Source organism: Akkermansiaceae bacterium, assembly GCA_017798145.1.
Lineage (GTDB): Bacteria > Verrucomicrobiota > Verrucomicrobiia > Verrucomicrobiales > Akkermansiaceae > Luteolibacter.
Window position 1 is genome coordinate 461,373 of record CP059069.1, and the last position, 115,343, is coordinate 576,715.

At 58.3% G+C, this 115,343-nt stretch carries 92 protein-coding genes (2 of these 92 cut by a window edge); 72 read left to right on the forward strand and 20 right to left on the reverse strand.

What is annotated here, in order from left to right; genetic code table 11:
• On the forward strand, window positions 1-451 hold the 3' portion of the coding sequence (locus HZ994_01945; protein ID QTN31136.1) for a rhamnulokinase. Its footprint begins 1,040 nt before the window's first position; only the last 451 of its 1,491 coding nucleotides appear in the window; its start codon lies off the left edge, out of view; its stop codon occupies window positions 449-451.
• Window positions 452-709: 258 nt separating this feature from the next.
• On the opposite strand, the gene HZ994_01950 is transcribed toward HZ994_01945, so the two are convergent.
• Both HZ994_01950 and HZ994_01955 read right to left on the reverse strand, forming a co-directional pair.
• Complete coding sequence (locus tag HZ994_01950; GenBank protein QTN31137.1) at window positions 710-868, reverse strand: hypothetical protein; 159 nt, start codon at window positions 866-868, stop codon at window positions 710-712.
• 338 nt (window positions 869-1,206) lie between these two features.
• A complete protein-coding gene (locus HZ994_01955; protein QTN31138.1) occupies window positions 1,207-2,523 on the reverse strand; it encodes a DEAD/DEAH box helicase in 1,317 nt (438 codons plus the stop codon).
• Between the two features lie 422 nt (window positions 2,524-2,945).
• Between HZ994_01955 and HZ994_01960 the strand changes: the two genes are divergently transcribed.
• The 7 genes from HZ994_01960 (at window position 2,946) to HZ994_01990 (ending at window position 10,204) form a co-directional block, all read left to right on the forward strand.
• On the forward strand, window positions 2,946-4,106 hold the full coding sequence (locus tag HZ994_01960) for a hypothetical protein (GenBank protein ID QTN31139.1): 1,161 nt from the start codon (window positions 2,946-2,948) through the stop codon (window positions 4,104-4,106).
• An 18-nt stretch (window positions 4,107-4,124) separates the two neighbouring features.
• A complete protein-coding gene (gene mnmE / locus HZ994_01965; protein QTN31140.1) occupies window positions 4,125-5,474 on the forward strand; it encodes a tRNA uridine-5-carboxymethylaminomethyl(34) synthesis GTPase MnmE in 1,350 nt (449 codons plus the stop codon).
• Window positions 5,475-5,522: 48 nt separating this feature from the next.
• Window positions 5,523-5,753 carry a DUF433 domain-containing protein gene (locus HZ994_01970; GenBank protein QTN31141.1) on the forward strand — a complete coding sequence of 77 codons (231 nt, stop codon included), beginning with the start codon at window positions 5,523-5,525 and terminating at the stop codon, window positions 5,751-5,753.
• Window positions 5,750-6,118 (forward strand): DUF5615 family PIN-like protein, encoded by a 369-nt coding sequence (locus tag HZ994_01975; protein QTN31142.1) that lies wholly within the window; start codon window positions 5,750-5,752, stop codon window positions 6,116-6,118. Before HZ994_01970 ends, HZ994_01975 begins: the two co-directional genes overlap by 4 nt.
• Window positions 6,119-6,186: 68 nt before the next feature.
• Window positions 6,187-9,636, forward strand: coding sequence for a pyruvate carboxylase (locus HZ994_01980; protein QTN34297.1), 3,450 nt, complete (start codon window positions 6,187-6,189; stop codon window positions 9,634-9,636).
• A gap of 152 nt (window positions 9,637-9,788) precedes the next feature.
• Window positions 9,789-9,983 carry a hypothetical protein gene (locus tag HZ994_01985; protein ID QTN31143.1) on the forward strand — a complete coding sequence of 65 codons (195 nt, stop codon included), beginning with the start codon at window positions 9,789-9,791 and terminating at the stop codon, window positions 9,981-9,983.
• A complete protein-coding gene (locus HZ994_01990; GenBank protein ID QTN31144.1) occupies window positions 9,980-10,204 on the forward strand; it encodes a hypothetical protein in 225 nt (74 codons plus the stop codon). The genes HZ994_01985 and HZ994_01990 overlap by 4 nt, the downstream gene beginning before the upstream one ends.
• Before the next feature lie 66 nt (window positions 10,205-10,270).
• Here the strand turns inward: HZ994_01990 and HZ994_01995 are convergent, their stop codons facing one another.
• The 5 genes from HZ994_01995 to HZ994_02015 all read right to left on the reverse strand — a co-directional run bounded on the left by HZ994_01995 (window position 10,271) and on the right by HZ994_02015 (window position 15,777).
• Window positions 10,271-11,215, reverse strand: a complete 945-nt coding sequence (locus HZ994_01995; protein ID QTN31145.1) for a hypothetical protein — start codon at window positions 11,213-11,215, stop codon at window positions 10,271-10,273.
• A 25-nt stretch (window positions 11,216-11,240) separates the two neighbouring features.
• Window positions 11,241-13,052: a hypothetical protein gene (locus HZ994_02000; GenBank protein QTN31146.1), complete on the reverse strand. Its 1,812-nt coding sequence runs from the start codon at window positions 13,050-13,052 to the stop codon at window positions 11,241-11,243.
• Window positions 13,045-14,127 carry a hypothetical protein gene (locus HZ994_02005; protein QTN31147.1) on the reverse strand — a complete coding sequence of 361 codons (1,083 nt, stop codon included), beginning with the start codon at window positions 14,125-14,127 and terminating at the stop codon, window positions 13,045-13,047. The genes HZ994_02000 and HZ994_02005 overlap by 8 nt, the downstream gene beginning before the upstream one ends.
• A gap of 5 nt (window positions 14,128-14,132) precedes the next feature.
• Entirely contained in the window at window positions 14,133-15,194 is a 1,062-nt protein-coding gene (locus HZ994_02010) for a DNA cytosine methyltransferase (GenBank protein QTN31148.1), read from the reverse strand.
• A 361-nt stretch (window positions 15,195-15,555) separates the two neighbouring features.
• A complete protein-coding gene (locus HZ994_02015; GenBank protein QTN31149.1) occupies window positions 15,556-15,777 on the reverse strand; it encodes a hypothetical protein in 222 nt (73 codons plus the stop codon).
• Between the two features lie 209 nt (window positions 15,778-15,986).
• Between HZ994_02015 and HZ994_02020 the strand changes: the two genes are divergently transcribed.
• Complete coding sequence (locus HZ994_02020; GenBank protein QTN31150.1) at window positions 15,987-16,220, forward strand: hypothetical protein; 234 nt, start codon at window positions 15,987-15,989, stop codon at window positions 16,218-16,220.
• A 458-nt stretch (window positions 16,221-16,678) separates the two neighbouring features.
• Here HZ994_02020 and HZ994_02025 read toward each other — a convergent pair whose 3' ends face one another.
• The 9 genes from HZ994_02025 to HZ994_02065 form a co-directional block, all read right to left on the reverse strand.
• Window positions 16,679-17,296, reverse strand: a complete 618-nt coding sequence (locus HZ994_02025) for a hypothetical protein (GenBank protein ID QTN31151.1) — start codon at window positions 17,294-17,296, stop codon at window positions 16,679-16,681.
• 586 nt (window positions 17,297-17,882) lie between these two features.
• Window positions 17,883-18,590 (reverse strand): hypothetical protein, encoded by a 708-nt coding sequence (locus HZ994_02030; GenBank protein ID QTN31152.1) that lies wholly within the window; start codon window positions 18,588-18,590, stop codon window positions 17,883-17,885.
• A 39-nt stretch (window positions 18,591-18,629) separates the two neighbouring features.
• Window positions 18,630-22,097: a hypothetical protein gene (locus tag HZ994_02035; GenBank protein ID QTN31153.1), complete on the reverse strand. Its 3,468-nt coding sequence runs from the start codon at window positions 22,095-22,097 to the stop codon at window positions 18,630-18,632.
• 139 nt (window positions 22,098-22,236) lie between these two features.
• Window positions 22,237-22,956, reverse strand: coding sequence for a PEP-CTERM sorting domain-containing protein (locus HZ994_02040; protein QTN31154.1), 720 nt, complete (start codon window positions 22,954-22,956; stop codon window positions 22,237-22,239).
• Between the two features lie 72 nt (window positions 22,957-23,028).
• Window positions 23,029-23,856, reverse strand: coding sequence for a PEP-CTERM sorting domain-containing protein (locus tag HZ994_02045; GenBank protein QTN31155.1), 828 nt, complete (start codon window positions 23,854-23,856; stop codon window positions 23,029-23,031).
• 146 nt (window positions 23,857-24,002) lie between these two features.
• Window positions 24,003-25,859: a FecR domain-containing protein gene (locus HZ994_02050; protein ID QTN31156.1), complete on the reverse strand. Its 1,857-nt coding sequence runs from the start codon at window positions 25,857-25,859 to the stop codon at window positions 24,003-24,005.
• Window positions 25,856-26,419, reverse strand: a complete 564-nt coding sequence (locus HZ994_02055; protein QTN31157.1) for a sigma-70 family RNA polymerase sigma factor — start codon at window positions 26,417-26,419, stop codon at window positions 25,856-25,858. Before HZ994_02055 ends, HZ994_02050 begins: the two co-directional genes overlap by 4 nt.
• Before the next feature lie 146 nt (window positions 26,420-26,565).
• Complete coding sequence (locus HZ994_02060; protein ID QTN31158.1) at window positions 26,566-27,072, reverse strand: hypothetical protein; 507 nt, start codon at window positions 27,070-27,072, stop codon at window positions 26,566-26,568.
• A gap of 452 nt (window positions 27,073-27,524) precedes the next feature.
• Window positions 27,525-28,496, reverse strand: coding sequence for a dienelactone hydrolase (locus HZ994_02065; protein ID QTN31159.1), 972 nt, complete (start codon window positions 28,494-28,496; stop codon window positions 27,525-27,527).
• Window positions 28,497-28,576: 80 nt separating this feature from the next.
• On the opposite strand from HZ994_02065, the gene HZ994_02070 reads away from it, so the two are divergent.
• Together HZ994_02070 and HZ994_02075 are read left to right on the forward strand one after the other, a co-directional pair.
• Window positions 28,577-29,587, forward strand: coding sequence for an NAD(P)-dependent alcohol dehydrogenase (locus HZ994_02070; protein ID QTN31160.1), 1,011 nt, complete (start codon window positions 28,577-28,579; stop codon window positions 29,585-29,587).
• A 24-nt stretch (window positions 29,588-29,611) separates the two neighbouring features.
• Window positions 29,612-30,373: a copper homeostasis protein CutC gene (locus HZ994_02075; protein ID QTN31161.1), complete on the forward strand. Its 762-nt coding sequence runs from the start codon at window positions 29,612-29,614 to the stop codon at window positions 30,371-30,373.
• On the opposite strand, the gene HZ994_02080 is transcribed toward HZ994_02075, so the two are convergent.
• A complete protein-coding gene (locus HZ994_02080) occupies window positions 30,336-31,502 on the reverse strand; it encodes a TMEM43 family protein (GenBank protein ID QTN31162.1) in 1,167 nt (388 codons plus the stop codon). The two genes, HZ994_02075 and HZ994_02080, sit on opposite strands and share 38 nt — an antisense overlap.
• Window positions 31,503-31,859: 357 nt before the next feature.
• On the opposite strand from HZ994_02080, the gene HZ994_02085 reads away from it, so the two are divergent.
• From HZ994_02085 to HZ994_02255, 35 genes are all read left to right on the forward strand, one after another.
• Window positions 31,860-34,469: a glycoside hydrolase family 2 protein gene (locus HZ994_02085; protein ID QTN31163.1), complete on the forward strand. Its 2,610-nt coding sequence runs from the start codon at window positions 31,860-31,862 to the stop codon at window positions 34,467-34,469.
• 303 nt (window positions 34,470-34,772) lie between these two features.
• Window positions 34,773-35,903: a site-specific integrase gene (locus HZ994_02090; GenBank protein QTN31164.1), complete on the forward strand. Its 1,131-nt coding sequence runs from the start codon at window positions 34,773-34,775 to the stop codon at window positions 35,901-35,903.
• A gap of 55 nt (window positions 35,904-35,958) precedes the next feature.
• Window positions 35,959-36,501: a hypothetical protein gene (locus tag HZ994_02095; GenBank protein QTN31165.1), complete on the forward strand. Its 543-nt coding sequence runs from the start codon at window positions 35,959-35,961 to the stop codon at window positions 36,499-36,501.
• A gap of 386 nt (window positions 36,502-36,887) precedes the next feature.
• Window positions 36,888-37,691 carry a hypothetical protein gene (locus HZ994_02100; GenBank protein ID QTN31166.1) on the forward strand — a complete coding sequence of 268 codons (804 nt, stop codon included), beginning with the start codon at window positions 36,888-36,890 and terminating at the stop codon, window positions 37,689-37,691.
• Between the two features lie 65 nt (window positions 37,692-37,756).
• Entirely contained in the window at window positions 37,757-39,511 is a 1,755-nt protein-coding gene (locus HZ994_02105; protein ID QTN31167.1) for a DNA polymerase I, read from the forward strand.
• On the forward strand, window positions 39,511-39,852 hold the full coding sequence (locus HZ994_02110) for a hypothetical protein (protein ID QTN31168.1): 342 nt from the start codon (window positions 39,511-39,513) through the stop codon (window positions 39,850-39,852). The genes HZ994_02105 and HZ994_02110 overlap by 1 nt, the downstream gene beginning before the upstream one ends.
• A gap of 469 nt (window positions 39,853-40,321) precedes the next feature.
• A complete protein-coding gene (locus tag HZ994_02115; protein QTN31169.1) occupies window positions 40,322-40,564 on the forward strand; it encodes a hypothetical protein in 243 nt (80 codons plus the stop codon).
• 639 nt (window positions 40,565-41,203) lie between these two features.
• Window positions 41,204-42,697, forward strand: coding sequence for a sigma 54-interacting transcriptional regulator (locus HZ994_02120; GenBank protein ID QTN31170.1), 1,494 nt, complete (start codon window positions 41,204-41,206; stop codon window positions 42,695-42,697).
• Between the two features lie 230 nt (window positions 42,698-42,927).
• Window positions 42,928-46,317 (forward strand): DEAD/DEAH box helicase family protein, encoded by a 3,390-nt coding sequence (locus HZ994_02125; GenBank protein QTN31171.1) that lies wholly within the window; start codon window positions 42,928-42,930, stop codon window positions 46,315-46,317.
• 3 nt (window positions 46,318-46,320) lie between these two features.
• Window positions 46,321-47,052, forward strand: coding sequence for a hypothetical protein (locus tag HZ994_02130; GenBank protein QTN31172.1), 732 nt, complete (start codon window positions 46,321-46,323; stop codon window positions 47,050-47,052).
• A 119-nt stretch (window positions 47,053-47,171) separates the two neighbouring features.
• The gene (locus HZ994_02135) at window positions 47,172-48,683 is read left to right on the forward strand and encodes an N-6 DNA methylase (protein ID QTN31173.1); all 1,512 of its coding nucleotides are present in this window, start codon (window positions 47,172-47,174) and stop codon (window positions 48,681-48,683) included.
• Window positions 48,680-49,891 (forward strand): restriction endonuclease subunit S, encoded by a 1,212-nt coding sequence (locus HZ994_02140; GenBank protein QTN31174.1) that lies wholly within the window; start codon window positions 48,680-48,682, stop codon window positions 49,889-49,891. The genes HZ994_02135 and HZ994_02140 overlap by 4 nt, the downstream gene beginning before the upstream one ends.
• 12 nt (window positions 49,892-49,903) lie before the next feature.
• On the forward strand, window positions 49,904-50,938 hold the full coding sequence (locus HZ994_02145) for a hypothetical protein (GenBank protein QTN31175.1): 1,035 nt from the start codon (window positions 49,904-49,906) through the stop codon (window positions 50,936-50,938).
• Between the two features lie 4 nt (window positions 50,939-50,942).
• Window positions 50,943-51,650 carry a hypothetical protein gene (locus HZ994_02150; protein ID QTN31176.1) on the forward strand — a complete coding sequence of 236 codons (708 nt, stop codon included), beginning with the start codon at window positions 50,943-50,945 and terminating at the stop codon, window positions 51,648-51,650.
• 93 nt (window positions 51,651-51,743) lie between these two features.
• Window positions 51,744-53,507, forward strand: a complete 1,764-nt coding sequence (locus HZ994_02155) for an ATP-binding protein (protein ID QTN31177.1) — start codon at window positions 51,744-51,746, stop codon at window positions 53,505-53,507.
• A gap of 359 nt (window positions 53,508-53,866) precedes the next feature.
• Window positions 53,867-55,246, forward strand: coding sequence for a hypothetical protein (locus HZ994_02160; GenBank protein ID QTN31178.1), 1,380 nt, complete (start codon window positions 53,867-53,869; stop codon window positions 55,244-55,246).
• An 8-nt stretch (window positions 55,247-55,254) separates the two neighbouring features.
• Window positions 55,255-55,854, forward strand: a complete 600-nt coding sequence (locus HZ994_02165) for a hypothetical protein (protein QTN31179.1) — start codon at window positions 55,255-55,257, stop codon at window positions 55,852-55,854.
• Window positions 55,855-55,875: 21 nt separating this feature from the next.
• On the forward strand, window positions 55,876-56,820 hold the full coding sequence (locus HZ994_02170; protein QTN31180.1) for a GIY-YIG nuclease family protein: 945 nt from the start codon (window positions 55,876-55,878) through the stop codon (window positions 56,818-56,820).
• The gene (locus tag HZ994_02175) at window positions 56,817-58,604 is read left to right on the forward strand and encodes an AAA family ATPase (GenBank protein ID QTN31181.1); all 1,788 of its coding nucleotides are present in this window, start codon (window positions 56,817-56,819) and stop codon (window positions 58,602-58,604) included. Before HZ994_02170 ends, HZ994_02175 begins: the two co-directional genes overlap by 4 nt.
• Before the next feature lie 9 nt (window positions 58,605-58,613).
• Window positions 58,614-59,540: a hypothetical protein gene (locus HZ994_02180; GenBank protein ID QTN31182.1), complete on the forward strand. Its 927-nt coding sequence runs from the start codon at window positions 58,614-58,616 to the stop codon at window positions 59,538-59,540.
• A gap of 23 nt (window positions 59,541-59,563) precedes the next feature.
• Complete coding sequence (locus tag HZ994_02185) at window positions 59,564-61,222, forward strand: hypothetical protein (GenBank protein ID QTN31183.1); 1,659 nt, start codon at window positions 59,564-59,566, stop codon at window positions 61,220-61,222.
• Window positions 61,219-63,411, forward strand: a complete 2,193-nt coding sequence (locus HZ994_02190; protein ID QTN31184.1) for a hypothetical protein — start codon at window positions 61,219-61,221, stop codon at window positions 63,409-63,411. The genes HZ994_02185 and HZ994_02190 overlap by 4 nt, the downstream gene beginning before the upstream one ends.
• 155 nt (window positions 63,412-63,566) lie before the next feature.
• Window positions 63,567-63,836 carry a hypothetical protein gene (locus HZ994_02195; GenBank protein QTN31185.1) on the forward strand — a complete coding sequence of 90 codons (270 nt, stop codon included), beginning with the start codon at window positions 63,567-63,569 and terminating at the stop codon, window positions 63,834-63,836.
• Between the two features lie 3 nt (window positions 63,837-63,839).
• Window positions 63,840-63,983, forward strand: a complete 144-nt coding sequence (locus HZ994_02200) for a hypothetical protein (GenBank protein QTN31186.1) — start codon at window positions 63,840-63,842, stop codon at window positions 63,981-63,983.
• A gap of 28 nt (window positions 63,984-64,011) precedes the next feature.
• Window positions 64,012-64,152, forward strand: a complete 141-nt coding sequence (locus tag HZ994_02205; GenBank protein ID QTN31187.1) for a hypothetical protein — start codon at window positions 64,012-64,014, stop codon at window positions 64,150-64,152.
• 127 nt (window positions 64,153-64,279) lie between these two features.
• A complete protein-coding gene (locus HZ994_02210; protein QTN31188.1) occupies window positions 64,280-64,819 on the forward strand; it encodes a hypothetical protein in 540 nt (179 codons plus the stop codon).
• Entirely contained in the window at window positions 64,816-65,676 is an 861-nt protein-coding gene (locus HZ994_02215; GenBank protein ID QTN31189.1) for a PD-(D/E)XK nuclease family protein, read from the forward strand. Before HZ994_02210 ends, HZ994_02215 begins: the two co-directional genes overlap by 4 nt.
• Before the next feature lie 126 nt (window positions 65,677-65,802).
• Entirely contained in the window at window positions 65,803-69,027 is a 3,225-nt protein-coding gene (locus tag HZ994_02220; GenBank protein ID QTN31190.1) for a hypothetical protein, read from the forward strand.
• 318 nt (window positions 69,028-69,345) lie between these two features.
• Window positions 69,346-70,368, forward strand: coding sequence for a hypothetical protein (locus tag HZ994_02225; GenBank protein QTN31191.1), 1,023 nt, complete (start codon window positions 69,346-69,348; stop codon window positions 70,366-70,368).
• 93 nt (window positions 70,369-70,461) lie between these two features.
• Entirely contained in the window at window positions 70,462-71,031 is a 570-nt protein-coding gene (locus tag HZ994_02230) for a hypothetical protein (GenBank protein QTN31192.1), read from the forward strand.
• A gap of 42 nt (window positions 71,032-71,073) precedes the next feature.
• Window positions 71,074-71,778, forward strand: coding sequence for an endonuclease/exonuclease/phosphatase family protein (locus tag HZ994_02235; GenBank protein QTN31193.1), 705 nt, complete (start codon window positions 71,074-71,076; stop codon window positions 71,776-71,778).
• Window positions 71,779-72,113: 335 nt separating this feature from the next.
• Window positions 72,114-72,503, forward strand: coding sequence for a DUF1257 domain-containing protein (locus tag HZ994_02240; protein ID QTN31194.1), 390 nt, complete (start codon window positions 72,114-72,116; stop codon window positions 72,501-72,503).
• Window positions 72,500-72,700: a DUF2997 domain-containing protein gene (locus HZ994_02245; GenBank protein QTN31195.1), complete on the forward strand. Its 201-nt coding sequence runs from the start codon at window positions 72,500-72,502 to the stop codon at window positions 72,698-72,700. Before HZ994_02240 ends, HZ994_02245 begins: the two co-directional genes overlap by 4 nt.
• Window positions 72,697-72,993, forward strand: a complete 297-nt coding sequence (locus HZ994_02250; protein ID QTN31196.1) for a hypothetical protein — start codon at window positions 72,697-72,699, stop codon at window positions 72,991-72,993. The genes HZ994_02245 and HZ994_02250 overlap by 4 nt, the downstream gene beginning before the upstream one ends.
• 23 nt (window positions 72,994-73,016) lie before the next feature.
• The gene (locus HZ994_02255; GenBank protein ID QTN31197.1) at window positions 73,017-74,543 is read left to right on the forward strand and encodes an AAA family ATPase; all 1,527 of its coding nucleotides are present in this window, start codon (window positions 73,017-73,019) and stop codon (window positions 74,541-74,543) included.
• Between the two features lie 314 nt (window positions 74,544-74,857).
• On the opposite strand, the gene HZ994_02260 is transcribed toward HZ994_02255, so the two are convergent.
• Entirely contained in the window at window positions 74,858-75,880 is a 1,023-nt protein-coding gene (locus HZ994_02260) for an SUMF1/EgtB/PvdO family nonheme iron enzyme (GenBank protein QTN31198.1), read from the reverse strand.
• Between the two features lie 284 nt (window positions 75,881-76,164).
• Here HZ994_02260 and HZ994_02265 point away from each other — a divergent pair, with 284 nt between their 5' ends.
• The 13 genes from HZ994_02265 (at window position 76,165) to HZ994_02325 (ending at window position 89,483) form a co-directional block, all read left to right on the forward strand.
• Window positions 76,165-77,256 (forward strand): WGR domain-containing protein, encoded by a 1,092-nt coding sequence (locus HZ994_02265; GenBank protein ID QTN31199.1) that lies wholly within the window; start codon window positions 76,165-76,167, stop codon window positions 77,254-77,256.
• 306 nt (window positions 77,257-77,562) lie between these two features.
• On the forward strand, window positions 77,563-78,306 hold the full coding sequence (locus HZ994_02270; protein QTN31200.1) for a sigma-70 family RNA polymerase sigma factor: 744 nt from the start codon (window positions 77,563-77,565) through the stop codon (window positions 78,304-78,306).
• A 55-nt stretch (window positions 78,307-78,361) separates the two neighbouring features.
• Window positions 78,362-79,777 carry a serine/threonine protein kinase gene (locus HZ994_02275; GenBank protein ID QTN31201.1) on the forward strand — a complete coding sequence of 472 codons (1,416 nt, stop codon included), beginning with the start codon at window positions 78,362-78,364 and terminating at the stop codon, window positions 79,775-79,777.
• Window positions 79,778-79,952: 175 nt separating this feature from the next.
• Window positions 79,953-80,399, forward strand: a complete 447-nt coding sequence (locus tag HZ994_02280) for a hypothetical protein (protein ID QTN31202.1) — start codon at window positions 79,953-79,955, stop codon at window positions 80,397-80,399.
• Window positions 80,400-80,420: 21 nt separating this feature from the next.
• Window positions 80,421-81,239, forward strand: a complete 819-nt coding sequence (locus tag HZ994_02285) for a hypothetical protein (GenBank protein ID QTN31203.1) — start codon at window positions 80,421-80,423, stop codon at window positions 81,237-81,239.
• Window positions 81,236-82,687, forward strand: a complete 1,452-nt coding sequence (locus tag HZ994_02290; GenBank protein ID QTN31204.1) for a hypothetical protein — start codon at window positions 81,236-81,238, stop codon at window positions 82,685-82,687. Before HZ994_02285 ends, HZ994_02290 begins: the two co-directional genes overlap by 4 nt.
• Window positions 82,684-83,988, forward strand: a complete 1,305-nt coding sequence (locus HZ994_02295) for a pyridoxal phosphate-dependent aminotransferase family protein (GenBank protein ID QTN31205.1) — start codon at window positions 82,684-82,686, stop codon at window positions 83,986-83,988. The genes HZ994_02290 and HZ994_02295 overlap by 4 nt, the downstream gene beginning before the upstream one ends.
• 22 nt (window positions 83,989-84,010) lie before the next feature.
• Entirely contained in the window at window positions 84,011-84,586 is a 576-nt protein-coding gene (locus HZ994_02300) for a hypothetical protein (GenBank protein QTN31206.1), read from the forward strand.
• Window positions 84,583-85,293, forward strand: a complete 711-nt coding sequence (locus tag HZ994_02305) for a class I SAM-dependent methyltransferase (GenBank protein QTN31207.1) — start codon at window positions 84,583-84,585, stop codon at window positions 85,291-85,293. Before HZ994_02300 ends, HZ994_02305 begins: the two co-directional genes overlap by 4 nt.
• Before the next feature lie 8 nt (window positions 85,294-85,301).
• A complete protein-coding gene (locus HZ994_02310) occupies window positions 85,302-86,426 on the forward strand; it encodes an ABC transporter permease (protein QTN31208.1) in 1,125 nt (374 codons plus the stop codon).
• Window positions 86,426-87,091: an ABC transporter ATP-binding protein gene (locus HZ994_02315; protein ID QTN31209.1), complete on the forward strand. Its 666-nt coding sequence runs from the start codon at window positions 86,426-86,428 to the stop codon at window positions 87,089-87,091. Before HZ994_02310 ends, HZ994_02315 begins: the two co-directional genes overlap by 1 nt.
• Complete coding sequence (locus tag HZ994_02320; GenBank protein QTN31210.1) at window positions 87,088-88,104, forward strand: efflux RND transporter periplasmic adaptor subunit; 1,017 nt, start codon at window positions 87,088-87,090, stop codon at window positions 88,102-88,104. Before HZ994_02315 ends, HZ994_02320 begins: the two co-directional genes overlap by 4 nt.
• A gap of 185 nt (window positions 88,105-88,289) precedes the next feature.
• Window positions 88,290-89,483, forward strand: coding sequence for a TolC family protein (locus HZ994_02325; GenBank protein QTN31211.1), 1,194 nt, complete (start codon window positions 88,290-88,292; stop codon window positions 89,481-89,483).
• A gap of 434 nt (window positions 89,484-89,917) precedes the next feature.
• On the opposite strand, the gene HZ994_02330 is transcribed toward HZ994_02325, so the two are convergent.
• Together HZ994_02330 and HZ994_02335 are read right to left on the reverse strand one after the other, a co-directional pair.
• The gene (locus HZ994_02330; GenBank protein QTN31212.1) at window positions 89,918-91,195 is read right to left on the reverse strand and encodes a PcfJ domain-containing protein; all 1,278 of its coding nucleotides are present in this window, start codon (window positions 91,193-91,195) and stop codon (window positions 89,918-89,920) included.
• Between the two features lie 177 nt (window positions 91,196-91,372).
• Window positions 91,373-91,648, reverse strand: coding sequence for a helix-turn-helix transcriptional regulator (locus tag HZ994_02335; GenBank protein QTN31213.1), 276 nt, complete (start codon window positions 91,646-91,648; stop codon window positions 91,373-91,375).
• Window positions 91,649-91,777: 129 nt separating this feature from the next.
• Here HZ994_02335 and HZ994_02340 point away from each other — a divergent pair, with 129 nt between their 5' ends.
• The 13 genes from HZ994_02340 to HZ994_02400 all read left to right on the forward strand — a co-directional run.
• Window positions 91,778-92,116 (forward strand): hypothetical protein, encoded by a 339-nt coding sequence (locus tag HZ994_02340; GenBank protein ID QTN31214.1) that lies wholly within the window; start codon window positions 91,778-91,780, stop codon window positions 92,114-92,116.
• Window positions 92,117-92,317: 201 nt separating this feature from the next.
• Window positions 92,318-93,691: a hypothetical protein gene (locus HZ994_02345; protein ID QTN31215.1), complete on the forward strand. Its 1,374-nt coding sequence runs from the start codon at window positions 92,318-92,320 to the stop codon at window positions 93,689-93,691.
• A gap of 592 nt (window positions 93,692-94,283) precedes the next feature.
• A complete protein-coding gene (locus HZ994_02350; GenBank protein ID QTN31216.1) occupies window positions 94,284-95,624 on the forward strand; it encodes a site-specific integrase in 1,341 nt (446 codons plus the stop codon).
• A gap of 239 nt (window positions 95,625-95,863) precedes the next feature.
• Window positions 95,864-96,064, forward strand: a complete 201-nt coding sequence (locus tag HZ994_02355; protein QTN31217.1) for a hypothetical protein — start codon at window positions 95,864-95,866, stop codon at window positions 96,062-96,064.
• Window positions 96,065-96,097: 33 nt separating this feature from the next.
• On the forward strand, window positions 96,098-96,859 hold the full coding sequence (locus tag HZ994_02360; protein QTN31218.1) for a hypothetical protein: 762 nt from the start codon (window positions 96,098-96,100) through the stop codon (window positions 96,857-96,859).
• Between the two features lie 67 nt (window positions 96,860-96,926).
• Window positions 96,927-98,117 carry a hypothetical protein gene (locus HZ994_02365; GenBank protein QTN31219.1) on the forward strand — a complete coding sequence of 397 codons (1,191 nt, stop codon included), beginning with the start codon at window positions 96,927-96,929 and terminating at the stop codon, window positions 98,115-98,117.
• A gap of 105 nt (window positions 98,118-98,222) precedes the next feature.
• A complete protein-coding gene (locus HZ994_02370) occupies window positions 98,223-99,701 on the forward strand; it encodes a hypothetical protein (protein QTN31220.1) in 1,479 nt (492 codons plus the stop codon).
• Window positions 99,702-99,880: 179 nt separating this feature from the next.
• Window positions 99,881-101,002: a hypothetical protein gene (locus tag HZ994_02375; GenBank protein ID QTN31221.1), complete on the forward strand. Its 1,122-nt coding sequence runs from the start codon at window positions 99,881-99,883 to the stop codon at window positions 101,000-101,002.
• A gap of 565 nt (window positions 101,003-101,567) precedes the next feature.
• Window positions 101,568-106,721, forward strand: a complete 5,154-nt coding sequence (locus HZ994_02380; protein ID QTN31222.1) for a DEAD/DEAH box helicase — start codon at window positions 101,568-101,570, stop codon at window positions 106,719-106,721.
• Window positions 106,722-106,726: 5 nt separating this feature from the next.
• The gene (locus HZ994_02385) at window positions 106,727-109,591 is read left to right on the forward strand and encodes a DEAD/DEAH box helicase (protein ID QTN31223.1); all 2,865 of its coding nucleotides are present in this window, start codon (window positions 106,727-106,729) and stop codon (window positions 109,589-109,591) included.
• A gap of 2 nt (window positions 109,592-109,593) precedes the next feature.
• Complete coding sequence (locus HZ994_02390) at window positions 109,594-110,958, forward strand: putative DNA binding domain-containing protein (GenBank protein QTN31224.1); 1,365 nt, start codon at window positions 109,594-109,596, stop codon at window positions 110,956-110,958.
• A gap of 20 nt (window positions 110,959-110,978) precedes the next feature.
• The gene (locus HZ994_02395) at window positions 110,979-111,737 is read left to right on the forward strand and encodes a hypothetical protein (protein QTN31225.1); all 759 of its coding nucleotides are present in this window, start codon (window positions 110,979-110,981) and stop codon (window positions 111,735-111,737) included.
• 56 nt (window positions 111,738-111,793) lie between these two features.
• Window positions 111,794-115,343, forward strand: the 5' portion of a protein-coding gene (locus tag HZ994_02400; GenBank protein ID QTN31226.1) for a restriction endonuclease. It continues 788 nt past the right edge of the window; the window shows 3,550 of its 4,338 coding nt (coding positions 1-3,550); it begins with the start codon at window positions 111,794-111,796; its stop codon lies off the right edge, out of view.

The window sequence follows — 115,343 nt, forward strand, 5'->3', positions numbered from 1 at the left end:
CGATGCCCCGGTCTTCGCAAGCCCAGGGAACATGCCGGGGAAGATCCGCGAGTTCTGCGCAAAGACCGGCCAGACCGCCCCGGAATCCATCGGCCAGATCCTCCGCGTCGCTACCGAATCGCTCGCCCTGAAATACCGCTACGTGTATGAGAACATCACCCGCCTCACCGGCATCGATTTCACCCGGCTCCACGCCGGCGGCGGCGGCATCCAGAACGAGATGCTCTGCCAGGCCACCGCAAACGCGCTCGGCATCGAGGTCATCGCCGGCCCCGTCGAGGCAACCTCCTGCGGCAACATCATCACCCAGATGATCGCCACCGGGGAGACAACGGATTTCGCATCTGGCCGCGCCCTGATCCGGGATTCATTCGGCTTCGTCACCTACTCGCCGGAGGATGGCGAGACATGGGAAAAAGCCTACCGTGACTTCCTCCGCATGATGTCTTGAACTCCCGCAGCGGAGTTTCTTCGGTGCATCCCAACAAGTCCGGTCTCTGACACATGATGCCCGATTCCGCTTCCCAACCAGGGACGTTGGCTGAACCAAACTGATGAAATGAGAGGCGGAAAGAATCCATTTGGGCAAATCCATTCCACCCGATGGCTGCCGGGAATGCCATGACGGCAACTCACACCCCCAAAAAAAACAGGAGCCGGTCTTCGTGGGAAGCCGGATCCTGTTTTGGAAAATGGGTGTGGTAGGCCTCTACTTCGAGTAATCAACCTGCACCGGAGCGGTGGGGATTTCCTTGAACTGTGGCATTGGCGGAAGCTGTGGGGCTGCGACATCACTGGTGCAGCAACCGCAGGAAGTGGCGAGGACAGCGGTGACGCTGGCAGCAATGGCAAGGAGCAAACGGATCATGGTGGGATTTGTTGTATCTGGGGATGGTTGTTGGGAAAGCATTTTCGATCCTCGGATCGAAAAAACCCCGCCCGACTCCGGATCGAAGCGAGCGGGGCTTGAAGCCTGGATTACTTGGCAGGTGCTTGGTAAGCTGGTGCTGCTGGTGCGCTTGGGCAGCAGGAAGCCGCGAAAAACGCTGCTACGGTGGCGACGATGGCGATTTTGATCATGTTCATAGTGTTGTGTTGGTTGGTTGTTGTGGGAAAACACCCTGAATGGGCGATTTCTTCGCAGAGACTAACCGGATGGCATTGGGCTGCAAGGCAAAAGGAAGGGATGCATTGCATCTCCACCGCTCAGGCCGAACGCCGCCGTCCCGATGTGCCACGCCTGCCGCCCCCGCCCGATCCTCCCTGGGATGCGCCGGAGCGCCCGCCGCCCTGCCTGCCGCGCCCTCCTCCGCCTCCGCCCTGCTTAACGGCCGGCGGGCGGAATCCGCTGCTGTGCTTCTCGCGCAGCGTCTCGCTGTGCCAGGCATGATCGGTGTTGCGGGGAATCGCGGTCTTGATGGTCTTCTCGATGTCGCGCAGGAAGTCGATCTCATCCTCCGCGCAGAATGAGACGGCGAGCCCGTCGGCTCCGGCCCGCCCCGTTCTCCCGATGCGGTGGACGTAGGCTTCCGGCTCGTTGGGGAGATCGTAGTTCACCACCAGGCCAACATCCTTCACATCCACCCCCCGCGCGGCCACATCGGTGGCGACAAGGACGGGGACGAGGCCTTGCTTGAATTTCGCAAGCGCCTTCTCGCGCTGTGCCTGGGACTTGTTCCCATGGATCGCCTCGGCCGCGATGCCCGCGGAAGCGAGCGCCTTGGCAATCTTGTTCGCGCCGTGCTTGGTGCGGTTGAAAACGATGCTGAGCCTGGCCGAAGCAGCTCCCGCCTGTTTTTCCAAAAGCTCCTGAAGCAGATACATCTTGTTCCCGCGATCCACGAAGCAGAGCTGTTGCTCGATGCGCTCGGCGGTCGTCACCTCCGGGGTGATGGTCACGCGGGCGGGATCATTGAGGATGCCTTGCGCGAGGGCGACGATGTTCGGGGCCAGGGTGGCGGAGAAAAACAGCGACTGCTTTTTCCGGGGCACCAGGGCGAGGATCTTTTTCACATCCCGCAAAAAGCCCATGTCCAACATGCGGTCCACCTCATCGAGAACCAAGAACTCGACCCCGGAGAGATCGACATGGCGCTGTTCGATGAGATCTAGCAGGCGCCCCGGGCAGGCGACGAGGACATCCACACCGCCCCGCATCGCAGAAACCTGCGGATTCTGCCCCACGCCACCATAGATGAGCGTCTGGCGGAACCGAATTTTCTGGCCGTATGTGGAAAAGGACTTCCCGACCTGGATGGCCAGCTCGCGGGTGGGTGCGAGCACAAGGCAGCGGCACTGCCTCGGGGCGATCCGCTTCGGATCCGTGTGCAGGGCATGTAGGATGGGCAGCGCGAAGGATGCCGTTTTCCCCGTGCCTGTCTGTGCGCATCCGAGGAGGTCCCGCCCTTCCAAAAGCAGCGGGATGGCCTGGGCCTGGACGGGAGACGGTGTGGTGTATTCGAGTTCGTTGAGAACCTGTTTCAAGGGCGCGGCGAGAGCCATCGCTTCAAATGTTGCGGTCATGTTTGTTTCGTAAATGCCAGCCCGGCCGGGAAACGGCTGCTGGCGGGGTCGATGAGATGAAGGGTGAACCTCTTACAATCTCTCATCGAACGAAGACCGGAAAAAGCGTGCCGCATACGCGGCGGCCGACGAAAACACATCCGTCTGAGAGCTTCCATAGGCGGAAACACCCGGATGACAATGTTTTTCTCGCAAGGCCATGGGCAAAGGCATCCCCCGGCCTTTGCCGTACATCGCCAACCCGCTGCATTGACATCGTCATTTCAGGTAACTAAACTATGTCCGTAACGGTATTTTCGCCTATGTCAGATTTCTCCCAAACCCCACAGGAACGCGATTTCCACTGCCAGCATTGCAGGGGGCGTATCGTCATCCCATATTCGCTGCCTCCGACGACAGGTCCGTGCCCGCATTGCCAGGGTGTGATCACATCCCCCGCACCTCCCGGGCAGGGTACTGCACCGCAGGCGTATGTCGCCCAGCAGCCTGCCTCCGCCGTCCCCGCCGGGACGGAAACGCAGGTGCGGCAGGCGGTCATCCCACCCCGGCGTGATGGCGCAGGGGAAATCGCCGCCCAACCCCAGAAAGCAGTCCCCCAGGGACGCCGGAAAACCTCCAACGGCATCATCCCGGCCATGCTCGGACTTTTTGCGCTCATCCTGGCAGGCGGCGGCGCCGTATATTATATTTCCAACCAGATGGGAAACAACATCGAGCCCCCGGCCGTCGCCGGCACCCCCGAGGACAATGAGATCCGCGAGGCCAACTACATCCGGATCGGCTGGCAGTCCGATGCCTACGATGTCCTGGGGAAATTCATCGCCGGAAAAAGCGTGGCGGACAAGCTGCCATACATCCGCAACGCCGATGAACTCAAAGAGAGCATCGAACTATTCTATGGTGGTGTCGTCATCCATGACGAGGACACGCCTGCGGAATCCTTTTCTATTCAGGACCTTTCCGAGGCCGACAGAAAGCGCGGGATTTTCATGATGACCTATGACCAGCCCCCGCAGTTCGCACTTCGGGAGTTTTTCCGCCCCCTCGCGCCGCTTGAGGTCCAGTATGGCCTTGAGGAAGCGGACATCCTTCTCAGCACCTTTGCACGCGTTGGGAATTTCTCTATGGAGCCGGTGCGCGTACACGCCTTCTTCAAGCGGACAAGCGCGGGGCTCAAGCTAGATTGGGAGGTCTTCGCGCAGACGAAGTACCGCACTTTCCAGAACTTCACAGAGCTTCCCGATATCGGACGCCCGGAGGTCTTCAGGGTGCTCATCGTTGAGGATGTCCCGGAAAAAGGCCAGGGAGTGGCCGGATCCCGGAGCTACCGCGTCGTCGACCCTGCCAACCTGGAGGACTCCGTCCGCGTGAACGTCCCCCTGGATTCCGCAATCGGCAAGGAACTGGCCGTCATCAACTGGCGCGGCACGAAACAGGGCACGCCGGTCACACGCACCGCAACCGTCGAACTGGAGTGGACAGGCTCCCAGGATAACCCAGTTCTCGGGATCAAGCGCTTCATCTGCTGGGAATTCCTTGGGCTTGGCGGGGAGGAAATACCGGCAACCGCCTCTAACAGATAGTCGCCCGACCGCATCCGCATGGCTACGGCCCAAAGCTCAAGCATCGCCGCCATTGCCACCGCCCCCGGCGTGGGCGCCATCTCGCTGGTGAGGCTTTCCGGCCCGAGGGCGGTTGAGATCGCGGACATGGCCTGCGGAGGGATCGCATCCTCCTCCATGCCCCGCCTAGCCCGGCGCTGCAAGATCCGCGACAAGAACGGTGCGGTCATCGACGACGGCCTGCTTACGGTTTTCCTTGCCCCCAAATCCTTCACCGGCGAGGACACAGTTGAGTTCGCCGGGCACGGGGGCATACTAGTGACCCGTGAAATCCTCTCCCGCTTCCTTGAATGCGGAGCCGTACATGCTTCGCCCGGCGAATTTTCACAACGCGCATTCATGAACGGGAAACTCGACCTGACCCAGGCCGAGGGAATCATGGATCTCATCTCCGCCCAGACCCGTCTCGCCATCCGCGCCGCCCACTCACAGCTTGAGGGGACGCTGGGAAAACGAACCACCGCCGCCCGCGACGAGCTATTGGAAATCCTCGCCCACCTGGAGGCTTGGATCGATTTTCCCGACGAGGACATCGATCCACAGACCGCAATCCAGCTAGGGATCCGCATAGACGGCATCCTCGGAACCATCGACTCGCTCCTCGCCACCGCCGACCAGGGACGCATCCTCCGCGAAGGTGTCCGGACGGTGATTTTCGGCGAGCCGAACGTCGGGAAATCCTCCCTGCTCAACCGCCTGCTCGGCTTCGAGCGCGCCATCGTCTCCGACATCCCCGGTACCACCCGCGACACGATCGAGGAAGTCATCAACCTCGGCGGCATCCCCCTTCGCCTCGTCGATACCGCAGGGGTGCGCGAGTCGGACGATCTCATCGAAACGCAAGGCATCCAGCGTACCGTCCGCCAGATCGAGAGCGCAGACCTGCTGTTGGAAATCGCCGACGCCTCGCAGCCCCGCCCCGAGCGCGCCGTCTATCCCTCGAACCACGCCACCCATCTCCTCGTCCTCAACAAATCCGACCTCGGCGAGCACCCCTCGTGGAACGCCGCGGACGCCACACGGATCTCCTGCGCGAGCGGCGCGGGATTCGATGCCCTGTCGGAGAAAATCCGGGTGGCGCTCCATTTCACGGAAGCGGACTTCGGCGAGCACGCCATCGCCATCAACGCCCGCCACCAAGCCTCGCTTGCGCTGGCCCGCACGAACCTCCTGGCCGCGCTCGAACTCCTCACCGAGGAAAACTCCGACCCCGAACTCGCCGCCATCGACCTCCGCGAAGCCCTCGACGCCCTCGGAGAAATCCCCGGCAAAGTCGATACGGAAGACCTGCTAGGTGTCATCTTCTCCCAGTTCTGCATCGGGAAATAATCCCGTTTTCACCATTGAACCCCCTTATCTTTACAACTAGGCTAGGAAATGGAAATGATCAGTTCCGACCCGAAAATCATGATGGGGAAGCCCGTCATCACCGGCACCCGGATTACGGTGGAGTATATCCTTGAGGCTCTCGGCGCAGGAGAATCCTTCGAACAGATCCTTTCCGGGCACCCTACCCTCACCCGTGAGGCCGTGCTCGCTGCCATCGACTTTGGGGCCAAAGCTCTCAAAGCCGATGTAATTTATCCGGTTCCCGGACATGCGGCATGAAACTCCTCGCGGATGAAAATCTGAACTGCATCATCACCCGGGATCTGCGGAATGCCGGACATGAAGTGATTTCAATTTCCGAGGACTCTCCGGGCATTCCGGATGAACAAGTTCTCGAGCTAGCGAACCGTCACGGAGCCCTGCTTCTCACCGGTGACAAGGATTTCGGCGAAATGGCCTACCGTCAGAAACTAGTCCATCACGGCGTCACTTTAATAAGGCTAGCCGGCCTGAGAACTGACGAAAAAAGCAGGATACTGCAAAAAGTCCTCGAAATGCATGGCGATGAACTGAAAAAATCATTCACCGTCATCGCACCCAATCAAATCAGAATCAGAAAACCACAGCCTTCCACTGATCACTGATCACTCGGCACTTTCCACTTCAAATAAAACCCATCATGCCCACAAACCCAAAGAAACCCGGCAAAATCATGGCCGCGAACCGCGGCGAAATCGCGATCCGCATTTTCCGCGCCGCCACCGAACTCGGTCTCCGCACCGTCTCCATCTTCGCCGAAGAAGACCGCTTCTCCATCCACCGCTTCAAGGCCGACGAAGCCTACCAGCTCGATTCCTCGAAAGGGCCGGTCGGTGCGTATCTCGATTACGAAGGCATCGTGAAACTGGCGAAGGCAAAGGGCGTGACGATGATCCACCCGGGCTACGGCTTCCTCTCGGAAAACCCGAATTTCGCCCGCGCCTGCGCCCGGGAAGGAATCATCTTCATCGGCCCATCACCGGATCTTTTGGAAAACATGGGCGACAAAACGGCGGCCCGCGCGCTTGCCCACAGGTTCGACGTCCCCACGCTGCCCGGCACCGAGGAGCCGATCACCGATCCCGACGAGGCGCTCGAAATCGCCCACAAGATCGGTTTCCCGCTCATCATCAAGGCAGCCTTCGGCGGAGGCGGGCGCGGCATGCGCGTCGTGGATAAGCCATCGCAACTCCCCGGCCTTCTGGCGGAAGCCCGCGCCGAGGCGGAGAACGCGTTCGGCAATGCAGCCGTTTTCCTCGAGCGCTACATCAAGCGCGCCAAGCACATCGAGGTGCAGATCCTCGGTGACCAGCACGGCAACGTCGTCCACCTCTACGAGCGCGATTGCTCGGTCCAGCGCCGCTACCAGAAAGTCGTCGAGGTCGCACCCGCCATGCACCTCGATCCGAAGATCCGGAAGGAACTCTGCGATGCGGCCGTGAAACTCGCTGCCGGCATCGGTTACAACAACGCCGGCACCGTCGAGTTTCTTTACGACATGGATCAGAACGATTGGTTCTTCATCGAGATGAACCCGCGCATCCAGGTCGAGCACACGGTCACGGAATGCGTCACCGGCATCGACCTCGTCCGCTCGCAGATCCTCGTCGCGCAGGGCAACGCACTTTTCGACGAAGAGATCGCCCTTCCATCCCAGGAAAACATCCCCTGCAACGGCTTTGCCATCCAATGCCGCATCACCACCGAGGATCCGGAGAAAAACTTCGCCCCGGACTACGGCCGAATTCTCAACTACCGCTCCGCCGCAGGCTTCGGCGTCCGCCTCGATGCCGCCTCGGGCGATGCCGGATCCGTCATCACGCCGTTCTACGATTCCATGCTCGTGAAGCTCACCACCATGGGCCGCGATTTCCCCATGGCCTGCCAGCGCATGGATCGCGCACTGCGCGAGTTCCGCATCCGGGGAGTGAAAACCAACATCCCTTTCCTCGAAAACATCATCGCGGATGAGACCTTCCGTTCCGGCCAGGCACACACCAAGCTGATCGATACGAAGACAGAGCTCTTCAAGTTCAGCAAACGCCGCGACCGCGCCACCCGCACCCTCGCCTACCTCTCGGAAATCACCGTCAACGGCAACCCCCACGCAAAAGGCTACAAGCCGTCGGCGATCATGATGCCAGCTGACGTGGGGGCGATCTTCGGTCGCCCATCCGCCTTCGAAGAATCCACCAAACCCCTCCTCCAGGAACTCGGCCCCGAGAAATTCTCCCAGTGGATCCTCGACCAAAAACGTCTCCTCATCACCGACACCACCATGCGCGACGCCCACCAGTCGCTCATCGCCACCCGCATGCGCACCTACGACATGCTCAAGGTCGCCGGAGCCTACTCCGCCCGCACCCCGGAGATGTTCTCTTTGGAAATGTGGGGCGGCGCGACTTTTGACACCGCGATGCGTTTCCTCAACGAGGATCCATGGGAGCGCCTCCGCCGCCTCCGCGAAAAAGTGCCGAACATCCTTTTCCAGATGCTCTTCCGTGGCTCGAACGCGGTCGGTTATTCGAACTACCCGGACAACGTCGTCGCCGGTTTCATCCACCACGCCGCCGACAGCGGGATGGATATCTTCCGCATCTTCGACTCGCTCAACTACCTGCCGAACATGCAGGTCGCGATGGAGACGGTCCGCGAGCACGGGAAATCCATTTGCGAAGCGGCGATCTGCTACTCCGGCGATATCCTCAATCCCGCCCGTTCGAAATACGACCTCAACTACTACATCGCGAAGGCGAAGGAAGTTGAGAAAATGGGCGCCCACATCCTCTGCATCAAGGACATGGCCGGCCTCTGCAAACCGCAGGCCGCCTACAACCTCGTCCACGCGCTGAAACAGGAAATCGGCATCCCCATCCATTTCCACACCCACGACACCTCCGGGCTGAACGCCGCATCCGTCATCGCCGCCTCGCGCGCGGGCGTGGACATCGCGGATCTCGCCATCGCCTCCATGTCCGGCTCGACCTCGCAGCCGAACCTCAATTCCGTCTGCGCCGCCCTCGCCTCCTCCGAGCAGGATCCCGGCTTGGACTTCGATGCGCTCAACGACATCTCCGACTACTGGGAGCACGTCATGGGCTTCTACAAACCCTTCGACTCCGCCCCGCGCGCAGGCACCGCCGAGGTTTACGAGCACGAGATGCCCGGCGGCCAATACACCAACCTCCGCGAGCAAGCCAACGCCATGGGACTCGGCCACCGCTGGCGCGAGATCGCCCGCACCTATGCCGAGGTCAACCAGCTCTTCGGCGACATCATCAAGGTCACGCCTTCGTCGAAAGTCGTCGGCGACATGTGCATGTTCCTCGTCACCCGCGGCATCAAGGCCAGCGACGTGACCAAGATCAAACCCGGCTCCATCGACTTCCCGGAATCCGTCATCGACATGCTCTCCGGCGGCCTTGGCCAACCGGACGGAGGCTGGCCTGCGGACGTGCAGAAGGTCGTCCTCGGCCCCAACCGCAAGATCACCACAAAGCGTCCCGGCGAACTCGCCGAGCCGGTGGATCTGCACGAAACGGCCAAGCAGTTTTTCCGTGATGGCGAGAGCTTCGATACGATCCGGGTGCAGGATGCCCTCTATTCGCACCTCATGTATCCGGCGGTTTACAAGGAATTCCGCGATACCCGCAACCAATACGACGATCTCAGCAAGCTCCCCTCCCCCGCCTTCTTCTACGGCCTCCAGATCGGCGAGGAAATCGAGGTCGAGATCGACCCCGGGAAAATCCTCATCATCAAGCTCATCTCCATCGGCGAGCCGGACGACGAAGGCCGCCGCACCCTCTTCTACGAGCTCAACGGCATGCCCCGCGAATCCATCGTCGTGGACAAATCCCTCTCCACCACCGCCACCGCCGCCCGCAGGAAAGGCGACCCGGACAACCCGTCCCACGTCTCCGCCCCCCTCCCCGGCATGGTCACGGAGATCGCCGTCTCCCCCGGCACCGAGGTCAAGGCCGGCGACAAGCTCGTCATCATCGAAGCCATGAAAATGCTCACCACCGTCTCCGCCCCCGTGGACGGCACCATCAAGGACATCCTCGTCAAAAAGGGCGTCCAGGTGGACTCCGATGATCTGCTGGTGGCGATGGAGTCTTAGCCAGCGGCGTCCCGGGGCGTGGGGGCGATCTTCGGTCGCCCTCCCCCCGAGACTCCACAAACGACAACGGCGACCAAAGATCGCCGCCACTCCTTGCCCCTGGTTTTTCGGCTGGATTCGGGTTCACCGTTTGGCTATCTTGCAACCGTTGAATGAAAGACCGCCCCTACCTCAGCCGGATCGCGATCGCCCGCTCCACGAAGTCATCGAGGAGTTCGGAGAGCGCTTACGCCCAGGTGGACCGTATGGCGAAATCGACGAATGGTCCGTTTACGACGAAAGTTTCCGAAGGCTCCGGGCCTGGGCGGAAGAAAACGGATGCTACCAACCGCATCTCAGTCCTTTGAGGGAAGGCGGCAGGGAACACAATCTCGCCCTCCCCGGCATCCTCACGGAAATCGCCGTCTCCCCCGGCACCGAAGTCAAGGACGGCGACAAGCTCGTCGTCATCGAGGCCATGAAAATGCTCACCACCGTCTCCGCCCCCGTGGACGGGATCGTGAAGGAAATCGTCGTCAAAAAAGGCATCCAAATCGACTCCGATGACCTGCTCGTGACCCTGGAGTAGGCGCGGAGACGCACCTACTCCTTATTCAAAAGGCCTAGGAAACCGCCGTTTCCCCAAGCACCGAGATCAATGCCCAACGATTTCGGTAATCACAAGGTTTTCAGAAGGAGTAGAATAATCTTCTATATTGTATCTTACAGGCTTTGCATAGCCCATCTGAATCTTTCTGTTGGATAAGCAAGCTAATGATGTTCCAATTACTGATGGTTTTGAGTTCATTGGTATCACGATCGTATTACAATCAACTCTACTTTTCGCAACTTCTAGAACTGCCAATTTTGTTGATTGAATTTCACGTGCTGAAAATTTAAAAGTCTCGACGATACCGTGGGAATAATAGCTTATGACTTTTTCAACGAATTCTCTCTGCTTCGTGTAAAAATCTTGGGTGAAACTTTCTTCTTCCGGCACTATCCCGAGCGACAAGCAGTTAGGCTCGTAATTAGCAATTATCTCTGCGGATCTTTCGAACTCGTATCCTGGCAATAAAATAAGATGATTGCTTCTGGATGGGATAATATATCCGGAATATCCAATAACTGATCGAACTTTGCTCACCCCCCTGGAAAGCCAGTGTTTTTCATCTCTCCCATATCCACTAGCTGGATTATATAAGTATGTTATTGGCGTATTTTCACCCAAATAAGCGAATATAACCCTTAGTAAAATAGAAAGAGACTCTCGCGTAAATGCGGTAATATCGATGGCAACAGAGCGTTGAGCATGAGACTCCAGATTACGGAATTCCTGTACGAAAGCATCAGTAGTCTTTATCGGGTCGTTACTGTCTGTGGCGATAGGGAGGCAAGAAGATCCGCTTTCTTCATAGCGAGCGAGCACACTATTGAGATTTTCTAAATTGTAATCATTATTAACATTACAAGCTAATAATCCCAATTTAATTTTTTTTAGGTCGAGGTTATTTATTACGCTTAACGATCTTCCCTCAAAACTTGCGGAAGAAATAAATATATCAAGACCACCAGGGAAATATTGGCCGATCTCAACCAAGGGGCACGTGATAGATTTTCGCATATTAAAATAATTCCATTTGATCAGAATCGAAAGTACGTTCGAAACCGAGGCTTTCTAATGAACGCAAATAGAACTTTGGATTCAATAGGGCATTTCGCATGCTATTGTTGGTGACAAATAGGTACCCAGCAAAACTAGTTGGATCCAAATTAAAACACGGTGCGAGCCTTCGGTTCAATATGTAAAGTTTAGTTCTTCCATTACCCTCCTTGTTCCCAATGCTGGAAACATGGAAATATCCCTCTTCGATTCCCAATCGTAATACACCTAGGACTTCACGATCTGGCTTATCGGAGAAAGCGATAGAGAAAACACGGCGCTCTGAGCGATCCGAATTTAGGAGAAGTGAGAAAGTCCCTCCAAGTGATAGTAAAAGATTTTCTAGTTTCTCAAACTGTGTTAACTCTCCTACTTGGACAATAGTGTCTTCTTCCTCTACTTTTTTACGGTCTTCTAGATCACTGTGTAAAAACTTGTTCGCAAACTCTCTTATTTTTTCATTCTGTATTGCAGGCTCGATATACTTGATCTCTGCTTTCACCGCCTTAGATTTTGCTTCGCTGTACATTTGCGAAGCCGGTTCGAGAAAACATCTTACAATGCCAGATGAAATATTTACTAGCTGATCAAAGCCCGAATATGAGTATGTGTGAGTCGATTTTCGTGGCCCACCTAATTCCTTGATGAAATCGGGACGTGCGTATCTTGTAACGTCATCTCGTTTCCTATGACCGCGGCCTTCTCCAGAATCCCAAGTCTCAGCAATTCGCGCTTTGATCTTGTCGATAGCTTCCACTTGCTGAGGATCCTCCGGAAAAAATGATTGGGCGCTTTGATCTATTCCCGCTTTCCTAAGGCGTTTATCAATAATGGCAGCGATTCGATCAGAATAAGTCTTATTCTTCGTGGTATATACTGTGGATATTTCTATTTCTGAAAAATCATGTGGTGCATCAATGCTTTGTCCAGAATGCGTAAGATAGGTCTTGTAGCGGAGCTGTGTTGATACTTTTATGCTCACATCTGAGTGCGTCCGTGTACCGATCCAAGAATTCAATATTTTGGTCTGAGCAAAGTTCAGATTATCTGCATCGTCTAATAGTAAAAATACTGGACTATTCGGGAAACATTTTAAGTAGGATTTTGTTTTTTTGAAGAAAGGCAAAAGAAAATCATGGTATCCGCAAAGTGGTCCATCATAATCTTCAATTGGAAGGCGATCCAATGCCAGATCCTGCAAGAAATTATTGATTTGCTCGACTAACTTCAGAGAAATATCGTGCATCACTGAGAAAAAATCCTTCAGTGTTTTTGGTGTTTCTAGTCCGTCAGGTTTTTTCCATCTGCAAATCTCTAGTCGTTTTATAAAGCATTCATTAAATGCCAAAGAAATATCATTTTCTGTTATATTTTTGTCTTCCAGAGGAATTATCCCGGATGTTAACGTCTCCAGGACTTTCTCCAGTATGTAAATAGTTAAAACGTGTTCATTTATAATGTAATTTGCAGCATGTCCCTCAAGCCTCTTTAACTCTGTGAGATTAGCCTGCATATTCTTAATGGGCACCCACGCCGCAAAATACGGTAATTCACTTACGCCAATTTCCCTAGACAGGGATTGGCAATCAGGTTGCATATATCGGAACATCATGCTCTTCCCGCAGCCACGCGGCCCGTGAATGAAGGTGTGACCTGTACTGGTCAGTTTTTCAAAGTCAGTAAATACATCCACAAACAAATCGTGTGCATCTAGCGCAGAGATATCTTCCGGACTTTGAACTACGAAAGGATTAGCTTTAAGTAAATCAGACATGGGCTTGAAATTCCTCGCACTGCTTTTTCAAAGACGCCCCATCGAGATCGTCAAATTCCTCGCATAGTTCCTTGATTGTTTTTTCAATATGCATAGGATATCCCTTTTCTTTAATTACATAAGAGTGTATTCTAAATGCTTCTGTGGAATTACAAAAAGCGGATAATGTTACATCAATCTTTTGGATATTAACAGAGTAACCACGCATGAATTTCATACAGTAAATCATTTCGCAGAATGCTTTTTGTGTACGTTTATGGATTTCATCTAGCAAATATTTTTTGAGAATATTACCGCCTTCATCTTTTCGATAGCCGAATTCAGTAAGCATATCGTCTGGATACAAGCAAAATTCCATTTTGATACGTTGATTTTGGCGGTCGACTTTGACGGTTTCCAAACATTTTGCGAATCGATGGTAGATTTGACTTTCTTCTGGGATTTGACCATTTTGTAAGCCGAATTCATCCGCTCTACTATGCTCATCGGCTAGTTCGTCAGCCAATCTCAAGATAGCAGCAAGGAGTTGAGGGCGTACTTGCTTACCCATCAGATCTTGAGTTCCCTCACTGATTATTGTTCCTATTGTGTCCTTGTCTCCATCTACAGTTCCGCCATGTGAGCTTGCGATCTTCGCAATTTGTCGCTGCTCAGAGGCCTTAAGTTTATTGAAATCGGCTATTTTTCCAACTATGTCCAAGATACGGCTCTCGTGTCCTTCCCTGCCGTAAATATTTCCTACGTCATGACAGTGAATGCTTATTAGAAGTAGAAAACCTTCGTATGGAGTTAAGTTGGTCGAAAACCCCGAATTCGATGAGGTATTAATCAGTGCTGATGCTCTCCGCATCACCATTTCAATATGTTTTGGTCCATGATCGGTCAGAAAACCACCTTTATTCCTAATTGCTGCATAAGCAGCGACATTGTTGTGAACTTTAGTATTTAGTTCATGTTCAATGTTCAGGAAAATGGCATCATATTGTACTGACCCATGGTTAGGAAAATCTTCTGGATTTTTACGGAATGAGTTGATGACCCAAGAGGCAAAATGATTGGAATGGGGAGCTTTCATATGCCTCAGCGGTGATTGATTAATTGTTTGAAAACGACTTTAGCTAGTAGTGGAGGCACTGCATTACTCACTTGTTGTTGTTGTGTTCCAATCGAACCGTGGAAAACAAAGCGGTCGGGGAATGATTGGATGCGTGCAGCTTCCCGTACGGAAAGTCCCCTGTCCTGGTCGGGGTGTACTAGCATGTTCTTCCGATAGTTAGCGATCACTACAGAGGGAGAGTCCCAAACGAGTCGCCTGTAAATTCCGCTGTGCCGGCTACGGTTGTCTTTTAGATTCGTGTAATTTTTCATTAAACGCGACGGAATATCTGTCCAATTCCCTCCTGGTGGTATGTGAGCGTAGCGTTTTATCACTGTCGAATTGTTCGCGGTAACCAGATGTCCGGTTGTTTTTCTGAGTGATTCGCGCATTTCAATGGCGTAATCAGAAGGTCTTCTGCGTCCGTAAGGTAGTTCATTGATATTCGCGCCTACTGTGAGATTTGGCAGGTCGCTGATCGCTTCTCTGACCGTGACGTGTAATTTTACCGTCGGAATTGGAGGCGGAGGAACAGGTTTTTTTTTTCTACCTATAATAAATACACGTGAACGCATTTGCGGAACCCCGTAATCGGCTGCACAGAGAGTCCAAACAGTAGTGTTGTATTCGAGTTCTTCCAATCCATCGATAATCAACCTTTCAAACTGACCTTCTGCGGTTCCACGCAGCCCTTTTACATTTTCTAAAAGTACCCATTCAGGACTTGCCACACGCGCGCAACGAAGAACCTCTTGAAACAACCAGTTTCCGGGGTTTTGAAAATTGCGTGTACGCTGATTTGCTGTTGAAAAACCCTGGCATGGGGGACCACCGAAGAGAATAGTAGTTGTTCTGCGCTTCGGTTCAGGGGTGAAGCTGCGAACATCTCCCTCTAGAAGTTTGGTGACTGGGTGGTTACGACGAAATGTTTCGGCAGCTGAGGGATTGTTCTCGACGGCTTGCGACACTCTAATCCCCGCAGCTTCGGCTCCAAGCGAAAGCCCACCGGCACCCGCAAAGAGATCGATTCCTAGGATGTCTTTCATTTGTAAAGTTTTAAGAAGGGTGTATTTACTGCCGTCGCGACCTAGGTAGGCTGGATTTCTGCCTTTTTACTGTCAACGATTGATTCGAGTCCTCCAATATTTTCAAATTTTGCAGCAGTTATCGGGTTTTATAGTCGATTTCTGAATGGGCTACCCGCTATTTCACGTTTTTGGAGCGACGTGAAGCCCGTGGGAAGGTCTTCATCTGCTGGTGTGGACACTCCGATCAAGCCAAGGCGCGGAACGCGCTTACTCCACGTAGGAAGAAAATAGTCAAGGGGGATTCGGGAATGGATTTGGAGGAGGATGGGATGGAGGCGGGGAGAGCCGTCTTTTCAGGCGGCTGGATTTGGATACGGCTTCATCGTGCCGGGCGAATGGGCTGGGGTTCCGCTGCCGCCTGAAAGGACGGCTCTCCATGAGGCATGGGCGGGAAGCGGTTGTGGAAGAGGGAGGAGAGGCGGGTGAGGGAGTCGTTGGCCGGGTTGAGGAGGGTGCCGATGGCTTCGGAGCTTCCGGGGCCTTCGTGGTTGCCGCTGCCTTTCTCCGCGCGGGCGGAAACGGCGGTCTCTACGGCATTCATGGGCGGCATTCACGGGCGTGCTTTTACAACCGCAGTTCTACCCGCCTGCGGTAAATCGGGAAGGATAAAAGGCGGGGGTGTGGATCCAAACCGGTAGGGCTGATCCGGCCCGGTCGGCCCTGATCAATCACGGAGGAGCCGTGATCACGGAACGGGGGTGAGACCGCAGTGAGGCGGGCATTTTGTTTCGGGATCTCACTTCCGCCAGGGTGAGCGGGACGTTGGATTTCGGAAATGGGCCGACCGGGCCGGATCAGCCCTACCGGAAAGATGGGCGCGAGCTGGCCGATGGAAAAGTGTGTCAAAGTGGCGCGATTTGGAGCGAAGTAAAAATGAAAGGAAGTAAGAAATGCGGAGAATTGATTCGCAAGTCGTTGGAAATCAATGGAATCCATTTTGAGCGGGTGATGAAAACAGGCAGAAGTGCAAATGAGCGAAAATAAGAATCACCTGCCCCAGGAGGGAATGTAGCGGGTGTATTTGTTCCCTTGGGATTCGTCGGCGGGAACAATGAACCCCGCTTTTTTGGCTGCGGCAATGATGCGGCTCGGTCGGCCCTGATCCATCACGGAGGAGCTGTAATCACGGAACGGGAGTGAAATCGCAGTGAGGCGGGCTTTTTGTTTCGGGATCTCACTCCCGCCAGGGTGAGCGGGACGTTGGATTTTAGAAATGGGCCGACCGGGCCGGATCAGCCCTACCGGATACCCCTCGTCAGCTCCGCGGGCGCTTCAGCGAGGAAGAGGCCTTGCTCGGCGGCGATGGCTCGAAAGATCCCGAGTTCCTCGGCGTGATAGGTTGTGCCGCCATGAAGGCGCGAACTTGCCTCGCAGCTTTTTCCGAGCTGCGCAACAAGTGGCGGGAGCGGGACTCCCGGAGTTTCTGGACATCGATCACGCATTCAGGTTAGCCTCCGCACGGGAGATGGGAAAGGGAATTCTGGGTGGGCGGGGTGTGAGGGTGAGTATCGCGGTTCCGTGCGGGAAGAGGTGCGGTATGGCGGGCTATCCTCCCGGAGCACGGAAGAATCCGGGCCTTCCGTATCAGCGGGCACGGCAGACCGCAGGGCCACCGCCCGCTCCCGCATCGCATCAAGCATCGCGAGCTTCTCCATGATGCCGCGTGAAGCCAGCCCGCGCCGGTGGGCGCGCTTGCTCTCGATGATTCTGTGGAGGTCGAAGGTCATGGGGAATCGGAAAGGAAAAGCCGGGTGAAGGATTGCCATGCCCCGGCGCTCTGGTGCCGATCCAAGATGGCCTGGAAAACGTCCGCGTCCAGCACTCCCGCCTCGATGAACTGGAGCAACCTCGCCTTGTCCTTCCCCCTCCATCATGCAGCCAAGGGACGCAAGGTAGTCGAAGATAGCCTGCGGGCTGATCAACAACGATCCGCTTTCCTGCTTGAAGGAATCGAAAATGTCCACATCGAGCGTGGACACCGGCTCCAGATGGAACGTAGCCCCGACCGCGCCGCCGATGGCGTAGCCCTCGATCACACCGGCGGTCTCTACGGCATTCATGGGCGGCTTTCACGGGCGTGCATTTTTCAACCGCATTTCTACCCGCCTGCGGCAAAGCGGGAAGGATAAAAGGCGGGGGTGCGCAAGGAATCCCGCTTTGAAGATTCAACCGTGAATGGACGCGAATTTCCACGAATGATTCCAAGCGGATACCCAGCCAGCTTCATCGCTCTGTAACCATGGCCGCTCTTCCCTCCGTGCATTCCGTTACTTCCGTGGTTCAACCTCTTCATTCGCGCCCATTCGCTGATAGATGACCGCAGTGGGGAGGGTTGTGGCCGGTTTCCGTCCGGGGTTCATGGGGCGCACCTACTCCGGGAGGGAGCGGAGAATGCCAAGGGCAGATACATTTCTGCCGGAGGTTGGCGGATAATCCCTTTTCCCGTGCGGCGGTGACCACTCATGGTGACGCATACGGAGCGGACATGGGCAAGGGATTTCTGGGGCGTCAACCGGCGTACGTTGCAAGGGTGAACCCACCCCGCAACACTCCAAAGTCGATGGCACGAATCATCGCGGCGTACATATCAGCAGCGTGGTGAGTAGTCCCTCGTTAAGACGGACAACCCCTGCACTGTAAGTAGCCTCAATCCGCCGGGTCGTTTTTCTCTTCCTGACGGAAATCGGGGAAAACGAGGATGCGCGGCGCGCGGCCCTCCCGTTGATTGAAGATGAAGGCAAGGCTGCGACTCCGCGGGTCGTGGAGCCACCTCGTCTCGCAGATCGGATACATGCGCTCATCGCCCCGGATGCGATAGGCCAAACTCACGGGAAAATCGGTGGCTCCTTTCGCAGGCGGATTTAGGGTGGTTCGGGATTGCGGTTTGATGAGGAGTTTCTCCGAGCCCAACTGTCCGCCAACCAGATGATCGGTCAGGTTGATCCAGAGCATCTGGCCGCGCCGGAGGCTGCCCTTTCCGGCCTCGATGACCTGCATGCGCACCGGAGCCACATTATTGGACGGGTCGCTCGTAACCAGCAGGTAGAAATCGGCAACCCCTTCCGGGATCGCGGTGGTGGGAGCTCCGGGAGGGAGATCCTCCGGATTTGCAATGGGAACCGGAAGAAGGGATATCGACAGTTTTCCCGGTGGCAGCTCATACACCTGGGAGAGATTCAGCCCTGGCAGCTCGACCTCGCGCGAGCTGGTGCCGTCGAACAGGTGGAGCGTTTGCGGTGCCGAGGAGGGTCGCTCCAGAAAGAGGATGCGGCAGGTGTGCTTTTTCGCCTCCTGCCCGAGTGCGGTGCAGCAGAGAAGCGATAATGCCAGGAGTTGTAGCGAGTTTCGTCTCAAGGGCGCTTTGGAAAATGGATTTGTGGGTGCAATGCTGCTTCAGACTTCATCCGGGGACAACCATCGGAAGGCCTCGATCTCGAAACGGCGGCCAAAGGTTTCGTTGGCCGGGATTGTGGGTGCGGAGGTCAGGTCAGCCGCTTCGGCGGGATCGACAAAATCCCGGGTGCGCACGACGGTCGCCTCGCACCATGCCTTGGCAATCACTTTCCCGGCCTTGTCGCGGGCATCGCCGTAGGCGCGGATCGTGAAGGTGTCGTCGCGGGCGGAGAGGATGGGGGCGAGCGGTGTGAGGACATCCGCCTGCCGGATCCAGCCGGGCAGGCCGTATGCGCTTTTGCCCTTGGCCGCCTCCGGATGGAGGTAACCGGCTCCCACGAGCTTCGGATCGTTCGGATTCAGCGTATCTTCGGAAAGCCCCCTGAGCACCTTGTTGGGGTCGGTCGCCGCGTCCTCGGAAATCTTGTTGAGCGCCGTCTGCACCGCACCTGCAAGCGCCAAATCCCCGCTGCCGAGCTGGCGGTTCACGAATTCGGAAAGCGAAAGGAAGGGCCCGCGCAGCCTGACCTGCTCGACGATCTTTTCGGCGAGGGCATCGAGCGTTTTTTCATCGAACACCCGGTATCCCGTGAATTCCGAACTTTCCGGGAAAGCTCCGGACATTCCCGGTTCACCGGCTTTCACATCCCCCGCGACCGAAGACCGGGAGACGGGGTGATCGGTCTCCCCGGAAAGGGCGATGCCCGTTTCGGTATGATAAGGCACCTTCTGCTTCCGGGCGTGGCCGAGCAGGGCGCGCCATGCGGTGACGGAGGTGGAGTTCACGTTGAACATGCCCTCGACCTCAAGCCGGGAGGCGACGCGCTGCCAGCCGTCGAAATTTAACATGTCGTCCACCAGCTTGTCCTGCGCGGCGGCGTTGAGCGCGCTGTCCTCGGGGATCGCCCGGTAGCTGCGGTTCGCCAGCGGCAGGCGGCCGCCGAGAAACTCCTTGTAGCGCTGCTTGAGGTCGTAGCGCATGGCGTTTCCGAAACCCTGCGGCTCGGGCGCGATGGAGGAGAAGAACCAGTCGTCGAAGAGCACGTGGTTCGCGCAGTAGGGATCGTCGTATTGGAGGCCTTTCGGGTTGTAGCCCTGGGAGACGGCATTGGCGGGGATGAGGGGCGAGGCGTCGCTGTTGCCGATGATGTTGAGCTGGAAAGGAGGCAAGGGGTTGTGACCGCGCAGATCCCAGTTCTGGAGCTCCGCGAGGGAGGCAAGCGGGCGCAGCGGGAGCTCGTTCAGGATCACGCGGGAAAGGCCTTCGGCTGCATCGAAGCCGGAGATGATGTAGCCGCGGTCGTTCGTGTTGTTCGCGTTCGGCAGGCGGCTGTCGCCGCCGAGCGGGTGGGCGATGAAACTGTAGTCGAAGGCCGAATTCGCCGGGTGGTTCGCGCCGGGATTCGTCTGGTTGTGGCGCATGTTCGTGTGGCTCACCAGCGGGCTGGTCTGCGCGAGCCCCCGGCCGGGCATGCTGGTGTTGCTCGATACGCGGGAGCCGAACACGGTGGAAAAGAAGGGCCGCCAGGTTCCCTCGATCTCCATCGCCTGAGGTGAAGGGAGCTGTTCCGAGGTGATGTCCGGCCAATATTTCGCGGCGGTGCCGCCCGGAACCGTCATCAGGTAGCGCTGCCTTACGTTTCTCGTGTCCGTCGCGGTGAACAAATCGAGGAAGATGCCCGTGCCCGGCCCGACGATGTTGATGAGGTTGTCGAATTTCAGGTCGAGCTTGATCTTGTCCCCGCCTTTGAGAGCCGGCCCGAGGAAGTCGATGTTCCTGAAGTGGCCTCCGCTGGGGTTGTATCCTGCTGCCATGTTAATTTTCGTGGTGTTGATGACCTGACCCGGTGCGGGGCTGAAGACCCTTGTCTCGCCCGGTTTGAGCGTGAAGGCGCTGGCGATGTTGTATTCCATGCCTTGCAGGTTGAAGAGCACCTGGGGATAGTTCGCGATCAGGCTGTCCTGGCCGGCGGTGGCGGTGCCGGTCATGAGCTTCCGGTAATCCGGCAAAGGCGTGCCATCGCCCCTGTAGTAGCGCAGCACGCAGGGCGGTGATTTCGCCATCCGTATCATCATGCCTGAGGAGGGCGTGTTGATCGAGACGTTGTAGGGGTTCCACAAGGTCACGACGGGCGTGATGAGGAGCTGGAGACGGTAGGTTTTGGGGTTGGTCGCAGGTGTGATTTCCAGCGTCCTGTGGGAAAACAACCAGTGGACGCGCGCGATGAGCGGAGTGGTGCGGATCGTGTGGAGGAACTGGTAGTAGTCGATGTCCTTCATCGTCGTGTTGCCGATGCTGTCATCGATGCGCGGCCAGGAGAACGGGATGGAATTGCCGCCGGCCGTGGGGCTGATGCGCTGGTAGGCGGTCGCGTAATCCACAAGGTTACGCCACGAAGTCACCGCCCCATGCTTGGAATACGGGTAGCCGGTGGCGACCGTGCTCGGATACTCGCTCCATGGATAAAAGACCGACTGCGCAGCCATCGGGGACGGAACGGCGGGCCTTTCCACGGCGCTGGAGTCGCCCGTGGGGCTGATGCGGAAAAACGGCAGGCCGCTGGCGTTCAGCTTGTCCCAGTTTTCCGTGACCAGCGAGAGATCCTTGCGCCAGCCGCCGGTGGCGGTGTTGGTGAGGAGCCCGACCGAATGGATGGATAGGTCGTGGAAAAACTCGCGGGGTGTGGTGGCGGCGCCCGCTTTGGCGATGAAGTCGCTGGTGTTCCTTGAGACAACCTTTGGCAATGCGGATGAATCTGTTAGAAGCGCTTCCAGCTCAAAGGGTTTCGGATCCGCCACCGCATGGCTCTTGGCGATATCCGACCAGCCTGCCGCGGTATTGTTGGCGGGACCGTAGGCCTGGGGCAGGCGTGCTTTCTGATTTTCCCCGCTCACCCACCAAGCGTAGGATCCCGTGCCATTCTCCAGTGTCAGCGGGGGCAGGTGAACCTGTCCGGGCTGCGCGCCCAGCGTTCCTCCGGACAACATGGGGACGGAATCCCCGGTCTGTCCCGGGTACGCCAGACTTGCGGGATCTGTAGGCGCGTTCGCGGAATCGGCACCGGAGACTAGCCAGGAGAGGAAGCGGCCACCATCCGCTCCGGATCTCTTCTTTGAATCGTAATCCGGTGCGACCGGGCGTCCTGTTGTTTCATGATCCGTTCCCTCCCAACTGCGCCACACCCCGGTCAGCGGCGGGCTGCTCTCATCCACGATGCCTGAGGGAGCCGTGACCCGCGTGTCCGGCCCAGCGTGCTTCTGGAGTTCCCCGATGGCGATCATCAGCGCCAGCCTGGCGTTCGCGCGAGCCTGCCCCTGTGCCGAACCCTGCGAGGTGCTTCGCAGAGTGACTGCCGAAAGGCCCAGCAAACCCACGGCGAGGATCGCCAGCAACACCATCAGGGACAGCGTGACCACCAGCGCGAAACCGGGAGCTTTTCCACTTCGGATGTAGGGCTTTTTCAGCATGGACTCTGTGTTTTCTGCCGGAATCTGGATTGGTGTTTTCAGGTATCAGCCACCCAAGGAAAATGCTCCGCCTCGAATCCCGGGGCGGAGCATTGAGAGGAACCCGAACGCGTTCTCACGAATGCGCCGACATGCGTGATCAGTTCCGGCGGCGGCGAAGAAGTGCGAGGAGACCGAGGCCTCCGAGCAGGGCTGCGGATGGCTCGGGGATGGCGGTGCCGATCACTCTCAGGGAATCGATCTGGAGCCCGTCCGCATTGGTCCCACTTGTTGTCTCGAAGAACATGAAACGAAGGCCGCCGTTACCTGCGCTCACCCAGCTTTGCGATGTATCGTCCGCACTGAGACTCGCACCGCTGATGTCGATGCTGTAGGTGCCTGCGGCATTGATGGTCTGGGTGCCAAGAATCACTGTGGTGGTGTCCGGTTTGCGATAGCCGAATTCCCACCGGATATCTCTGGTGGTGGCAGTAGGAAGAGTGATCTCGACAGAAGTCAGAGTATAGGATGTCCCCGGGTTCGCTAGACCGAGTATGAAATCCATCCGTGTGGGCGCGCCGAATGACGTTGCGGTGTGCAGATCATTATTCAAAGCCGCGGTGCCGCTGCCATTGTAGAACCAGTGGGCCGTGCTTGCAGTGCCACCGATTACAGCCAACGAAGCGTTTGCGGTTGGGATCACGCTTGCCAGTTCCGTGAACTGAGGATCGGTGCCAGGGATCGTGCTGGTGGAGATCTGAGCGTTGGCTGTGCCGGAGAAATTGACCTCGGCAAGAGTGATGGCGGCCTGGGATGAGACCGGCATCAGCGAGAGGCCAAGGGATAGGCAAATGGCTAGGATGTGGTTGGTGTTTTTCATGGATTTGTTTAGAGGGCCTGGGATTTTGGAACTGAAAATTTCGAGTTCTCACGAAAGCGCCTGCCATCGTGATCAGTTCCGGCGCCTGCGGAGGAGAATCAGAGTCCCCAGGGCACCGAGCAGGGCTGCGGAGGGTTCGGGAACCGTCACAAGGGAAAAGTTGTCATACAAGCCCGCACCAGTGGCAGTGTTGATGATTTCAAAGTTGACCTCACCACTGTCTCCGCCGGTGCCAAACCCGTATGCGATGTTCGAGGCGACCTGGATGCCGTTGATGAATGCATCATAGGTGCCCGTCGTTGCCGTGGTGCGCGTCGCGACCAGGGAGTAGCTGTTCTGATTGTTGATGCTCCATCCGGACACAAGAGTGGCGAGAGTTGCATTCGATACTCCTGTGTTGACCTGGCCGCCGGTAACGGCACCGCCGTAAAACTGTAAGTTACCATTGCCAAATGCGACGAAACCGAACCGTGATTGCGCACGCTCGTCTCCCGTGTGGGTGCTGAGATAGGGGGATGTCCATTGATTCGTTGCCCCGGTGTATTGGAGATTGAATGACATGGTGAATCCCGAAACGGCGGACAAGTCGACGCTGGTGAGAGCCGGCTCGAAATCCGCATTGTTGCGCACGCCTCCACCACCAGGCACGTTCAATTGATTGCTGACAATGGTGCCGCCGCTAGCAAACTTAGTCCATGTTGATCCCGCCGGAGCCGCGCCTCCGGTGGATTTCAGCGTGCCATCTTGGCGGGACGCTAGATTCAGGTTCAAGTCGGTATTGTTGGCGGTGTTGAAATTGTCCGTCAACAAAAGAACGCTGGCGGCCTGGGATGAGACCTGCATCAGCAGGAGCGCGGAGAAGGTCGCCAGCGCGGTGCACTTGGATTTGGTTAATTTCATGGTTTTCGTTGGGATGTGGTTCATCGGGCAATGTGGATTCTGTATCGAAATCTGATGACCACGTTGGGTAAGCCCTCCAAGTTGGTGAACGTTACAGATTTTTTTCAATTGTTTCTAAGCGGCACCCCAGCCACCCGCGATACGGGTTATTTCCGTGGCAATGTGGATTCCGCCTGATCCGGAGCCTCGGCGACGAAGTTCAGGCGGATGTCATCGATGAAGGACGATCCCTGGCCCGTGGAAACGATGCGCAGCGTGGTGGAGCCGCCGGAAAGGGACAAGTTCCCGCTGGTGTAGGATTGGTAGGAGCCGACGGGCGGCCTCAGATTCATCGCGCCGTCGAAACCCAGGATCTTGCCGTCGAGAAGAACCTGGAAAGGCGCCGCTCCCCCTCTTCGTCCCGCGGCTTCGAAACTGAGGCTGTAAATGACCCCAGGTTCGAAGCCCTGTATGGTGGTTTCCAGCACTGCTCCCGCGTTTTGCAGAATGGCTGCCTGTGACCCTTCTGGGGCTGCGGGAGGTCTGAAGTCACTTTGATTTGCGGTGATCCCGGCGCCGGCCATAAACACCCATGTCGCCCCGCCAAGGTTCCCGCGACCGGCTCCATGGGCTTGCTTGAATCCATATTTCGGCTGTGCAGGGTTCTCGAAGCCGCCGTCGGAAATGGATGGCACGCTGCGGGAGACGCTCACCGAGTCGATGAGCAAGGTGGAGTCTCCGGAGGCGGCTTGGCCGCGGATTTCGATGTTGGCGGTGGGGCCGAAGACGCGGAGGGGGCTGCTGACGATGCGGCGGAAGGCGTCGGTCTTGGTGATGAGTCCGGGATGCTCATAAAAACTCTCGCCGAGATCGAGGGTAACGGAGGTATGGGTGGCGGGGCTTGCTCCAGCATTTGTGTAGCCGCGCTCGTTCACGAAATAGGTGACCGAGTAGGTTTTCGTGGGATCGAAGCCGCTGACGGATTGCGCGATGGCTCCCTTGCCCTGTATGAAGGCGACATTCGCTCCATCATGCGCGGGCCGGGTGAGGAACGGAATGTCGCGCCCTCCCGCCCCCACGGTGCCTCCACTGGTTCCCCACGCGCTGATCGGGCCGTATCCTGCCCGATTGCGCTGTCCGGCCAAGCTTTCCATGTTCTCGAAGCCCGGATTGCGAATGATCAGCGCGTCAGGTATGGATGTGGTGAAGCGCGAAGTATCCACCGGAATTTGGACGAGCATTCCGCTGGCATCCAGCCGCCGCGCCTGCCCGGCCTTTAGAATGATCTTATGTTTCTCGTGATCCTCTGTCACGCAGCTCGCCTCGACCATGCCCTTGGTGACATGAATTTCGTGGTTTTTGCCCCTCAGGGCCACGACACCGAAACGCGTGCCGAGATCCACGACACGGATCATTTGTGTCTCCACCGCGAATCCAGCGGCATTGGATGGCACTTCGAACCATGCGATGCCATCGGCGAGGGAGATGCGGTCGTCGGCCAAGACGGTCATGTCGCAGGGTGCCTCGACCACGAAGCGCGCACCGGATTCGAACATCCCTTCCAGGATACCCCTGGACAATCTCAGCCGCGATCCCTTGGCGAGAGCCTTGCCCGCCGGCGCCTTATCGCCCACGGCAGCGTGGGTCAGGGTGAAAGCGGAATCCGGTGCGACCTGGAATTTGGCATAGGTTTCGGGTCGCTCCGGAGCCATTTTCAGCCACAAGGCTATGAACGAGACCAGGAGCACGGCGGCGGCGGCCAGCAGGGAATTCCTGAGGAGAGTCCGGCGCTGGCGGGCGAGAAGGAGCTCGATCGGGATGATGGGCACACGCCTGATCTCCGCTTTTGATGCCGCCTGTTCCTCAATTACGCTGTGAAGGGTGGCAAGCTGGTGGAAGAGTTCGCGGCCTTCGCGGCTGCCAAGTAATTCAGCATCGAGCCGGGCAGCCTCCCCTTCCCCGAGCGTTCCGTCCAGCAGCCCGAGGATGCGGAATTGGAGATCTTCCTTTTGCTCCGGGCTCATGCGGGGTGCCCTCCCATGGTTTTTTCAATGCATTCCCTAAGGGCAATCCGAGTGCGCATGAGAGCCACGCGGAGTGCCGAGGCCTTCCTGCCGGTCTGCTCCGCGTAATCCTCGATCGAACGACCCCGTTGGTAGCGGTATTCGATCAGCTCTCGCTGGGTTTCGGTGAGCTTGGATTTGCATTTGTCCAGGGCGTCCAGGTATTCGTCGTGGCTGCCTTCGTCGGGCACTTCCGCAGCAAGCATGTCGAGCAGTTCCTCGGAAATCAGGATGCGACCGTAACGTTTCGTGCGGCTCCGCTGGTGCAGCACCTCCAGGCGCGCGATCGTGAACGCCCAGGCGAGGAAATTGGAGCCCGTGCGGTAGCGCGCGCGGCTCTTCCAAAGCACGAGATTGGTTTCCTGAACCACATCCGTCACATCCGGGCTGCCGGGCATAAGAGTCACGACAAAGGCCCGGATCCTCCCTTGGCTCGCTGTCAGCTGACTGACGAACTCCTGCAACTGCAGCCCATCCCCCGCGTTGTCCACGGTGTTTTGGGAAGGTGCAGGCTCACTCATCGTCCTAGCAAAGCCCAAGAATGCGGGAAACGTTACAAAAATATCGGGTTTAGTGCGGGGATGCCCGTAACATGGCGGATGAACAAGTCCGGCGACGCGGCGAAACGCAAGGAACTCGGCCTCAGCCCCGTGGCGGATCGGGGAGGCTATTCGGCGCTTTCCACAGGCGGCGCATCGAGCACCTCGATCTCGGTGTAGTGGGTCACGAAGGATTGCAACGGAGTGCAGGCATCGATATCGCCGCCCCACAGACCGACATCCTTAGCCCTTAGCTCGAACTCGATACCAAAGCTTTGCGCAGGCGCGAGCGACTGGGAAAACTCATGCGTCAGTATCCCGAAAACCTTGCTGGTCGATCTCGGTTTCGGAGTCACCGATACGATCTCAAACCCATCCAGCAACTCATCGTAAACATCAAGGTCGGCGAGTTTCATGGCCGATGACCCGTCGTTTTTCACCGAAACCTTGAGCTTGAAAACCTCGCCCACCAGCACGCTATCCGGATGATCCACCGTCAGCCCGAACTTCGGCGACTCGCTGCTCACCAGCCAGTATCCGACCGCACCGATGCCGAGCCAAACCATGGATGTGACCGCCATCGTGATGATCGCAGTGAGGAGGATGGTCCTGTTGCGGTGGCGTGCTGTGTCCATGACGGAATCTGCACCATTTCATGCCTTCATGGCAATGCCCGTTGCGCCTCGGTGAATCGAACCAACCGATCAGGTCCGGCAAGTCGATGTCCGGCCAATGCAGCCAGGAAAGGCCGATGTCGGGTCGCCCACCCCCAGAGCCGCGTGTATCGCGGTGAAATCCTGCTGCGATGGGAAAATGCAATATGCCCAGCAGACCAAGTCGATGTGATACCCCCCTGTCCTGCGAGTAGGATTCCCGTTTCCCGTGCCGCGCCAAGAGTTCCTCGCCAGCGGCGCAAACCATCGCCATCCCGTCTTGGGGTTTTGTGGAAAATCGGTAGGGATGCTCCGGAAAGCTACGCTTGCTTCCAACCACCCTGTTGACGCTCAGCAACCGAAATCCCGGCAAGCACCGCGAAGCCAACCACAGGTGATCGAGCCGCGGCGTGGGTCGTTTCACCAAAAGGAATTTACCGCCTGTTTGATTGCCAGATATCGCCTTCGGCCAGCGCGGATTTCACGCCCTCGCCCTTGAGCCATTCCATTGCCGCCTTGTCGCCTTTCAGGTGAGCGTCCCAGAACGCGGTCGTGAGGGCGAGGATGGCCTTGTGGTAACGGCTGTCCTTTTGGACACCCTTGCGCTGGCCGAAGTCCATGTGCGTCGCGCCATCGAAGACAAGCTGCCACGCCGGTGCCTTGGCGAGATTGGGGAAAACCTCCAACCTGTCCTCCGGCGTGCCCCCACCGATCGGGCTGTCGTCCCTGGTTCCGGTCAGTAGCAGGCACGGCAACGTGATCGAGCCGAAGGCTTTTCCCGGATCACCCAGCCTTGGCTTGCTCGGGCTCATCATCACCGCCGCACCGATGCGTTTCTCCAGATAGGAAATCCGACCGCCGGCGAAGGTCTGCCCGGCCATCGCCTGGGTTGTTACCGCGCCGAAGGAATGCCCGGACATGCCGATGCGCCCCAGATCCATGCGCCCCTTCAGTGCATGGCCCTTCTGATTTCCCAAGGACTCCAGCGCATCGATCACGGCGGGGATATCCGCCACCCGATCCGCAAAGGCCTCCGCGGAGGCAGCCGCCTTCATTGCCGCCATCCGGTTCATCGGCCGCTCGCCCTTCCACACGCTTTCATCGCTGCCGGGATGCTGGACGAAAACCACCACGTATCCCCGCTTCGCCCAATGGTTCCCCAGGTAGGGATTGTTATCGCGGGAGCCGCCGAGGCCGTGGGAGAAAATCACAAGCGGAGCCGCAGCACCGTTTTCCGGAAGATAGGCGCGGATCGGAATCACGCGGTCGCGGGACTTGTCAGTCACATCGAAGGCAAGGGATTTCACTTCCTCATCCCCGACGGAGAGCGGATCGTATGAGCTTGGCTTCGCATTCGCGGAGGCAACAAGGACTGCTGCGGCGAGCAGGGTGAGAGAACGGATCATCCGGGCGTAACACCGGAAATCCGCATGTGTTGCGGAAAAGCAGGTTGCGGACATTCCTTTCCTCCCCATGTTGCCATCCCATGAGCGAAACATTCCACGGATGGGCGGCGAAGGCCGCGGGGGCGGAACTTGAGGAATTTGATTTCGATCCCGGCGAGATGCGCCCGGAGCAGGTGCAGGTGAAGGTCGAGTCCTGCGGCATTTGCCACTCGGATCTCTCGATGATCGACAACGAGTGGGGCATGTCGGAATACCCGCTCGTCGCCGGCCATGAGGTCATCGGCACCATCGAGAAAATCGGAGATCAGGCCAAAGGACTGGCCGTGGGCGACAGGGTCGGGCTCGGATGGTTCGCCGGAAGCTGCCTGTCCTGCCAGCCCTGCCTTTCCGGCAGGCAACAGCTTTGTTCCGGAGCGCAGGGCATGATCGTCGGCCGCCATGGCGGCTTCGCCGACAAGGTGCGGGCAAACTGGGAATGGGCGGTGAAACTCCCCGGGGCGCTTGATCCGGAAAGTTCCGGCCCGCTGTTTTGCGGGGGCATCACGGTGTTCGCTCCCATCGCGGATCTCGGCATCAGACCTACGGATAAGGTCGGTGTCATCGGGATAGGCGGGCTGGGGCACCTCGCGCTGCAGTTTCTGAACGCATGGGGCTGCGAGGTCACTGCATTCACATCCAGCAAATCCAAGATGGCCGAGGCGAAAGCGCTAGGTGCCCACAAGACCGTCAGCAGCACCGATAGCGGGGAGCTCAAAGCCATCGCCGGAACCCTCGATTTCATCCTCGTCACCGCGAACGTTCCCCTCGACTGGGATTCGTTCATCGGTGCTCTCGCCCCGGATGGGAGGCTGCATTTTGTCGGTGCCGTCCTTGAGCCGGTGCCGGTCGCCGCGTTCTCGCTCATAGGCGGCAGGAAATCCATCTCCGGCTCCCCGCTCGGATCCCCTTCCACAGTCGCCACGATGCTGGAATTTTGCGCCCGCCACAAGATCGCACCTGTCACCGAGACCTTCGCGATGGACGACATCAACGCCGCCCTCGATCACCTCCGCGCGGGCAAGGCTCGTCACAGGATCGTATTGAAACGGTAGCCATCCCCGCATAGGGTTCCGGGCGTGCTGGAAATTTGCATAGACGGAATCGAGTCAGCCCACGCTGCGGAGCAGGGAGGTGCTGACCGGGTGGAACTCTGCGCAAATCTCCCCGAGGGAGGCACCACACCGAGCGCAGGGATGATACGGGCGGTGCGAAATGTTTTCCCCGGCGGCCTGATGGTCATCATCCGCCCGCGCGGCTATGATTTCCTCTACTCTGCGGATGAGATGAGAGCCATGCTCCATGACATCCACATCGCCCGCCTGGAAGGCGCGGATGGCATCGTTCTCGGCTGCCTGATGGCGGACGGACGGGTCGATGTGGAGCGCTGCCGGGAACTCATCGCCGCCGCCGGAGGCATGGACATCACATTTCACCGCGCATTCGACATGTCGCGGGATCTCGAGGAGGCGCTGGAGGATATCATCGGTCTGGGCATCCGGCGCATCCTCACCTCCGGTGGGATGGCGGATGTTCCCCAGGGTGTTCCGCGCATCGCCCAGCTCATGGCGAAAGCCGCAGGTCGCATCTCACTCATGCCCGGCGGCGGGGTGACGGAGGAAAACATTCCGGAAATCATAAAAGCGACGGGTGTCCGAGAAATCCACCTCAGTGCCCGCCATGGGGTGCGCAGCGGGATGACCCATTTCAACCATGGCTGTCACATGGGCTCTTTTTCCATGGCCAACGAATACGAATGGCGCGAGGCAAGCGCGGAAAAGATCCGGCTGGCGAAGCAAGGGCTCACGCAAGCGCTCGCGTACGCTTCCTCTGCGCCATGAGCTTCATCACCAGGAAAACAAAGCCCGCCACCGCCACCAGCGCCAGCGGGATCCCGAGAAGCGGGCGGTAGAAAATCCATGCCACCGAGATCACGGCAAAGGAAATCGCCACGGTCAGCAGCAGCGCAATCAGGCCGGTGCCCGCCCCGACGATATCCCCCGCGATAGGCAATACATCCGCCAGCACCGAGAGAGGGCGGAAGAGCATCGCGAAACCCATGAACATCAGAAACGCACCGACTCCGCGCAAGATCCAGGTAAGCACATTGTTGTTCTTCTGCGCTGTGGCGAACATCGAATCGGCCCCCTGTTTGCCGACCTCGAGGATCTCGATGGTGCCGCCCGCCTTTGCCGCGTAAGGCTCCAGCCCTTCACCGGCCTGCGCAGCGATCACGCTCACATCGCCGGGCAGCACTGCCTCGTGGCTCACGCGAAGGTCTCCGACCTCGGGCGAGTCGGGCTTCTGACCCAGGTAGAACCCACCGTTCTCGCGTTGCACCTTTTTTCCGGAGATCTCCTCCGGCAGTTCCACCGCCGGATCCCCGCTCACCGCCGAATAATTCCCCATCTGAGCCACCAAGCCCGATGAGAGAGTGAAGCCGCCGACCGTGACCGGCTCTGCCGTCCAAGTCATGTCATCAAGCACAGGACGGGGGTTCTCGTGGCCTTGTGGGTGCTTGAAGCGCGACGAGTCGATCGGCTTGTCGCCCCACTTCTTCGAATAAGCATAGGTAGTGACGGTCTCCTCGCCGCCGCCGAGCTTTTTCTTCGTATCTGTCTGACTGGTCTCCTCCCATTGGTAGAATTCCACCTCGCGGCGCAGCTTCAATGACTGCGCCGAAACCCCGAAATCCGCATCCTCAAGCACGCCCTCCGCCTGCGCCTTGCCGGTGAGATGGATCAGCTTCCCGTTGTTGGCCGGATTTGTTTTTTCCGCCGGCACTGTCACCACGGATTTCGCACCCTCATCGAGCGTCTTGCGGGTCTTAACCGCACGACCTTCGTTGAAGAACAGCACCGGGACGGAGACAACGATCAGAACCAGTCCGAACAGGACGCCCTTGATGGAATCGCCGATGCGGCCGAGCCAGCCGGTGCTTGAGGTCGAGGAAAAATGATCTTCGGACATGTAACTAATGTGCAGTGAGGATCATCGCCCAGGCAATTATAAATCCGGGCTGCTTTTCCAATCACTCCGCAAGTTACGCCGCAGGGTGGCAACCCGTCCACAGAGGCGCAAAGGAGGGCATGTTTTTGGCAATCATCAATCATTAGGGGTTCAAGTTGTTCAAGTCGCCCCACCACTTTGCCTCCTGCTTGACACTCGCCATCGAAAGACCTCAGGCATGTTTCCCGGCACTCGCGATGCAGGCAAGATCCCATGGACGGCGAAAATATGGTTGGCGGTTCGTCTACGGAAAGCCTAACTCGGAAAAAGCCGCACAGACATCCATTGCCTCAAAAAGGCGATCTCCATTCCCACGTCATGTTCCTTCCGCCAATAATAAGAACGCTATCAGCGATTTTCCTCGGACTCCTCACATCCGGCCAGCTCGGCGCGGAAACCTCCCCCCGCGAGCGGCTCAACTTCGACGCAGGCTGGCTCTTTTCCAAAGGCGACATGGCCGGTGCGGAAAAACCGGACTTCGATGCCTCCACATGGCGCAAGCTCGACCTCCCTCATGACTGGAGCATCGAAGGCCCCTACGATCCCGATGCGCCCGCCGGTGCGCCCGGGGGCTATCTCCCGGCAGGCATCGGCTGGTACCGCAAGGTTTTCAAAACACCCGCAAACCTAGCAGGCCGCCGCATCTTCATCGGGTTCGACGGGATTTACATGAACGGCGAGGTATGGATCAACGGCCACCGCCTTGGCAAGCGCCCCTACGGCTACATCGGCGTCGAGTATGATCTCACCCCGCACCTGAAATTCGGCGGGCGCAATGTGATCGCCGTGCGCGTCGATGATTCGCTTCAGCCCTCCGGACGCTGGTATGGCGGCACCGGCATTTACCGCCACGTCTGGCTCACACATACCGATCTCGTTCGCGTCGCACACTGGGGAACCTACGTACGCACCCCGGTCGTCACCCAAGGATCCGCCACTGTCGCGATCGACACTGACATCGCCAACGGCCTGCCCACCGACCAGAAAGTCACGGTCACCCAGGAAATCCTTTCCCCGGATGGGAAAGTGGCGGCAGCCACCGAAGACACATTCGCCGCGCCGGGCGGCGGTCAAGTCATTGCCAAGCAGACGCTGGAACTCCCGCAGCCCGAGCTATGGTCGCCGGACTCCCCCCACCTATACACCGTCCGCACCAGCCTCCGCATCGGCACGGAGTTGAGGGATGTCTATGACAGCACGCTGGGAGTCCGCACGCTGCGCTTCGACAGAAACGAAGGGCTGTTCATCAATGGCGAGCACACGATCATGCGCGGCACCTGCAACCACCAGGATCTCGGCCGCTCGGGTACCGCGCTGTGGGACAAGGCGCTGGAACGCCGCCTCAAAATGCTCAAGGAAATGGGCTGCAACGCACTCCGCACCGCCCACTACCCCCACTCCCCAGAGCTGATGCGGATGGCCGACGAAAAGGGTTTCCTCGTCGTCAACGAAACCTTCGACGAATGGCGGCGCGGCTGGAACTTCGAGAACGGCCAGCTTGTCTCCAGCCCCAACGACCGCGGCAAGGCGCGCAACGGCTACAACCGCTATTTCACCGAATGGGCGGAACGGGATCTAACGGATCACCTAAAGCGCGACCGCAACCACCCATGCGTCATCATGTGGAGCATCGCCAACGAGGTTCCCGAGGCGCAGAAACACGGGGAACTGGAAACCGTGCAGATGTTGGTTGATATCGTCAGGAAAACCGACCCGACCCGGCCCGTAAGCGCCGGAATCAACCACATCCAAACCGCAAACGAGACCGGCTTCCTCGAGCACCTCGACATCGTCGGCTACAACGGCGGCGGCGGCTCCTGTTTCCTCTATGAAAAGGATCACAAGCGTTTTCCCGACCGCATCATCTACGCCTCGGAAGTCCCCCACTCTCTCCAGACCCGAGGCGAATACCGCACCCACACGAATTTCCGCGAGAAGGAGCGCCAGATCGCCAACCTGACCGAAGCCGAGGTCTTCCCGGAGACCGACGCTTGGTATGAATCGTCCTACGACAACGCCGCCGTGCGCATCAACGCCCGCGACTCATGGCACCTTACCAAAACACTGCCCTACGTCCTCGGCGAGTTCCGCTGGACCGGCTTCGACTACATCGGCGAGTCCGGCGGCTGGCCGCGTGTGCTGGGCAACTTCGGCATCATCGATCTCTGCAATTTCCCCAAGGACACCTATTATTTCTACCAGAGCCAGTGGACGGAAAAACCCATGATCCACATCCTCCCGCACTGGAACTGGCCGGGCAAGGACGGCACCGTGATCCCCGTCCACGCATACACCACAGGCGACGAGGCGGAACTTTTCCTCAACGGAACATCGCTGGGCACCCGCCGCATCGGCGGCGAAAACCCCTACCACATCGAATGGCTCGTTCCATACGCTCCCGGTGAACTGAAAGCCATCGCCCGCAAGGACGGAAAGGAAATCGCCAACACCACGGTGCGCACTTCCGGCGCCCCCGCACAGTTCCAGCTTGAAACCGACCAATCGGAACTGGATCCCCGCAAGCGCGACCTCGCCTACCTCACCCTCCGCGTTGAGGACAGCGAAGGGAACTTCGATCCGAAAGGCGAGCGCTGGGTCTCGCTCAGCATCCAGGGACCGGCCCGCATCCTCGGGGTTCATAACGGCGATCCACTCAGCCACCACCCCTTCCAGTCGAAAACCGTCCGCACGTTCAACGGCCTCGCCCGTGTCATCCTCGCCCCGGCGACCGGAGAGGACACCGTGCAGCCCGGCGAGAAACGCAAACAGGACGAGATCATCGTGCGAGCCAGCGTCAACGGCTGGAAGTCCCGCGAGTTGCGCCTGACCCGCACGCACGCAGGCGAGGCCGAATCCGTCTTCCTCCCCGATGACAGCTCCCCACGCCCCACCGATGTCTATGATGACGGCGTGCCGCCTGTTGATTGATCTGGAAGCCGATCCAGAAAACGAAAAGAACGCCCACTGACATCCAGTGGGCGTTTCCTTGAAAACGATGGTGGGCAGGGCTGGATTCGAACCAGCGTACTCAATGAGAGCAGATTTACAGTCTGACCTACCAAATTGCGTTTCCTTGTAGTTAAAGGGTTTCCTGACCGGTATTTCCGGGATTTCTGAAATAACTGGCGTTTTTTGGGCAATAGCGCTACCACCTTTTCGGTGCCGAGACGACCAACATTCAAGGAGCGCAAGGACGCACGAGGCCGCTGGTACATCGACATTCCGAAGTCGATGACCGCTACCGGAAAGCGTCAGCGACACTTCTTCGCCAACCGAGACGCCGCGAGGGAAGAAAAACATAATCTGGGTGAGAAGTATGCAGAACACGGGAGCAATGCTGCGGCAATCTCCCCTACTCTTGCAAGCGATGCCACAAGGGCGGCGGAGATCCTCAGCCCCTACGACGTGTCGTTGGTGACCGCAGCTCGCTTTTTCGCCGAGGCTCGACAACGCGATGCGGCGAGCGAAACGGTTTCGAAGGCTGTCGCCGCCTATTTGAAGGCAAGTGGTGGTCTGCGGGAACGAACTTACAGATCCTATCAGAATACCCTGAATCTCTTGGTCTCGGCTTACGGTGAACGAACCCTCTCCACCCTCACCGCCACCGAAATCACGGACGCAGGGGGACTGGAAGTTCAAGGTGCCGGAGCAGCATTGCGTTGGCGCAATCTTAAAGCTTTTTGGAACTGGTGCGCGAAGAGCCCAAGGGGTTGGTGCGTCAAGGAACTGTTCGAGGAAGTGGAGGCTCCAAAGACAAGCAATGATAGAGAAGTGTCCATTCTCTCCCCCGCTGAAGCCACGACCCTGTTGAGGACCGCTCAAAAGCACTACCCGGGCGCAGTCGCATCTTTCGCTTTGTCACTGTTTGCTGGGATCCGGGCGGAGGAACTGAAGAGACTCAGCACAGAAGACGTCACCGCTGACGGTATCGAGCTATCCAGCAGGATTACGAAGAAAGGACGGCGGCGGCACATCACCCTGTCTCCGACTCTGGCTGCCTGGTTGAAGGCCTATCCGTTCGAGCCCGTCCCAAACTGGGATAACGTATCTGCAGCCGTCCGCCGTCTTGCCGGATGGAAGGTGGAGAGTCCCCTGTTGAAAAAACCACCGAAGCCGACACGTGGAACATGGCCTCAGAACGTGTTGAGACATTCCCATGCAACGTATGCCATCGCCGCCGGTGCGCGCTTGGAAACATTGCTTTTCGAGTTCGGCCACACCGGGAGCCCGGCAGTCCTGCGCGCACATTACGTGGGCAAGGCGAGCAAAAAGGTAGCACTGGAGTTTTTTGCGATCCGCCCCCAGGGCACCGCTAAGAAAACTCCTCTGTCGGTAGTGAAAAAGGTGGAGGGAGCGGCATGAAGGTGGAGGGAGCGGCATGAGTCATTTCGTTCCTAATCTGATCCCCGGTCGACACATGATCGACGCCCTGATTTCTCGCGAAGAGTTCAATGTAGCAATCGCTAAACTTGAAAAAAGAATAGCCACCAACCTCATCTACGTCCGTGGCCACAGCTCGGTGATTGTAGCTCCCCTTTACCATCTTGCTGACGCTGAAGCCAAAGCGAAGAGGATGAAGAGATCCAATCCCGAACTTGCCAAGCATCTGAGAGAACTTACTAGGGAGTGGGCATCCATAATTGCCCAAGCCGCCGCCGATCACCCCAGGTGGAGGGAGATGTACACAGGTATTTCGAAAGCGTTGAATGGAGAGCACCCCAAAACTCGTCCACAATGGATAAAACACTTTTACACTACAACCATCACTGGTGACGACGACACGGTGCATGTTCCCACCTATTCGGCGCTAGTAGCTAAACCCGAGGAGGGTGGCAGGTGGGGAGCGTCGTCAGAACCGGCAGGTGATCTCTACAAAGTTCTGGATGCGCTGGGATACCCTCCACGTCTGAAAGATCTGCCGGGGGTGAAGCCCAAAGGGGGTCGGAAGCCTAAGACTTGATTATCTCTGAGATTTTCGATTCTTCCAGAGGTAAATCGCCCCGAGGAGTAAGAGGTGCTGTGTTTCCGGCGCCCCATGTTTACGACATCCCAGAAATCCCAGACGGCATGCCCGTCAAACCCTGCCTCACACCGGCTGATAACCGCAAAGGAACTCGCCAAGCATTTGGCGACTAGCGAGCGAAACGTCAACCGCCAGGCAGTGGAAGGCGCGATCCCCTGCGTAACATTCGGGCGCTCACGCCGGTTTGACCCTTTGGAAGTTGCCAAGGCTTTGAACCTCAAGAACCCGATCGTTATAGCCGAAAATCGCGCCGGAAAATCTTAGCCGCACCCGGAGGAAGGCGCGGCTCACTGATCAAACAACCTTCCCCGGAAATCAATAACATGAATGTAACCAACAACAGTCCCTTCGAGGACGACACAGACACAGACACAGACACAGACACAGACACAGACACAGACACCGACACCAGCACTGAAACCATGAAACCGAAACCGACACCAGCACCAGACGAAGACCTGAACAGCGATCAGGAGACCGCTGCGGCAGAGAATTACGAATCGCAAAACAAGACTGCCGACGAACTCATGAAGGAGCACGTGGGTGAAGTCCCAAAGGCTGAGAAGAAATTCTCGCTCGCGAGCCTGAAATCGAAAAGCGAAGAGGCTGTTCCCAAGAGCAACACCAAGCCCGGCACGATCGCGGTTGGGAAGCCCAACGATGACACCTTCGTCCGCACCAGCGCCAACTCGGACGAGTGGGCCGCGTTCGACTTCATCGAACTGAAGACCGAAAAGAAGCTCTACCTCCTGACCCCGGATGTCGTCGAGGAGATCAATTCCCTCAATGAGGACCGCGCCCAGGTTATGATCAAGACGATGAAGAAGCGGTTGATTTATTCCGTGACCCGCCTGGGGGACCCGTTCCTCTGGCCCATCACGATCCTGGACGGCGACAACGATTGGATCGACTCCGCCAACAGCTGCGCCGAGGCGGCGAAGGAGGAGTGGGTCCGCGTCGTGAGCAACACGAATGCCGGCCGATACGACTACCTCGCCAGCCCTTCCACCACCGAGCCGAAGTGGCCTGCCATGACCTATGAGGCCGCGGTGTTGAAGGCATTCAGCGGGAAGGTCATCGACAGCATGGGGCACGACGTGATCAAGCAGCTCCTTGGAGAGGACTAGTCACGTGCCGGAGTTGGGTTCGGCTCTGAGCTGAGCCCAACTCCGGGACCAACCCGCCCCCAGCCATGGAGCCTCCGTCCAAAGCTTGGTCTGTCGACTTCGAGTACAGCACCGATGATAACTTCCGCCCGGTGCCGATCTGTATGGTGGCGCGGGAAATTTTCAGCGGCGAGTTGCGCCGTATCTGGCTATGGGATGATCCACCGTTAGATTGCCCCATAGATTTCACCGGGTCCCTCTACGCAGCCTACGCGGCAAGCGCCGAGATGAGCTGCCATCTCAAGCTGGGTTGGGACATGCCTGAGTGTATTGTCGACCTACACGCGGAGTACTGCGCCGAAAAGGCTGGCTTGCTGCCTCAGAGAAAGGGCCTCTTGTACGCGCTCTCCAGCTATGGCATCTCCGGCATCGCCGCCGGCGAGAAGAATGACATGAGGGACCTTTGCATACGTGGCGGCCCATACACCGAAAAGCAGCGCGAGGAAATACTGACCTACTGCCAGTCCGACGTCGACGCCACCGCTGAGCTTTTCCTCAAGATGTGGCCCCGGGTCTCCGGGCACTTTTCGCCAGCCCTTTGGAGGGGCGAGTATGGGAAGGCTGTTGCTAAGATCGAGGCCAACGGGATCCCACTGGACGTGCCCGAACTCAAGCGCCTGCGGGGCGCGTGGCCGCGGATCAAGAACCAGATGATTCGCACTGTCGATACACATTACGACGTTTTTGAAGGTGAAACCTTCAAGGAGGCCAAGTTTGCGGCGTGGGTCGAAAAGGAGAAGATCGACTGGCCTCTGCTGGAGTCCGGCAGACCAGATCTGAAGAGACGCACCTTCTCCGACATGAGCAAGCGGGAGTCCCGCGTCCACCCTCTTCACGAGCTGCGCAAAACCCTATCAGAGCTGCGCCTCCAGGACATCCCTGTTGGTACCGACAACAGGAACCATTTTGCCGTCATGCCATACCGGTCAAAGACGGGCAGGAACCAGCCCAAGGGCAAAAAATTCATTTTCGCCGGCGCCAAGTGGCTGCGACACCTGATCCGACCCGAGCCCGGCATGGCCTTGGCCTACGTCGATTGGAGTGGGCAGGAGTTCGGTATCGCCGCCTACAAATCCGGGGACACCAACATGATCGAGGCTTACGAGTCCGGCGATCCGCACCTTTCCTTCGCCAAGTTCGCCCGCGCTGTGCCGCAGGATGCCACTAAGGACAGCCACCCAAGCGATCGCAAGGTCTTCAAGATCGCCAACCTCGGGATCCTCATGGGCATGGGCGTCCGTGGCCTGTCCATGCAGCTCGGTAACCGGGAGGCCAAAGCCGTGCAGCTGCTGCGGTCACATAAGGAGGTATTCCCTGACTACTGGTCATGGAGCGACGACAACCTCAACCACTACCTGGACGGCCACGCCCTCTACGGTGCCATGGGTTGGCCGCTGAACCCGTCCCTCGGAACCAAGACCACAACCGCACGGAATTTCAAACTGCAGGCCAATGGCGCGGAGATGATGCGTCTGGCAGCCATCGCGATCACCGCCAAGGGGATCAGGGTATGCTGCCCGGTTCACGACGCCTTCCTGGTGGAGGCTCCGGTGGGCGAGATCGACGAGGTGGTCGAGAGCGTGCAGGAGAGCATGGCCGAGGCCTCGTCGGTGGTGCTCGGTGGTCCACAAATCAGGACCGACGTCGACATTTTCAGGTATCCCGCCCGCTACGAGGAGGTGGGCGGAACCGGCATGTGGGACCTAGTGAACGGGTTCGCTAATTTGCTCAACGAAGAGGGCGGTAAACCCACCATGTCCCGAAGACTACCGGAGCAATGATGAAAAGACCTCTAAAGCAAAAGGAGGGTGAGATCCTCCATAACGGGCTTACTGGAGAGGCGATCCCCGGTGAGGAGAGATTCATCAAGAGGATCCCGCTGGACTTGTTCCGCAGGGCGTCGGAGAAGTCGAAGGCAGCGGTCGTGACTCTGGGCGCGATCTTTTACATCGCTGGCATGGCGAAGTCTAACACCTTCCGCCTTGCCCCGTCACAGATGGATGCGGCTGGTGCGGTTCCCGATGTCCGGAAGAGAGGGCTCCGCGACCTCGAGAAAATCGGAGTCATTCGGTTTGTAGAAAAGGGGCGCGGGAAAGCCCCGACCATAAAAATCGTCAGGTGAAAGAATGGACACCGAGCCTAATAGATGGGGCACAGAGCCCTACTACATGGGACATAGAGCCTACCCGCCCTATCTCTATAGTATCTCTCTTTTATTTCCCTATTAGGAGGAATGGAGAGAGTCCGGATGGTATGCCCACGAAGCAAGCCTCCGCGCGCTGCTTAGTGAGGATTACGATGACATTCTCACCTCAGGACTGGCGCCCTTCGTCGGGGCCAACCGCAAAACGCCCGCTACGGCTATCGAAGATGAGTTGCAGGAGCAAGGTCTGCTGGCTTTCGACGCGCGGGGAGCGGAGCGGACAGGTGGTGAGGCTTTCTCTTGGTTCGGTCGAAGGGAAGATGCCGATGGTCACCATCAGCGCCGCCCTTCACTTACTCGGCACGCCTCCGTTCTATGGGACATCCGCAACACACTGGATCAGGCTGGTATCGGTGCCCTCAGATTTGAGGGCACCGATTTGGACACCATGAACAGGCAGCAACCCTGCTACTTCCTCCCCCGGCGCGAGTGCGACATCGTCATCTCCGGTTACTCGGTTCCGTTCTGCGTGACCACCATCAACAGGCGGCACGAGCTGGAGGCGAAATGGGTGAGAGTCGCCGATCATTCCAACTTCGACGTCGTCTGCCGGGCCAGCCCGCCCAGATCTAACAGGGTCGGAGGTGCACCAAGTCGGTATTTAATGCCGCGTTTATGCACTTCTGCGTAACCCCTAAAAAACGCCATTCGTGCACCTGGTTTTCCGAGCGCAATGCCTTGTAAAACCTACGTTCGGGACTCCAGGCATGAGGTGCACTAATTTGATCGGTATCGGGGAATGGGGTGTGCGTACTGGCGAGGGCCACTCCTTTTAGGGAATTTCCGAGCCCAAGATTGGTGGAAGGGAGCTGTCGCTTGATCCCTCACCGCTGCCACACCCGGGTCGTTGCGGTGCTCACACTCAGCTGCGGAGGGTAACAACGCCTTGCCTATTCTGTGTGCGCGAGATCTTCAGCACCTTCCGGCCCCCTGAGCGCCCCGCTGCCGCCCTTGGACACTGAGTCCCCGGCCCTTTGGCTGGACGGACCCCCGACGTCCCAGAATCGCCCACAGAGGGCCGGGCCAGGAAATGCACTCGTGAGATTCGGGTGCACGGTGTCGACGATTCACCACCCCTTTGTGAAGAGTGACCCCTTTTTAACACCCTACGTCGTGTTTACAAAAATTCATACCCCCTCATCACACGATCACCAGCTGAGAACACTGCGCCTGCTGCCGCCCATCGCCCGGCCGACAGAATGCCGAATTTGTCTGTTTACTCCAAGTGGGCTTGATGCTGGTATCAAGGAGCCTTGATTGGGGCGAACGCATGAAAGTTCTACTGACATTCACCGGTTTCCACGATCCCTTCGCAGCCTCCGCTGCGACCGGGGAGATGCGAGCCGGGCCGATCCTGACAGTATTGGCAGAGCGCTCGTTTGATCGGGTTTATCTTTTCTCCACGCCGAAGACCTCCGAGATCGGCGAAAAGACCGCCACCGCCATCACAGAACGGCATCCCGGCGTGATGGTGGAGATCCTGGGGATTCCGCTCAAGGATCCCACAAACCACCTTGGCATCCTCCGCCAGCTGCGGGGGCATTTCAAGAAGCTCAACGCCTCCCATCCTGAGGCGGAGTATTCGATCTCCGTCTCATCCGGCACGCCGCACATGCACGCCTGCTGGCTGTTGCTTGCCGCCAGCGGTGAAATTCCGGCCACCATCCTCCAGTCGACTCCACCGGAGTTTGTGCAGGCAGGCCGCAGCCTGGTTCGTGAGATCGACATCCATCAGAAGGACTTCCCCACGATCACGAGGCCGCTGGACAGGCCGGAACAGGACGCGGACGACGAATCCTCGATTGACGACGCATGTCGCGAGCTTGGCATCGTCGGCGAAGATCCGGCGTTCAGAAAAGCGCTGCACGAATCCTTCGTCTACTCGCAATACGACGACTTCCACGTCCTGCTGATCGGCGAGACAGGCAGCGGCAAGGAATACTTTGCGCAGTTCGTCCACCATCTCGGGCCGCGCGCAGGCCGTCCGATGATCACGGTGAACTGCAGCAGTATTCCGGAGAACCTCGTCGAGAGCCAGTTGTTCGGCCACAAGAAAGGAGCCTTCACCGGTGCAGCCAGCGACCACGAGGGGAAATTCAAATCCGCAGACCGGGGGGTGCTTTTCCTGGATGAGATCGGTGAGCTCCCGCTGCCTGCGCAGGCGAAGCTGCTCCGCGTCCTCGAACAAGGTGAAATCGAACCTGTCGGCTCCAATCGCCCGGTGAAGGTGAACGTCCGCGTCATCGCCGCCACCCATCGGAATCTCCGTGAAATGGTGCAAGCCGGCACTTTCCGTGAGGATCTTTATCAGCGCTTTGGATCAAGCATCACCATCCCGCCACTGCGTGCCCGGAAAATCGACATCCCCGTCCTGTCGTCCCATCTGCTAACGGCGTGGAACGCGCGGCACCAACACCAGAAACGTCTCTCACCCGCTGCCATCAACGAACTCATCCGCTATCCCTGGCCCGGCAATGTCCGCGAACTCCGCCGCGTGATCCAGCAATCGGCGATGCTCGCGTCCGGGAAAGTCATCCACCCTCAGGATCTTCGCTTTGAGGCTCCGCTTCGCACGGATCCGATGTCCGCACTCCCCGATCCTTCCGAGGGCTTTGTCCTCGCCGAATTCCTCGATGGGATCAAACTCCACCTGATCCAACGGGCCATGGAACTGAGCGGCGGCGTCCAAGCCCGCGCCGCCAGGCTGCTTGGCATCACCCCGCAGGCCATCAACCAGCTTCTGAAATCAAGGAATCTTCAATAGGATGCAACTCAATCATCAACGCAGATTGATTTCGGGACAGCCTGCCCGCTGCCCCCAAATTGGCTATTCCTTTGAAATACGGAGGTTTGAGACCCATCCGGCTCCATGGCACGCCCCGTGCCAATACCCATGGCACAGAAATGTGTGCCGAACCCTCGCCAACCGAACTCCCTCAGGTGACCGCCGTGTCCCCCGAGTCGCTTCGTTATCCGGCGGCATCCATTTCCCTCATGAAATCATGTAACTTTGAGTTCCTCCGGAAAGGCCACCGCGAACTCGCCGATCTTGGCGGCTTTGCAGAAGCCTACGTTCACACCGACCCGGCCGCCTGCCTGGTCAAGCTACGCACCTTTGCCGAGTTCCTGGTCAAAGCCCTCTTCTCCCACCATCGGCTGGAACTCACTTATCAGTGCAACCTCAACGACCTGCTCGCCGACCACTCGTTCAAGTCGATCACGCCGGCGGTGGTGCAGGACAAGCTCCACCTGATCCGCATCAAGGGAAACCACGCCGCCCACGGCACGCTTCATCCCACCACGCCCGGGCAGATGACCGGTATCCTCAAGGAAGCCTTCGATCTCGCCCAGTGGCTCGCCCTCTCCACCGGGCTCATGCGCCGCGACGAACTGCCAGCCTGGCAGGAGCCGCTCGCCCTCACCGGAGATTCGAAATCACAGCTCCAGCGCGAGAAAAAGGCCGCCCTCCAGAAACTCGCAGCGCAGGAAGAACTCATGGCGAAACTCCTCGCCGATCTTGAGGAAGCCCGCTCCCAAGCCGAGGCCGCCAGCAGCTCCGAATCCGAAAAAGCCGCCCTTCTCAACCAAGCCCAACAGGCAGCCTCCGCCCTCGACTTCAGCGAGGAGGAGACCCGCTTCAAGCTCATCGACGAGTTGCTCGCCAAAGCCGGTTGGAAAGTCGGTGCGCGCGGTCAAAACACCGATGAGGTGACTCAGGAACACCCCGTCCTTCACCAGCCGGTTGCCAGCGGCAAAGGCCGCGCGGATTATGTTGTCTGGGATCCCGACAACGGCCTGCCGCTCGGGGTTGTGGAGAGTAAGAAAACCGCCGAGGACGCCGCCAAGGGTAAGATGCAGGCGAAATACTACGCCGACGGTCTCGAAAAGGAATACGGCCAGCGCCCGGTCATCTTCTACACCAACGGTTACGAGATCTTCATCTGGGACGATGCCAAGGGCGAACCTCCCCGCTCGCTCTTCGGCTTCTACTCCCTCGACAGCTTGCGGTACTGCATCTTCCAGCGGAACCAGCGCGAAGAAAGCCTTGGTGCGCTCTTCCCCAAGGAAGCCATCATCGACCGCCTCTACCAGATCGAGTGCGTCAAGCGCACCTGCGAGAACTTCGACAAGCGCCGCCGCCATGCCCTTCTCATCCAGGCCACAGGCACCGGCAAGACCCGCGTCGCCGTCGCCATGTCGGAACTCATGATCCGCGCGAAGTGGGCCAAACGCATCCTCTTCCTCTGCGACCGCCGGGAACTCCGCAAACAGGCTGGGAACACCTTCGACGAATTCCTCCCGTCCGAGCCCCGTGTCATCGTCACCCGCAACACCGCGAACGATAAGGACAAGCGCATCTACCTCGCGACCTACCCCGCGATGATGAAGTGTTTCCAGAACTTCGACGTCGGCTTCTTCGATCTCATCATCGCCGACGAGAGCCACCGCAGCATTTACAACCGCTTCCGCGACATCTTCCGCTACTTCGATTGCTTCCAGATCGGCCTCACGGCCACGCCGGTGAAGTTCATCTTCCGGAACACCTACAAGCTCTTCGGCTGCGAAAACGAGGATCCCACCGCGAACTACACCTACGACGAGGCCATCAGCCACAAGCCGCCCTACCTGTGCCCCTTCACCGTGGTGAAACACACCACCAAGTTCCTGCGGCAGGGCATCAAGTATAAGGAACTCACCCCGGAGCAGCGCGAACAGCTCGCCGAACAGACCTCCGATTCCGAGTCGGTCGATTACGGCAAGGAGCAGGTCAGCAAGGCTGTATTCAACAAGGACACAGACCGCGCCATCCTCCGCAACCTGATGGAAAACGGCATCCGCAATACCGACGGCACACGCCTTGGCAAGACCATCATCTTTGCCCGCAACCACCGCCACGCGAAACTCCTCGTCGAACTCTTCGATGAAATGTATCCGCAATACGGCGGAGACTTCTGCCTGCGCATCGACAACTACGAACCGCGTGCGGAACAGCTCATCGACGATTTCAAGACCGCCGACGGCAGCAAGAACCTCACCATCGCCGTTTCCGTGGACATGCTGGACACCGGCATCGACATCCCGCAGATCGTCAACCTCGTCTTCGCCAAGCCCGTCAAATCCTACTCCAAGTTCTGGCAGATGATCGGCCGAGGCACCCGCTTGTGTGAAAACCTCTTCGGCCCCGGCAAACACAAGACCACCTTCCAGATCTTCGATCACTGGGGAAACTTCGAATACTTCGACGAACTCAAGAAGGAAATCGCCCCCGCCCGCGCCAAGTCCCTCCCCGAGCAACTCTTCGAAGCCCGCATTGCCCTCGCCGAGGCCGCTCTGACCGCCCAGGATCACGACGCATTCAGGCTTTCCATCAGCCTGATCGCCGCAGACATCGCCGCACTGCCCTCCGACTGCCTTTCCATCAAGGAAAAGTGGAAGGACATCCAGGCGATGAAAAAAGACGGTGTCTTGGATGCTTTCTCCGCCGCCACCCGGGCAAACCTCAAAAGCGTTATCGCTCCGCTGATGGCCTGGCGGGATGTCCATAGCAAGGAAGCGGCCCTCAAGTTCGACCTTCTCGCCGCGCGCTTGTCCATCGCCACTTTGGCCAAGTCCTCCGATGCGGAGGATCTGCGCGATCAGGTCATCGACCACGTCTCACGCCTTCCCATCAATCTGCAGCCGGTTCAGGAAAAGCTCCACACGATCCAGAAGGCAAAGCAGAAGTCCACCTATCAGGGAGCGACCACCGGGGAACTCGAAGCCCTCCGCACAGAGTTGCGCGGCATCATGCGCTATCAGGTAAATCCCACCGGGGATCCGGCGGAGCCCCGCTACATCGACTTGAAGGAAGATCCCGGCGAATACACATCCACCCCCCACCACGTCAAACTCGCCGGCCTCGACCTCGCAGCCTACCGCAGCCGCGTTGAATCTGTCCTCCGGGATCTCTTCGACCAAAGCACAGCGCTCAAGAACATCCGCGCGGGACTCCCAGTCGCCGAGGGAGATCTCGATCAACTCGTCCAGGACGTGCTTCTGCAAGACCCGGATCTCCACCTCGAAGAACTCCTCAATCACTACCCGAACAAAGCCCAGAACCTCGCCCTCGCGATCCGCCGGGTCATCGGTCTCGACGCGGAGAAGGTCAACGACCAGTTCAAGGCTTTCGTCCAGCAATACCCGGCTCTCAACGCCAACCAGATCCGCTTCCTGGAGTTGCTGAAATCCCACATCGCCACCTACGGAGCCATCGAGATCGACCGCCTCTGGGAATCACCCTTCACTACCCTCCACGCCGAGGGGATCGACGGCATCTTCCCGGACTCCGCCCAAGTCGATTCACTCCTCGATTTACTCCAGAACCTCAACCTCACCGCTGCCTGAATAATGAGCATTGAAACCTTAGATTCAACCAGCCACGACAATTCATTCGAGGGCATTCAAGGACTCTCCTGGCTGCCGTGGGTCGGGCTAAAATATTCCACCCTTCCGGCTCAAGAGAGGCTTCTGATAATTGGTGAATCCCACTACGCCAATGAAAATGAGGCTTCAGCCAATCATGAAAAGATCGGCGAACTCATGAAAAACTCCAGATATACCCGGGAGATTGTCGGAGGTGCGCTCGTTAAACTCGAAAATTGGACGACGCCAACCCTTACAAATCTTCATTTGCTACTTCACGCGCATAAGCCCGTCGACCGCAAGGTGTTCTGGTCCAATGCCTGTTTTTACAATTTTGTCCAGCGGCCTATGGATTACACTCGTCGCGAAAGGCCTGGTAGAAAGGATTTCGTTGACGGTTGGAAAGTGTTCACAGAACTCTCTAGAGTTCTGCGACCGAGTCACTGTCTCTTCATTGGTGTGGGAGCATCGAACGTCTTTAACCCCGCCGCCAAGCAGATGGGCATTGATTTCGAGCCTGCGCTCTGGACCGAGATGGTTTCCGGCACATGGGGAAGGAAGGCTGCACTGGGCACCAATGGAAATCGGATCGAGATGACTTTCATTCAGCACGCCGGGGCACCGCGCTTCAGTTGGTGCAAGTGGCACGATTACTTGAACCGAGACCGAGCCGAACTTATGGCGGTCGTCAATCGAGCAGCGTCGCCAGCTATATGATACTTAAATATCTAGTAACTCCCACCACCTCCATTTCTGCGCCCTCCGCGCCTTCACGGTTCAATCCTCTTCTCTTCCCACTGAGCACCGCTCACTCGGCACTGCCCACTTTCTTCCCCATGACCCTCGCCACCGCATACCGCAATAAAATCGACGCCCTCTGGTTGGACTTCCACTCCGGTGGCATCACCAATCCCATCACGGTGATCGAACAGATCTCCTACCTGATGTTCGCCCGCCTGCTGGACATCTCCGAGTCGCGGGAGGAAAAACGCGCCGCCCGCCTCAAGAAGGACTTCAAGCGCACCTTCCCGGCCGACAAGCAGCACCTCCGCTGGTCTCACTTCCGCAACGAGGGCGGCGACCGCATGCTCACCATCGTCCGCGACGAGTTCTTCCCCTTCATGCGAACCAATCTCCAGCAGCACCCGCTCGGCCGCTACCTCAAGGACGCCAACTGTCTCATCCCCTCCGGCAACCTGCTCTCCCGCGCCGTCGCCGCCATCGAGGAACTCCCGCTCACCGAAGGCGATGCCAAGGGCGACATCTACGAGCACCTGCTCGGCAAGCTCGCCACCGCCGGCATCGCCGGGCAGTTCCGCTCCCCGCGCCACATCATCCGCGCCATGGTAGAAATGCTCGATCCCAAGCCCACCGACACCGTCTGCGATCCCGCTTGCGGCACCGGCGGCTTCCTCATCTCCGTGATGCTCTACCTCTACGAGAAATACTCCACCGCCGCCCTGGTGGAAACCGACGCGGAGGGAAACAAGCATTACCCCGGCGACCTACTCGAACCCTACCTCGACCACATACGGGGCGGCATGTTCAACGGCTTCGACTTCGACATCACCATGCTCCGCACCGCGGCCATGAACCTGCTCTTGCACAATGTCGAGTCCCCCAGCATCCACTATCAGGACACCCTCGGCTCGAACTTCTCGGAAAAGTTCCCCAAGGAGTGCTCCAACTGCTTCGACGTCATGCTCGCCAATCCTCCCTTCAAGGGCACCATCGACCTCGAAAACGTCGATCCCATGCTCAAGAGCAAGGTCAAAACCAAGAAGACCGAGCTGCTCTTCCTCGTCCTCATCCTCCACATGCTCAAGATGGGCGGACGCGCCGCCGTCATCGTGCCGGACGGCGTGCTCTTCGGCTCCAGCCAGGCTCACCTCGGCGTGCGCCAGTTGATCGTCGATGACAACCAGCTCGAAGCCGTCATCTCCCTGCCCGCCGGAGTCTTCAAGCCCTATGCCGGCGTCTCCACCGCCATCCTCATCTTCGCCAAGGGCGGCCGCACCGACGATGTCTGGTTCTACGACGTCCAGGCCGACGGCTACAGCCTCGACGACAAACGCACGCCCCAGCCCGACAAGAACGACCTCCCGGATCTGGTGAAACAGTGGAAAGCCCGCAACCCGAAGAAAGAGAGCGACCGCTCCGCCAAACACTTCTTCGTCCCCGTCGCCGACATCCGAGAAAACAAATACGACCTCTCGCTCAACCGCTACAAGGTGACGAAGCACGAGGAAACCACCTACGACCCGCCGAAGACCATTCTCAAGCGTATGGATAAGCTCGGGCAGGAAGTGCTCAAGGACATTGACGAACTGGAGGGGATGCTGAAATGAGTTGGGGAACAGTTCAGATCGGCACCGTGTGTGAGATTGTCTCAGGGGCAACACCACGAACCAGTAAACCCGAATATTGGAACGGTGAAGTGAAGTGGGTCACGCCAAAGGATCTGAGTAACCTCCGCGAAAAGCACATCAGCGACACTCCACGTAAAATCACTAGGCAAGGACTCAATAGCTGCGCAGCGAAAATGTTGCCTCCGCAGTCAGTTCTCCTTTCCTGCCGTGCCCCTATTGGCCTCGTTGCCATCAACACAGAACCGGTTTGCACAAATCAAGGTTTCAAAAGCCTCGTGCCGAAAGCCAACCAAGTTGATCCCAACTATCTTTATTGGTGGCTTTTGACCAATCGTGAATACTTGGATGGCCTTGGTCGTGGAGCAACCTTCAAGGAAATATCCAAGTCCATCATTCAGGAAATCGACATCCCGCTCCCCCACAGAAACGGCAAGCCCGACTTGAACGTGCAAAAGCGGATCGCCGCTATCCTCGACAAAGCCGACGCCATCCGCCGCAAGCTCCAACAATCCCTCCGCCTCTCCGACGACTTCCTCCGCTCCGTCTTCCTCGACATGTTCGGCGACCCCGAGGGAAATGGTTGGGAGATAAAAACGATTGAGGACGTTCTAGCACCCAGGAAAGGAGCGATCAGGACAGGCCCATTTGGAAGCAACCTCTTGCATTCAGAGTTCGTGGATGAAGGGATTGCCGTCCTCGGGATCGACAATGCGGTGCAGAATAAATTCGCTCCCGGAAAACCCCGTTTCATCACCGAAGAGAAGTATCAGTCGCTGAAGCACTACACCGTTTATCCTGGCGACGTCCTGATCACGATCATGGGAACCTGCGGCCGTTGCGCGATCGTGCCGGAAGACATACCCACAGCGATCAACACCAAGCACCTCTGCTGCATAAGTCTCGACCGTAAGAAGTGCCTCCCTGAATTTCTGCACTCCTATTTCCTCCTCCATCCGATGGCCAAGTCCTACCTTGGCCAAACCGCAAAGGGCGCAATCATGGATGGCCTCAGCGGAGGCGTCATCAAACGAATGCCAATCCCGGAGGTTCCCATGTCACTGCAGAAGCAATACGCCAAGCTGGTGAAGAACCGAACAGCACTTGTTGATCGCCTCACCAATCAACTCGCCGAAAGCGAAGACCTCTTCTCCTCCCTCCAACAACGCGCCTTCCGGGGCGAACTCTGAGCAGTATCAGTCATGGAACCGACAACAGATAAAGATCAAGAGCCGGAATCAATCCCATACGGGGATGACCTAGGTAGTGGAGATCCTGTTTCACCGGAACCCATCCCTGCGACTGCCGCATCTTCGCGTCAACCATGGCTTCTCCAGGATTGGATCGCATTGACAGTCGCAGGTGTGCTCACCGGATTGTTCGTATGCATCACTTGGAATACATACAGAGACTGGCCGGTCGTTATGAAAGAGATCGAAATGGCGAGAGCCAAGATCGCGGAGATCGAGGGGGCGGTTCAAGACCCTGCGGCGCTCAAGGGCAAGCTGGAAAAAACTCTCCAGAAGGCCAACGAAGAGATTGCCGGACTCCGGAAAGCGATTTCGAGCCTCGAAAAGGAGCGCGCTGAACACGCAGCGAAAAAAGCCGCATTGGATTTGGAACGCGCAGAAAAAAAAGAGGGTATAAAAGCAGGCGTCAAAAAACTAGAAAACGCTTTTTCATCCGCAAGATCTGCCGTGAAGAAAGAACATCCTGACGTGGATTTCGATGCATTGTTAAAAAGTGGAGGACCAGGGGAAAAACCTCCTTACATCAGCATACCCAATAGAGACGTTTTAACGAAGCGACTGGAATGGGAAGCCCGGAGAAAAGCCTACGAAATGGTTGGAGGCTACATTGGAGACTACGGCGCTGACCTAAAAGCGATGAAAGTTCAACTGAAGAAGGTGGAGGGCGCGTTGGAACTCGCGGAATTCGCGTTCGAGAAAGCCCAAAAAGCCATCGAATCCAACGCAGCCAAACTGAATCAGTCTCTCGCTGATAAGGACGCGGTGGAGCGAATGCTGCAAACCTCTCTCCTAGAGGCGGATCAAACTGCGATCAGAAAAATGCAGGAGGCAAGGAAGACGCTCGGTGAAAGCGAGACCATCAGGGCTGTCCTCCTGTTCCAGAATCTCCCCACTGTTCTCACATTGTTTCTGGTATCGGTCTCCGCGCTCGTTCGCCTTGCGCTGCTCCGCGGCTTTTTCAAGCAGCGTATCCTTATCCCTTCCTGAACCCATGCGCTACGAAGTCACAGCGGCAAATACGGCCAAAGCCCATCTCGAAGCAGGAGAGCGCCTCGCCTTCGATGGCGATTTCCTCCGCGGCCACAAGCTAGGTACACCGTTCCCTCTGTTCCGCTGGAAGGAGGCATTTTTTCCCAGATTGCTTACGGGGCGGTTGTTTTTCTTCAGCAGGGATGCATGGGAAAGTGAAACAATCGACCTCTCCGGGAACAACACACACGGCAAATTCCACCCGATTTCGGTTCCCGCAGGGAAGGCGTATTGGGTCAAGTTACCCTACCTCGTGGCGCATTCCTTCGGCTCCTCTGCTCGCTTTACGACGGCACGCAGGTGGCATGATCCGGTGGCGTGGCTTATCGGAGCCACGCGCTCAGTCATCGTCCACGGCCCGGCGGAGCTGCTCTTCTGGGGCGAAGGACTGACAACCTCCGAAAACGATTCGATCCAGGCGGATCTTTTCGTGGCGTTCGACGCGTCCGTTCCATTTCAGGTATCCGGTTACGATCCCGGGAAAAACCCCGCCGCCCACCTCATCAACGCGATGAGTTCCACCGTAGTCATGACATTTGTCGGTGGTGGGCCTCTCCTGCAAACCACCATCCGAAAGAGGGGTAAACAGAGATTCTGGGCGATTTTCAAACTCTTGGTCAACATCATCGTTAGCGCCGTGGCAACATGGCTTCTCCTCGGCAGATGGTGAGAAACCGAAAACACCCCTCGAACCAGATGATACCCGCAGAAGATTTCACCTTACTCCAACAACGCGCCTGAAGAGGCGAAAATTGATTTCACCATGTCCGCAGAAGTTCTTTCATTCCAAGTATCGCCCCGGCTCGCCGAAATTCTCGGAGAGGGCTACAGTTCTACGGAGCTCGCTTTGAAGGAATTGGTGGATAACGCATGGGACGCTGACTCTACCGAGGTCAGGATTACCGTCCCTGCACCGATGACAGCAGATCCTATTGTGATCTCCGACAATGGCTCGGGCATGAAAACCGGGGAGTTACGTCAGGAATACTTTATGGTCGCTAGGGATCGGCGTCTATCGAAAGGCGAAAAGACAGCCAAGTATGGCAGGAAGGTCAAAGGCAGAAAGGGTATCGGCAAGTTTGCCGGACTCATGCTGGCCGACAGCATGGAGCTCCAGACAACTGCGGGTGGCAATACCTCGACGATCAAGATCCGCCGAACCGACATTTTGGCCCACCATGGAGATTTTGAAAACTTTCCTGTCACGCTCTCCACTGAGGACGCGGACGCAACCGCGCACGGCACCACAGTTCGCTTGTCGGATTTTCACCAGCAGCTGCAGTTTCCCAACGCGGATAAGCTGCGCGAGCATTTGATCCGCGAATACGGTAAGGCGGATAATTTCGTGATTTACGTGAACGACCAGGCGCTCACCTACAATGACATTCCGGGGGAGAAATTTGAACACACGGTGGCCTTGCCATCCGGCGGAACGGCAACGGTACGTGTTACGGTTGCCGAGGGTAAGCGTAAGCTTCCTCAGAAAGGTCTGGTGGTTCGGATCAACGGCAAGACCTGCGGCAAGGCGAATTTCTTCGGGTTGGAGGACGATGAGGTTCTACCTCGCAAACTCATCGAGCGGTGTATCGGTGAAATCGAAATTGAATCAAACGACGAAAACCTCGTCACGGCTGATTGGGGAGGCCTCATCGAAAGCAATTTGGACACAGTGGCGTTGACGGAGGTCATTCCCGACTTTCTCAGAAGAGATCTCGAAAGGGCTCGCACCGTCGAAGTCAGCACCGCCAAGGCGCGTTATCAGAAGCTTCTGAACCAGCGTCTCGAAAAACTGCCAGCATTCAGGAGAGACTTTGCCAGACGTCGTCTCGCAAGGGTTTTTGAAATGTTCTTCCACGAGAACGAAGAGAGATTCGAAGCCATCATCGGCGTGGTTCTCGATACCTTCGATAAGGATGAATACTGGGTGATCATCGACAAGTTGAGCTGTGCCCGCGATTCCCATGTAGGGGACTTGGCGGAAACGCTCATCGAATTTGGACTCGTGGACACCGGAATCATCGGGCGTCAGGCCCGCGCGAGAATCGCAGTGCTTGAGGAACTCCAAACGCTCATCAATGACAATAACACCCGCGAAGATACCATTCACCGAATTCTTGAATCCAACATGTGGATTTTTGAATTTGCCGGACGCCTGATCAGTTCAAACGAAGCCATCAAGACAATCGTCGAGAGATACTTGGATGGTGTGTATCAGGGAACCCGGGCATCGAAGCGCCCCGACCTGCTTGCAGCTGGCATCTTTACCGGTCGTCATCTCATCGTGGAACTGAAGCGCCCATCGCTTTTCATCAATCGAGATCACGAGCGCCAGGCTCTGGAGTATAAGGACGACCTCCAACCGCAGCTTCAAAAGATCGAGATCCTGATCATTGGCAAAGGACGTGATCCAGGAATTGACCCGAGAAACGAGCGCGATGGAATTGAGGTGCTTTCCTACACTGAACTTATTTCGCAAGCCCACGCCCGCCATGAGTGGCTGATTCGAGATTTACGCTCAGAACAATAGTGCGATCCGTTCACAGCCATGCACTCCCCAATTTTTCATAAACCACTTTCGCCTCGGTCTGCAATAGGGCCGGGGGAACAACTGACCAAGTCAAAGCCGATCTCGGCTCCCGGAAGGGAAGCCAGGGCGGCGGCGATGACCGTCAGCACCGGGATTCGGAATGTAATGTTCCAGTTCATGGTGATGCTTGCAGTGAACCACACTGCGCTAACATGCAGCGCCTTGGGTAAAACCGGGCAATGGGCGGTCTCGGCCGCTTTTATTAGCTGGAGGGAGGGACTGCGGATTGCTGCTACCCTGATCCCAACTCCCGCTTGCGGGAGTCTCCCTCCAGTTGAGCTTTCCGAAAGGGGGACGACATGACAAGCGTCCCATTCCGTTTCAAACCCCGCACCTACCTGCACTTCGACAGGCCATTGTCGAGGGCGGCAGCCGAAGCACTTGCGTGCGATCCTGTCCGCGTGGCAAGCCGGGGATTCCTTCCGTTCCTCGGATACACGGTGACCACCGAGAAGATCCAGCGGGAACCGGACGGAGCCATCACAAAGAAGACAAAGAAGCGCGAGATCAAGATCGCCTCCCATCGGGATGCCGCGATTTACGCCCACTACGGCGATCTGCTATCGGAGCCCTATGAGAATGCGCTCAAGCGGTGGGGAATCAGCAGCTCCGTGACCGCATTCCGATCCGTGGGTGGCGGCAGTAACATCGACTTTGCCGGTGAGGTGTTCGATTACATCGACCGCCACCGCCCGTGTGTCGCGTTGGCCTACGATCTGGAAAAGTTTTTCGATACTCTCGACCATCCGGCCCTCAAGGAACGATGGACTTCGGTTCTGGGCTTGGCGCGTCTGCCCGCCGACCATTTTGCAGTCTTCCGAAGTCTTACCCAGTTTTCTTGGGTCGATCGCGATAGCGTCTATGGTCTTTTCGACATCAGTCTCCACAATCCGAAAGCGAACCAATGCCGCCGCATCTGCAAGCCTACTGAGTTCCGGCAGACCGTGCGAGCCGGTGGACACCTGAAGTTCAACCCGACGCCTGGACAGGGTATCCCGCAGGGTTCTCCGATCAGCGCCCTTCTCTCGAACATCTACATGCTGGAGTTCGACACGGAGATGGACGCGTTGGCGAAATCTGTTGGCGGACTCTATCGCCGCTATTGCGACGACATCATGCTCGTTGTCCCGCAGCCGGCTCAGGCTATGGTCAACGCAACGATGACCGACGCCGTCGCCCGCGCCAAAGTCCGGCTCAATTTTGATAAGACCGACATTGTGACCTTTCCCACAGGCAACGGCCAGTCCGGGTCGGGACAGCTGCAATACCTGGGCTTCACCTACGATGGTAGCCGAAAACTCCTGCGGCTCGGTTCCTTGGGTCGTTACTATGGGAAAATGCGGGCTGCGGTCTCCCTCGCCAAACAGACACAACGAAAGCACAACCGCATTGAGGTGGATAAAAGCCTGCCCTTGAGCGGCCTCAAAACTCGGAAGCTTTACACGAAATACAGCTACCTCATCACCCGCCGAAACCGTTTCCCCACCAGGGACAAGAGGGCGCAGGGGAACTTCCTCACCTACGCCTACAGGGCGGCCAAGAAACTCGGCGCACCTGAGATCAAGCGCCAGGTTCGGAATCACTGGATCAAGCTACAGCAAGAAATCCGGAAGCCTATCCATGGGCAACTCAGAAGACCCCAAACGGTGAAATCTGAAAAATGTTCCTCGCCAGACTAAATAACTGCATGATGACCAATAAAACACATCAAGTAGCGGACTTCGACTCAATCGTCGGAGATGAAAACAGTTGGCAGATCCTTGCTTCAGCAAACCTATGTCCATCCTCGTGGAATCTTCCGGATTTGGAGATGACGCGCATTTTCGTAAGTGGACTTCGGATCAAGATTGAAGAGAAGCTGGCTTCAAAAAATTGGCCTGCGTGCGCGAATCGGGATGAAAATCTTGTAAAGGTTTCTCAGGACTTCCTCGATCTAGGGAATTTCACTCAAGAGGAAAAGCTGGCAACGATTTTGCACGAGATCGGCCACATCGTGAACCGCGAGCCGGAAGATCTGCAAATTTCGGACAAGACCCAAGAGGACTGCATCGCCGACTATTTTCTTGCACTGAGGGAACAGGACAATCCATCGGACACTCCCGCTGGCATTAGTGAACTTTACGCCGACGACTACGCGCGTCACTGCGGGCTCGTCGACTCTTTGAGAGGGGTATTGCAGAGCCTCCGAGAAGGCTACCCAGATCTTTTCGAGAACCAAGTCACCCGTGATCGGCTAACTCGTATCGATTCGGGGTGCGATCCTGTTTTGTCCAGTCACGCCGGTTGAGTCACAAAGCAACCTACTACCATGCGCACACGTCACATCAGCTTGAAAGGAACCTGGGAGTATTCCGCTCCACGGCTCGTCAAGGAAGGTGGGCTCGCTGTAGGACAGGAATTGGCGTTGCGCAGGGAACCGGACAGCAAATTCGACAGAAATGCAGTCAGGGTTTTCCGAGCAAACAGCAAGCTTGGCTATCTCCCGAAAAACCTGTCCGCTGAAATCGTCGCGTATCTTGATTCCGGTGGACGCTACTCGGCTACTGTCGCCCATCTCGGCACGAGGACGAAGAACGGCAAATCCTATCCATCGATCGCTGTTGATCTGTGTCTCCATGGCATGCCCGAACACCCCGGCGTGGATGAATTAGAGCAGGCCGCCGCGTCTTTGAAACGGATCCGGGGCATCTACCGCATTTCCAACTCAGCCGAGCAGAAGAGCTATGTGGGGTCGTCGGCCGATGTTGGCAAACGGTTGATCAAGCACCTGGACGACCTCCTTAACGGCGAACACGGGAACCACTTGCTCTCGGCAGCATGGATCCGGCACGGCGCGGCGACCTTCGGGTTTCACCTGGTCGAGGAACTCAAGCAAGGCGATCTCTTGGATCGGGAAGCGTATCACATCCGACAGCTTGGCACCTACCCTCGCGGCTTCAACCACTCGTCGGACGGCCAAGGAAAAACGGCCATGCCTGCTTCCAAGGTGGCGGAGCTCAAGCAACAAGGCGCATTCAGGACTGTTTCCCGTCCTTACGCGGCAGCAACCCAATCAGCCAGTCCACTGCCACCCCAAGCCAGTCCATCGCCATCAGCGGCACGTCCACCAAAAGGAGGCAGCGGATGCCTCATCCTTTTGGCTTTCGCCATCACACTGGGCACCTCGATCCCGCTCGTAGCCATGCTTGGGTCACGGCAATGGCTTGGAAGAGACATGTCCAATTCTCCAGCGATCCAAAAGCAAGTCCCATGAAGAAGAAATCACCAGAGGACGGCAACGCTCCCAAGAAGAAGGCCACCGGTAAGAAGACTCCGGCTCACCCTGACAAAGAGGAAACCAAGGCGGGTGGCGATGACTTGGAGGTATCCCGAGGAAAGAGCCCTACGGAGGGACCTCCGAAGATTACCGGTGGAGGCATCGCGAAGCTCAGGAAGCCAATGCGAACCGGCATCACCAAGATCACGATCGAGAACTTCAAGGGAGTCGCCGATAAGGTGGAAATCCCCATCCGCCCCATCACGCTGCTGTTTGGTGCCAACAGCGCCGGCAAGAGCACGATCCTTCAGGCATTGCTATACCTGCGGGAGCTGCTGGAAGGAAGGAGCCCTGATACGGATCGCATGATGGCGGGTGGTGCGTCGCTGGATCTCGGCGGTTTTCGTGATTTTGTGCATGGTCGCCTGCGGGGCAACCGGATCCGGGTTGGAGTTGAGGTTCGCCTGGATGATGACGGGCTTCCAAACGTGGGATGGGACGCAGAGGATCCGGACGATGAGCCCATCGCCGCGGAGTTGGACGGCGTGCGCGAAGTATCCGTTGATGTTTGCGTCGAGTGGAGCAACGAGAACTGGAAGCCCTACATCACCCATTACCAGGTGGGACTTGACGGAGAGCCCTTTGCCGCCATCCGAACCCGGCCAGGTGGCGAGTCCCAACTTGATGTGGTCAACCTCAACCATCCCTTGGTGGCGATCGACGATGATGGCGAAGCGACATTGTTCGATGAGCTGGCGAACGCCTTCAATTTGAACTTCGCCATCAGTCCCATCCTCGACACACGGAACGACGATGTGCGCGGTGACCAAAGATTGCTTCTCGGCTCGAATGCGACACCGGACTTCGGGCGCGGCCTGCCTGAAAAATGGGCTTACCCCCCGCTCTCGGACGAACAGCGTGTGGCGGCGACGCGGTCTTTCAATGTTCTCAATCGGGCTATGACGGGGGCCGGAAACGTCATCCTCTCGGAGCTAAGGAAGATCCGCTACATCGGCCCCATCCGCCGCATTCCGGAGCGCAACTTCCAACCCGTCCGCTCGCCCGGAGAAAACCGCTGGGCTGATGGCTCCGGAGCATGGGACCTGTTGCTGGGAGAGCGGATGGATCTGGAATGGTTCGAGGAGGAACCGTTCGCCGATCTTGGACTGGGAGTGGTGCCTCGCTACCAGAGCTACTTCGAGGTGCCGAATCGGTCATTGTTAGGAATGATCATTGATCGAGCCCTTGAGCGCGGGGAGGATGACATCGACAAGCTATTCCCGGACGACATTTCCGATTTGGACACCATTGTCCGGCGTTCAAGGGTTCAGCTGGTGAGGGAGGATAGCGATCTGCCCATGATGCCCTGCGATGTAGGAATCGGCGTATCACAGGCGCTACCAGTGGCGATCGGTGCCATGGCTCCCGGCTACCGGATTCTCGCGGTTGAGCAACCCGAACTCCACATCCACCCGGCAATCCAGTGCAACCTTGGCGATTTGCTGGCGAAGCAAGTCATCAAGGACGAGGGGCGAACCATGCTGCTGGAGACCCACAGCGAGCACCTGATCCTGAGGATGCTCCGCCGCATCCGGGAAAACACCGAGGGAACCCTCGATGACGACAAGCCGGCATTGGTGCCGGAGCACCTTTCCGTCCTGTGGGTCGAGCAGCACGGGGGCGTTGTGGCCATCAAACCCATTCCTGTGAATCCCCAAGGCGACTTCGATGAAGAGTGGCCGAAGGGCTTTTTCGAAGAACGCTTCGACGAATACGAATGACCCGCGACCATGATCAAAATCATCGCAGTACATCCGGACGTCATGTCCACCCCCGAGGGGATCCGTGAGTATCTCAAGGATTTCGGCACCGGCAAGGGACGTTGGATCCCGCTTGTCCCATCAAACTGGAAGTCTATCGTTTCTCAGGCCATCAAGGGCAATCATTCGCTCGGGCCGATCAAAAGAAACACGCTTCGCGACAAGATAACGAATCCGAGTTTCTGCGACAAATACCTGAAGGTCGATCTGGTTGATGGTGACGGTAGGGAGTGGGGCCAGATCGTTAAGGAATTCTGTGATCTTGGCACATTTGATGCCGCCATCGTCAACGGAGAGTTGAACGCCGGAGAGAAGTCGCTCAAGGCCTATGAATTTGATCCGGACAGCGACCTGTATGCTGTCCGCATTTCCGGATTTGTTTCCCGTGACCCCGAGGAACTCGCAAGACAGGTGGCACCCGGCCTCCGCTTTGCGAAGGAATTGCACGTGATCGACGTCTATTGCAAGAGCCGGGGAACCAACTGCGCATCATACGGAAAATTCTTTCGCGGGTTGCTGGACACATGCAGACAGACCAACCCCGCGTTGACGTCAATCACCCTGCACATGAAAGAGCCGGATGACTTCGACCGGAGACGGGAGGAAGCAAACTATAGGTCATGGGTGAGCCACTTCCTGCGATCTGGAGAGACATTGAAAATCCGCTACCTGAAGGAGCGCCAGGACGGTGAGAGGATGCACCTCCGCGCCGTTTTCACCGATAACCTGCTGATCACCGGCCATTACGGCTTCGGCTCCGGCTCAAGCGAATCCGAGACAACCGACCTCACCCTCAGGGAACACAGCGACCTGATTGCGATCCGCAACCTCTACCTGAGTGATGACAAGATCGGATTTGACCTGATGGAACAGATCGAAATCGGCTCTAATTCCTGAAATCCAACCCATCACCGCAGCCCATGATCAAAAGCAAAAGCTTCCTCCCCCGATGGACCAAACGCGTCACAATGGAAGGCAGTGGCCGCGATCCTCTCGGCCTTACCCGCGTATCGGATGAGTTCACGGGCTTCCTGCTTCCCTCCATCATAACCATCACGCCACGGGCTCGCTATTTCTCCTTTTACACTTGGGCGATCCGGGAATGCCGACAGGCTTTCGAGGAGGGCGATTTGCGAACCTTCGACGAGCGCCTGCGCTGTATCGATACTGCCTTCGCGATCAGTTCCCGCTTTGGGCGGACGACGGATCTCACCATTACCGGGATCGACAAGGTGAACGCCAGGCTGCCTGATCCATCCTCGGAAGAACCTATCGACGTTCTCTTTCCCGTTCTACCCTCCAGTGAGCGGGGAGCCTTCGGCCAAGCCTATGGAAGCTCAATCGATCATCTCGGGCTCATTCAGTGGAGTGAGGAGGAAGATTGGAAACTGAGGCCCGGTAGGGGCGACAAACTGGCCGCCGCCTTCTCCGGAGCCATTAGCCGCACCCCCTACGTGCTGGATGGGCACACCGGCGGGCAATGGATCCCTCCCTCCGTCCTGAGAGACTCCGCCAAATCCTTCAGCCTCGATGCGATTCGCCAGCCCGGGGCAAAGGCCGAGCGTGAAATCCTCACCCGCATCTTTTTCGACCTCGACGACGAAGAGACCACCAACTCTCGGAGTCACCGCCAGGCCACGCTCGGCCTGTTGCTCCATGTGCTGAGCGCTTATGACAAGATCGGTGCCCTGCCCAATCGCCGGGACGTCAACAGCTCTTGCATCTTCTGGCCCCACTACTACGGCGGGCTCTATGTCGATGGCGCGCTTTCGGTTCCCTACCAGCCTCTTCCTTGCTTCGAGGAAACACGTGAATACTGGCGCCAGTTCTGCCTTCACCAGTTTTTCCTGTATGCGGCGGAACAATTTCTACAGGCCATGCTCGATGCCATGGCAACTCAACCCGATGGAGTGTCCAGGGACGGGATGCTGGAGGCTATGCTGCAGGCCGGCTTCGTTGAGGATCTTGAGCGGGTCATGGAGCGGAAAACCCCGGGGCCGAACGATCTGCTCGACTTTTTCAGAACTGGCGACGCCCCGGAATCCGTCCAGCAACAATTCTCGTGCGACCACCCCCTCAGCGAGGGCTGGATCCATTATCAGGATCCAAACGCGGACAATCCTGAGGCTCCTGTAACCCGGCTCGGGCGTGCATTCGCAATCTGGGCTCAGCTTTATGCCAAGTGGCGAAACAGTGACGACCCCGCACTTCTTGATGTAGCCGAACGCGCCAGCCAGGAGTGGTGGGTCGGCACGCTTTTCGAGTGGGGGGATGAATGGCACGATGAAAACCCCGATTGGCCCACCACCCTGCGCCGATTGATCGATGTCTTTGTGTCGCGACATGAGCAGATTCGTTTCCACAAGGGCAAACTCGACGCCGCCTGGTTCGAGGTTCTAGGCGGGCGCTTCTCCCAGATCCAAGATCTTACGCTGGACTTCCGGGCATCCCGTCATCCACAAGTCGCCACTGTGTTCCAGGATCTCTGTCTACTGGAGGATGGGACTCTCAATGAGCCCCTGAAACCAACTGAATGGGCGCGCAAAATCCTGGATGAAGTAATCCGCTCACGGTCATGAAGGAAGAGGATAAAGACATCGATCTGCACAAGCGCTTCAAGCGCAATGTCTACGATCACGCACTGGTGGCCACCTTCACCTTCAGCCCTCGGTTTTTTGAGGAATACATGCTTGAGCGCTTCAAAGCCCTCCAAGGCAAAGGCGGCGTCACCGTATTTTTGGATCGCGGCCAGTATGAGGAAATCATCGAGGCAGCGTCCAGGGGTAACGGCTGGACGCCAAAGCTGGCGAACCGACGCTACCTGCTGCATCCCATCTCGGTTCACGGGGTTTTTCACCCGAAAGTGTTCCTTCTCAGCTCAGCGAATCGCGGTCTTCTGGTCGTAGGTAGCGCGAACTTTTCGCAGGATGGACTCGGCGGCAATGCCGAGTTGGTCTCGGTCTTTGAGTTTGAGGCGGGGAAAAAGGAGGAAGCCCTTCCGCTTTTCCAATCCGCCTTCCGCTTCTTCGAGGAGCTCTCCGGCCGCTGGCCGGGTAAGGAGGTGGCATCGAATGTCGATGAAGTCCGCAGGGATGCGCCGTGGCTTACCGAGACACCCGATTCTCCTGTCTCTGATTCGTTGCCCACCCTCCTGCACAACCTGGATCATGCGCTATGGCCACAGATCGTCGATGGCCTCGGCTCTGTCGATGAAATCAGTTTGGTCTCCAGGTTCTTCGACAGCTCGCCCGCCATACTTGATTCAATCTGCAGGGGTCTGGGCACTCCGAAATTCAAAATCCACACCCAACCAAAGCGAGGCACCCTCACACCGGATTGGCTAAGCCACCCTTTTGCCCGGGACGAGAGGCTCAGCATTCGCCTCTGCCAATACGGTGACGGCGAACACTACCAACCACTCCACGCTAAAGGCTATGCGCTCACCAAAGGCAGCAAGACCACTCTGGCGATCGGTAGCGCGAACTTCAGCACGTCAGCCCTGCTCAGGCCTGCGGCATCGGGCAACGTCGAAGCCATGCTCCTCTATCCGCCGGTGACCAAGAGTTCGCTCGACGCGGACAAACTCTTCGATCCCCTGGGGTCTGCCAAGAAAGTCACCCATCCGGAACAACTCGCGGTTCCAGCGGACGCAGAGTTCGAACCGACACACACCGCGAGTTCGTTCTCAATCCTTCTCGAAGAGGCAAGGTTGGAAGAAAGCGTGCTAATCCTTTCAACGAAGGCGCAGGAACCGGGACTTTCCTGCCGCCTCTCACAGGCGAATGTGGCGTCCACGGTGCTCCCCGTGGGTGCAATTCGCCAGTTTGACACCCGACTCGAACCTCCAGCAAAGTGGATCCGAAGAATGTCCGAATCTCCTACGGTCGCCCAGCTTGTGCGCTACAAGGGAGATTCCTGGGAGGCCGTCAGCAATCCAGTCTTGGTTGCCGCCATCTTCGACCCCGAAACAGGCAAGGGAGCCCGCCAGAGTCGGCGACTCCGGGAGGCTGTGGAAAGTCCGCAACGCTTCATGGGTGTACTTCGCGAACTCTGTGAAGGCAATGATGAAGCTGCCCTGAAGAGCTTTCTGGCCAACTGCAACATTCCCATTGATCTGAATCTACGCACCATCAGACCGGGCAAGCATAGAACTGCATCCACAGATGGCCCTCCAACTGGGTTTGGTGATCTGGGCGGACGCAATCTCCGACACTTCGAACAGCTTCACGACGCAGCCATAGCTTTTGCCCGTCGCCACCGCACTCGCCTCTCACGGCATGTTGAGAACGGCACTGCCCGCAGCATCCCGAACTTTCTCCACATTCTTGAAACCTTGATCTTGCTTCTGTTCAGTCAGATCGAGCGAGCCAAAGAAGGTTTGACTGCCGAGGCTCGGACAACGCTCAGCGCGGACGAATGGAAGGAGTTTCGTGAGCACCTGTCTGAATACTATCAGGAAATCGAGAAGCTCCTCGAACTGACCGTTAAGGATTACTTGCCAGGCTTACACAAAAACGAGCGAAGAATAACTGTCCATGAGGCTTTCGGAGACGCTCCCGAAACCCTGCTCGGAATCTGCACCAAAGCCATCGCCGCCCGCCAAGAAATCGCAAAGGCGCTGGACACCAGCGTTTACGTTCAGGTCGACAACTACACCACCCAGAAGGCTCGCTTTTTCCACACCCTCCTCAGTGATGAGAAATGGAAACGCTATTTCTTCACCCTCAAGGATCTGGCCGAGGAATTGAGAAAAGGTGTCGCAGCATGACCTGCGCCGCCTGACGACTTAGGCAATCTGAATACTTTCAGTGTCATAATAATCTGACCAAGGCACCTGCCTGACCTCATCCAACCTCAAGAAGCCCGCCCGGCCTGTGCCGTGGCGGGCTTTTCGTTTCAACAACCAACTAACCAACATCCCAAATGATTCCACATCTCCACAGACACATCCCCCATCCCTGCCAGCCCATGCTGCGCACCCATCGCCGTTTCCCAAATCGGAAATGGTTTCTGATCCCGCTCGCGGGGTTCGCCTTGGTGCTCGCGCTTGCATCCTGCTCGGAGCCTGCGCCCAAGCCGCCTCCGATCCCGGTTACAACAAATACTGAGCCCGTGGGCGAAGGCCTGAAGGTCATCGCATTCGCCATGCTTGGCGCGTCCGTCGTAGTCGTCCTCGGGAAGATGATCCGCTGAACCATGACTCTTCACGGCTTCCTCCTCCAACTTGTCATCATCCTCCTGCTGACCTGGATCATCGGCTCCATCACCGAATCGGGCTGGTGTGGGCTCTACCTCGCGGTCGTGCCCTTCGCCTTTTACGAAATGTTGAGGACTCGCTGATCCGGGGCAGGACAACCCATTCCATCCAATGAATAATCCGAACTTCCTGTTCCTGATCTTCGCATGGATCGCCATTACCGCCCTCTCGTTCTCGGTGCTGTCCAGCTTCTGGCTGCCGATGCTCGTGGGTGCGGTGACGATCATCCTTCTGATCAAATTCGCACGCTGAGCAAACAAGTATCTACGATAAACATCGTAGCAAACACCCGACCAACAAGACCCGCCCCGGCAACGTCCGGAGCGGGTCTTTCCATTCTCCTGAAACAAACAACAACCCCAACAACCAGCCCAACATTATGGCAATCAAACTAATAGCAAACTACTCGAAGCGCTTAGGCCTTCCTGGGTTCAGCAGTCACCAGTTCTCCGTCTCGGTGGAAACTGAGCTGAGTGCTGCCGACGACATCGCCGCCGAGTCCACGCGTCTCTATCACCTCCTCCAGTCCAACGTGGACGAGCAGATGCTCCGCACGGGATTCGTCCCGCCGACCGACTACGGCATGGATCCGCCTGCGGATTCCGCCGCAACGCAACGCGGCGATTCCACACCGTCCAACGTCACCACGGTTGCCAACTGGCAGCGTGGTCCGGCTTGGAAATGTTCCGACAAACAGAAGGATCTGATCCTGAAACTTGTCGACGAGCACCAGCTCGACAAGGATGACGTCGAGGCACTCGCCAACGAGCGCTTCGGAAAAGGCGTCCGCCTGCTCAACAAGGTGGAGGCATCCGGGCTCATCGACGAGCTGCTCGACACGCATGGCTCCGGCCAGCGCCAGGGCAACCGCCGCAACGGCTCGGCCTACCGCCGATCCAACGGGAGGGACGCCGCATGACCGCGACAGCTACCCCACCGGAAGCGCCGTTCACAACCGGGCTGACACCCTGGGCACAGACGTTGCCCGGACACATCAGCCCGTCGGCGGCGAAAGCCTACCTCGGCTGCTCGCTCAAGTTCTACTACGAGCGGGTGGCCTGCATCCGCAAGGCGACCCCTGTCGCCCTACACCTCGGCAAGGCGGTGCATGCCGCCCTGCAGTCGTTCCACCTCGCCCGCTGGCGGGGTGGCGACGATTCACCTGAGACCGTCGCCGCTGCCTACGAGCTGGCCTTCCAGCAACTCGAACGCGACGAAGGGCCGGTGAACTACAAGGACACGTCCGAGCGGGAGAAAGCCCGTCAGGACGGCCTGCGCGTGGTTGCCGCCTACCTCGACTCCCCGGAGGCGATGAAGGAGAAGCCGCGTGCGGTGGAAGTCCTGCTCAAGGAGGACATCCCTGGCCTGTCCGTCCCCCTCACCGGGGCAATGGATCTGGTCGAGGGCGACTTCACGGCAGTGGATTTCAAGTCCGCCGCCGCGAAGCCCGACCCGGCCAACGCGGCCTTCGATCATGAGATCCAACTTGTCAGCTACCAGCTGCTGATGGAGGCCGCCACCGGCGAAACCCCTCCATCCCTCGATCTGGTTTTCCTAGTGAAGACCAAGACCCCGCAGGTCATCCGGGTGAAATCCAGACCCGCCGATGAGCACCGAAAGCGCCGGGTCATAGCCTTGCTGGAGACTGCCGTCCAAGGCATCTCCGAAGACAGGTTCCACCCGCAGCCAGGCATGCACTGCTCGTGGTGCCAGTTCCGCAACGAGTGCGCCCAGTGGCTACCCGGCATGGACTGGCATGCGAAGAAAGCAGCGTAGCCTGAAACCAGCGCTCGCCGGATCCGCGTGATCCGGCGGGTAGCTGGTTTTTATAGGTGTCCAATGCTTTCTTGGCAAAGATGCAAAGAACGCTACGCTCGCTATTAAATGAGGGCTGACCAAATCATGAAGATACTCCCCGTCGCACCTGTCCTACTCTGTGCAATCATCTCTTTCCCGCTGTTTCCAACGGGCGCATTAGCTGCCGGAACGACACCTTCATGGCAGGAGATCGGGCCACTGAACATGCCCAGCTTTGAACCGAGCCAAGGGCGGGTCAATGCGGTTGCCTTTGACCCGGGCAACGCCAATCGCTTTTTCGTTGGAGCGGCCACCGGTGGCGTATGGCGCACCACCGATGGAGGGGCGAACTATACGCCAGTCAGTGATAACCTACCCAATCCAGGAGTGAGTTCCCTTGTGGTGGACTACTCAAATGCCAATAGAATCTATCTCGCCACTGGCGACGCGGACGGTTCCGCTGTTTATAGCATTGGTGTGTGGAAATCGGACGACGGCGGCGGCACATGGGTTGCGACTGGGCTCACCTTTCCCGCCACGGGATTTACCAGAATTTATAAACTCATCCAACATCCGACAGCCCCGAATACTCTCTTTGCGGCAACCAGCGCCGGCCTCTATACGACCGCCAATGGCGGCACCACCTGGACCAATTCGCTAAGCGCTTACAAGCTCTATGACCTCGAATTTAAGCCGGGAACTCCGAGCGTGTTCTACGCCTGTGGCTCCGACGCCGGGGGCGGGAGGTTTCTCCGCTCTACGGACACGGGAGCCACCTGGAGTGTCATCGCCACTGGTCTGCCTGCCTCAACGGGTGTGGGGCGTTGCGCGATCGCACCTACGTCAGCAGCCCCCGGCACCATTTATTTCCTGAGTTCCGGGACTTCAAGCTATTATGGCCTATGGCGCTCGCAGGATTCCGGACTTTCCTTCTCTCAGATGTCAGGCAGCGGTGCTTCCAATGTGTTTTCCGGAGTGTCTTCATACAAATGCACCCTCACTGTCGCGCCCGATGCCGCCGATGAGGTGTATGTGGCGGGTACGACTCCTTTCAAGTCTGAGGATGGTGGTTCGACTTGGACTGAAATCCGCAATGATGCCGCTTTTGCGATGGTCTGCCATGTTGATTTTCATGCTATGGAATGGCGGGGCGCTGATCTCTATGTCGGTACGGATGGAGGGCTGCACAGAACTGCCAATCGAGGGATCAACTGGACCGATCTGAGCGCCCGGCTAGGCATTGCACAAATCTATGCTTTCGGTCAGACCGAAGCCACCGCAGCTCTCGTCTACACGGGACAGCAAGATGATGGGCTCAACCGCTGGAACGGTTCATCATGGGCGCATGTGCAGGTTGGCGACTGGGGGCGGAGTGTCATACATCCGTTTCAGGCGTCGATTGGATACGCCTTCGTTCAGTCCAGCCTGAGAAAGACCACCGATGGATGGAGTTCCAGTCAGGCCCTTACGATCACCTCGACTGAGTCCGGACCATTTGTGAATACCTCACTCGTCATGGATCCGCTTGTGCCTGAGACGCTCTATGCTGGCTTGCAGAATGTCTGGAAAACCACCGACGAAGGGGTCACCTGGAGCAAGGTCTCCACCTTCGGATCAGGTACGGTGTCCTCTCTTGCCGTGGCGTCTTCCAACCCGAAATATATTTACGCCAGCACCAGCACGGGTGACCTATGGGTCACACAAAACGGAGGTGTTAGCTGGACGAATACGCGTGCCCACGGACTCCCCTCCTCGGGAGGGCGTGCACTCAGACAAATCGCCATCAGCCCGGTTGACCCAAGCACAGCATACCTCTCAACCGACGGCTATGGCACAGGGCCGCGCATCTACCGCACCACCAGCGCTGGGGGAACCTGGTCTGATTATTCCGGCTCCCTGCCCGCAGTTCCCGTGCGCAGTGTCGCAGCAGCGGATGGTAACAAAGCAGGGGTCTATGCCGGCACCAGCCTCGGCGTCTATTACCGGAGTTCGTTACTTTCAGATTGGATTCCCTTCAACACAGGGATGCCAAACACCTTCATCTCCGATCTACAAATTCACAGGGGCTCCCAAAAACTACGAGCCGGGACGTATGGTCGCGGTCTTTGGGAGTCGTCGATAGTCGAAGTCCCGCCCATAGTCACAACGGGGAACGTGATGTCTTTCATTGCTGCCGCATCAGAGAACTGCGATAGCTTGGCGAGCGTGACGGCAAGCGTTTCTGACGGATACAGCGTGGTGGACACGACGATCTTCGACAGTGCAACTGCCTCCTTCCATCTCGCCCATGCTTCCTACGCCCCGCAGTCGATTGCGTTGAATGCCGAGTATGTGCCGACTGCCACCTCCAACCTGCAGTTTCGCAGCCGCCTCGGGTTGGCGACCCCAACCCAGATAATTCATGTTCAGGCATCGACTGATGGCGGCGTCTCATGGACGGACATTTATACGCAAAGCGGCAGCGGGACATCGGGTGAGAGTTCATTCAATACGCGAAACGTATCGCTGGCGGCCTATGAAGGATCGGTCATCAGGTTGCGTTTCACATACAGCGTATCCGGCAGCTACTATCCCCAAACCAGCAACGGGATCGGCTGGCATTTTGACTCTGTCAGTTTCACCGATACCTCTCAGATCACCGCAACCAACCCTTCTGCCACTGTCGTGAACGGTTCCGTCAATCCGAACGGAATGGCATCGACAGCATGGTTTGAATTTGGCACCACAAGATCTTATGACACACGGAGTGCCATACGGAATATAGGGAGTGCCGCCTCTGCCGCTCCGATCACGGAAACATTAACCGGTTTACTTCCTGACACGACCTACCATTACCGCGTTGTATCCGTTAATCCAGATGGCACCAGCCAAGGGCAGGACCGGACATTCGTCACGGGTGGCGCAACAGCCTTTTATGTGTGGGCAAGCGCTAATGGGGTATCTAACGATCCAAATGCAATCGGTGCCAATGGCATCAAGAACCTCCTCAACTTCGCTTTCGGAGTGGATCCGGTGAATGGCGATGGCGGCGGCCTGGAATACACCGGCACCTTTGCCGGAGGCGGGACGATCAAGGCTACCGGTCAACCTATAACGCTCTATGCGGGAGCCGACTTCCGCACCATCTTTGTCCGGCGCAAAGACTACAATGTGGCCGGACTGACTTACACCGTGCAGTTCAGCGCAAATTTGAGCATGTGGGAGGATGGTGGCGTGCCAACCGTGCTTGCAGATAACGGCATCTATGAAATCGTAAGCATTGGGTATCCGCCGCTCGTCGACGGTCTGCCACCCCACTTTTTCCGACTCAAGGTTAGCGTTACGCCGTGAGAAGGAGGGCTTGAATTTCTTTTGTAGCAAATACGTATCACCGCACACTTTGGCAATCCCAGCTGGGATCTGAGTGAGACTCTGCCGAGGGAACAAGGGGGATGACCTCGTGTCGGCGAATGGCGTCGGTGTCGGTCATGGGCAGAAATGATTTGGGTGGGGGTCGTGCTGCGGCAAGCCGGGTGCGAACAATGAGAGAAGCAGGACAGTGGTGCCTGCTTCCAGGTTCGCCAACGGAATTACGTCCCGCTCCGCGTCATAATGAATTGAAAGGAACCGTGGGTTTCTTCCCTCAACACCAACCCCAATACTGACACTATGAATCCAACACCACACACCAACCAAACCCTCCTCGAAGGCATCTGCCGACGCGGAGTCCTTGTCGCAACATCCGTCCGTTACTGGCGGGGTTGCAAGCGGCTCAATCCCGAAGACCTCGGCCTTGATCCCGCGCACGTTTCCGACCGGCTCATCCAGCTCGGTCACAAACGCCTGATCCCCCGTGATGCGCTCTCGGCCTTCGCCCTGATCGAGTCCCGGACAAACGCCTCCGTGGAGTCTTCGAGCTTTCCCTTCCTGGGAGGCATCGGACGCTTCGTGCCGAACCCCCGGCTCGGCGACCTCACCGACAAGCTCAACCAGCTCCGTGAGGAGTTCCGCGAGGCCACGCTCGACTTCGTCGCAGGTTACGCACCCCTGCGTGATGCCGCGATGGAGGAGTGGCGCGAAGCCGCCCAGCACCTCAACGGAAGTGCAGAGCGCCTGATCGCAACCATCGAGCAGTCGTTCCCGCCCGCCGGGGAGATCGCCAAGCGCTTCGCCTTCGAGACACGCTTGTTCCAGATTGCCGCCCCCGACCACATCCGCCTGGAAGTGGCCGACGGCATGGAGCGGCTTGAAGTCGCCGACGACCGCCGCCGCATTGCGGAGGAGGCATCGCGCCGCCTTCAGTCCGACCTCGACGGCTTCATCCGCGAGAGCGTCGCCTCGATGCGTGAGGAAACCGCCCGGCTCGCCGGAGAGGTTCTCGCCACCATCGACGGATCGGAGAACGGAGTCCACCAGCGCACGCTGAACAGGCTCACCACGTTCATCGACAGCTTCCGTTCGTTGAACTTCGCCGGAGACCAGCAGCTGGAGCAAACGCTCGAACGCTTCCGCCGCGACCTGCTCACCCGCAGCGCGGAGGACTACCGCAACGACAGTGCGGCGATGGGCAGCCTCACCCAAGGGCTCGCCCGCCTCCGCGAAAACGCCGTCCAGCTCGCCCGCAGCGACGCCCGCGAACTCGTCTCCCGCTTCGGACAGATGGGATCGCGCAGGCTCGCAGCGGTGAGCTGAGACTGGCACCACTACTGGCAGCCCGGTGGAAGTTTGATCTTCCGCCGGGTTGCCTCTACTTTCGATCCAACCCCAACATGGAGACCACACCCCATGCCCTACATCCGCAAAACATCCCGCAAACCCGGACGCCACTTCGTCACCCTGGACCGCCTCACAGAGGCCAACTGGCAGGTGACCGTGGAAATGGACAAGCTCGGTCTCTGGTGCGACGAACTCTATGAGATCGACGTATGGCTCGTGCCCGTTTCCTTCTGCTGCTACGGCTGGTTCCAACCGGAGGGCGACATCTACATCCCGGCTGTGACCGGAGCCAACCTATCCGATTTCATCACCAGCCATCACACACGCCTTACCGACGTCCTGCGCCACGAGTGGTCGCATGCGCTGGCCGACCGCCGGCCGGAGCTGGTCGATAGCAAACGCTTCGTCCGCACTTTCGGCGGCGACTACGATTCGCGCCACCCCGTCCGGGATCACGACCCGGATCACCACCTGACGCCCTATGCCGCCACAAGCCCTTGCGAGGACTTTGCGGAAACCTTCCACTACTACATCCGGCACAAGGGAAGGCTGCCGCTGCGCCTCGCCAACAAGACTAAGATCGCCCGCAAGTGGGAGTTCATCGAGTGGATGGCGGGTAGGATTTCTAAAGCAATCTGATACTGTTCGCCCCGGCCGACAGGATCGCCCAAACTCCACATCATGAAATGCCTCACTTGGAACCTCGAATGGACGAACCCGGCCAGCCGCCGGGCAAGTTTGATCAATGAACTCATCTCCGGGATCGATCCGGACGTCATCTGCTACACGGAGGTCAACAAGGACATGGTGCCAGCAGGGCACATCATCGAGGCCGATGCCGATTATGGCTATCCAATGAAACCTGGTCGCAGAAAGGTTCTGCTCTGGAGCAAGTATCCCTGGACGCAACCCGATGCCTACGGGGATGACGAGTTGCCGAGCGGAAGGTTTGCCATGGGCGTGTGTAGAGGGATCCGCTTCGTCGGAGTCTGCATTCCTTGGCGTGATGCCCATGTGAAGACAGGGCGGCGCGACCGTGCCCCTTGGGAGGATCACATTTCCTATTGCGCAGGCCTCGGGCGCATCCTCCGGCAGCATGCCGCCGATGCGGAGCCGCTCTGCGTTTTGGGGGACTACAACCAACGAATCCCCAGGGTCAGCCAGCCGATAAATGTCGCCCAGGCTCTTGCCGAGGAGATTCCGGATGATTTTCGGATAGCTACAGCCGGTGCAACCGACCTCGAAGGCCTGAACCTCATCGACCACATCACCGTATCAGCGGGACTTGAAATCTCGGTCACCGGATTTCTGCCGAGAACCTCCGAAGACGGAACCCACCTTTCCGACCATTCGGGAGTCGTGGCAGAACTCCAAGCCCTCGACTGAGCCATCGTCCAGCGGATCAAATCCGCGAGCCTCTACGGCCTCATTTCCGAGCCCGCCCGGTCACCAACCCGGCGGGCTTTTTCGTGCCGTAGTTGCGGCATCTCCATTTCCCCAGCCAGCCCACTACACCTCCCGTCACATTACTCCGCCCCAACCAGCCTGAATTTTAAACCACCACCAATCCCACCACCAATCCCACCACCTCCAACGAAACCACCCGACCCAACCCCACTGCCAAAACACAACGACTCATCCGCACGAAGGGCGGCTCCATACCGGGGCCGCCCTTTGTGCGTTTCCAGCAAAACAACAACCAACCAAATACGAACAACCACATGTCACACTTCACCACCATCCAGACCCAGATCCGGGATCTTGAAGCCTTGCGCGACGCATCCGTCGAACTCGGCCTCCAGCTCCTGGCTGATACCCAGTGCCGGGGCTACGCCGGCATTACCCGTCCCGCACCGCACGTCATCAAGCTCAAGGGCCCGTATGACATCGCTGTCGAGCCGGACAAGGAGAACCCCGGCTGCTACGGCCTCACCACCGACTGGTGGGATGGGCACGTCGCCAAGGAAGTCGGCACCGGCTACAGCCGCCTGCTGCAATCCTACGGCGTCCACAAGACCATGCGCGAGGCCGCCACACGCGGGCTGCGCCACACCCGCAGGATCGAGGCCGACGGCACCGTCCTGCTCACCCTGGAAGGAGGTTCGCTATGAGCCGCAAGATCCTTGTCCGTGTTTCCCCAGCCGGGGAGATCAGCGTCGAGGCCGAGGGCTTCCAGGGAAAAGGCTGCGAGGCCGCCACCAAGGCGATCGAGGACGCACTCGGGAAACCCCAGGCGCGCACCCGCAAGCCGCAGTTCTGGCGACCCCAGTTCCTCCGCAACGAACAACAGCTAGGAGGCGAGGGATGAAATCCACCCTCCGCTTCAACCCCGGCGGTCACATCGACTGCCTCTACACCGAAGCGATCGATCTCCGTGCGCTCGGGCGACTTCATGTCGTCCGGGCCACGGACATCCGTTTCTGTGAAAAGACCCAACTGTGGAAAGTCCGCTGTGCCTCGTCCGGCCAGCTCCTCCACAGCGATCCCTCCCGCGAGGCATGCCTCGTCTGGGAACATGAAAACCTCGGCCCACCCAATCCGGAACCACCGAGACCCACCGGCACACTGCCAAACCTCAGACCGGTCACAGGCCGGCTCTGACAACCAAGAACCAATCCAAACTTATGAACCTCACCACCTACCTCCGCGCCGGATACCCCGGCCTCGCCATCATCAGTTCCGAGGAAGCTCGTGCCGAAGCGGAAATCGCCAACGCATGCACTTCCCTGAAACGCAAACTCCTCGCCTGGTCCTCCACGGAGGGTCTTGCCGATGTTAAGGAAGGGCGCGTCACCCCGTGCCCCGACCCACTCGATGCCTTCCAGCTTCTGGACGGCGTCTTCGCCTCGGACAAGCCACGCCACGTCGTGCTGCTCCGGGATCTCCAACTCCACCTCGACCAGAGCGACCCCATGCTCGTGCGCCGCATCAAGGACGCACTGCGCATCGCCAAGGCCAACGGCCACACCATCGTCCTGCTCGGCTGCCGTTTGAAACTGCCCGCCGAACTCGAACACGAGATCACCCACGTTGATTTCGACCTGCCCGACCCGGCGGGGCTTCACACCGTGCTCGATGGCATCATCAAGTCGGCGAAGCTAAAGAATGTCCACGAGGTGATGCGGGAGGCAGCCGTCCAGGCAGCCCTCGGCCTCACCACCACGGAAGCGGAGAACGCGTTCGCCCTGTCGGTCATAGAGACCAATGGGATCGACCACCGCATCATCTCCCGTGAAAAGGCGAACACGCTGAAACGAAACGGCCTCGTCGAGGTCGTCGGGAACGCCACCTCCCTGGAGGACATCGGCGGACTCGGCCTGCTCAAGGAATGGCTGCAACGCCGCTCCGGTGCATTCAGCGAATCCGCGAAAGCCTACGGGCTGCCCGCACCGAAAGGATTACTCATCGTCGGCATCCCCGGCACCGGGAAATCGCTCACCGCGAAAGCCACCGCCGGAGCATTCGGCCTGCCGTTGCTGCGCCTCGACATGGGGCGTGTGTTCGGTGGCATCGTCGGCCAGTCGGAAGCCAACCTCCGCTCCGTCATCCAGACCGCCGAGGCCATCGCCCCGTGCGTGCTGTGGATCGATGAAATAGAAAAAGGCTTCTCCGGAAGCTCTTCGAGCGGCAGCACCGATGGCGGCACCTCCTCCCGTGTCTTCGGCTCGTTTTTGAGTTGGATGCAGGAGAAGACCAAGGCGGTGTTCGTCGTGGCGACGGCGAATGATGTTTCCAAGCTCCCGCCCGAGTTCCTGCGCAAGGGAAGGTTCGACGAAATGTTCTTCGTAGATTTACCCGACGCCTTCGAGCGTGCGCAGATCTGGGACATCGTCATCGCCCGGCACAAGCGCAAGCCAACCGACTTCGACACCGTCGTCCTCGCCCGCGCCTGCGAGCAGTTCACCGGGGCGGAGATCGAGGCCGTGTTCATCGACGCCATGCACGAGGCCTATGCCGAAGGCGAGGAACCCAAGCCCAAGCACATCCTCGAAGCCATCAACGGCACCGTCCCCCTGGCGCAGCTCATGGACGGCAAGATCGCCGCGTTGAGACATTGGGCGAAAGGCCGTGCCCGTGAGGCAGCGAGCCGGAGCAACACCACGTCGTCGGCATCCTACCGCCCCAACAGACGGATGTCCGGGATGAACTGACCCGCGCCGTAGCTGTGGCATCCTGCCGCATGCCCCATAATATCCCTGCCAGGGAGAGTTCCATCCTCTCTCTGGCAGCATGCCTTTCCCTCTCAAAACTCCCGCACCCAACCCTTCCTAACTCCCCGCCACCCATCCCTCAAGAGCGCTCGGCAGCGCGGCTTACAAAGCCGTGATCCTCACCTCCCACCTCACTCGATACCTCCAGCGGTAGTCTGAACACAAGCGCCGTTGAACGAAACAGCTGGGGTGCACCCGAAAGGCCGCCCCAAGTCGCTTGTGCGGGGAAAGAAAAACGGTAAAAGAGCAAAAGGTTAAAGGGTAAAACGACGCCTTCTGGTCAGCAACGCGCTAGCTGACAATACCGTCAAAAGTAATGCCGACGGCTCGGGGACACTGGCGACGCGGAACCCCACGTAGTCGAGCTCGTTCGGGGGCGTGTTGACGTTGCTTTTGGACGCGGGCAGGGAGTCGGAGTTGTTGGCCCACGAACCGCCCCGCATCCCGCGCGTCGAACCAAAGACCACCGCATCGTTCCATTCAAACACGTTCCCCGCTTGGTCGTTCGTTCCATACGCGCTCTCCGAATTCGGGCCATACGCACCGACATCCGTCAGATAGTTCTGGCTGCTGCTGTAGCTACCGCTCTGCGTCACCGCAAAATCCGTGCTATCGAAGTAATTCGCCGCGCCTGCCGCGCCGACGGTGTTGCTGTTGATCGTATTGCTCTGCGTAGCCTGCGCCCAGTAGCCGCCCACTCCGGGACCGCCCTTGTTCGGATCATAATACGCCGCCTTATACCACTCGTTTTCCGAAGGGAGCCACACCGTGGCTCCCACGTTCTTCGAGGACCCCACGCCGCTGGTCGCGCCGTTGAGCGTGTAGGCTCCGTCTTCCGTGGTGGATGCGTTCTGCGCTCCCGTCGTCTGGCCGTTGTGCAGCCAGTTGGTGAAACGCGCCGCATCGAACCAGCTCACGTAGGTGATGGGGCGGTTCCCGCTGCCGAGCACGGTGTAGGAATAATCTCCCGATGTGCCGATGCGCTGGATGCCCGAAATGTTCGCGTTCGTCTGCATGGAAGTGTTGTAAAGCGCGTAGGTGTCCGTTTTGGCCACGGCGTTGAGGAACGCGGCATACTGCGAGATGGTCGTCTCGTTCTTCGAAATCTTGTATTCATAGCCAACCGCGCCGTAAAGACCGCCGGTCGCCGCGTCGTTCGCGTTGTTGATGTCACCGACGGTGACGTAGTCTATGCTGACAACGGCGAAGGCCGGAGTTCCAAGGGCGATGCCAGCCAGAACGGCGAGCCTGCGGGAGGGAATAATAGGGAGTTTCATAAAGAAGGGCTACAAGTGACCCTCTAGAAAACAGAAAACGTGCCGGATCACAAGAGATTTAGAGGGGCGTTTTTGAGGCTGAAGGCCTGCCCACCGAAGACGGCACGATGCCCAATTTCCCCTGCATGACAGACCCGCCCCGCACGACGTGCACAAGCGCGGCGCGGGTCACGACAAGGCCGCCACGGACTCCCTGGAGAAGGGAACCCGTGGCGGCCATTTCTTTTCCAACCCCTCTCACCACGAGAACCAAACCAACAACCAACCCCAATCCATACCAAAAAATGAACATCAGCATCACCAGCACGTCCCTCCATTTCCGCGAGGGCAACTCAGACAAGGAATACCACGTCGCCGTCGAGCCGGAGGGCGAGGGCTACATCGTCACCTACGCCTATGGCCGCAGGGGCTCAACCCTCACCACCGGTAGGAAGACCCAGCACATCGTCACGCTCACCGAAGCGAACAAAATCCACGACCAGCTCGTCCGCCAGAAGACCGCGAAAGGCTACCGCCCCGCCGGGGAGTCCCGCCAGCCCGACCGCACCAGCACAACCGACGGACAGGACAGCGGCATCCGCTGCCAGCTCCTCAACCCTGTTGACGAATCCGAACTCGACCGGCTCCTCGGCAGCGATGCCATCTGCCTCCAGGAAAAGTTCGACGGACGCCGCCTCATGGTTCGCAAACGCGGGGACGAGATCACCGGTATCAACCGCCGTGGACTCATCATCCCCATCCCGGAACCCATCCGCCACGCCTTGAAAGAACTCCCCGTGGATGTCCTCATCGACGGCGAGGCGGTCGGCGACACCCTCCACGCCTTCGACCTCCTTGAGGTGAAAGGCCACGACATCCGGGGCAACGCCTACCTGTCACGCTTCGCCGGGCTGCTCACCCTCCTCGATCCCGAACACAAGCACCTCCGCCCCGTGAACACCCACATGGAGGCTGAGGAGAAACGCGCCATGTTCGAGACCTTCCGCCGATGCGGCAGCGAGGGGGTCGTCTTTAAGGAGATCGACGCACCGTTCAGCCCCGGCCGCCCGAACTCCGGTGGTAGACACCTGAAGTTTAAGTTCGTCGAGAGCGCCTCGTTCATCGTCACCGGGCACAACGCCAAGCGCAGCGTCACCCTCGGCCTGCTCGCGGAGGACGGCGGAGGCATCGTCCCCGCAGGCAAGGTCACCATCCCACCGAACCACCGGATCCCGGCAGTCGGTGCCGTCGCGGATTGTCGCTTCCTCTACGCCTTCCGGGAAAGCGGCAGCATCTACCAGCCTGTCTATCTTGGCGAACGGGAGGACATCCCCGCCGAGGACTGCACCACCGCTCAGCTGAAATACAAAGCCGAGCCAATGCAGGTAGCCGCCTGATCCCAAACCTTCCGGCAAGGACCCACGAGGCAAGCCCGAGTCGCACGACATCATGTAGCGCGACCGGGGTAACACCGGCCGCCATGGAGAATCCTGATGAAGGAAATGCTCCATGGCGGCTTCTTTTTAGACCCGAGGTAGGCATGTGCCCTGCTTCTCGTATCAGTTCCATGAGGCGCTCACTACCAAAGGCGGCCCGGAAAGTAAGATTCTCGTCCGGTTATAATTATGGCAAGAATCTCCAGCTTTGCTCAATGAATGATTGTGAATTGCGTGGTGCGCGGAAGTTTGCAAGCATTCCTCCCGATGTCCGATGACGAGTATTACTCCCCTACGCCTTCTTCGTCGAAAGGCCTTTTTCCGACGACACGGTGGACCATCGTCCGGAATCTTTCGGATGGCGAACGGCGGATCAGATTTCCCGCTTGGGATGAGTTTGTCACCTCCTACCGCAAGCCGCTGGAATACTGGCTAGTCGCCCGCTGCCGGGATCCTCACTTGTCGGAGGAATTGGTGCAGTCATTCCTGGCCAAGATGTCGAGCCATGAGCACGCTCTGAACTCGCTGGATCCATCCAAAGGGAGGCTCCGTTCCTGGTTGCTGGTCTGCCTCAAGCGCCATTGGCTGGATAACCTGCCGAAGTCTTTCGACGAACTGCCTGATGGATATGCGGATGCCGATGTGAAACCGGATGAGGACTTCGACGGTGTGTGGGCAAGGAGCGTCGCGCAACGTGTCGTCCGGCAACTTCGGTCCGAGTATGCATCGCGTAAAAGAGTCGATCTTTTCGACGCACTGCTCGGCGTGATCGACGGGGCGGCGATTGAGGAACGCACCGCCCTCCATGTGCGTTTCGGAATGACGGCGAACACCTTCGACCAAGCCCTGGCACGCCTTCGCGAGCGCCTCGCGCTGCGCCTGAGGGAGGAAGTCGCCGCCACATTGGTTGACGGACAGGATAGCGATGTGGATGACGAACTTCGTCACCTGATCCTCGTCCTCGGCCGCAACGGAGGCTTTGCACCGGAGTCTGCTGGCGCGGAAACATGAATAATCCCTGTCAGGTTTCTGCCGATTGAGCGTTCTTACCAGACAGGTCGCAACTATGACCGGAGAACCCATACCAGAACTTTCAGAACAAACCCTCGCAGGATTCTTCCGCGAAGCTTTGCGTGCTGGTAACCGGGCACCTCGCCCCACGCCACCGGAATGGCTGCAGGACGACGACTTCCCCTACGTGGTCGGTCGTTTCGTCGGACGCGGCGGATCGGGTATGGTGTGGAAGGCCGAGGGGCGCGGGGGCGGCGGGACGGTCGCCCTGAAGCTGGTTTCTTTCCGTGGTGATCGCCGGATCAGGCTGCGCTGGGAGAACGAATGCGATGCGCTGTCCCGTGTTGACCATCCGAACCTCGTGAAACTCATCGACTTCGGCCTGGCTCCCGATCTCGATGCCGGTTGGGTGACGCTGGAGTGGATCGAGGGCTCGGATCTCGCTACCGTGCTCGGGGATAGAGGAAGCCTTCCCGTCGCGGAGGCAGTGGAATTTACCAAGCAGATCGTTGCGGCGCTTTCGGCACTCCATGGCGCGGGGCTATTGCACCGCGATATCAAGCCGGGGAACATCCTTTTTGAAGAATCCTCCAAACGCTGGGTTTTGGCGGATTTTGGCCTCGCTTATGACCTCGGTCAGGACGCCGAGGCAAGGGTCACCCGGACACTGGAAACGCCAGCCACACCCGGCTATGCCGCCCCCGAGAGGGATCAGCCAGGCGGACATTCCGATACCAGAGGCGATCAGTATTCGCTAGCCTTCACCATTTGGGAAATGCTCGCTGGCAGCCGCCCGGCGGGTTCGTTCCCCATGCTGCACACCCTATGCCGCTGTCCGGTGGGAGTGGATCATGTGCTCCGGAAAGCACTCTCAACCCATCCCAAAGATCGCTACAGTGATCTGCGTGGATTCGAGCGGGCATTCCTGAGAGCCGTCCGCCGTCCACCTTGGATCAGACCGCTCCTTTTGGTCATCTCCTTGGCCGCTATAACGGCGATCCTGTATCTCGGACTTAGGCCCGAACCTTTCCCAAGGGAATTTCACAGCGGACCTCTCACCGTCACCGAAGGACGGGAGCACTACATGGAGATCGATCTGACTCTGGAGGAAAGCGGCGAATTTCTCGCCGTCGTCCACACAAGGAGCGGGGATCCGTTCTTCGGCTTCACCGGAAAAGCTCGCCTTATCTGGCGGGATGGTGATGGGAATGTCCTCAAAACGCAGGACAGCAATCCGCTTGGTGTGAACGGCCGGTTCATCCCCGGCACACCCCATGAGCGCATTGATTATTGGAGCGACAGCCTCCCGCCGGAAATGGCTACCAAAGTCGAACGCGTCGATTTCCGCGCCAACCCCGGCGGAATCAGCAAGGAAGCCCGGGACAAGGCGAACATCGAAGGAGCCAAAAAGGATCTGCAAAAGGCGAAGGAAGGCTTGGGGAAAGCATGGGAGAGTTTGAGGGCTGAGTGAACATCCCAGTATCCCGTTGATTCGAAGTCTCGACGTTTTAGAGACTCTAGATTGCTCCGGAAATTTCAATGCAGAGATATCGAGCAGAATTGGCTCTGCTGAATTTGGATGATCTTTTTTTAGACCTGCTGTCACGTTTTGGAATTTGGGTCGTTTCACCTGATGAAATTCCAAAATGAAAACACAAAAGATATCCATTGAACTGCCAGGGACTCCGAAGTTTGTGCCGCCTCTCATTGGTGGTGATGCCGAATTTAAGGGCCACGGGCCTGACGTTCATGTTTCAGCGCGGCTTCGCGTGCGGAATGGGAATGAGTTGTGGGCGACGATCACGATGCACGCCAAGGAAACGAAGAAAGACTACACGGAGGTCAGTGGTTCTGCCGACTATCTGATGTGGAAACAGGAGGGCGGAGCGATTCTCCGCATCGTCTCCGATTCGTTCTCCGAGTGCCGGTATAGAGACACGGATCATGACGATGATGTTCTTGTAATGGGTGCGGGTGAGCTAGTCAGGGAGTTCCGTTGCGTCGGAGACACGAAGGGCAAGGAAGCAGGCTCCAGAACGGGCGTGACCGTGACATTCAATCCAGTGGTGATCGATGTCGTATCGCCGGAGTGATTTTTTAAACCACATGGAATTATGAGTAAGGATACGAGTAATCTAGCACAGGGCTACAATAACTTCGAGCACCATGAGATTGCGGAAAAAGCTTGGGCATTGGTGGTTAAGCGGGTGAGGTTCTTCTTGCTTCCCTCCGCGTTGATTCTTGCCTTTGCCGGATGGGGCACGTGGTCACTTCGGCAATCGACCGAGTCGATCAAGGGGATTGAGACTAACATCAAGAGCATCGAGGAAAACATTAAGAGTGCTGAAGAAGCGACAAGTGCTCAAGTCGTGCGAGTTAAGAAGCTGGCGGACGAGGCCGAAGCGCAAATGCCGGATGTTGCAGCTTTGAACGACGCCTCGGAAAGGCAGAAGAGTGAGTTTAACAGACTTCTGGACGCTCATAAGTCTTTAAATATGGCCTTGTTACAGCTCGCAGAGGTGTCGAACGATCCAGAGCTTCGAACTAGCCTCGAGGCTGCACAAGAGGCGATGGAGACCCTCCAGAAGGAGGTGAATCTATTTTTCTGCAAGCTCGGGAATGTGCACGAAGGCAAATCTGGCGACCTTTCGTGGACTGAAGAGCTTTTTGCAAGTGAGGGCGGATGGGACGATGTAGGGCCTCCGAAAGAAGGCGATATAATCCGTGCCAATACCGATGTCTATATTCGAGAGGGCTTTCCCGTCCGCCGGGACACGGGATTATATCTACGCCCTGTTAGAGGAGTCATCAAAGAGGGTAGCACCTTGGTCGTCCGATCCGTTAAGCCACATAAAGTCCGTGATGAGACTCATTATTGGATCTCATTTTCGCCCGACTCTCTAACCGAACCAGATCCGGAGACGCACGAATGAACCCCATCATCTACGTACGCGGCTATGCGGGAACCGGGTCGGCGGTGGAGCGGGCGGTGGAGTCGCCCTATTGCGGCTTCAATGACGGCAGCAGTAAGGTCCGGGTCGAGCCGGACGGCTCGCCAGCGCTGCAGCTTTTCGAGAGTCCGCTGGTGCGATTGATGAAAGAACACGGCTACGAGGATTTCTTCGTCCGTGTGATCGGTGATCGGGTTGAGGTGCTGCGTGGGGGATCGAGATCGAAGGTCACGGAGCGGTCGCTCTGGGTTTTCCGATACTACGATGAAGCTTCCTCAGAGGTGGACTCTGGGAACCGGAAGAGAATCGAGGATCTGGCGTCGGATCTTGGAAGGGTGGTCGAGTTTGTGCGTGATGAGACGGGAGCTGCGAAGGCGGATCTGGTAGCGCATTCGATGGGCGGGCTGGTGGCCCGCAGTCTGATCCAGAGGAACTGGACGAAGACGGCGCATCAGAAAATCGGCAAGCTCTTCACCTACGGGACACCCCATGGCGGCATTCATTTCCGTGACGGGCTGGGTTTGTTGGAGCGTGTCCGTGATCTGGTGGGACCCAACGAGGCGGATAGCTTCGGGCCGAAACGGATGCGGGCGTTCCTGCAGCTGCCGGGAGTGCGGGAAGAGGACTTGAATACCCTCGGCGGCGCGAGCTTCCCTGTGGAGCGGTGTTTTTCGTTGATCGGGACGAATCATAAGGATTACGAGCTGGCGATGAGCCGGAAGGCTGTGGGTCCCGGCAGCGATGGCTTGGTGATGTGTAAGCACGCCTACATCCACGGTTCTTCGCGTGCCTACGTGCATCGCGCTCACAGCGGGCCTTACGGCTTGGTAAATTCGGAGGAGGGCTACCAGAACTTGCAGCGCTTTCTCTTCGGCGACACGGCGGTGGCGGTGAGGCTTCGTGGATTGAAGATCGATAAAAAGCGCCTGCTCGCTGGTGACAATCGTCTGAAACTCACTTCGCTGCTGATCGAAGCAAAGGTTTCGATCCGCGGGGTGCCGGTGGTAATGCACCGCCATGAGAAGGAACTCGGCTCTGGCTTACCCGTTTCGGAGAGGGATTTGAACAGGGGCGAGACGATCTTCCGGACTTTCCTGATGAAAGGGATGCGTCCAGCGGACGAGGGCGACGGGATGTCCTGGTTCCGGATCCAGTTTCGCATCGTGCCGGTGATCTTCCGAGATGGCTGGCTATGGAACGACACCGCGTTTGACGGCGAGGCGCTGTATGAGGCGGCCATTCAGATCGGAGCGGGTGATGTGGTGGATGGAAGGCGGAGAGTCGCGTGGAGCTGGGGAAGTTTTTCACGAGGCGGGAGCGAGGAGGCGTGGATCGAAGCGGGCAAGGACGTCCATCGGATCCCTCTGCCGCCGGACGGAGGACCGCTGCTTGGCGGGGAGTTGGAATTTGAGATCGAACCTTGGGTATGAGCAAAACGAAAAATCAAATAGCGCATCAGGCGTTGAAGGGGTCAGTGCTTCACTACCTGCGTCAGCATGGGGTTGGAGCAGTGCAGCGAACTCGCCCGTATCTTGACTGGTGTGAGAGACGTGAGTGTAACGATGTATTTCCATTTCAACGAACATCCGAGGCGCTACCCGGGCGTCAGATTATCGTTGATGGTGCGGATCATCTGGGTCCGATCCTGAACTTCAGTTCACAGGACTACCTCGGATTGGCGAGTGATCCACGAATGGGGGAGGCTGCCGCGCGGGCGGTTCGTGATTTTGGTGTGCACAGCGCGGGTTCCCCGGCTTTCTGTGGCAGCACGCGGATATCGCGGGACCTTGAGGCGATGATTGCCGAGATCGTCGGTGGTGAGGAGGCGATGGTCTATGCCACAGGTTGGGCGGCGGGATATGGGGTGTTGGTCGGAATGATCCGTGAGGACGATGTGTTGCTAATGGACGCTCTGTCTCACAACTGCATTCAGGAAGGGGCGCGAGCCTGTGGTGCGGAAGTGCGGAAGTTTCGACATAACGATCTTGATCAGGTCTCGGAGATGCTTGCGGAGATTCGCGCTGAGCGACCGGATCGCGGTATTTTCGTGGTGGCTGAGAGTCTCTATTCGATGGATAGCGACTCACCTGATCTTGGGGTTCTTCTTGACCTGTGCGAAAAACATCAGGCGATTTCCATTCTCGATGTGGCCCATGATTTCGGGAGTATGGGAAACCATGGACGCGGGCTACTCGACAGTGTGGAAGGGCGCTTGCCGGACGTTGTCCTAGGTTCATTCAGCAAAACCTTTGCAGCGAATGGTGGCTTCGCAGTAGGGAAGAGGGAGGTGATTCACTATCTCCGGTTCTATGCTCCTTCGAGCCTCTTCAGCAACGCCATCTCTCCGATGCAGAGCGGTGTGGCGATGGAGGCTTTCCGGATTGCGTTTTCGGATGAGGGAGAAGAGCTGCGGGAGTTGCTGAATACTCGTGTCAATCTCCTGCGGAACGCGATGAACGAGAAAGGACTGCAGGTCCATGGGGATGCCTCACCGATCTGTCCTGTCTTCGTTGGCGACGAGGGCTTGGCGCGACTGACCTCGAAGCACGTGGCCGAACTAGGCATGGCAGCCAACCTCGTCGAGTTCCCGGCAGTAGCACGCGGCAAGGCAAGGTTCCGTTTCCAAGTGATGGCGAGTCATGAGGAGGGAGATGTGCGGAGGGCTGCGGAAATCATGGCGGAAGCAAAACGAAGAGCGGAGGAGGAACTGAATGGAGCTGAAGCCGACTGAATTATTCCCCAGTGTCCGTCTTGTGAAAAACCAAGAGGACTGGAAGGAAGCTATGATCGTCCGCCAAAAGGGCTATCGACGCTACTTCTCCAAAGTGGAGGAAGTGATCGATTGCTTCGATACGGCCGATCATTCCGCGTTGTTACTCGCGCGATGTCCCGAGGGTAATCCTGTCGGCACGATCCGGGTTCTGGATCGTTCGCGTGGTGAGATCGAACTTGATCGCTTTGTCGATGTGGAGCAAGTGGCTGGTCTCGATGCGGGACGCATGGTTGAGGCGACGCGGCTTTCGGTGCCCGCCGGACCTTGGGCACGGATGACGAAACTACTTCTCTGGAAGGCAGTCATGGAACATGGCCGCCGGGTCGAAGCTCGAAGGCTCGTGGTTTGGGTTCGAAAGGGAGCCGCCCGCGACTACCGCTTTCTATTGTTCGACAAGGTGCCAGGCGAGTTGGGTTTCAAGCATCATACGCTGGGGGGGCACCATCATCAGATCCTGTGGACGGATCTGGCGGACGTTGACGAACGCTTCGAAGCGGCTGGGCATCCTTTGCATGGGTTCATGTTTCGCGAATCTCATTCGGAATATCTACCATGAAATCAGTAAATTGGACTCAATATGCGCAGGTGTATGATCTCATGACGGAGGTCAATCCCGCCTATCAGGAACTCCTTGGTGAGTTCGAAACGTTCCTTGGCAAGAGCGGGTTGCAGGCAGGGCAAGTGCTGGCAGATCTCGGAGCCGGGACTGGCAATTTTTCAACGCTGGCTGCTCGCTCGATTTCCGGTCTTGAGGTCATCCATATTGATGGAGATCCCATGATGAACGCTTTGGCAAAGACCAAGGATGGAGGTGGGAAAATGCGGATTCAAGAGGGAGATCTTGCCGAACTGAATATTGGGAAAGCCGCTTACGATGCGGTGGTTTCGGTACATGCGCTTTACACGCTTTCACAGCCAAAGGAGTTTCTAGCGAAGATCGCCAAGGGTTTGAAGCCAGGAGGAAAGGCGTTCCTATGTGATCTGGGAAGAGTTCTGGATATCGCTGACTGGCGAAGGTTCCTGATGCGCAAGCTGATCGAGGAAAGAGGCTTGCTTCAAGCAGGAGCCATTGCGTGGCGTGGACGGAAAGTAGCATCTGAGAATCGACGAATCGCGAGTTGCCAAATTGATGGGCGCTATTGGACGCATTCACATGAGGAGTTCAGAGAAGCTGTCGAACAGGCCGGGATGAATATTCTGGAAAGTCGCGAAGCGTATCGTGGCTACAGCGACCTGGTGATTGCGGAGAGGAGAGAGAGATGAGAGGTGGCATGCCGTGGCTCATCACACGCCGGATGGCTGGCGCACATCTGGGGAAAGTCGTGGCGGCGGGTGTGGGAGTGACGGCGGGGTTCGTGCTGGCGCTAGCGCAGGTGGGCATGATGCTGGGGTGGATCGAGACTTCGACACTGGGAGTCAGTCGCGCCGAGGCAGACCTCTGGGTGGTGGGTGAGAAATCGCCGGCCTTCGATTACGGAAGTCCTATTCCCAGACAAAGACTCTATCAGGCGCGCTCGGTGGAGGGTGTGGCTTGGGCGGAGCCGCTCTTCATGGCGTGGACGGTGTGGAAGAGGCCGGATGGGCGGCAGGTGAACATCGAGATGGTGGGCGTGGACCGCGGGCTGGTTGGTGGCCCTGAGAGGATGGAAGCGGGAAGGCTGAGGGATGTGATGCGGGAGAAGTCAGTGGTGGTGGATGCGATGTATCTTGATCTGTTGGGCGTGGAGAAGGTCGGCGACCGACACGAGATTCAGGGTAGGCGGGCGGATGTGGTGGGGATCAGTGAAGGGGTGCGGACTTTCACGGCATCGCCTTTTGTTTTCACCTCGATCGAGGATGCGATCCGATACGACCAGCGCTACAGGCACGATGAGATCACCTACGTGATGGTGAAATGTGAGCCTGGTGTGGCGGTGGACGTGGTGGCAGAGCGGTTGCGGCGCATGCTGCCTTCCGGCGAGGTGCTGACTGCTGAGGCGTTCCGTCTTCGTTCGGCGCGGTATTGGATGGTGGAAACAGGGATCGGTTTCTCCGTGGTGGTGACGGCGCTGCTGGGTGTGGTGATCGGTGGGTTGGTGGTCAGTCAGACGCTTTTCGGATTATTGCAGGATCACCGTCCGCATTATGCGACGATGCTGGCACTGGGTTTCCGTGAGCGAACGCTGGCGATGGTGGTGATGTTTCAGGCAGTGGGGCTGTGGGTGGTGGGCGCGGTGGGTGGCCTGGGGGTTTTCCTGGCCTTGAAGGTGGTGGCGGAGTCGTCGCCGGTGCCGCTGCGGATGACTTTTCCGGTTCTGGCGGGATTGTGGTTGGTGCAGTTGGCGACCTGCCTGGGGGCTGGCAAGTGGGTGCTTGCGAAGGTGCGAAAACTGGATCCTGTAACGGTTTTTTCCTGATGAGTGCTGCCCTGAAATGCGAATCAATCCGCCATGCCTACGGTGCCGGACCGGAGGTGCTGCGCGGTGTGGATCTCAACGTGGAGGAATCGGAGGCGGTGGTGTTGGTCGGTCCGAGTGGTTCGGGCAAGACCACCTTGCTCAGTATCGCGGGTTGTCTGCTGACGCCGAGCGAAGGAGTCCTGCAGGTAGGTGGTGCCGTGGCACAGCCCAACAATCTTTTGGAGATGAGGAGAGAGCGGATTGGCTTCGTTTTTCAGCACGCACAGCTGCTGCCTTTTTTAAGCGTGAGGGAGAATCTGGAAGTGGTGGCGGCGAATCTAGGTGGAAGGAGTAAGGAGGCAACGGGTCGAATCCCGGATCTACTGGATCGACTGGGGATGGCGGAGCACGAAGGTAAGAAGGCATCCGTCCTTAGCGGTGGCCAGCGGCAGCGGGTCTCGGTGGCGCGGGCGCTACTGGGTAGACCGAAGTTGATCCTGGCGGACGAGCCGACGGCGGCGCTCGGCTGGGACCTGGGCCGAGTGGTGCTGGAACTGCTGATCGGCTCATGTCGCGAGGAAGGCTGCGGATTGCTAGTGGTGACTCATGACACCCGGCTGCTTCCGGATTTCGACCGGGTGGTGGGGATCGAGGACGGGCAGTTACAGGAGGTGAAACCATGAATATGACAATCGTGAAAAGATTGATCCTTGGTGTTGCGTGGATTTGGATTTGCTCCGGCTGCAGCGAGGAGCGGAGCAAAGAGAATTTCGAGACGCAGGTGAGTCAGGTCCACGCTCCTGGATACGTGGAGCCTGAGGGACGGATGAGGCGTTTGTCGTTTGCCGACAGTGGCGTTATCGGCATCCTGAAGGTTGACGTTGGTGATATGATCCAGAAGGGCGAGATTCTCGCTCAACTTGAATCGGCTGTCGAGGAGGCACGCGTGGAAGAGAGTCGGGCTGCTTTGAGTAGGGCGGAGGCTAAGCTGGCGCTCCTGCAAGCCGGGGCACATCCGCAGCGGATCAAGGCTTTGCGCGCGGAAGTCGAGGAAGCTCGGGCGGATTATCAATACCGTGAAGACGAGGCCGAGAGGTTGGAGAGCCTTTTCGCCGAGGATGGGATCTCTCTGAAGGAGATGGATCTGGCTCGTCACGAGGTGCTGCTTGCCAGCGCCCGGCTGGAGAAATGCCGCGCGAGATTGGAAGAAGCATTGAACATGGTAAGGTCGGAGGATCTTGCCGTGGCCCAGGCCGATGTCACAGCCGAGAAGGTTGCGCTGAAGCTGGCAGAGGAGCAATTGGAGCGCAGGGCGCTGCGGGCTCCAAGTGCCGGACGAGTCCTCGAGGTTTTTCTTCGCGAAGGTGAGCGGACGGAAAATGGGCCGATGATTCTTTTCGCGCCGGAGGGACCGTTGATGGTCCGGGCGGAGGTGGATGAGGGTTTCGTTGGACTGGTGCGGCCTGGCCAGCGGGCCTCGGTGATGATGCCCGGCTCGGATGGAGCGAACGTCCAGGGAGTGGTGTCAAAGGTGAAGCCTGTGATGGGTGAAAAGCGCGTCTTCACCCGTGAGGCCCACGAGAGGCTGGATATTCAGGTTTTCGAGGTTTTTGTGGAACTGCCAGATTCGGAGGTCAACAAGTGGCAGTTTGGCATGGAGGTCGAGGTTGTTATCGAGATTGGGGGGGCGTCATGAAGCTCCGGTTTTTCCCATTGGTCTTGTGCTTGGCTTCGGGTTGCACTCTCGGGCCGGATCCTGAGGCAGCCAATCCGGAGCTTCCGGAAAACCTCCGATCACTTGATCCTGGAAACGGCAATGGCTTCGGCGATTCGCCTTGGCGACATCTTGTGAAGGATCGTGACCTCCGAAGGTTGGTCGAAATGGCACTGTCAGAAAACGCCGACCTGAAAGTTGCGCAGGCGCGAGTGCAGCGAGCGAGAGTGAGAGCGGGGATTGCATCGTCGCAGCGTTTTGCACGGCTGGACGGAGTGACGAGCGGAGCTGTATCCCGGCAGAACGAGGAGGAGAATCCGTTTCGCAGCCTGGTCAATCCGGACCGCTCGCCGATGGGATTCGGTCTGGAATACTCGTGGGAGATCGACTGGTGGGGAGGGAAACGAAGGAGACAACAGGCGGCTGGTTTTGAGGCGAATGCCAAAGAATGGGACAGGGCGGCACTGCAAACCGAAGTCGTGGCAGCGGTAGTCGGCGAGGCTTTGGAGATTCAATGCCTATTTCATCAGGTTGAGACCATGGAGCGCATCGTTGATCTTGAAACACAGTCGCTCGGCTGGATGCGCAATCGCCTGGATCGAGGTGAAGAGGTGAGGAGTAAGTTTCTCGACGCGGAGCGTCGGTTAGCTGAGAACAAGCTGGAGGCGGAGAAATACCGCGAACGTTTGGGAATTGCCCAGCGTGCCTTGTCCGAATGGTGTGGACGTGAAAAAGTGTCGATAGATTTTCTTCGTGGAAATCAGGATATGGTTAGCCAAGGCCCGGGCGGGCCACTGCGAGCGGGCGTTGTCCTGCGCCGCCCCGATGTGGCGGCAGCGACCGCACGGTATCGGCGGGCGGTCGCCGCTATCGGCATCGCGGAGGCTTCCCGTTGGCCGGAGGTGCAGATCCTCGGCAGGTTCGGGCAAGTTTCATCCTCCTTCTCAGGCATATTCGAGAATGGTGCGACATCCTACGGACTTGGGCCGAGATTAATCCTACCGATTTTTGATGCTGGTGAAGGACGAATGCGTTCTGAAGAGGCGCTTGCAGCGGCAGAGGAAACGCATTCAGCATATGCCGGAGCCGTGCTCCGAGCATTGCGTGAAGTTGGCACCGCAGCGGACCGGTTGCAAAGTTCTCGCCGGATGCGGGAGGAGGCTGATCGATTGTATCGGATAGCTGGCGAGCAAGTGGCCACCGAAGAGCAGCGCGCCAAAGCGGGAGAGAGTAGCAAGGAGCCCACACGGCGTAGATCAATCGATGAGTGTCGCGCGGACATAGTCAGTCGGGAGATCCGGTGCAGAGAGGATGTCGCAACAACAGACCTCTACAGGGCGCTGGGTGGTGGGTGGAGATGATGAGAAGCTCCTGCCGAGCCACAGGAAAATCTGCGAACGACTCTGCGGATTTGTTAAAGCTAGACCCGCGAAAATTCGACTGCGATCACGAAAGCTCAACCCGCCCGGACGTGTCCACGCAGCCAAGAGCCTTTCAAGCCATTATCGCTTCAGCGGGATCTTTTTCTTGCCTGCGGTCTTACAACTTCAAGTAGGCTGTCTTGCGGCTGTTCGCATCGTGGCTATCAGCGAACGTTTAGAGCTTGGCCGGGTCGATCAGGGGGGCGATGATTTCAGGGGATGCTACGGCGGTTCCTCTCGATGAAAACGCGAGCGTAGCCAGTAGCCGTATTGTGAAAAAGCGCACGGCAGGAACATACCCACCCCAACCGGAGGGACAAGGCTATCGTGTTGCCACTTTATAAGCCGGGCAAGCTATCCCTCCTTCCGACCACCTATACCCCCAGCCGATACGGCTCCAGCCACTGCTCGACGAACTTCCTCGTTTCCGCATCGACCTTGCGGTTGCAGGATGCTTCGAGTTCGGAAATGCCCCAGTTCCCGTCGGACAGCCGCCGGATGCACAGGGTGGCACGACTCGGGTGCAGCACCCGGTAGATGTAGCACTCGCCGGTTTCCACACGCGCCGTGTAGCTGGCGACGCAGTTCTTCTGCTCCCGCCCCTCGGCGACGAGTTCGGCCTGGTTGCGGAGCGGAATGATACTGCCTTTGATGCCCGGCAGCGGCGGGAGCGGCAACGTGCCGTGCTCTTTGCGGAGCGCCCTGAGTTTCTGGAAATCCACGGAAACCTTCCCATGCAGATCCCTGATCCTTGCCACCGACGCAAGTGCCGGGAGCGGTCGGCCATCCTCCAGCTCGTCTTTCATCGCCGCCGTGTCACGCAGCGTCGCCGCGACGGCTCCCCGGTATTTCTCCTTCGGGTCTGCGGCCACCTCTTCGAGAAGGGCTGGTGTCAGCGCCGGGCGGATGTGTGGGGTGAGGATCAGTTCCATCACGCCGAGATTGATGGTTGGGACATGGGCGAGCAATTTGGCGGAAGCGGAGTCGGTCCGGCGCATCACCGTCAGCAGCGCTTTCCACAGGCGCGGATCGATCGACGCAGGCGGGATCTTGCGGAACAGCTTCACCTGGGCCGCCGTATCGGGGAGCTTGAGCAGTTTGAGGAGATCGCGCTGAGGCATGCGGCCGAAGTCGAGCTTGCTCCTCGGATAGTCCGCATACCAATCCGCCACCGCGTAGGCGAGCACCGGGTTGGCCTTCGCGAGATCCAGCACGCCCTTGTCGTGGGCAAGCAGCATGAGCAGGTTCCACTGGTGGCTGCGGAAATCCTGGAGCGACTTGGCCACGTCCTTCGGCAGGGAGAAACGGAACGAATCAAAAGCCCGTTTCCGCTGCTCGGCGAGGGGCGTTGGCTTGGGGGCCGCCGGCTTCCTTGAGGCGCTCTCCTCAAACAGATCGAACGCCAGCTGGTCTCCCGCCGCTGGGGGTGGCGGGTTCTTAGCGGCCTTCTTTTGCGCTCCCTTCGCCGGCCGCCGGTAAGGAGCGACCAACCGGAACTCCGGAACGAACGCGTCCCAGGAACCGAGCAGGTTGCGCACTGCGGACGGCTCATCCCACCCACGAATCAGCATCACCTCATCCTCTCGGAAAATCATCAGCTTCCCATCCTTGAAACGGTAGCCGGGAGTGCGGGGCGCGGCAGGGGACGGCATGGGATGAGCGTGGAAGATCCGGGTCGGCTCGGCAATCATCGGATGGATCCGGGGAGAGAATTTCGGCAGCCGGGAACCTCGTGGATCCTTTTTTTCCCAACCCCAACCAAGCACGACGGGTGTTGCATCGAGCCGACGCCTGATAAGGCCATGTACCCAGCGGCATCACAACTGCGCTTATCGCGACCCCTGCCGCACCACCCGGTCAAGGTCTGCTGGGCGTTTCGGATAAAGATCCGCAAGGTCACACTTCAGCACCCGGGCAAGCAACAACAGTTCGGCGTCGTTGACCCTCCGCAAACGAGCCTCGATCTTCGACAGTCCGGCACGGGTAAGATCCCAGCCCGCCACCTGGAGCTTCGCGGCAAGCGCTTCCTGCGACAGTCCGGCAACCATCCTCAGCTTCCGGACAGTCGGGCCGACGATGTTCTGCTGGCGTTTGCTTTGCTCCATTTTTGGAGCTTGACGTTAATCATAGAAATCGTCTGATTTGCTCCGCTATTGGAGCAATTATCCGATGTGCCATCTCGGACATGATCGAATTGGAATCACATCAACACTGAACCTAAACCAAACTGAAAAATGAAAACGTATTTCAAAGTCTTAGCCGTTCTTTTGGCAATTCAGCTTCTACCCTCATGTAAAAGTGAGGAGGAAAAACGAAGAGAGGCTCAAATAAGAATTCACCGACTCATCGACCAAAATGCTAGCCGGATGAGTTCGGAGTCCGAACGCCGCAGAGCGGAAGATGAGGCAGCGCTGGAGATTCTCGGACGAGCCATTGGGCAGGGTCTTCAACAAGGCGGACAATCTGGCGGAGACTACGGAGGCGCTTCACAAAGGGAGCGTGACGAATACTATCGTCGGCAGAACCAGAGGGGGAGGGAAGAGGACTTGGATACCATTATACGGGGCTATTGAATACACCCTCTTGATCCTACATTGGGGATCTTCAAGTGGGCAAATTGCGGGAGAAAGCTGCTTGGTTGATGACTCAGCCATGTACACGCCTACACAACCCGATCCTTGAACCTTTCCGAAGTTCATGGGATCATGTCGGCTATCTCCGTCGGGGACCGGGCGCTTCTTGGCTCTCGGCGGAGTCCAATCCCATCGAACCCCATGGCCGACAATCATTCTCTCCAGAGACTCCTCTCCGCCTTTAACGTCACCGACCTTGGTGAGGGCGACCCAATTACCGGCTGCAACCTGCTGGCAACGATGGCGGTCACGCTGGGCAACCTGTCACAGCCGGGCAGCGGGCTCAGGTCAACTGATGGACGCCTCCTTCCCGTTAGCTGCAACCTCCTTGCCACAGGCTCCCTGCTCGGCAGCCTCGTCATCGACGAGGTGGTCACGCCGGTCGGCCGCTGCCAGGACAACCTCCTCGGCCAGCTGACCCGCCTCCTCAAGAACGATGCGGCGGAAGGCAACAAGCCGACACCCCGAAAATGGTCCTTGGCGAAAGGACAGCCGAACCAGGGGGAGAAGGCGCTGCTCCAGATCATGACCCGCGATCAGGACTTCCCTCCGCTGTTCGGTTCCATCCAGGATGAGTGGAAACAGGTTCTCAGCGAGCCTCCCTCACCACGGGTGGAGGATCTGGTGCGACGCCCCCGGGTATTCGTGACAGCACACACGCGGAGCCATCTTGAGAAGCTTCTGCCCGATGCCCATCTGGGCGAGGCGCTGGTAGCCATCGGTCTGGGCCGGGCAGCCGACGCGACGAAGCTCGATGACCTTTTTCCGCGCCTGATGGACGGGATGTTCCCCGGCGGTCCTGCAGGCGAACTTGTCAGGGGAAGGCTGCTTGTCACCGACCGAGGCGGGATTCTGCGCGAAGTCGCGGCATCAACCGACGCCAAGCACAGCTGGCTCGGGCGCTTGGTCTGGCTCGTCGAAGGCGACGCAGGCCCCGACGCTCCTCCTGTGGGCAAGACCGGCGGACTGATCCAGCTCCCCCGACTCACCCGCAGATTCGGGGAGGCTGTCCGTTCCACGATTGCTCGCCGGCTGGATACCGACGAACCGCAGCCCCTCGTCTACACCGAGGATCTCTCATCATACCAAGCCAACTGGATGGAGTTCCTGCGTGACAAGGAAGCATCGCTACCCGGAATACGAGGAATTGCGCGGAGCCTGTTCCCGAGCCTGGTGTTCGGTCTGGCGCGGCTGACAGCCGCCGGGGTGCCGCAGGGTTTCCAATACCATCTCGAAGGCATCGAGGCTTTCGCCCGCTTCCTCATCGAGCGGATGGAGGCGGCCAGGAATGAGATGCTCTGGTCGCCGGAGCAGGCGCGGAGGCTAAGGCTGAAGGAGAGCCTGCTGGAGAAGCTTGCTGACGGTCCGCAAGAAGCGCGTAGCATGGCACGCAGGTTCCATCGCCTTCCGAAGCCCGTTTGCAAAGGTTTGCTCCAAGAACTCGAGGATGAAGGCAAAGCAATGCTCATCGGCAGTAAATGGACGCTAACGAAGAGGCAGCCGACCACAAGGTGAGCCCGGTATCTGGAACCAGTAAAAAGAACGACTCCCTCTGAGATGTGTGGATTTTACACCATAACACTTGGCGAACCTCCCGATCATGCTGTCCCGAGAATCGGGCGCTGCCACCGCTGCCACCGCTGCAAAGCGCCGCAGAAGCCATTTTTATAAGCTGCCTGGCAGCAGATAGGCACAGATTGTCGCGATACAACAACGACTCGAACGAAAGGAGAGACCCACCGCTCCCGCGCGTTTGAGGCACCATAGCGCTACCAGCCTCCCCCGATCAACGAATTCTAACACCTTTAATTTCCATAACTCCTTGAGAGAGAAGATGGTGGGCAGGGCTGGATTCGAACCAGCGTACTCAATGAGAGCAGATTTACAGTCTACGAAATTTGAATATTCCTTGAATTTCCATTGGGTTTCAGATTGTTTCATATTTTGCCGTAAACCATTGTATTTAAATGCCATATGAAACATTTTTCTTTTCATTCGCGTTCAGATTTTTTCATCTTTGCCCGGGAGAAAGGATGACAAAAGGATGACAGGATTTCTGTTAGGACTTCGCTGGACACCTTGAATTCGAATTGTAGAAGCGTAGGCCATGGCTAAGAAAGACACGAAAGAAGATGACAAGGACAGCCTCGTCATACGGAGCAAGACGGATCAGCGCTACTGGCTGAACCGCCTCAAGAAGCGGAGCCGAAGCGTTAATGGCACCCGGGTGACAGACCCCAACTTTTCAGTGCAGATTTCGTTCGATAAGCGCAAGGAACGGGTCAAGCTTGCCACTGCCAACAAATCGGATGCGGCAGCGCGCGCGGCCGCATTCTATCGGAGCTTGGTAGCGGATGGCTGGGATCGCGCGTATGAGGTTCATTTGTTCGCCAGAACGGGAAGACGGGGGCAATCCAATTCCGGAGCGCTTCAACCAAACGAGACGCTGGGCGCATTGTTCGCAGCGTATGAGAAAGTGGCAGCTCCCCGCACGAGTACGATGTCCTCCTACAAAAAAGCTTTGCGAAAAATCTTTTCAGAGATCGCTGGCATCACCGCCGACAAGCGCGCTCCAAGTGCACCATCCAGAAACCGAGCATGGAGGGATCAAGTGGACAATCTTCCCCTGAATACGCTGACAGCAGATACCCTCCAGGATTGGAAGTATGCACAACTTGGTCGAATCGACCTGACCCTGGACGAACGCAGGGCCCACACCGTCACCCTCAATTCGCTGCTGCGGAATGGGCGCTCCATATTCGCAAAGAAACACCGGGCGGCGCTCGCTAAACACGTCCTGCTTCCCGAACCGATTCCGTTCGATGACGTCCGCCTGGAGTCCTCCCCCATCCCACGGTACCGCAGCAGGATCGATGCGCGAGCGATCCTGAAATCAGCTGATACCGAGCTTTGTGAAACCCATCCGATCCTTTACGCGACATTGAACCTCGCCCTGCGCACAGGTCTGAGACGCAAGGAAATTGATACTCTCATGTGGAAATCCTTGGACCTCGATCGCAAGGTTGTTCACGTAGAGGCCAACGAATATTACGACCTCAAATCCACAGACTCGGCCGGTGAGGTAGACATCAACGATGATTTTTTGGGCTTCCTGAGGCGATATCGCAAAAAACATTCCACTGAGATTTTCGTGATCCCCACGCCGCCAAAAATCCGTAAGAGACAGGCTTCAGCCAACAACCCGAAGTGGTCTGCCACATCCCAGGGCTACCGCTGTAAAACTGTTTTTGAGGATCTGACAAAGTGGTTGCGTGCCCATGGCGTCGATTCAAAGCGCCCCATTCATGAATTGCGGAAGGAAATCGGATCCCTAGTCGCCAACGAACACGGGATTTATGCCGCCAGCCGGTTCATGCGGCATGCGGACATCCGGATCACCGCTGCCAGCTACCTCGACAAGAAGAAGAGAATCGTAGCTCCGATCTGAAGACCCGGGACTTCTCTCCCAGATATTTGACCAGTTTGATCGACACGGTTGCCGCGATGTGCTACCGGGAGGTTGTGATGAGTCTGCAGCCTGAATCAATGCGAGGTTACAGAGAACACGTTTAGGGGGTGACCTGACGATCCGAGCTTAGGATTTGTCGGCGGGTGAGGATTAAAATCACTCTGAATTGGCCACTCACTCCCTTTTTCACGTCGCGGGATTTGGTGAATCTTCCCGCTATGAGCAGCGACCTCCTGAAACTCTCCGAGCAAATCGCACGGGATCTCCCGATTTCAGCAACTGACTTGGTGGCGGCGGGATACGTCAGTCGCACGACGCTATGGCGCCTCCAGCGCAGCGGGATGCCAGTCATACGCATCGGCAAGCGGGTCTTCGTGAAGTTTTCGGATCTGAAAAACGCAGGATCCTCACCTTCCTGAAGATACTCCTTAGCACAGACTAACCCCTAAAATATGTACAACATCCAAGCACACCCCCCGATTGATCCGGTAATCCCCGGCAACCTATCCGCAGGTGCGGCTCTTCAGTCGCCCGAAATCCTGAAGCTATGGGACTACAGCAAAGTTCCCTTCGAAGAAATCCCACAGGATCCTGAGCAATATATCACGCATGGTTCTCCTCAAGATCTGATTTGCATCGGTCACCATCTGAGGGACATGAAGACTGTCAGGCGCTCGGAGCTTGTGGATCCCCTCAACGCGCATTCTATCATCGTACCCGCGATCATGACCAAACGCGAAGGTTTGCTGAAAGACGGAAGCGGGAGCGGACCACGGACCAATGAAAATACGGCGGAGCCCTATGCCGTCGTCGTTTCCGCCCCAAATCTTTCGTTGTCCACGCAGTTTGGCATTATCGGCGAATTTTTGGGATCCGCGAGTCTAGCATTCGTTGTCTGGGCGGGAGAGAGCCATCTTGAAGCATGGTTCTCGACCCGTTCGATTCTGGGACCGCATGAATTTTTCGAAGAAGCCATAGCTTTCGGTGCTGATCCTTCGATAAAAACCCGATGCCAGCCGTATGCCCTTCCTGGGGGGATCCATTGGCAAACGCGCCGGCAGAACACCATCGTCTATCTTGATCCGGATGCCCTTGCGGAAATGCACCGGGAGGACTCCAAGCCTCCCGCTGTCGATGAGACCAAAGCGGTTGCAAAAAACAAAAGGCAGAGGGCTAGGAGTAACGGTTCGAGGGGAAAGAAGCAGCGCTCCTAATGAGCGTGAAAAGCGAACTTCTATAACCCTATCCAAACTTCCGCAAATTTTTGCACAAGCCATCTATATGGACAGGTTCAAATACATCCCCGACCGGGTGTTCCTCACCGCAGAGGCCGCCAACCCGAGCCACACCGCCGAGGGCTTCGAGCGCCGCATTCGCTCCCATGGCAAACAGCGGCCGGAATTCATCATCCTTTCCGTCAAAAACGGGAAGCATAAGCTGATCAGCGTCATCTGCCACCGGCTAACCGACGACCGGTGGCGGATAGCGCGTGTCGACGTCAACATCCCCTCCCTCCTGCATGGCCACAACGGGCGGTCTCTTGTGTCGGAAGCCGAGCTCGCCCTGGCTTTGACCCGCTTGCGGCACTTCCTCCGGAGAATCACCGTTCCGGAATCCCACGGCAGGCTGCTACCAGGGATTGGTATTAACAACCATGGGTTCCTATCCTATCAGGAGACGATGTTCCAGATCCAGGATCCGGGTCATCGTCTCCTCCGGGCATCCCACACCTCCCGCCGCCGTTACCAGCAGAAGGCACCGCTAATCCGATGGGGCCAGTCAACACGGTTCACGTCCGTCGAGTCGGATATCTCCATCTACGACAAGCATGCCCAGCGCCGCAAAGGGCTGCTGTCACCGGCAGGCATCCCGGGTGTCCGGATCGAGCTTATCCTCAAGAACCCAGAGCGGATAGCGCAGGAGATACTGGCGGGCGGGGAATTCCCCAAGCAGCGGGGAGCGGTTATCCGCACCGTGACTATGGCAGCTGGCTACGCATCGGTCAGGCGGGCGCTGTCACGCATGGACGGGTGGGGAGAGAAGACTGATGAAGGCTTGTCCGCCCTCAGGGGGCCAGCCTGCTTGCTCATTCTCGGATTAGGTGCCCACATCGCCGATCCGTTTGCCGTGGATGCGGTCATCGACCGCTACCGCGAGACCTATCAGCCCTGTGCCCGAACTCTCGGAAAAGTCGAACACGCCCTACGGAGCTACGCGACTTCCTACGTCGGGGGCACCTCAGTCTCCGCTCTGCCCGAGGACTTCGGCAACCTGCCCATCTCGGAGCTGCACTACCCCCAGGCTGAGATCGAATACAAGATCCTCCTGAAGAGCTGGGAGGCCCCGCAGGTACCGGATCCGGACATCGCAGAGGCATGGTCCAGAACCACCTTCCTTTCAAAACGACCTGAACCTCATGAACTCGTTGGACATACCGCATCCGACCCCCTGCCTTGGACCAAAACCTTGTAGGCGGAAGGCGATGTGCCCGACGGGAGGCCGCCCTAGGGCGCGGCCGACCAGGGGCCATGAACGCCCACCCGACACTCCCAGCTTAAACCTCCAGTCCAAACCGATATGAACACCGTTAACGAACCCACTGACACCCTGACAGCGCTCCAGCTGCACTCGCCTCCCTCGCCATTCGGCAAATCCGCAACCCCTGGGATAAAGGAATTTTACAAGACACTCGCGGGGGCGAATTGCGTCGATGACTCGACCATGGTTGGCATCATGGCCGGATTGGCCAGTGGCATCGCCGGGCCCCGCAATACAATCATTGAGTGCGCAGGACCCATGCGGGTGAAGGGCGCCGACATGATCCTTGTCGACGACGACGGTCGGGGCGAAGAGCTTGTCGAGAGGCTGTTGCTGCCGGCTCGGACACTTCAAGGCCACCTGATCAACCGGTTCCACTCCCTGGACCAGGGACTTCTCAGGGAGGTGCTTGGGATCGGCCCGGGTAAGGCATATTCGCGGGAAGCCCGTGCTGAACATATCGAGGCTATTTTCGGCGAGGGAAATTACCCGGACGTCAGGCTTAGGGAAATCCTCACCCTGAAGACGGAAGTCCAAGACCCTGACCTTTTGAGGAAAGAACTGCTCGACAGGCTGGATTTGGTGGTCAGACCAACCTTCCTCGTGGAATCGCCAACAGTGCGCGGCCTCGAAAAGATCGTAAGGACCCTCCACATGGCAAATGGCCTTGTTTGGGGAGGGCGCGATTTCACCGCCGACGACATGAGCAAAGCAGAAATCGGGAAGGTTTTGGGGCTTTTGAAAGGTGGGCGGGTGGATACTCCCCCGATCCTGTGCGGAGGGCGCAAGGATTGCTCCCAACCCTGTGAAGTGTCATGGATCCTCAAATCCGGCTCCGAAGCCCTGGCGCGTCCGGAAGTGACTGCCCTGTTTCGGGATTCGCTGTTGCTGGAGGCATTGCCAGTGCCTTTGGATGTGGCTACGCCAGCGGATGAGGTAAGGAGTGCATACCATGCCTGGCAGAGGATCCTGGACATGCTGCTGTCGGAACGGCGCAAAGGGAATTCCTTTTGCCACGGGATCGGGGATGACCGGGCAACCCTGGAATTTGCGGAGCGGTATGACCACTACATCCGGGATGCCCGGGAAAACGGTATCCGCTCACGCGCGGTCACCTTCCTCCCCAAGTATATTCTATGCCTGCCCGGCTTCATCGACAGCCATGCCAGCCCCCAGGCCGGCATCGACGAGTGTTTCCGCCATGCCGAGATCTTGGGCAGGCGTCACCAACGGCTTTGGGAGAGGGCGAGGAATCATGCCGAAGTCGAGTCGGTGCTCAGTCTGGCAAAAACGCTCCTGGAGAAAATCCGCTGCAAGCAACCCATTGCGCAGCGTGACCTGATCAGAACCTTCCCCACCCAGCAGAAGAAGCTCTACCTCCCCACCCTCGGCCTGATGGTGGAAGCCGGGGTCATCACCGAAAGCCCGGGAACGGTCTACCGTGTCGGGGCGGTGAGTGACGTTGAGAAGGCGCTGAAGTCGAGGATCGAGAACCAACACCTGAGGGCGGTCGCGTGAGTGATAGCGGCGACAGCAGCGGGGGTTTCTTCCATTTGAGCCACCGGCATGCGGAGATGGAAGGGCTGCCCGTGGAAGTCATGCTGACCGAGGGCTTGCTCATGGGGCTGCCGTAGCCGGGCGAACGCCTTATCTGGAAGAGTTCGGCGAAAGCCGTACCTCAGGTCGGGAAGCCCTCGTTGACCTGGCTGGGGATGCAAGGCGAGTGCCCGCAATGGTTCCGCCGGTACTCGGAGCCCGTCATCGGGGCGGACAAACGGGCATGCGGCATCTTCACCCAGCTGCTCAGGCAACAGTCACCGCAAGGCGAGCGCAGGACGCGCAGACGGCATGAGAAGGCTTTGGGTAACTGGATCCCCCATACATTTGATACCTTTGATCCGGATACGATCGCATTTCTTCGGAATCCATCGGGATTCATCTTGGATCTGGGAGAAAAACCGGCACAGGAACAGGTGTCCGCCGCGGTGTTTGGCCGGGAGCGGATGGTCATTCTCCACGGAAAATCAGACTACAAAGGCCTGTCAGGCAGGAGCAAGAAAGCGACGCAGCTACGCTCGGCCGCAGTCAATGTCGGAGGAGGCCTGCGGGTCACCGTGCACGGCTGGTGCGAGAAACCGTCGTTCCGGAAGATCTGCAGGAAGAATCCCGATATAGGGGTCGGCCTGTATGGTTGGCTTTTGCCGGCCACACCCCGGTTCGCGATCCCGCCCGGGGTGTGGACGAAACACAAGCTGATCGGTGGCATGTTCAACAGATCACTCCACCTGAGATACGTTGCCCCGCTATCCCCTTACTGCCCTGCACCCCGGGTATCGGAAATGCTCACGCATGCCGATGACGGTTGGAAGATGCCTGCCTGGTGCGATCACCCGGCCATCAGGGATCTGATGCGCCCCGAAGAACAACTCGCATGGCAGCTTGCCGCCCAGTTCAACAATCTATACGGCGACCTCGAACCCGGATCCACCCAGGAGACCTGGCTGGCTGAGGTCGCCGTGATGCTGTCCCACTGGGTAAGAGGCCAGCATGCCAATGAACTTCGCATGCTCTACCCTGGTCCGGATACCAATCCGGTTGATCCGATATCCTGCGGAATCGTTGACCAGCTGCAAGTGAGCCAGAAATCGGAGCGTGAGCTGGTAAGGGGATTGCGTGGGGTGGCCACGGCGAAGGTGAAAGAGACGTTGAAAAGGATCCAGACCGAGGGCTGGGTGGAACGGTTGGATTGCAAGCGCTGGAAACTCAATTTCCCGGATCCGCCGAATTTGTCGGAAAAACTGTCGGAAATCCTTCCTTGAGGCCGAACCCGGAAAATCTTCTGAAAAGATCACTGACAACACTGACAACCTGAGGCACGCATGCGAGGCACTTCCCAAGGATTCAGAACTTGGGCTCACCAGGGCCATGGTGCCACGATCTTGGAAAGACACGCGGCGAAGAACGCTCCACCATGAGTTTTAGCAACTCTCTGCTTTGGCTTGGATCGTGTTGTCACCAGTATTCGCCCGATCAACCGGATCACCCGGTTTTAAGGCGGTATCAGGGACGGTCGAGGATCATTGGCGATCCGCACCCAAACACTACTTATCCGCCCCGGCAGGAGGAACCGGCACGGCCACGGTCAGGATCGACATTATCAGGCTTACGATCACTCCGTGGGAAACGAAATCATTCGACTCATTTCGAAGGCTTTACCCTTCCCACCTATCAGATTTCTCGCTTTTCTGCTGATGTGAAAGTTTTCTTGAGGAAACCCCGACCAGCCGCTCCCTGGAACGTCGATCCGGCAGCAGTAAGAAAATCGAGCCTTGGTCCAATCGGCATGCCTGTTTCGCGCCAGTCTCCATAACTGAACGAGCCACCATGGACGCCCTTTCCCTCCACTCCCATATCCTCGAAGGCTACAAGGATTATATCCAGAGCTTCATCGACATCCACGACGACGACATCCGCGAAAAGGTCGAGGAGTCCCTCCGGACACGCAAGCTGTGGCCGGAACCGCTCATCCAGTTCAACCCCTCTTTCGAGAAGAACGGCTCCATGGATGCGCTGGTCGCGGATGGCACCCTCCACGCGGAGGTAGGCCGCGTCTTCAAGGGATTCTCGCTCTACTCCCATCAGATCGAAGCAATGCGTCTCGGAGCGCAGCCCCGCAGCTTTGTCGTTACTTCGGGAACAGGTTCCGGAAAATCGCTTACCTATCTCGGCTCCATCTTCAATCACCTCTTCCGCTCCGGATCGGGCAAAGGCGTTCAGGCAATCCTCGTCTATCCGATGAACGCCTTGATCAATTCCCAGGCAGAAGAGCTGAAAAAACTCTCCGATGCCTATGAGAAAGAAACCGGCACCGAGTTTCCCCTGCGTTACGCCGCGTACACCGGCCAAACCAAAGCGGAAGTGAGAAAGCAGATCCTCGATAACCCGCCGGACATCCTCCTCACCAACTACATGATGCTGGAGCTGCTGCTCACACGCCATGGAGAGCAGGCGATCAGGGATTCGATTTACTCCTCGCTGCGGTTCCTGGTTTTCGATGAGCTCCACACTTACCGGGGCAGGCAGGGAGCCGATGTCGGCATGCTCATCCGGCGTATCCGGGGCTGTTGCAAGATGCCCGTGACCGCCATCGGCACCTCGGCTACCATGGTTTCCTCCGGGAGCTACGACGACCAGCGCCGAGCGGTGGCCGCCGTGGCGGGACAGATCTTCGGAGAGCCTTTCACGCCCGAGCAGATCATTGGCGAGACACTTGCCAGATCCTTGCCCGGATCCGAGACCTCGCCGGGTAAATCCGCCCTATCGGAGACCATCCGCAAGCCCATTCCCTCGGGTGCCGGTGTAGATGCCCTTCGGAACTTCCCGACGGCTCTCTGGCTGGAAGGTCGGGTCGCACTAAGCGTGGATCACGAATCCGGCGGTCGGCTGAAACGTGGCACTCCGCTCCAAATGGAGGAAATCGCCAAACTGCTGGAAACTGACAGTGGCAAGAGCGAAAAGGCATGCGCCAGTCATCTGGAATCTCTCCTGCTCTGGATCAGCGAGGTCAACCTCGGTCTCGTGAAGTCGGGTGAGCGCTACACGATCCTGCCTTTCCGCCTCCATCAGTTCTTCGCCCAGACCGGCTCCGTCTATGCCACCCTCGGACTGCCCGGAGCGCGCTTCGTTACGCTGGAACCCGGCGTCCATCACTCGGACAATGCGGGAGAACGGTTCATCTTTCCCCACGTCTTCAGCAGGGCTTCCGGGAAAACTTTCATCTGTGTTTTCCACGACACGAAAAACGGAAGGCTCTTGCCCCGCGACTTCACCACCCAGGAGTCCGCGAGCGAGGAACGGGTCGCGGGCTACATCATCCCGGGTGGTCTCGACATCTGGAATCCCGACGAAGATCTCGAAAATCTCCCGCCCGCATGGATCCAGAACCTCGACGCCAAGAAGGTAAAAAAAGACTACGCCGACCGCATGCCGCAGATCGTCTACTATGATGTGGAGGGCAACGTGGAATCCGGCGATTCATCCCTGCCGTTCCACGGTTGGTTCATGCGTTCCGCCCCAAAGGGACTGCTTTTCGATCCCACCGCCGGCCTTTTTTTCGATGGCAACACCAACGAGCGCACCAAGCTAACCACCCTTGGCAACGAAGGTCGAAGCACCTCCACCACCATCACCTCTTTTCTCGTCCTCCGGGAAATGGCCGCTCGCGGATTCCACGTCAGGGATCAGAAAATCCTCAGCTTCACCGACAACCGTCAGGATGCCGCGCTGCAAGCGGGCCACTTCAACGACTTCATCCGCGTCGTCCGTGTCCGCGCCGCCATCGCGCGAGCCTTGTCTTCGGCACCCGGTCAGTCGCTCAACTACAAACAGATCGGTGAAGCCATTTTCCGGGAGCTGAAACTCGATTTCGCCAGTTACGCGCGCTCCTCCGACCCCAATCCGTTCCCCGCCGTCCGTGTTCAATACGAGGAAACCTTCAGCCGCTACCTGACCTATCAGGCCATCCACGATCTCCGTCGCGGATGGCGTGTCATCCTGCCGAACCTTGAGAAATGCGCTCTCCTCAGCATCGACTATGAGCACCTCTCGGAAAACGCCGCGTACGAACCCGGCTGGGCAAACGTCCCCTATATTCGCGATCTCGCCCCCGCGAAACGCATCGCGTTCCTCCGCAACGTCCTCGATTACTTCCGCCTCGAATACGCCATCAACAGCCAGACCTTGCTGGAGTCCTCCCACCTGATCGAAGCCGACAAGGAGTTCAGTGACAAACTCCGGAATCCATGGACTTTTGATGGCCCTGACATCTTCCGTCCGTCCTTCCTGCGCACCTGCAAGCTGAACCTCCGGGAAAACCGCAGCGGCTCCCTCGGCCTCGCCAGCGCCTTCGGCAAATACATCAAGCATTTCATCCGGGAGGAATTCCAGGGCACCGTGATGGATCGCAAGGGCTACGACGAATTCCTGCCCGCCCTGCTCGATGCCCTCTGCCGGGCCGACTATCTGGCAACCCGCAAAGCCCGCTCGGAAACCAACGAGGACGTGCCGGTCTATCAGCTCAAGCTTGACCACATCCTCTGGCGTGCCGGCGACCGGAACACCGTGCGCAGGGACGAGGTGAAACTCCGCAGTTACCGATCCTACGGTGAAAAGCCGAACCACTTTTTCCAGACGCTCTACCTCACCGACTTCTCCACCCTCAAGAATCTCCGGGGCGCGGATCACACCGGCCAGCTCAAGAACGAACCGCGCATTGAGCGCGAAGAGGAATTCCGCGCGGAATGGAAGTTGCCGGATGGCACCCCGGACGTTGCCAAAATCCGAACCGATTCGATCAGCGCGCTCTTTTGCTCGCCGACCATGGAGTTGGGAATCGACATTTCCAGCCTCAGCATCGTCCACATGCGGAATGCCCCGCCGAATCCGGCCAACTACGCCCAGCGCAGCGGTCGCGCAGGCCGCAGCGGCCAGGCCGCGCTCGTGTTCACCTACTGCTCGTCCTATTCCCCGCACGATCGCCACTACTTCCAAAACCGTGAAAAACTCGTGGCGGGGTCCGTCGAAGCCCCGCGCCTGGATCTCGCTAATCGCGAACTGGTCGAGTCCCACCTCAATTCCTTCGTCCTCTCCGACATCGGCCTGCCCCAGCTCCACGACTCGGTCACGGACATCATCGAAATCGAACACCCCCAACTCCAGCTCAGGCCGGACGTCCGCGTCCGCCTCACGCTGGATTCCGCCACCCGAACGCGGATCGGAAATCATTTCCGTGCCCTGCTTGGCCCTCTGCATTCCCAGCTTGAGGCTCAGCGCTGGTTCACCCCGGACTGGCTGGACAAGCACATCGCCGCCCTGCCGGATTCCCTCGATCAATCACTGGCACGCTGGCGGACTCTTTACCGCGAAGCGCGCGCCAGCTTGAGCAAAGCCTCACAGAGCATCGAAAGCGGCCTGCTCATTTTTGGCAGCGATGAATACCGCCAGCAAAAGCGCCTCCAGGATCAGGCTTCGATCCAACTGAAACTGCTGAAAAACGAGAGTTCCGGCAACGGCACCGAGATGACAGAGTTCTACGTCTTCCGCTACCTTGCCTCGGAGGGTTTCCTGCCCGGCTACAATTTCACACGCCTGCCTGTCCGCGTGTTCGTAACCGAAGGCGACGGCGGCGACTACATTTCCCGCCCCCGCCTCGTGGCGTTGCGGGAGTTTGGCCCCGGCAACATCATTTATCACAACGGCGCGAAGTTCCGCATCAATCAGATCATCCAACCTGAAATCCCGACCCAGCTCCGCACCGTCCGCGTTTGCACCTCATCGGGCTACTGGCTCGCCGATGCGGATAGCACTCTGAATTGCTGCCCCTTCACCGGCGTCGATCTCACCGAGTCGAAAAACCGTGAGGACTTCATCGATGTTCTGCCCCTCACCGAGTGCAAGGCTGAGGTGCGCGAATACATCACCTGTGAGGAAGAGGAGCGCCGCCGTCTCGGCTTTGAGATCGAAACCTACTTCTCTGTGCCCGATGGCGACATGTCCCGCGTGCAGCGTGCGGTTGTCCGCTCCGGCGGCGATGACCTGCTCAATCTCACCTTCATTCCCGCCGCCCGCCTGGTTCAGCTCAACCGCCGCGACCGTGGCCGCAAGGACGAGGGCTTCCCGCTCGGCATGAACACCGGGTTCTGGAAAAGCAACAACCAGGACACTCCGGCCAAGGAGGAAATCCGCTCCGTCCTCATCCAGACCCACTCCACCGCCGATGCCCTATACATCGAGCCGGTGAAAAGCCTCGGCCTCACCCGCGATGGAGTTCTATCCCTGATGTATGCGCTCAAACGTGCCATTGAGAACACCTTCCAGATCGAATCCTCCGAACTCGGTGCCCAACCCATGGGCGGTGCCGATACCCCGAACCTGTTCCTGTACGAAGCCAGCGAGGGCAGCCTTGGCGTCCTCTCCGAACTTGCCAATGACAAGGACGCGTTCCAGCGGGTCGTCGCCGAAGCGATCCACCTCTGCCGCTTCGATGATGTGACCCAAACCGAACGCGCCACCTACGACGACCTGCTCAGCTACTACAACCAGCCCCACCACCTGATCCTGGATCGCTTCTCGATCCAGGACGCCCTGAACAAGATGGCCGCCTGCTCCATCGAGGTTCGCACCTCCCAGAGCGGACTTTCCTACGACCAGCAGTTCGAGCGCCTGATGAAGGACAAGGACCCCAACTCCTCCACCGAGGAAACGTTCCTGAAGTTCCTCCACAAGGAGGGTCTGCGTCTTCCTGACGAAGCCCAAAAAGGCGTTCCCGGCATCTACGTGCGTCCCGATTTCTTCTACGCCCCGGACACCTGGGTTTTCTGCGATGGCTCACCTCACGACGAAACAAGGGTCATGGAGGACGACGACTCAAAACGTGAACTCATCCGCAACAAGGGCGACGAAGTCATCGTCTATCATTACAAGGACGATCTCGCCGAACTCGTCACCCGCTATCCCGACATCTTCAAAAAAGTCCGCTGACTCCCATGCCTCTCAACCTTTCACGCCAACCCGGCACGCTCGTCCGAATCCGCGAGCGCGACTGGGTCGTGCAGCCTTCGGATGACCCGGAACTCCTCATGATCAAGCCTCTCGGCGGTTCCGATGAGGAGGCCACCGGCATTTTCCTGCCACTGGCCGAAGCCGCCGACCAACCCCGCGATGCGGAATTTCCACGTCCGGGTGCCGAGGATCTTGCCGACTTCGCCCGTGCCCGCTTCCTCCACGACGCCGCCCGCCTCGCCTTCCGCAGCGGCGCTGGCCCATTCCGGGCGCTTGCCCGTATTTCCTTCCGTCCCCGCAGTTATCAGATGGTGCCTCTGGTCATGGCCTTGCGTCAGGAAACGGTGCGGCTGCTCGTTGCCGATGATGTGGGTGTCGGGAAAACCATTGAGGCGCTGCTCGTTGTCCGCGAACTGCTCGACCGCCGCAAGATCCGCCGCTTCGCCGTCATCTGCCTCCCCCACCTCTGCGACCAGTGGCAGCAGGAAATCCGCGACAAGATCGGTATCGAAGCCGTGGTCATCCGTTCCAACACCCAGGCTCGTCTCGACCGGGAAATCCAGGGCGATACCTCGGTCTATCAGTTCTATCCGTTCCAAGTCCTTTCCATCGACTACATCAAACAGGACACCCGCCGCGCCACTTTCATCAACGAGTGCCCCGAGCTGGTGATCGTTGATGAAGTGCATACCTGCGCCCGCCCGCAGGGAGCCGCCGCTTCCCAGCAGCAGCGCCACGCCCTCATCAAGGCCATCGCCACCAAGCCCGGCCAGCACCTCATCATGCTCTCGGCCACTCCCCACAGCGGCAAACCCGAGGAATTCGGATCCCTGCTCGGCCTGCTCGATCCCTCCTTTGAAAACCTCGATGTCGCCACCGCGCCGCAGGCAGAGCGTCAGCGCCTTGCCCGCCAATTCATCCAGCGCCGCCGCCAGGACGTGGAGAAATGGATGAACGAGGAAACCCCTTTCCCAACCCGTGACTCCGGCGAGTTCGACTACGATCTCTCAAAACCCTACATTGAGTTCTTCGACAAGGTGCTCGATTTCGCACGCAACCTCGTCGCCGGGGATTCCACCCCGGATCGCCAGAAGCGCGTTCACTACTGGACCGCACTCGGCCTCTTGCGCGGTGTCATGTCCAGTCCGGCCGCAGGCGTCGCCATGTTCAGAGCGCGCCGCTCGAAACTTGGCGGTGATTTTGTGGACGACGCGGACAACAACGATGCCAGCCCCGTCCATGACCACCCGGATGGGCATGAATCCGATCTCGCGCCCGTGGAAGTTGTGGAAGCAGCCGGTTGGTCGGAATCCCAGCAACGCCGGATGCGCGAGTTCGAAAAGGAACTCGCTGCCCTCACAGGGCCGAAATTCGACCACAAGCTCGAAGCCGCCCGCATGATTGTCGAGGATTGGCTCCAGTCCGGCTTCAACCCTGTCATTTTCTGCCGCTACATCCAGACCGCGATCTACCTCGGCGAGCAGCTCAAGCCGCTTCTCGCCAGGAAGTTCCCCAAAGCATCCATCGAAGTCGTCACTTCCGAAGACCCCGATGAAATCCGCCGCGACCGCATCAACGCAATGGGTAATCATCCGCAGCGCGTCCTGATCGCCACCGACTGCCTTTCCGAGGGCATCAACCTCCACGAGCATTTCACCGCCGTCCTCCACTACGATCTTCCGTGGAATCCGAACCGCCTCGAACAGCGCGAAGGCCGGGTGGATCGCTTCGGCCAGCGGGCGAAAGAAGTGAAAGCCTACCTCCTCTTCTCCAAGGACAGCGCCGTGGATGGGGTCGTGCTTGATGTCATCCTCCGAAAAGTCCGCGAAATCAAACGCGCCACCGGCATCAACGTCCCGTTTCCGGAAGACAGCAAAAGCATCATCGACACCATCACCCAGTCGCTACTGCTCAATCCCGACCGCAAGATCAGCACCCGCCGCTCCAACCGCGATCAGATCGAATTCAACTTCGACGAATTCAACGAAGCCCGGGAACTCGAACTCGAAGTCACCGACAAATACAAGCAGGCCGCCGACCGTGAAAGCAAGCGCCGCTCGATCTTCGCCCAGGAAGCCATCAAGGCCGGGGAAATCGAACAGGATCTCCGCGAAAACGACGATGCCATCGGCTCTCCTGCCGCCGTCGAATCTTTCGTCGTCGGCTCATTCAAAACTCTCTTCGGCGTCCAGATCGACCGTGAGAAACTCGGCTACCTCCTTTACACGGCGAACCTCCCGCCTTCGGCAAAGGCTATTCTCCCCGCAAAACCCACGGTCAAAGTCTCCTTCGAATCCCCGACCCCGGAGGGCCACATCTACTTCGGTCGCAATCACCCGCTCGTCGAACAACTCTGCCAAATGGTGCTCGCCCACAGCATTGATCGGAACCGCTTCCGTGCCGCCCGCGCTTCCGTCCTGCGCACCGCAGCCGTCCAGAAGCCGACCACCCTGCTGATGTTCCGCTGCCGCAATGTCATCGAGGAAAAGCGCGCCGCCGGTCACCAGCTCGTCGCCGAGGAAATGCTCCTCTGGGGCTACCGCGGCTCTCCTGAGGAAAACGACCACCTCGCCATGGAGGAGGCCCGCGAACTCCTCGCCACCGCCCGCCCGGGCGGCGATCTCACCCCGGAGCGCTGCGCCCGCCTCATCGAGGAACGGGTCGCCGCCATCCCCTTGCTCCGCCCCGCCTTCGATCTCCTCGCCGAGCAGCGCTGCCAGCACCTCGTCGATGCCCACGAGCGCTTCTCCTCCCTGGTGGAAAAGAAACGCTTCGGCGTCGTCTATCCCGTCCTCCCCATGGACGTCCTCGGCATCTATGTCCTCATGCCCGTTTCCTCGCAACCCTGACCATGCAAGAATCCGAAACCATCGAATTCAAAAAGAGCCTCGCCGAACTCAGCGAAGGGCTCAATTCCGTAGCGGCCATCCTCAACAAGCATGGCGGTGGCGAACTTTGGTTTGGCATCAGGAACGACGGCCGCCCCGTCGGCATGGATGTATCGGAAACGACCCTGAGGAAAGTCTCCCAAGCCATCGCCGCCCACATCGAGCCGAAGATCTATCCCGAAGTCTCCACCGTGCTATTGGACGGCAAGTCGTGCATCCGCGTCAGTTTCACCGGCAGCCAGAAACCCTACTATGCCCATGGCCGCGCCTACATGCGCGTCGCCGATGAAGACAGGCAACTCTCCGCCAAGGAAATCGAGTCGATCATCCTCAGGAAAAACCGCAGCACGCGCGGCTGGGACGCGGAGCCGATCCAGGACGATTCCTTCAAACCCGATACCGCGAAACTCCGCGCCTTCGTCCGCAAAGCCGGACTCACCTGGACCAACTCACAGGGAGCGTTGGAAAACCTCGGCCTTTTCGTGGATGGCCGCCACCTCAACGCCGCCTGGGTCTTCTTCGCCAAGCATCCAGCACTCACCCTCCGCTGCGCTGTCTTCGCCACTTCCTCCACCTCGACCATCATCGATCAGCACGATTTCACCGGCGACATCCTCACCCTAATCGAGGAAGCGGAGAAATACGTCCTCAAGAACATCCGCATCGGCATGAGGCTCGAAGGGCTCGTTCGTGTGGACGTGCCCGAGATCGACCGCGAGGCTTTCCGCGAGGCCATCATCAACGCCTTCTGCCACCGCGATTACCGCGATCCCGATGAAGTCCGCATCGCCATCTTCCCGGATCGGGTCGAAGTCCGGAATCCTGGAACCCTCATGGAAGGGGTCTCGCTCAAGACGCTCAAAACCGCCAAAGTCTCCCGCCGCCGCAATCCCCTCATCGCCGATCTCCTCCGCCGCATCCATCTTATCGAAGCCTGGGGCCGCGGCATCCCGTTGATTCTCGAAAAAGCTCCCAACGTCCGCTTCTCGCAGGTCGCCGGCATCTTCATCACCGAATTTCCTAGGCCGCTTGCCGTCGAGAACACGGAGTCCGGACAACTTGCAGGGGCCCCAGTCGAGGCCCCAGTCGAGGCCCCAGTCGATTTAACGGAAACAGAACAGCGGATCCTGTCCGCCCTCAAAAAACAAACCTTGGGCAGCAAGGAACTACTGACCCTGCTCGGCTACGGACAGAAGACAGGAAACTTCAAAGCGGCCATGGACAAGCTCTTTGCCCTGAAACTCATCGAATACACCATCCCCGAAAAACCCAACAGCCGCCTCCAAAAATACCGACTTAACCCCAAAGGCCTCGCCCTTCTTCACTGAAGTCTGCCCCCCTCAAGCCCATGAACGACATCACGCAAGACCTCAAGTGCTACAAGGAATTCGAAGCTCTTTGGGAGCAGTCTGTAGTTCGTGAAATTCACGAATACGTCGGCAAGTCTGTCGAGGGATACCCTCTGGAAAATGACCCCAGAGTATCAAGATTCAGGGAAGCAAGGGAGAGGCTCTGTAAACTCGCATTGCAAGCTGACGCTGTGGTGATCACAGATCACACGCTCCACCAGTTATTTGAAAAGATCCGAAACGAGGCCATCAAATACGAGTTCGGAGAAAACGGTGAAATCGAATCCATCGATTTATTCGAGGATCTTGCGGATAAGTATCATCCCGAACACTATGCCAAATGTTTCGCAATTACCAAGCCGCTCATCACTCTCAATAATGTTCCCGGTGAAGTGGTTGCCTTGGTCAAAGAGACACGTGAAGCATACTGCCTCAGGCTCCCAACCGCATGCATCTCACTATCTCGGAGCTTGGTCGAGAGAGTGATCGTGGACATCGCTATCCGCAGCGGTCGGCTGAGTGAAGAGAACCGTTTGAGCGAAATGGGAATGTGCGATCGAATTTCCCTTCTCCTCGATAAGTCGGTTAGTTCAACAAGTCCGCTGCGACGGGAAATTAACGCATTCATGCGGGCTGCCAGCAACGTGATTCATTCCAACACGGTAGCCGACATGCCCTCAGCGCTCGAACTCTTCCGCGAAGCCCTCCGACTCACCCAAGCCCTCTACGGCCAATACAAGAACCAGTTCAAAAAGTAAGCCGATTCCAAGCACTTCTCACTGCTCACTGATCACTCGGCACTTCTTATCTCTCCATGCTCCACCCTTCCATCCGCCTCGAAGGCTCCATCCTTTCCGCCGACATCCTCGATGCCATCGAGCGGGGCGAGCGGGCGCACCAGTTGCCCAAGGACTTCGGCCTCGATCCCGGTGCCAAGGTCAAGGATGAGATCGCCGATGCCTGGGCCGCCGCCCGCGCCTACTGGGCCGCCTATCAGGTGAAGATCGGCAGGCTCAAGGAAGGAGCCACCGGCACCACCGAGACCCGCAACCAATGGCTTGTCCGCTGCTCCGGACTCCTCGGCTATCAGCTCAACCTCGCCGAATCCGAGACCCTCCAGGGGAAAACCTACCGCATCTCCCACCGCGATCCCGCCCGCGACCAACTTCCCGTCCACCTCATCGGCTGGCACGAATCGCTCGACCGCCGTAGCACCGTGCCCAACGCCCCGCGCATGTCGCCCCACGGGCTGGTCCAGGAATACCTCAACCTCACCGAGCACCTCTACGGCATCGTCTCCAACGGCCGCCTCATCCGCCTGCTCCGGGATTCCTCCCGCCTCGTCAAACTCACCTTCATCGAGTTCGACCTCGAACGCATCTTCACCGAGGAACTCTTCGCGGACTTCGCCCTCTTCTACCGCCTGCTCCACGCCTCCCGCCTGCCCGTCAGACAAGACAACGTCGCCGAGGCTCCGATTGAAATCTACCACCAGGACTCCCTCGACTCCGGCTCCCGCATCCGCGACGGCCTCAGCACCGCCGTCCATCGCGTCATCCTCGATCTCGCCAACGGCCTGCTCAACCACCCGGCCAACGACCGCCTCCGCCAGTTCGCCGCCAACGATCCCAACGGCAGCTTCCCCGGCGACTTCTACGCCCACCTTCTCCGCCTCATCTACCGCCTGCTCTTCCTGATGGTCATCGAGGAACGCGGCCTCGCCCATGTCCCCGGCACCGACAAGCGCCTCCGGGAAATCTACGATCTCGGCTACTCGCTCGCCCGCCTCCGCCGACTCTCGGAAAAACCGCACTTCGCCGAAGCACGCCACAGCGATGCCTGGCTCGCCCTCATCGCTCTCTTCCGCCTCGTGGACGAATCGGGTAGGGGACTCAAGCTCGGCGTCGCCCCGCTCGGCGGCGATCTCTTCAACCGTGGTTCCCTCGGAGTGCTGGAGGATTGCTCGCTCGACAACGCCACTTTCCTCGGTGCCCTCCGCCAGCTCACCCTCTTCACCAATCCCGTCACCCGCCAGCTCATGCGGGTCAACTACGGTGCCCTCAACGTCGAGGAATTCGGCTCCGTCTATCAGGGCCTGCTGGAGTTCGAACCCCGCGTCACCGAAATCGACGGCAAATGCCACTTCGCCTTCGCCCAGGGCGACGAACGCGGAGCCACCGGCTCACACTACACCGAGGACGAACTCGTTCAGCCGCTCATCAAGCACTCCCTCGACCACCTCATCGCGGAAAAGCTCAAACAACCCGATCCCGTCGCCGCACTCCTCTCCCTCCGCGTTGCCGACATCTCCTGCGGCTCCGGCCACATCCTCCTAGCCGCCGCCCGCCGCATCGGCCTGGCCCTCGCCATCGTCCGCACTGGCGATGACCAACCCAGCCCCACCGCCTACCGCGAGGCCGTCCGCGATGTCATCAAAAACTGCATCTACGGCGTCGACCTCAATCCCCTCGCCGTGGAACTCTGCAAGGTCGCCCTCTGGCTGGAAGCCCACGTCCCCGGCGAACCGCTCGGCTTCCTCGACCACCACATCAAATGCGGCAACGCCATTGTCGGCTTCGTCACCCGCGACGAACTCGACAAAGGCATCCCCGACGAAGCCTTCAAAACCCTCCCCGGCGACGACAAGGACATCGCCGCCGCCTTCCGCAAGGTGAACAAAGCCGAGCGCAAGGAACGCGCCAGCGGCCAGAAGCAACTCCCACTCGCCCCCGAGCTTCAGGAAAAACTCGACTCCGTCCTCGCCCGCATGCGCGAGCTATCCGCCCTGCCCGAGCACACCCCCGCCGAGATCGCCGCCAAGAAAAAGCGTTACGCCACCCAATCCCAGGACGCCTACCTGCTCCGCCAGATTGCCGCCATCCCCATTGCCCAGTTCTACCAACCAAAAACCGCCGGCAACAAAGCCAACCTCATCACCGACGCCAGCTTCCGCCACTACCTCGCCGGGCCGCACCCGCAAGGTCAGGCCACTGCCTCCGCCTGGGCACTCGCCGAACGCAAAAAAGCCTTCCACTGGTTCCTCGAATTCCCCGACATCATCGCCAACGGCGGCTTCGACTGCATTCTGGGAAATCCGCCTTATCTCGGCGGTCAAGCCCTCAGCGGCACCTACGGCCATTCCTTCTGCGAATACGTCCGCTGGCAATACGCCCCCACCGGACTCAGCGATCTCGTCGCCTTCTTCCTCCGCCGCATCTTCACCCTTATTCGTCCCAACGGCTTCACCGCCTTCATCACCACCAACTCGATCAAGGACGGTGACGTGCGCAAGGATGGTCTCGAACAGGTTGTAGCCCGAGGTGGAACGATCAACATGGCTGTACGCGGCATCAGATGGCCGGGTGTTGCGAACCTCGTCGTCTCACTTGTTTCGATCCATCGTGGCGACTGGAAAGACACCTGTTTCCTCGACGGCAAACCAGTGGAAATGGTCAACACATACTTTGAGGATTCAGAAGATACCAATGAACCCTCTGGACTGGCCGAAAACGCTAACCAGATGTTCCAGGGATCCATCTTCTCTGGAGACGGCTTTCTTTTGAACCACTCCAACGCAACAGCGATGCTCGCAAATTCTTCAAGACTCTCCGAGGTAGTTTTACCTGTCATCAACGGACAGGAGTTGAATAACAACCCTGACCAGCGCCCCGGGCGTCGAATCATTCAATTTTTCGATTGGCCCCTAGATAAGGCAGAAAGGTATTCAGAGGCATTAGAGCATCTTCGGCAACATGTTAAGCCGTGGCGCGACGCTAATGCGCGCCTTGCAGCGGTGCCTTGGTGGCAGTTCGAGCGACCTCGTTTGGAGGTCTATCGTGGACTCGCTGGGCGGCAACGCTGCTATCTTGCTGCGGCAACGACAAAATACCTGAATTTCAGCGCCTCTCCGGTCGACCGAGTCTATCTAAATACCACCTACATTTTCACCGCCGACCGCTGGGATCACTACGCCGTTGTTCAATCCACCATCCACGAAATCTGGGCACGCAAATACAGCGGTGCGTTGAAACAGGATCTCCGCTACTCCCCGTCAGACTGCTTCGGAACCTTCGCCTTCCCCGCCGGGCAATGGCAGCATCACAACCCGGATCTCGCCGCCATCGGCGAGCGCTACCACGAGCACCGCCGCGACCTCATGCTCCGCCTCTGGCTCGGCCTCACCGACATTTACAACCTCTTCCACGCCCCCGATCTCGACGCCCGCCTCGACAAGCTCTTCCAGAAGCGCGCCAAGACCGGCGATTGGCAAAGCGCCGCAAACGTCCCGCCCGAACACCGCGCCACCGCCGGCAGCCTCACCCCGCCCCAAGCCCACGACGCCATCCTCCACCTCCGCGACCTCC

Coding starts and splice junctions, on each gene's coding strand:
- HZ994_01950 (QTN31137.1), bottom strand. CDS start 868: ATGATCCGTTTGCTCCTTGCCATTGCTGCCAGCGTCACCGCTGTCCTC.
- HZ994_01955 (QTN31138.1), bottom strand. CDS start 2,523: ATGACCGCAACATTTGAAGCGATGGCTCTCGCCGCGCCCTTGAAACAG.
- mnmE (QTN31140.1), top strand. CDS start 4,125: ATGGCTACGGCCCAAAGCTCAAGCATCGCCGCCATTGCCACCGCCCCC.
- HZ994_01970 (QTN31141.1), top strand. CDS start 5,523: ATGGAAATGATCAGTTCCGACCCGAAAATCATGATGGGGAAGCCCGTC.
- HZ994_01975 (QTN31142.1), top strand. CDS start 5,750: ATGAAACTCCTCGCGGATGAAAATCTGAACTGCATCATCACCCGGGAT.
- HZ994_01980 (QTN34297.1), top strand. CDS start 6,187: ATGGCCGCGAACCGCGGCGAAATCGCGATCCGCATTTTCCGCGCCGCC.
- HZ994_01985 (QTN31143.1), top strand. CDS start 9,789: ATGAAAGACCGCCCCTACCTCAGCCGGATCGCGATCGCCCGCTCCACG.
- HZ994_02000 (QTN31146.1), bottom strand. CDS start 13,052: ATGTCTGATTTACTTAAAGCTAATCCTTTCGTAGTTCAAAGTCCGGAA.
- HZ994_02005 (QTN31147.1), bottom strand. CDS start 14,127: ATGAAAGCTCCCCATTCCAATCATTTTGCCTCTTGGGTCATCAACTCA.
- HZ994_02010 (QTN31148.1), bottom strand. CDS start 15,194: ATGAAAGACATCCTAGGAATCGATCTCTTTGCGGGTGCCGGTGGGCTT.
- HZ994_02015 (QTN31149.1), bottom strand. CDS start 15,777: ATGAATGCCGTAGAGACCGCCGTTTCCGCCCGCGCGGAGAAAGGCAGC.
- HZ994_02025 (QTN31151.1), bottom strand. CDS start 17,296: ATGAATGCCGTAGAGACCGCCGGTGTGATCGAGGGCTACGCCATCGGC.
- HZ994_02035 (QTN31153.1), bottom strand. CDS start 22,097: ATGCTGAAAAAGCCCTACATCCGAAGTGGAAAAGCTCCCGGTTTCGCG.
- HZ994_02040 (QTN31154.1), bottom strand. CDS start 22,956: ATGAAAAACACCAACCACATCCTAGCCATTTGCCTATCCCTTGGCCTC.
- HZ994_02045 (QTN31155.1), bottom strand. CDS start 23,856: ATGAAATTAACCAAATCCAAGTGCACCGCGCTGGCGACCTTCTCCGCG.
- HZ994_02050 (QTN31156.1), bottom strand. CDS start 25,859: ATGAGCCCGGAGCAAAAGGAAGATCTCCAATTCCGCATCCTCGGGCTG.
- HZ994_02055 (QTN31157.1), bottom strand. CDS start 26,419: ATGAGTGAGCCTGCACCTTCCCAAAACACCGTGGACAACGCGGGGGAT.
- HZ994_02060 (QTN31158.1), bottom strand. CDS start 27,072: ATGGACACAGCACGCCACCGCAACAGGACCATCCTCCTCACTGCGATC.
- HZ994_02065 (QTN31159.1), bottom strand. CDS start 28,496: ATGATCCGTTCTCTCACCCTGCTCGCCGCAGCAGTCCTTGTTGCCTCC.
- HZ994_02070 (QTN31160.1), top strand. CDS start 28,577: ATGAGCGAAACATTCCACGGATGGGCGGCGAAGGCCGCGGGGGCGGAA.
- HZ994_02080 (QTN31162.1), bottom strand. CDS start 31,502: ATGTCCGAAGATCATTTTTCCTCGACCTCAAGCACCGGCTGGCTCGGC.
- HZ994_02085 (QTN31163.1), top strand. CDS start 31,860: ATGTTCCTTCCGCCAATAATAAGAACGCTATCAGCGATTTTCCTCGGA.
- HZ994_02090 (QTN31164.1), top strand. CDS start 34,773: ATGACCGCTACCGGAAAGCGTCAGCGACACTTCTTCGCCAACCGAGAC.
- HZ994_02095 (QTN31165.1), top strand. CDS start 35,959: ATGATCGACGCCCTGATTTCTCGCGAAGAGTTCAATGTAGCAATCGCT.
- HZ994_02100 (QTN31166.1), top strand. CDS start 36,888: ATGAATGTAACCAACAACAGTCCCTTCGAGGACGACACAGACACAGAC.
- HZ994_02105 (QTN31167.1), top strand. CDS start 37,757: ATGGAGCCTCCGTCCAAAGCTTGGTCTGTCGACTTCGAGTACAGCACC.
- HZ994_02110 (QTN31168.1), top strand. CDS start 39,511: ATGAAAAGACCTCTAAAGCAAAAGGAGGGTGAGATCCTCCATAACGGG.
- HZ994_02115 (QTN31169.1), top strand. CDS start 40,322: ATGAACAGGCAGCAACCCTGCTACTTCCTCCCCCGGCGCGAGTGCGAC.
- HZ994_02120 (QTN31170.1), top strand. CDS start 41,204: ATGAAAGTTCTACTGACATTCACCGGTTTCCACGATCCCTTCGCAGCC.
- HZ994_02125 (QTN31171.1), top strand. CDS start 42,928: ATGAAATCATGTAACTTTGAGTTCCTCCGGAAAGGCCACCGCGAACTC.
- HZ994_02130 (QTN31172.1), top strand. CDS start 46,321: ATGAGCATTGAAACCTTAGATTCAACCAGCCACGACAATTCATTCGAG.
- HZ994_02135 (QTN31173.1), top strand. CDS start 47,172: ATGACCCTCGCCACCGCATACCGCAATAAAATCGACGCCCTCTGGTTG.
- HZ994_02140 (QTN31174.1), top strand. CDS start 48,680: ATGAGTTGGGGAACAGTTCAGATCGGCACCGTGTGTGAGATTGTCTCA.
- HZ994_02145 (QTN31175.1), top strand. CDS start 49,904: ATGGAACCGACAACAGATAAAGATCAAGAGCCGGAATCAATCCCATAC.
- HZ994_02150 (QTN31176.1), top strand. CDS start 50,943: ATGCGCTACGAAGTCACAGCGGCAAATACGGCCAAAGCCCATCTCGAA.
- HZ994_02155 (QTN31177.1), top strand. CDS start 51,744: ATGTCCGCAGAAGTTCTTTCATTCCAAGTATCGCCCCGGCTCGCCGAA.
- HZ994_02160 (QTN31178.1), top strand. CDS start 53,867: ATGACAAGCGTCCCATTCCGTTTCAAACCCCGCACCTACCTGCACTTC.
- HZ994_02165 (QTN31179.1), top strand. CDS start 55,255: ATGATGACCAATAAAACACATCAAGTAGCGGACTTCGACTCAATCGTC.
- HZ994_02170 (QTN31180.1), top strand. CDS start 55,876: ATGCGCACACGTCACATCAGCTTGAAAGGAACCTGGGAGTATTCCGCT.
- HZ994_02175 (QTN31181.1), top strand. CDS start 56,817: ATGAAGAAGAAATCACCAGAGGACGGCAACGCTCCCAAGAAGAAGGCC.
- HZ994_02180 (QTN31182.1), top strand. CDS start 58,614: ATGATCAAAATCATCGCAGTACATCCGGACGTCATGTCCACCCCCGAG.
- HZ994_02185 (QTN31183.1), top strand. CDS start 59,564: ATGATCAAAAGCAAAAGCTTCCTCCCCCGATGGACCAAACGCGTCACA.
- HZ994_02190 (QTN31184.1), top strand. CDS start 61,219: ATGAAGGAAGAGGATAAAGACATCGATCTGCACAAGCGCTTCAAGCGC.
- HZ994_02195 (QTN31185.1), top strand. CDS start 63,567: ATGATTCCACATCTCCACAGACACATCCCCCATCCCTGCCAGCCCATG.
- HZ994_02200 (QTN31186.1), top strand. CDS start 63,840: ATGACTCTTCACGGCTTCCTCCTCCAACTTGTCATCATCCTCCTGCTG.
- HZ994_02205 (QTN31187.1), top strand. CDS start 64,012: ATGAATAATCCGAACTTCCTGTTCCTGATCTTCGCATGGATCGCCATT.
- HZ994_02210 (QTN31188.1), top strand. CDS start 64,280: ATGGCAATCAAACTAATAGCAAACTACTCGAAGCGCTTAGGCCTTCCT.
- HZ994_02215 (QTN31189.1), top strand. CDS start 64,816: ATGACCGCGACAGCTACCCCACCGGAAGCGCCGTTCACAACCGGGCTG.
- HZ994_02220 (QTN31190.1), top strand. CDS start 65,803: ATGAAGATACTCCCCGTCGCACCTGTCCTACTCTGTGCAATCATCTCT.
- HZ994_02225 (QTN31191.1), top strand. CDS start 69,346: ATGAATCCAACACCACACACCAACCAAACCCTCCTCGAAGGCATCTGC.
- HZ994_02230 (QTN31192.1), top strand. CDS start 70,462: ATGCCCTACATCCGCAAAACATCCCGCAAACCCGGACGCCACTTCGTC.
- HZ994_02235 (QTN31193.1), top strand. CDS start 71,074: ATGAAATGCCTCACTTGGAACCTCGAATGGACGAACCCGGCCAGCCGC.
- HZ994_02240 (QTN31194.1), top strand. CDS start 72,114: ATGTCACACTTCACCACCATCCAGACCCAGATCCGGGATCTTGAAGCC.
- HZ994_02245 (QTN31195.1), top strand. CDS start 72,500: ATGAGCCGCAAGATCCTTGTCCGTGTTTCCCCAGCCGGGGAGATCAGC.
- HZ994_02250 (QTN31196.1), top strand. CDS start 72,697: ATGAAATCCACCCTCCGCTTCAACCCCGGCGGTCACATCGACTGCCTC.
- HZ994_02255 (QTN31197.1), top strand. CDS start 73,017: ATGAACCTCACCACCTACCTCCGCGCCGGATACCCCGGCCTCGCCATC.
- HZ994_02260 (QTN31198.1), bottom strand. CDS start 75,880: ATGAAACTCCCTATTATTCCCTCCCGCAGGCTCGCCGTTCTGGCTGGC.
- HZ994_02265 (QTN31199.1), top strand. CDS start 76,165: ATGAACATCAGCATCACCAGCACGTCCCTCCATTTCCGCGAGGGCAAC.
- HZ994_02270 (QTN31200.1), top strand. CDS start 77,563: ATGTCCGATGACGAGTATTACTCCCCTACGCCTTCTTCGTCGAAAGGC.
- HZ994_02275 (QTN31201.1), top strand. CDS start 78,362: ATGACCGGAGAACCCATACCAGAACTTTCAGAACAAACCCTCGCAGGA.
- HZ994_02280 (QTN31202.1), top strand. CDS start 79,953: ATGAAAACACAAAAGATATCCATTGAACTGCCAGGGACTCCGAAGTTT.
- HZ994_02285 (QTN31203.1), top strand. CDS start 80,421: ATGAGTAAGGATACGAGTAATCTAGCACAGGGCTACAATAACTTCGAG.
- HZ994_02290 (QTN31204.1), top strand. CDS start 81,236: ATGAACCCCATCATCTACGTACGCGGCTATGCGGGAACCGGGTCGGCG.
- HZ994_02295 (QTN31205.1), top strand. CDS start 82,684: ATGAGCAAAACGAAAAATCAAATAGCGCATCAGGCGTTGAAGGGGTCA.
- HZ994_02305 (QTN31207.1), top strand. CDS start 84,583: ATGAAATCAGTAAATTGGACTCAATATGCGCAGGTGTATGATCTCATG.
- HZ994_02310 (QTN31208.1), top strand. CDS start 85,302: ATGCCGTGGCTCATCACACGCCGGATGGCTGGCGCACATCTGGGGAAA.
- HZ994_02315 (QTN31209.1), top strand. CDS start 86,426: ATGAGTGCTGCCCTGAAATGCGAATCAATCCGCCATGCCTACGGTGCC.
- HZ994_02320 (QTN31210.1), top strand. CDS start 87,088: ATGAATATGACAATCGTGAAAAGATTGATCCTTGGTGTTGCGTGGATT.
- HZ994_02325 (QTN31211.1), top strand. CDS start 88,290: ATGGCACTGTCAGAAAACGCCGACCTGAAAGTTGCGCAGGCGCGAGTG.
- HZ994_02330 (QTN31212.1), bottom strand. CDS start 91,195: ATGCCGTCCCCTGCCGCGCCCCGCACTCCCGGCTACCGTTTCAAGGAT.
- HZ994_02335 (QTN31213.1), bottom strand. CDS start 91,648: ATGGAGCAAAGCAAACGCCAGCAGAACATCGTCGGCCCGACTGTCCGG.
- HZ994_02340 (QTN31214.1), top strand. CDS start 91,778: ATGAAAACGTATTTCAAAGTCTTAGCCGTTCTTTTGGCAATTCAGCTT.
- HZ994_02345 (QTN31215.1), top strand. CDS start 92,318: ATGGCCGACAATCATTCTCTCCAGAGACTCCTCTCCGCCTTTAACGTC.
- HZ994_02350 (QTN31216.1), top strand. CDS start 94,284: ATGGCTAAGAAAGACACGAAAGAAGATGACAAGGACAGCCTCGTCATA.
- HZ994_02355 (QTN31217.1), top strand. CDS start 95,864: ATGAGCAGCGACCTCCTGAAACTCTCCGAGCAAATCGCACGGGATCTC.
- HZ994_02360 (QTN31218.1), top strand. CDS start 96,098: ATGTACAACATCCAAGCACACCCCCCGATTGATCCGGTAATCCCCGGC.
- HZ994_02365 (QTN31219.1), top strand. CDS start 96,927: ATGGACAGGTTCAAATACATCCCCGACCGGGTGTTCCTCACCGCAGAG.
- HZ994_02370 (QTN31220.1), top strand. CDS start 98,223: ATGAACACCGTTAACGAACCCACTGACACCCTGACAGCGCTCCAGCTG.
- HZ994_02380 (QTN31222.1), top strand. CDS start 101,568: ATGGACGCCCTTTCCCTCCACTCCCATATCCTCGAAGGCTACAAGGAT.
- HZ994_02385 (QTN31223.1), top strand. CDS start 106,727: ATGCCTCTCAACCTTTCACGCCAACCCGGCACGCTCGTCCGAATCCGC.
- HZ994_02390 (QTN31224.1), top strand. CDS start 109,594: ATGCAAGAATCCGAAACCATCGAATTCAAAAAGAGCCTCGCCGAACTC.
- HZ994_02395 (QTN31225.1), top strand. CDS start 110,979: ATGAACGACATCACGCAAGACCTCAAGTGCTACAAGGAATTCGAAGCT.